This is a genomic window from Sorangium sp. So ce448, assembly GCF_051520915.1.
Classification (GTDB): domain Bacteria; phylum Myxococcota_A; class Polyangia; order Polyangiales; family Polyangiaceae; genus Sorangium; species Sorangium cellulosum_B.
The window spans coordinates 7,885,173-8,000,515 of record NZ_CP150343.1; the positions used below are offsets into that span (position 1 = coordinate 7,885,173).

84 protein-coding genes (2 of these 84 cut by a window edge) are annotated in these 115,343 nt (G+C 71.3%); 40 read left to right on the top strand and 44 right to left on the bottom strand.

From position 1 onward, the window contains the following. Nucleotides 1–845 carry the 5' portion of an efflux RND transporter periplasmic adaptor subunit gene (locus tag WMF45_RS29725; RefSeq protein WP_437708200.1) on the bottom strand. The gene continues 442 nt to the left of window position 1, outside the view, so 845 of the gene's 1,287 nt are visible here — the first part of the coding sequence; it begins with the start codon at nucleotides 843–845; its stop codon lies off the left edge, out of view. A gap of 210 nt (nucleotides 846–1,055) precedes the next feature. Between WMF45_RS29725 and WMF45_RS29730 the strand changes: the two genes are divergently transcribed. Then, nucleotides 1,056–1,817 carry a methyltransferase domain-containing protein gene (locus WMF45_RS29730; RefSeq protein ID WP_437708202.1) on the top strand — a complete coding sequence of 254 codons (762 nt, stop codon included), beginning with the start codon at nucleotides 1,056–1,058 and terminating at the stop codon, nucleotides 1,815–1,817. Here the strand turns inward: WMF45_RS29730 and WMF45_RS29735 are convergent. From WMF45_RS29735 to WMF45_RS29745, 3 genes are all read right to left on the bottom strand, one after another. After that, entirely contained in the window at nucleotides 1,783–2,580 is a 798-nt protein-coding gene (locus WMF45_RS29735) for a helix-turn-helix domain-containing protein (RefSeq protein WP_437708204.1), read from the bottom strand. The genes WMF45_RS29730 and WMF45_RS29735 overlap by 35 nt on opposite strands. A gap of 258 nt (nucleotides 2,581–2,838) precedes the next feature. Then, entirely contained in the window at nucleotides 2,839–3,633 is a 795-nt protein-coding gene (locus WMF45_RS29740) for a hypothetical protein (RefSeq protein ID WP_437708206.1), read from the bottom strand. Between the two features lie 1,534 nt (nucleotides 3,634–5,167). After that, a complete protein-coding gene (locus tag WMF45_RS29745) occupies nucleotides 5,168–6,208 on the bottom strand; it encodes a hypothetical protein (RefSeq protein WP_437708208.1) in 1,041 nt (346 codons plus the stop codon). 1,013 nt (nucleotides 6,209–7,221) lie between these two features. Between WMF45_RS29745 and WMF45_RS29750 the strand changes: the two genes are divergently transcribed. Continuing rightward, the gene (locus tag WMF45_RS29750) at nucleotides 7,222–7,905 is read left to right on the top strand and encodes an HAD family hydrolase (protein WP_437708210.1); all 684 of its coding nucleotides are present in this window, start codon (nucleotides 7,222–7,224) and stop codon (nucleotides 7,903–7,905) included. A gap of 193 nt (nucleotides 7,906–8,098) precedes the next feature. Here the strand turns inward: WMF45_RS29750 and WMF45_RS29755 are convergent, their stop codons facing one another. From WMF45_RS29755 to WMF45_RS29770, 4 genes are all read right to left on the bottom strand, one after another. Continuing rightward, on the bottom strand, nucleotides 8,099–8,827 hold the full coding sequence (locus WMF45_RS29755; RefSeq protein ID WP_437708211.1) for a hypothetical protein: 729 nt from the start codon (nucleotides 8,825–8,827) through the stop codon (nucleotides 8,099–8,101). Nucleotides 8,828–8,931: 104 nt separating this feature from the next. Next, complete coding sequence (locus tag WMF45_RS29760; RefSeq protein ID WP_437708213.1) at nucleotides 8,932–9,957, bottom strand: AAA family ATPase; 1,026 nt, start codon at nucleotides 9,955–9,957, stop codon at nucleotides 8,932–8,934. Between the two features lie 569 nt (nucleotides 9,958–10,526). After that, on the bottom strand, nucleotides 10,527–12,140 hold the full coding sequence (locus WMF45_RS29765) for a GMC family oxidoreductase (protein WP_437708215.1): 1,614 nt from the start codon (nucleotides 12,138–12,140) through the stop codon (nucleotides 10,527–10,529). Nucleotides 12,141–12,181: 41 nt separating this feature from the next. Further along, nucleotides 12,182–12,667, bottom strand: a complete 486-nt coding sequence (locus tag WMF45_RS29770) for a sugar dehydrogenase complex small subunit (protein WP_437708217.1) — start codon at nucleotides 12,665–12,667, stop codon at nucleotides 12,182–12,184. A 420-nt stretch (nucleotides 12,668–13,087) separates the two neighbouring features. Here WMF45_RS29770 and WMF45_RS29775 point away from each other — a divergent pair, with 420 nt between their 5' ends. Further along, nucleotides 13,088–15,424 carry a GMC family oxidoreductase N-terminal domain-containing protein gene (locus WMF45_RS29775; RefSeq protein WP_437708219.1) on the top strand — a complete coding sequence of 779 codons (2,337 nt, stop codon included), beginning with the start codon at nucleotides 13,088–13,090 and terminating at the stop codon, nucleotides 15,422–15,424. On the opposite strand, the gene WMF45_RS29780 is transcribed toward WMF45_RS29775, so the two are convergent. Beyond that, complete coding sequence (locus WMF45_RS29780) at nucleotides 15,393–16,445, bottom strand: cytochrome P450 (protein ID WP_437708220.1); 1,053 nt, start codon at nucleotides 16,443–16,445, stop codon at nucleotides 15,393–15,395. The genes WMF45_RS29775 and WMF45_RS29780 overlap by 32 nt on opposite strands. A gap of 121 nt (nucleotides 16,446–16,566) precedes the next feature. On the opposite strand from WMF45_RS29780, the gene WMF45_RS29785 reads away from it, so the two are divergent. After that, entirely contained in the window at nucleotides 16,567–18,327 is a 1,761-nt protein-coding gene (locus tag WMF45_RS29785; RefSeq protein ID WP_437708222.1) for a MutS-related protein, read from the top strand. A gap of 1 nt (nucleotide 18,328) precedes the next feature. After that, nucleotides 18,329–19,312, top strand: a complete 984-nt coding sequence (locus WMF45_RS29790; protein WP_437708224.1) for a hypothetical protein — start codon at nucleotides 18,329–18,331, stop codon at nucleotides 19,310–19,312. A gap of 42 nt (nucleotides 19,313–19,354) precedes the next feature. Here the strand turns inward: WMF45_RS29790 and holA are convergent, their stop codons facing one another. Together holA and WMF45_RS29800 are read right to left on the bottom strand one after the other, a co-directional pair. After that, the gene (gene holA / locus WMF45_RS29795; RefSeq protein WP_437542067.1) at nucleotides 19,355–20,413 is read right to left on the bottom strand and encodes a DNA polymerase III subunit delta; all 1,059 of its coding nucleotides are present in this window, start codon (nucleotides 20,411–20,413) and stop codon (nucleotides 19,355–19,357) included. 109 nt (nucleotides 20,414–20,522) lie between these two features. Further along, nucleotides 20,523–21,047, bottom strand: a complete 525-nt coding sequence (locus WMF45_RS29800) for a hypothetical protein (RefSeq protein ID WP_437708226.1) — start codon at nucleotides 21,045–21,047, stop codon at nucleotides 20,523–20,525. Between the two features lie 54 nt (nucleotides 21,048–21,101). On the opposite strand from WMF45_RS29800, the gene WMF45_RS29805 reads away from it, so the two are divergent. Then, nucleotides 21,102–22,358: an SLC13 family permease gene (locus tag WMF45_RS29805; protein ID WP_437708228.1), complete on the top strand. Its 1,257-nt coding sequence runs from the start codon at nucleotides 21,102–21,104 to the stop codon at nucleotides 22,356–22,358. Nucleotides 22,359–22,416: 58 nt separating this feature from the next. On the opposite strand, the gene WMF45_RS29810 is transcribed toward WMF45_RS29805, so the two are convergent. Next, nucleotides 22,417–22,614, bottom strand: coding sequence for a hypothetical protein (locus tag WMF45_RS29810; RefSeq protein WP_437708230.1), 198 nt, complete (start codon nucleotides 22,612–22,614; stop codon nucleotides 22,417–22,419). Nucleotides 22,615–22,905: 291 nt separating this feature from the next. On the opposite strand from WMF45_RS29810, the gene WMF45_RS29815 reads away from it, so the two are divergent. Next, nucleotides 22,906–23,667, top strand: coding sequence for an SDR family oxidoreductase (locus WMF45_RS29815; protein WP_437708232.1), 762 nt, complete (start codon nucleotides 22,906–22,908; stop codon nucleotides 23,665–23,667). A gap of 28 nt (nucleotides 23,668–23,695) precedes the next feature. Here the strand turns inward: WMF45_RS29815 and WMF45_RS29820 are convergent, their stop codons facing one another. The 6 genes from WMF45_RS29820 to WMF45_RS29845 form a co-directional block, all read right to left on the bottom strand. Further along, nucleotides 23,696–24,538 (bottom strand): CPBP family glutamic-type intramembrane protease, encoded by an 843-nt coding sequence (locus WMF45_RS29820; RefSeq protein ID WP_437708234.1) that lies wholly within the window; start codon nucleotides 24,536–24,538, stop codon nucleotides 23,696–23,698. Between the two features lie 55 nt (nucleotides 24,539–24,593). Continuing rightward, nucleotides 24,594–25,565, bottom strand: coding sequence for an OmpA family protein (locus WMF45_RS29825; protein WP_437708236.1), 972 nt, complete (start codon nucleotides 25,563–25,565; stop codon nucleotides 24,594–24,596). Between the two features lie 17 nt (nucleotides 25,566–25,582). Next, nucleotides 25,583–25,972 carry a DUF4398 domain-containing protein gene (locus WMF45_RS29830; RefSeq protein ID WP_437708238.1) on the bottom strand — a complete coding sequence of 130 codons (390 nt, stop codon included), beginning with the start codon at nucleotides 25,970–25,972 and terminating at the stop codon, nucleotides 25,583–25,585. Nucleotides 25,973–26,074: 102 nt separating this feature from the next. Continuing rightward, entirely contained in the window at nucleotides 26,075–28,000 is a 1,926-nt protein-coding gene (locus WMF45_RS29835; RefSeq protein ID WP_437708240.1) for a DEAD/DEAH box helicase, read from the bottom strand. 242 nt (nucleotides 28,001–28,242) lie between these two features. Beyond that, the gene (locus tag WMF45_RS29840) at nucleotides 28,243–30,201 is read right to left on the bottom strand and encodes a glycoside hydrolase family 9 protein (RefSeq protein ID WP_437708242.1); all 1,959 of its coding nucleotides are present in this window, start codon (nucleotides 30,199–30,201) and stop codon (nucleotides 28,243–28,245) included. 197 nt (nucleotides 30,202–30,398) lie between these two features. Then, nucleotides 30,399–31,298, bottom strand: coding sequence for a 1,4-dihydroxy-2-naphthoyl-CoA synthase (locus tag WMF45_RS29845; protein ID WP_437708244.1), 900 nt, complete (start codon nucleotides 31,296–31,298; stop codon nucleotides 30,399–30,401). 356 nt (nucleotides 31,299–31,654) lie between these two features. Between WMF45_RS29845 and WMF45_RS29850 the strand changes: the two genes are divergently transcribed. The 5 genes from WMF45_RS29850 (at nucleotide 31,655) to WMF45_RS29870 (ending at nucleotide 37,442) form a co-directional block, all read left to right on the top strand. After that, nucleotides 31,655–32,833 carry a PAS domain-containing protein gene (locus WMF45_RS29850; RefSeq protein WP_437708246.1) on the top strand — a complete coding sequence of 393 codons (1,179 nt, stop codon included), beginning with the start codon at nucleotides 31,655–31,657 and terminating at the stop codon, nucleotides 32,831–32,833. 120 nt (nucleotides 32,834–32,953) lie between these two features. Then, nucleotides 32,954–34,060, top strand: coding sequence for a fibrinogen-like YCDxxxxGGGW domain-containing protein (locus WMF45_RS29855; protein WP_437708248.1), 1,107 nt, complete (start codon nucleotides 32,954–32,956; stop codon nucleotides 34,058–34,060). Between the two features lie 107 nt (nucleotides 34,061–34,167). Further along, the gene (locus WMF45_RS29860) at nucleotides 34,168–34,689 is read left to right on the top strand and encodes a hypothetical protein (protein ID WP_437708250.1); all 522 of its coding nucleotides are present in this window, start codon (nucleotides 34,168–34,170) and stop codon (nucleotides 34,687–34,689) included. Nucleotides 34,690–34,715: 26 nt separating this feature from the next. Continuing rightward, on the top strand, nucleotides 34,716–35,354 hold the full coding sequence (locus tag WMF45_RS29865) for a hypothetical protein (RefSeq protein WP_437708252.1): 639 nt from the start codon (nucleotides 34,716–34,718) through the stop codon (nucleotides 35,352–35,354). A gap of 111 nt (nucleotides 35,355–35,465) precedes the next feature. Then, complete coding sequence (locus WMF45_RS29870; protein ID WP_437708254.1) at nucleotides 35,466–37,442, top strand: protein kinase domain-containing protein; 1,977 nt, start codon at nucleotides 35,466–35,468, stop codon at nucleotides 37,440–37,442. Nucleotides 37,443–37,495: 53 nt separating this feature from the next. On the opposite strand, the gene WMF45_RS29875 is transcribed toward WMF45_RS29870, so the two are convergent. Then, a complete protein-coding gene (locus WMF45_RS29875) occupies nucleotides 37,496–38,410 on the bottom strand; it encodes a hypothetical protein (protein ID WP_437708256.1) in 915 nt (304 codons plus the stop codon). A gap of 228 nt (nucleotides 38,411–38,638) precedes the next feature. Further along, a complete protein-coding gene (locus tag WMF45_RS29880) occupies nucleotides 38,639–42,532 on the bottom strand; it encodes a protein kinase domain-containing protein (RefSeq protein WP_437708258.1) in 3,894 nt (1,297 codons plus the stop codon). A 205-nt stretch (nucleotides 42,533–42,737) separates the two neighbouring features. Between WMF45_RS29880 and WMF45_RS29885 the strand changes: the two genes are divergently transcribed. Beyond that, entirely contained in the window at nucleotides 42,738–44,291 is a 1,554-nt protein-coding gene (locus tag WMF45_RS29885; RefSeq protein WP_437708260.1) for a serine/threonine-protein kinase, read from the top strand. A gap of 44 nt (nucleotides 44,292–44,335) precedes the next feature. Here the strand turns inward: WMF45_RS29885 and WMF45_RS29890 are convergent, their stop codons facing one another. Continuing rightward, nucleotides 44,336–45,403, bottom strand: a complete 1,068-nt coding sequence (locus WMF45_RS29890; RefSeq protein ID WP_437708262.1) for a class I SAM-dependent methyltransferase — start codon at nucleotides 45,401–45,403, stop codon at nucleotides 44,336–44,338. 167 nt (nucleotides 45,404–45,570) lie between these two features. Here WMF45_RS29890 and cysS point away from each other — a divergent pair, with 167 nt between their 5' ends. Continuing rightward, the gene (gene cysS / locus WMF45_RS29895; protein ID WP_437708264.1) at nucleotides 45,571–47,109 is read left to right on the top strand and encodes a cysteine--tRNA ligase; all 1,539 of its coding nucleotides are present in this window, start codon (nucleotides 45,571–45,573) and stop codon (nucleotides 47,107–47,109) included. 864 nt (nucleotides 47,110–47,973) lie between these two features. Beyond that, on the top strand, nucleotides 47,974–50,595 hold the full coding sequence (locus WMF45_RS29900; protein ID WP_437708266.1) for a LamG-like jellyroll fold domain-containing protein: 2,622 nt from the start codon (nucleotides 47,974–47,976) through the stop codon (nucleotides 50,593–50,595). Nucleotides 50,596–50,701: 106 nt separating this feature from the next. On the opposite strand, the gene WMF45_RS29905 is transcribed toward WMF45_RS29900, so the two are convergent. The 4 genes from WMF45_RS29905 to WMF45_RS29920 all read right to left on the bottom strand — a co-directional run bounded on the left by WMF45_RS29905 (nucleotide 50,702) and on the right by WMF45_RS29920 (nucleotide 55,268). Continuing rightward, complete coding sequence (locus WMF45_RS29905) at nucleotides 50,702–51,517, bottom strand: arylamine N-acetyltransferase family protein (RefSeq protein ID WP_437708268.1); 816 nt, start codon at nucleotides 51,515–51,517, stop codon at nucleotides 50,702–50,704. Nucleotides 51,518–51,618: 101 nt separating this feature from the next. Then, nucleotides 51,619–52,689, bottom strand: a complete 1,071-nt coding sequence (locus tag WMF45_RS29910; RefSeq protein ID WP_437708270.1) for a type IV pilus twitching motility protein PilT — start codon at nucleotides 52,687–52,689, stop codon at nucleotides 51,619–51,621. Between the two features lies 1 nt (nucleotide 52,690). Then, the gene (locus WMF45_RS29915; protein WP_437708272.1) at nucleotides 52,691–54,523 is read right to left on the bottom strand and encodes a type IV pilus twitching motility protein PilT; all 1,833 of its coding nucleotides are present in this window, start codon (nucleotides 54,521–54,523) and stop codon (nucleotides 52,691–52,693) included. A gap of 220 nt (nucleotides 54,524–54,743) precedes the next feature. After that, nucleotides 54,744–55,268, bottom strand: coding sequence for a hypothetical protein (locus WMF45_RS29920; RefSeq protein WP_437708273.1), 525 nt, complete (start codon nucleotides 55,266–55,268; stop codon nucleotides 54,744–54,746). 1,056 nt (nucleotides 55,269–56,324) lie between these two features. On the opposite strand from WMF45_RS29920, the gene WMF45_RS29925 reads away from it, so the two are divergent. The 6 genes from WMF45_RS29925 to WMF45_RS29950 all read left to right on the top strand — a co-directional run bounded on the left by WMF45_RS29925 (nucleotide 56,325) and on the right by WMF45_RS29950 (nucleotide 64,043). Continuing rightward, nucleotides 56,325–57,077, top strand: a complete 753-nt coding sequence (locus tag WMF45_RS29925; RefSeq protein WP_437708275.1) for a class I SAM-dependent methyltransferase — start codon at nucleotides 56,325–56,327, stop codon at nucleotides 57,075–57,077. A 100-nt stretch (nucleotides 57,078–57,177) separates the two neighbouring features. Then, entirely contained in the window at nucleotides 57,178–57,414 is a 237-nt protein-coding gene (locus WMF45_RS29930) for a hypothetical protein (protein ID WP_437542125.1), read from the top strand. Nucleotides 57,415–57,611: 197 nt separating this feature from the next. Beyond that, complete coding sequence (gene ilvD, locus WMF45_RS29935; protein WP_437708277.1) at nucleotides 57,612–59,528, top strand: dihydroxy-acid dehydratase; 1,917 nt, start codon at nucleotides 57,612–57,614, stop codon at nucleotides 59,526–59,528. 230 nt (nucleotides 59,529–59,758) lie between these two features. Further along, nucleotides 59,759–61,105 (top strand): formylglycine-generating enzyme family protein, encoded by a 1,347-nt coding sequence (locus tag WMF45_RS29940; protein ID WP_437708279.1) that lies wholly within the window; start codon nucleotides 59,759–59,761, stop codon nucleotides 61,103–61,105. A gap of 267 nt (nucleotides 61,106–61,372) precedes the next feature. Further along, entirely contained in the window at nucleotides 61,373–62,344 is a 972-nt protein-coding gene (locus WMF45_RS29945) for an FAD-dependent oxidoreductase (RefSeq protein ID WP_437708281.1), read from the top strand. Between the two features lie 589 nt (nucleotides 62,345–62,933). Next, nucleotides 62,934–64,043 carry a fatty acid desaturase gene (locus tag WMF45_RS29950; RefSeq protein WP_437708283.1) on the top strand — a complete coding sequence of 370 codons (1,110 nt, stop codon included), beginning with the start codon at nucleotides 62,934–62,936 and terminating at the stop codon, nucleotides 64,041–64,043. Between the two features lie 168 nt (nucleotides 64,044–64,211). On the opposite strand, the gene WMF45_RS29955 is transcribed toward WMF45_RS29950, so the two are convergent. The 5 genes from WMF45_RS29955 to WMF45_RS29975 all read right to left on the bottom strand — a co-directional run bounded on the left by WMF45_RS29955 (nucleotide 64,212) and on the right by WMF45_RS29975 (nucleotide 69,882). Next, nucleotides 64,212–65,858: a hypothetical protein gene (locus tag WMF45_RS29955; protein ID WP_437708285.1), complete on the bottom strand. Its 1,647-nt coding sequence runs from the start codon at nucleotides 65,856–65,858 to the stop codon at nucleotides 64,212–64,214. 180 nt (nucleotides 65,859–66,038) lie between these two features. Beyond that, nucleotides 66,039–67,031, bottom strand: coding sequence for a flotillin-like protein FloA (floA, locus tag WMF45_RS29960; RefSeq protein WP_437542137.1), 993 nt, complete (start codon nucleotides 67,029–67,031; stop codon nucleotides 66,039–66,041). Nucleotides 67,032–67,081: 50 nt separating this feature from the next. Then, nucleotides 67,082–67,555, bottom strand: coding sequence for an NfeD family protein (locus WMF45_RS29965; protein WP_437708287.1), 474 nt, complete (start codon nucleotides 67,553–67,555; stop codon nucleotides 67,082–67,084). After that, nucleotides 67,552–69,057: an NfeD family protein gene (locus tag WMF45_RS29970; protein ID WP_437708289.1), complete on the bottom strand. Its 1,506-nt coding sequence runs from the start codon at nucleotides 69,055–69,057 to the stop codon at nucleotides 67,552–67,554. The genes WMF45_RS29965 and WMF45_RS29970 overlap by 4 nt, the downstream gene beginning before the upstream one ends. 117 nt (nucleotides 69,058–69,174) lie before the next feature. Next, a complete protein-coding gene (locus WMF45_RS29975; protein WP_437708291.1) occupies nucleotides 69,175–69,882 on the bottom strand; it encodes an alpha/beta fold hydrolase in 708 nt (235 codons plus the stop codon). A 471-nt stretch (nucleotides 69,883–70,353) separates the two neighbouring features. Between WMF45_RS29975 and WMF45_RS29980 the strand changes: the two genes are divergently transcribed. Further along, nucleotides 70,354–72,417, top strand: coding sequence for a hypothetical protein (locus tag WMF45_RS29980; RefSeq protein WP_437708293.1), 2,064 nt, complete (start codon nucleotides 70,354–70,356; stop codon nucleotides 72,415–72,417). An 87-nt stretch (nucleotides 72,418–72,504) separates the two neighbouring features. On the opposite strand, the gene WMF45_RS29985 is transcribed toward WMF45_RS29980, so the two are convergent. Together WMF45_RS29985 and WMF45_RS29990 are read right to left on the bottom strand one after the other, a co-directional pair. After that, nucleotides 72,505–76,335 carry a serine/threonine-protein kinase gene (locus WMF45_RS29985; RefSeq protein ID WP_437708295.1) on the bottom strand — a complete coding sequence of 1,277 codons (3,831 nt, stop codon included), beginning with the start codon at nucleotides 76,333–76,335 and terminating at the stop codon, nucleotides 72,505–72,507. Between the two features lie 185 nt (nucleotides 76,336–76,520). Beyond that, nucleotides 76,521–77,420, bottom strand: coding sequence for a hypothetical protein (locus tag WMF45_RS29990; protein ID WP_437708297.1), 900 nt, complete (start codon nucleotides 77,418–77,420; stop codon nucleotides 76,521–76,523). A gap of 153 nt (nucleotides 77,421–77,573) precedes the next feature. Between WMF45_RS29990 and WMF45_RS29995 the strand changes: the two genes are divergently transcribed. After that, complete coding sequence (locus WMF45_RS29995) at nucleotides 77,574–79,001, top strand: serine/threonine protein kinase (protein ID WP_437708299.1); 1,428 nt, start codon at nucleotides 77,574–77,576, stop codon at nucleotides 78,999–79,001. Nucleotides 79,002–79,044: 43 nt separating this feature from the next. Here the strand turns inward: WMF45_RS29995 and yddG are convergent, their stop codons facing one another. Further along, entirely contained in the window at nucleotides 79,045–79,998 is a 954-nt protein-coding gene (yddG, locus tag WMF45_RS30000; RefSeq protein WP_437708301.1) for an aromatic amino acid exporter YddG, read from the bottom strand. 229 nt (nucleotides 79,999–80,227) lie between these two features. After that, on the bottom strand, nucleotides 80,228–81,079 hold the full coding sequence (locus tag WMF45_RS30005; RefSeq protein WP_437708303.1) for a matrixin family metalloprotease: 852 nt from the start codon (nucleotides 81,077–81,079) through the stop codon (nucleotides 80,228–80,230). 331 nt (nucleotides 81,080–81,410) lie between these two features. Between WMF45_RS30005 and WMF45_RS30010 the strand changes: the two genes are divergently transcribed. The 6 genes from WMF45_RS30010 to WMF45_RS30035 all read left to right on the top strand — a co-directional run bounded on the left by WMF45_RS30010 (nucleotide 81,411) and on the right by WMF45_RS30035 (nucleotide 87,299). After that, nucleotides 81,411–81,650 (top strand): hypothetical protein, encoded by a 240-nt coding sequence (locus WMF45_RS30010; protein WP_437708305.1) that lies wholly within the window; start codon nucleotides 81,411–81,413, stop codon nucleotides 81,648–81,650. A 4-nt stretch (nucleotides 81,651–81,654) separates the two neighbouring features. Next, entirely contained in the window at nucleotides 81,655–82,482 is an 828-nt protein-coding gene (locus WMF45_RS30015; RefSeq protein WP_437708307.1) for a TIGR02452 family protein, read from the top strand. Nucleotides 82,483–82,684: 202 nt separating this feature from the next. Then, the gene (locus WMF45_RS30020) at nucleotides 82,685–84,352 is read left to right on the top strand and encodes a serine hydrolase domain-containing protein (protein WP_437708309.1); all 1,668 of its coding nucleotides are present in this window, start codon (nucleotides 82,685–82,687) and stop codon (nucleotides 84,350–84,352) included. A 97-nt stretch (nucleotides 84,353–84,449) separates the two neighbouring features. Then, on the top strand, nucleotides 84,450–85,712 hold the full coding sequence (locus WMF45_RS30025) for a glucose-1-phosphate adenylyltransferase (RefSeq protein ID WP_437708311.1): 1,263 nt from the start codon (nucleotides 84,450–84,452) through the stop codon (nucleotides 85,710–85,712). Between the two features lie 168 nt (nucleotides 85,713–85,880). After that, nucleotides 85,881–86,915: an aspartate-semialdehyde dehydrogenase gene (locus tag WMF45_RS30030; RefSeq protein ID WP_437708313.1), complete on the top strand. Its 1,035-nt coding sequence runs from the start codon at nucleotides 85,881–85,883 to the stop codon at nucleotides 86,913–86,915. A gap of 9 nt (nucleotides 86,916–86,924) precedes the next feature. Then, complete coding sequence (locus tag WMF45_RS30035; RefSeq protein ID WP_437708315.1) at nucleotides 86,925–87,299, top strand: DUF4406 domain-containing protein; 375 nt, start codon at nucleotides 86,925–86,927, stop codon at nucleotides 87,297–87,299. A 62-nt stretch (nucleotides 87,300–87,361) separates the two neighbouring features. Here the strand turns inward: WMF45_RS30035 and WMF45_RS30040 are convergent, their stop codons facing one another. From WMF45_RS30040 to WMF45_RS30050, 3 genes are all read right to left on the bottom strand, one after another. Then, on the bottom strand, nucleotides 87,362–88,369 hold the full coding sequence (locus tag WMF45_RS30040) for a hypothetical protein (RefSeq protein WP_437708317.1): 1,008 nt from the start codon (nucleotides 88,367–88,369) through the stop codon (nucleotides 87,362–87,364). A gap of 255 nt (nucleotides 88,370–88,624) precedes the next feature. Further along, the gene (locus WMF45_RS30045; protein ID WP_437708319.1) at nucleotides 88,625–90,364 is read right to left on the bottom strand and encodes a glycoside hydrolase family 5 protein; all 1,740 of its coding nucleotides are present in this window, start codon (nucleotides 90,362–90,364) and stop codon (nucleotides 88,625–88,627) included. 627 nt (nucleotides 90,365–90,991) lie between these two features. Continuing rightward, nucleotides 90,992–91,738 carry a TVP38/TMEM64 family protein gene (locus WMF45_RS30050; RefSeq protein ID WP_437708321.1) on the bottom strand — a complete coding sequence of 249 codons (747 nt, stop codon included), beginning with the start codon at nucleotides 91,736–91,738 and terminating at the stop codon, nucleotides 90,992–90,994. 283 nt (nucleotides 91,739–92,021) lie between these two features. Here WMF45_RS30050 and WMF45_RS30055 point away from each other — a divergent pair, with 283 nt between their 5' ends. Further along, nucleotides 92,022–93,932, top strand: a complete 1,911-nt coding sequence (locus WMF45_RS30055; protein ID WP_437708323.1) for a DUF4215 domain-containing protein — start codon at nucleotides 92,022–92,024, stop codon at nucleotides 93,930–93,932. Between the two features lie 6 nt (nucleotides 93,933–93,938). Here WMF45_RS30055 and WMF45_RS30060 read toward each other — a convergent pair whose 3' ends face one another. Further along, a complete protein-coding gene (locus tag WMF45_RS30060; protein WP_437708324.1) occupies nucleotides 93,939–95,165 on the bottom strand; it encodes a sigma-54-dependent Fis family transcriptional regulator in 1,227 nt (408 codons plus the stop codon). A 163-nt stretch (nucleotides 95,166–95,328) separates the two neighbouring features. Between WMF45_RS30060 and WMF45_RS30065 the strand changes: the two genes are divergently transcribed. After that, a complete protein-coding gene (locus WMF45_RS30065; RefSeq protein WP_437708326.1) occupies nucleotides 95,329–97,431 on the top strand; it encodes an ATP-binding protein in 2,103 nt (700 codons plus the stop codon). A 97-nt stretch (nucleotides 97,432–97,528) separates the two neighbouring features. On the opposite strand, the gene WMF45_RS30070 is transcribed toward WMF45_RS30065, so the two are convergent. Beyond that, the gene (locus WMF45_RS30070) at nucleotides 97,529–99,013 is read right to left on the bottom strand and encodes a hypothetical protein (protein ID WP_437708328.1); all 1,485 of its coding nucleotides are present in this window, start codon (nucleotides 99,011–99,013) and stop codon (nucleotides 97,529–97,531) included. 391 nt (nucleotides 99,014–99,404) lie between these two features. On the opposite strand from WMF45_RS30070, the gene WMF45_RS30075 reads away from it, so the two are divergent. The 4 genes from WMF45_RS30075 (at nucleotide 99,405) to WMF45_RS30090 (ending at nucleotide 101,612) form a co-directional block, all read left to right on the top strand. Then, the gene (locus tag WMF45_RS30075; RefSeq protein WP_437708330.1) at nucleotides 99,405–99,944 is read left to right on the top strand and encodes a hypothetical protein; all 540 of its coding nucleotides are present in this window, start codon (nucleotides 99,405–99,407) and stop codon (nucleotides 99,942–99,944) included. Beyond that, entirely contained in the window at nucleotides 99,941–100,708 is a 768-nt protein-coding gene (locus WMF45_RS30080) for a hypothetical protein (RefSeq protein ID WP_437708332.1), read from the top strand. Before WMF45_RS30075 ends, WMF45_RS30080 begins: the two co-directional genes overlap by 4 nt. After that, nucleotides 100,705–101,247 (top strand): hypothetical protein, encoded by a 543-nt coding sequence (locus WMF45_RS30085; RefSeq protein WP_437708334.1) that lies wholly within the window; start codon nucleotides 100,705–100,707, stop codon nucleotides 101,245–101,247. The genes WMF45_RS30080 and WMF45_RS30085 overlap by 4 nt, the downstream gene beginning before the upstream one ends. 218 nt (nucleotides 101,248–101,465) lie before the next feature. Beyond that, nucleotides 101,466–101,612: a hypothetical protein gene (locus tag WMF45_RS30090; protein WP_437708336.1), complete on the top strand. Its 147-nt coding sequence runs from the start codon at nucleotides 101,466–101,468 to the stop codon at nucleotides 101,610–101,612. A 176-nt stretch (nucleotides 101,613–101,788) separates the two neighbouring features. Here the strand turns inward: WMF45_RS30090 and WMF45_RS30095 are convergent, their stop codons facing one another. The 3 genes from WMF45_RS30095 to WMF45_RS30105 all read right to left on the bottom strand — a co-directional run bounded on the left by WMF45_RS30095 (nucleotide 101,789) and on the right by WMF45_RS30105 (nucleotide 106,286). Further along, a complete protein-coding gene (locus tag WMF45_RS30095; RefSeq protein WP_437708338.1) occupies nucleotides 101,789–103,336 on the bottom strand; it encodes a hypothetical protein in 1,548 nt (515 codons plus the stop codon). A 35-nt stretch (nucleotides 103,337–103,371) separates the two neighbouring features. After that, nucleotides 103,372–104,955 (bottom strand): hypothetical protein, encoded by a 1,584-nt coding sequence (locus WMF45_RS30100; RefSeq protein ID WP_437708340.1) that lies wholly within the window; start codon nucleotides 104,953–104,955, stop codon nucleotides 103,372–103,374. Between the two features lie 71 nt (nucleotides 104,956–105,026). Beyond that, nucleotides 105,027–106,286 carry a hypothetical protein gene (locus WMF45_RS30105; protein ID WP_437708342.1) on the bottom strand — a complete coding sequence of 420 codons (1,260 nt, stop codon included), beginning with the start codon at nucleotides 106,284–106,286 and terminating at the stop codon, nucleotides 105,027–105,029. 73 nt (nucleotides 106,287–106,359) lie between these two features. Between WMF45_RS30105 and WMF45_RS30110 the strand changes: the two genes are divergently transcribed. From WMF45_RS30110 to WMF45_RS30125, 4 genes are all read left to right on the top strand, one after another. Next, nucleotides 106,360–107,412 carry an RNA polymerase sigma factor gene (locus tag WMF45_RS30110; RefSeq protein WP_437708344.1) on the top strand — a complete coding sequence of 351 codons (1,053 nt, stop codon included), beginning with the start codon at nucleotides 106,360–106,362 and terminating at the stop codon, nucleotides 107,410–107,412. Nucleotides 107,413–107,532: 120 nt separating this feature from the next. Next, the gene (locus WMF45_RS30115) at nucleotides 107,533–108,423 is read left to right on the top strand and encodes a helix-turn-helix transcriptional regulator (RefSeq protein ID WP_437708346.1); all 891 of its coding nucleotides are present in this window, start codon (nucleotides 107,533–107,535) and stop codon (nucleotides 108,421–108,423) included. Then, entirely contained in the window at nucleotides 108,424–108,852 is a 429-nt protein-coding gene (locus tag WMF45_RS30120; RefSeq protein WP_437708347.1) for a hypothetical protein, read from the top strand. It begins immediately after the preceding gene. Between the two features lie 229 nt (nucleotides 108,853–109,081). Beyond that, on the top strand, nucleotides 109,082–112,645 hold the full coding sequence (locus WMF45_RS30125; protein ID WP_437708348.1) for an AgmX/PglI C-terminal domain-containing protein: 3,564 nt from the start codon (nucleotides 109,082–109,084) through the stop codon (nucleotides 112,643–112,645). Nucleotides 112,646–112,652: 7 nt separating this feature from the next. On the opposite strand, the gene WMF45_RS30130 is transcribed toward WMF45_RS30125, so the two are convergent. After that, on the bottom strand, nucleotides 112,653–113,693 hold the full coding sequence (locus WMF45_RS30130) for a Gfo/Idh/MocA family protein (RefSeq protein WP_437708350.1): 1,041 nt from the start codon (nucleotides 113,691–113,693) through the stop codon (nucleotides 112,653–112,655). Between WMF45_RS30130 and WMF45_RS30135 the strand changes: the two genes are divergently transcribed. Next, complete coding sequence (locus WMF45_RS30135; RefSeq protein WP_437708352.1) at nucleotides 113,692–114,927, top strand: hypothetical protein; 1,236 nt, start codon at nucleotides 113,692–113,694, stop codon at nucleotides 114,925–114,927. The genes WMF45_RS30130 and WMF45_RS30135 overlap by 2 nt on opposite strands. Before the next feature lie 16 nt (nucleotides 114,928–114,943). Here WMF45_RS30135 and WMF45_RS30140 read toward each other — a convergent pair whose 3' ends face one another. Beyond that, on the bottom strand, nucleotides 114,944–115,343 hold the 3' portion of the coding sequence (locus WMF45_RS30140; protein WP_437708354.1) for a PEP/pyruvate-binding domain-containing protein. The gene runs 2,606 nt beyond the window's last position; the window shows 400 of its 3,006 coding nt (coding positions 2,607–3,006); its start codon lies off the right edge, out of view; it ends in the stop codon at nucleotides 114,944–114,946.

The following is a 115,343-nucleotide window of genomic DNA, read 5'->3' on the forward strand; positions in this document are numbered from 1 at the left end:
CGGAGCAGCTCCTTGCCCTCGCCCTGCACCTCGCCGGTCACGGCGACCATGCGCGTCGCCGGATCCGCCGCGTCGGCGACGTGCGTCAGCCTGGCGCTGTAGGTCCGCGCGTCGCCCTTCACGGTGAAGCGCGCCTCCATGTCGGGCCTGACCCGCGGGGCGTCGGCCGCGGGGATCTGGAAGCGGAGCAGGAGCGGGTCGCGGCGCAGGAGCGTCGCGAGCACGGTGCCGACAGGCACGTGCTGGCCGGTCTGCACGGTGCGCGTCTGGATCTTCCCCTGGATGGGGGCGCGCACGTAGGCGTCGCGCAGGTTCAGGAGCGCCTGGTCGACGGCGACCTTCGCCTCGGCGACCTGCGCGGCGGTCGTCGCCGTCCTCGAGCGCCAGGACGCGACGTCTTCCTTGCTGAAGACGCCGTCGGCGCCCTCGGCCTCGCGCCGCTCGAGCCCCGCGGCGGCCTCGGCCTGGGTGGCGGTCATCCGATCGAGCGTCGCGCGCGCCGCGCGGACGGCGAGGTTGTACCGGGCCGGGTCGATCTCGACGAGCACCTGCCCTGCCTTGACCTCGGCGCCCTCCATGAACCGCACCGCCTCGACGACGCCGGCGACGCGCGCGGTGAGCTGCACCTGCTCGAACGCCTCGACCGCTCCGACGGCCGGCACGGCGTACTCGACCCGCTCCGCCGCGACGGGCACGACCTCGACCGGGAAGCTGAGCCCCTGCTTCGCGGGCTTGCGCCCCTGCTCGGGCGAGGCCTCCCCGCCCTTCTTGCACGCCGGAGATCCGAGGAAGACAAGCCCCGCCACCAGGGCGAGCGCGGCCACGCGAATCGGTTGGAGCACCATCTAGGTGGAGGAGTAGCGCAACTCGAGCCGCCGTGCGCGGGGCCGAGCGGGGTGACCGATCGCAAAGCCCGCCGATCCAGCACAAACCCACGCACTGCCGCGCAGGACAGACAGTCCGTACAGTCCTGCAGACAGCAGGGATGCTGACCCACGAGCTCGGCGTGAAACCAGCAACGACGGGCGAGCTGACACGAACTGGCGGAGACGACGATGAACGACCTGGTCAACGACATGACCGAACGATTTCTGCGCGACGCCGGCATCGCTCCCGGCATGCGCGTCCTCGACGTGGGGTGCGGCCGAGGCGACGTGAGCTTCATGGTCGCCCGCATCGTCGGCGAAGGGGGTTCTGTGCTCGGGGTGGACCGCGATCCGGCGCCCATCGCGGTCGCTCGCCGGCGAGCCGCCGAGCTGGGACTCCGCCGAGTCGCCTTCGAAGAGCGGGACCTCGGCGCGCTCTCCCCCACCGCCCAGCGCTTCGATGCCGCCGTCGGCCGGAGGGTGCTCATGTACCAGCCGGATCCTGTCGCCGCGGTCCGTGCCATGGCCGGTGCCGTGCGCGCCGGCGGCCTGATCCTGCTCCAGGAGAATGACCCGACGATGGGCCAGGGCAGCCTCGTGCCCATGGATCTGCACCGCCAGGTGCACCAGTGGATCTGGCGGACCGTCGAGCGTGAGGGCGCCAGCCTCCACATGGGGTTCCAGATGCCAGGCGTCTTTGAAGAGGCGGGCCTGACCGTGCAGCTCGTGAGGGCCGAGGCCATCGTGCAGACGCCGAAGATCCAGCATCAGCTCGCGCTCATCGTTCGCGCGATGCTCCCGCGCATCGTGCAGCAAGGGGTGGCGTCGGAGGCCGAGGTCGACGTGGACACCCTGGAAGAACGTCTCGCCGCCGAACGGACGAAGGCCAATACCACCTTCGTCGGCGACCTCGTCTTCAGCGTGTGCGGCCGGACACCGTCTCCTGCGTGAGCGTGCGGCCCTTGCTCTGCGCTTCGGCGCGCCACGCCGCCGGCGTCGCCCCGTGCTCTCTACGGAACATGCGGATGAAGTGCGTCGCGTCCGCGTAGCCGACGCGCTCGGCGACGATCTCGACCCTCTCGTCGGAGTGGAGGAGGATGCGGCGAGCCTCCGCCATTCTCCCGGCCACGATCCACTCGACCGCGCTCCGGCCCGTCGCCCGAGAGAGCGCCGTCGTCACGTATGCCGGGCTCCGCCCCACGGACCGCGCGACGTCCTTCAGCGAGAGCGGCCGAAGGCAGTTTCGCTCGATGAAGCGAAGGGCATCGACGACGACTCCCGGCGATGCTGAGGCAGGGTGTTGCGAGCGCGCGGCCTGCCGAACCTCGTTGAGGAGGAGAACAAGGAGGCTCCGCTGGACGATGTCAGGAGCGCCGCCATCGCGCGATTCCGTCGCGCGCATGAGCTCGCGGAGCAGCATGTCGATGTGCGCGTGCCGATCCGCGCTCACCCGAACGACGGGCGACGCGCCGGAGCGCACGCGCTCGAACGGCTCGAGCAAGCTGCCCGCCTCCTCGGCGCTCAAGCAGGGGACACAGAAGCCAACGCCGATCCAGTCCGGGGCCGCCTTCTCGATCGAGCGGTGCGGCTGTCCGGCCGGCACGAGGAGGACGTCTCCAGCTTCGACGTTCCATCGACCGCGCTGCTCGACGCGAGAAGAGCCGCTCGTGTAGAACGCCAGAGCGGCGAAGGCGTGGGTCACGGACGCCCGCATGACCGGCTGCACCGGCGAGGGTTGCCGGCAGCAAAAGATCGCTCGGCCTCCGCCCACAAGGTCTTCTCGCTGGATCGCCGGCGCGGGGGGCATGAGCGCCATGATGACATCGGCGGAAGCAGGAAGCGAGAAGCGAGCACCGACGCTCTCCGCCGAGCAGGCCGCTGGATAGTAAGGACCTCTTCCCTTTCGCTGCGCAAGCGAAAGGCCAGCGAAGATCTGGCGGGCCCGACCTGCGCTCGCGCCTGCCGGACGGAGCTACGGCGTCAGCGTCATCCGCATCTTGTAAGTCTGCATGCCGAACATCACGCCAGCCGGGGCGCCAGGATCGATGGTCCCGTCCCGACCACGGCTCAAGCGCACGAAGGCCTGACAGCCCTCGGCGGGAAGCCCCGTGGGGTACGAGCCTTCGGGAACGGTGAATGAGCCGGTGTCGTCCACCTCCCCCGACGAGTCGACCCAGGATACGTCATCCAGACAGGGACCCGGCTCATCGAAGCTGACAGGGCCGATGGACCACCTCATCATGTCGTCCTTGCCCAGCGCCTCCCACGAGAGCACGAGATCCTCGCCGGAGCCGACGCTGAACGCGCTCTCCGGCTCGGGAGACGTGAGCGCCGAGAGCTCGGGCATCACGATCTCCCAGCCGTCGAGATCGTTGAACCGGGCGCGGATCGCGCGACCCGGCTCGGCGTGCTTGAGATAACCGCGGCACTTGGCGGCGATGAGGTCGTCGTCCGGATCGCTGTCATGCCACCAGTAGCAGGCGAGTTCCGCCTCCTCCGCGCCGTTGCTCACGACGAACCTGTCGGGGAGGTACTCCCCGTCGCCAGGGTCCCGGACGCCGAACGCGCTGCTGACGTCCACCTTCCGGACGAAGGCCTCCGCTTCGCCGAGGTACTCGACGCCATCGCGGACGATCGGCACGTTGTATCCGTAGACTCGGACGACGACCGCCTCGTTCTCCGCCAAGGGCCGGTACTCGTCCGGGCCACACGCTGCCCCGGAGAGACCGAGGACGGTGATCAAAGCCAGCCATATGATGTCGCGCATGATTTCCTCCACCCTCCGATGTGTTGGTAAGAGACGTCTGCGTCGCCAATTCTGCGCAGGGGAGCCCCCTCCTCCTTCGCGACTGGATTGCAGCGAATCTCTCCTCCTTCGGACCAGGGAATCCCTCGTGCCAGATGTCTGGCTCGGCGATTTACAGGGGGCATGCGGCGCACGGGCCGCCGCAGTCGAGACCGGCCTCGTCGCCGTTCATCACTCCATCGCTACACGTTGCCTCGCGGCACACGCCATCCTCGCACACGCCACTCTGGCATGACTCGTGGGAGTTGCACATCTTCCCTGGATCACAGGCGGGGCATGACGGGGCACCACAATCCACGTCCGTCTCCGCGCCGTTGAGCACATGATCGCCACAGCCGGCGTGAGCGCACGTCCCGTCCTCGGCGCAGATCTGCTCAGCGCAATCGTCGTCGCTGTCGCACGGCTGTCCGAACTCGCAGGGATCGCACGGACCGCCGCAGTCAAGCGCTGTTTCTCCCGAGGAAGAATCCAGCATGCCATTTTCGCACCATTCGTGGACGCACCTGCCGGACGTGGAACACGCGTAGGAGGGGTTTCCACAGTCTTCGTCTCGTAGGCAACCAACCCACCTGCTGTCCTTGCAATATCCCGACGACTCCGGCGATGGCCCGGTCGGTTCAGGCAGGTGCAAGCTGGTTCCGTCTGTGCAGCGGTCAATTGTGCACTCATTGCCGTCATTGAAGACGTCGCTCTCTGAGTGCTCGACCCGGAGCTCCCCCGCATCGCCGCATCTGACGATACGACAGTCGCCGGGGAGTTGGTGTTCGAACTGCTCGCGCAGTGCCAGCCTGCAGACACCGACGACGCAAACGGCCTCACCGCACCGCGTGTCCACGGGCCCTGGGCAGTCCCGAGGTGTCTCGCAGGGCGTAGCATTGCACTCGCTGACGGGCCGGCATGCCCGCTCACACCGATCGCCCTCCTCCTTCGCGTCTGGCTTGCAGCAGCGCTCCTCCGCGGGATCAGGGCACTGGCAGTGCCCGTCGATGCACTGCTTCTTGGTCTCCTCGGGCTGGCACTCCGCCGTTGAAGCGCACGAAGGCTCCTGTTCCACATCGACATGGGCGTCACCGCCGCAGGCCGCCCAGAGAAAGCCGCCCAGGAACACCGTGCCGGAGGCACACAGCCACCGCTTCGACGTTGGTGCGATGATATCAGACCACCTCGTCCAGGGGAGCGCGGAGATCCGAGCCAGGCGTCGAATGACGTGCGCTGCTCTAACACTACTGCGGGAAGTTGGACGGGGAAGTGAACCGCCAAGGCGCCGAGGGCGCCAAGAAACCTGGGAAATGGAAGGGGAAAATGCCGGGACGGCACGTCCTCTCTCTCCTTGGCGGCCTCGGCGCCTTGGCGGTTTTTCTGCCGATCCGGGGCAACTTCCCGCAGTAGTGCTAATTGCGACCAGCGTCGTCAATTTCTTCATCCAGAATGAACTCGCATTCATAAAATGAGGTCGGCTCTCTGCCAGGGAGCACGCTTCTGCGGAGGTCGGGCGCTACCACGAGAACGAGAGCCCCCCGCCCGGGGCGGTCCCCAGGGCCCCCACGCGGACCTTTGCCTGTGGCGCGAGGTGGAACCCCGAGGCCACGGCGCCGCCGGCCGCAAGAGCTGCGCCGACGAAGACGCCAACGGACAGGGCCGTGAACGTCTTCGTGCGCCCATCGACATCGGCATAGGCGTCGCAGGCAGGGAGCCCCGGCCGGCAATGGGAGACCTCCCACTGCGCCCGGACGAAGGCGGCGTCCCGCTCGTCGGCAGCGTCGTTGGCCTCCAGGACCGAGACGCCCCCGACGGCGGCAAGGGCGGCCGACGAGGCCGCAAGCGCGCCCACGGTCCACCACCGGAGTGCGGTGCCGCCCGTGGAAGGAGGAAGCGCCGCCACGGGGTAGGTAACCACCTTGCTCGCCGGCGGACACGCAGGCGCCTCGGGTCGAGCGCGCGTGAACACCAGCCAGACGGTCCTCTCGCCGCCCGCATCGACGCCGGCCGTGGTCTCGATCTGCTCCCCGGCGCGCTGTCCGCCCACCCGGTGCTGGCCGGGAGTGACGTACACGGGTCGTGGGAGCGGGGACACACCGACCTGCCGCCCGTCCACGAGCACGGCCGCGCCGGGCTCGCTCACGCGCACGTCGAGCGCGCCGACGTGCCGCCTCGCTTCCGCGAAATTCGCCCGTGCAAGCTCGTAGCTCTCCTTGAAGCCCGGCGGCACCCAGATCTTCGGGGCGTCGGGGGTGCCGACCATCTCGAAGTAGATCGAGAGGAACTCCGCCGCCCTCTCGAAGTCGTGCAGCCTGAACGACAGCATCCCCACGCGGAACGCGTCGGAGGCGCTCTTCGTGAGCCCCCACAGCGTCAGGTGGATGTCGCGCGCGTCCGCGAGCCGCCCCTCATCCAAGAGCCGCTTCGCCTCGTCGAGCATCTCTCGTTCGGGCCCGGTCGGCGGCGGCCGCCGCGGGAGCGGGGCTGCCGCCGCCGGTACTGGGCAAGTGAGCAGCAGCAGGACCGCTGTGATCAGGCTGAGCGGCGGGCGTCGCATGGTGTTGTCTTCCGGGAGTCCTCCGCGCGGCGAAGGCACGCCGCACAGCTCGCGAGGACGTCGCACGCGCGGTGCGCCTCGGGCCAGGGTGGAGGGCCTGACACGGGAGCTCGGGCAACGCGCTCTCTCGATTTCCAGCGCCTAACCTACCAGAGATCACCGCGAGGTTGCGCTCGAAACGGTCGGCACCAACAGAAGATGTGAGGACGAACGACAGTTCAAGAAGGCGCCAGGACCAACGACACGCATTGCGTTTATATGACAAAAATTCTCATATTATGTGAACCTTCACGCCAAAATTCTCACTCTGTTTTCAACCCGGGTCGGCTTGAGGCCCGAGATCACGGCGTAGCTGCGCTCGAACCACTCATTATGTAGGGTGGACATCAGAGCGAGCACATCTCATTGCATTTATAGAAACAAATTTCTCATCTCTGATGAGCCAACGCTCCAAAAATTCTCGACCTGGGTCAGCCGACGCGACGACGCTGCTCCTCGACCTGGGCCAGCGGCGCGACGCTGCTCCTCAACCTGGGTGAGCTGTCCCCAACCTGAGCTGGTGCCTCAACCTGGGTGAGCAGACGGGACGAGCGGACGGCGCCCCAACCTCGGACGACGCCCCAGACGGCGCCCCAACCTGGGTGAGCCGACGCTCCAGAAATTCCCAACCTGGGTGGGCTGGCGCGGGGCGGGCGACGCAGCGAGCCTTCAACCAGCCGCCCGAAGCCCCGCGCCGGCGCCACAGCCGCACCGCGATCGGGCGGACCGGCGCGCCGCTGGCTGGGCGCCCGGTCTCCGGCCGACGCCGCCAGGTTCCGGCCCCGTGGCGCAGGACGAGCGCTGGAGCGCTGGTTCCAAGGTCGATCCGCGCCGGATCGCTGGCTTCAAGCTCGACCCACGAGGACTTCGACGACCCCCCCGGCCCAGCTGCCTGGCGAGACCGCGACGGGGCCGTCGCGCCCGCCGCCCTTCCGCGCTCGCCCAGAGGCGGCGCCGATCTATACCATGGGGACATGCGCCCCACCGTGCTCCTCTGGGACATCGACGGCACCCTGCTCTCCACCGGCGGCGCAGGCCGGCGCGCCATGGAGCACGCGTTCGCCCGGTACGCCGACCGGCGCGACGCGTGCGAGGCGTTCTCGTTTGCCGGCATGACCGACCGGGCCATCATCCGGACAGGGCTCGAGACGGTCGGGCGCGAGGCCACGGAGGACGCCATCGACGCGCTCCTCGCGATCTACGTCGAGATCCTCGCGCAGGAGATGTCGCTCGCCGGCGACACCCGGGTCCACGCCGGCGTCATCGAGGCGCTCGACGCCGCCGCCCGGCGCGCGAAGTGCGCCATCGGCCTCGGCACGGGGAACGTCCGCGCCGGGGCGCAGGCGAAGCTCACGCGGGTCGGCATCTACGAGCGGTTCGCGTTCGGCGGCTTCGGCTGCGATCACGAGCGCCGCGACGAGCTCCTGCGCATCGGCGCGGCGCGCGGGGCGGCGATGCTCGAGGCGCCGCTCGAGGCGTGCCGCGTCGTCGTCATCGGCGACACCCCGAAGGACATCGCGGCGGCCCGGGCGATCGGCGCCGAGTCGATCGCCGTGGCCACCGGCACCTACGCCCTCGCAGAGCTCGCCGCATGCGCCCCGACCCACAGCTTCACCGACCTTCGGGCGAGGGGCGCGCTCGAGGCGCTGCTCGGTTGAGATCGGAGATCTCTCGACGAGCGGCCGGCTGACCGCTGCGGCTCGGATGCGCCAGGGTGGCTCCGCGAGATCACGCCGATGGTCGACTGATCCTCCAGAAGAGGATCGGATGGCGCGGCGAGTCCTCTGACACGTGGGGCGGCGGGTGCGTGGAGGTCAAACCCGCGTACGTCCGCGGAACGAGAACCTGTGCTCAGTGACCGATGCGACGCCGGATTGCGGTTCGCAGCTCGCGGATCTCCTGCGGTACCCGATTCAGATCGAGCTGAGCTCTGGCGATCTCCTGGACGAACGTGAGCCGACATTCGGGGTCTTTCGGACGCTTTCTGGTCCAGATCCTGGTCGTGAGGTCGCGGAGGATCTCCTTCCCGGAGAACTCCTGCCGCCAGGCGCCGGTGCTCAGCATCGCGCGGTAGCTGGCCTCGTGATCCGTGAGCCTCCTCGCGTTCGTGGCCACGTTGCCCCAGTCTGGCTGGAGCGTGGGCAGGACCCGCGCCCACCAGAGGCTACCGGTGATGGCAGCCTCAGCGTCCCCTTGCGATTTGACGCGATCTCTCCGCGGATGTTCGAGAAAACCATCGACCACCGCATCGCGGATCTCGGTGATCGTACGGCGGCAGCTCATCCACCAGGTGAGCGGCGTCGCGAGCATCGTGAGCTCCTGCTCGACCTGCGCTGCGTTGAGGCCCGAGGTGTTGACCTGGCAAGCAGCGATGGCATCCGGGTCGAGGAGTAGGTTCTCGATCTCGACGACATCCGCCGTCAGGACCACCACCGCGTCCTCGTTCGACCGTGCCCGATTGGAACCGCCGAAGTCTCGATCGCGAAAGCCAAAGACGTGCGTATTGTAGTCACTTCGTGCGGCATTCACGACGGCGTGGAGGTGCCCGTGACCACCGGCGACGAGGACCTTGATGTGCAACTCGCCTTCCCACGCCGTCTGGAGGTACGTGCGCGTCTCCTCGTCCTCGACCCAGAGATAGGCCGGGAAGTTTCGGTACAGGCCCGTCACGTCCGACGACGGCTTCATGACGCCTCTTGCGTGCGCGGAAGAGGCTGCGCTTCGCGCCATGCGCGCGAGCGGGGATCCGTGTCCGGCACGAGGAGGAAGCGCGCGTAGCTGGCCGTCTGATCCCAGACCGCATCGGCGTGCGAGGCAACGAGGATCTGCACGTCCGGGGCGAGCGCGTGGAGGGCCGGGAGGATCGTCGCCTGCCACTGCGGATGCAGGTGCAGCTCGGGCTCATCGATGACGAGCAGGCCGCCCTTCCAGTCGTTGAGGATGATCCAGCCCGCAAAGGAGAGGAGCTCGATCTCGCCCGAGCTGATCTGGTCGATGGAGCAGATCCTTCTCCCGTCGTCGGTCACCACGAAGAGATCGGCGAGCAGCTCTTCATCGTCCGGATCGACGATCTGGGCGTCGATGCGGGTGCCGTCGTCCCCGTGGAAGCGGCTCCACGCATCGTTGAGCCGGTTGAGCCAAGCATCCGCCCTTCCGAACCCCGGCAGGGTCCCCTTGTACCCCCCTCGCGCGCGCTCGTCATTGATCCGTTGCTTGAGCCGCCACAGGCGGTTGGTCTCGTTGTCGATGGGACGCCCGCCGCGCCCGACGAGCGGCTTGATCGGGCCTACCAGCTCCGGCGCGCGCCATGAAGAGAAGTACTCGACGGCCAGAGACTGCAACCACTGAGGAGGAATCGGCTCCTCCGCGCCGTCAGGAAGACGGTGGACGTGCTTGTCCGCCGTGCGGATCCAGGTGGTCGGATTCGCACCGTCGATGGCGACGTCTACTTCGATGATGGCACCTTCGGGCACGAGGACACGCCAGTGCTCTTCCCTGCGGGAGCGCTCGAGGTCACGCACGATGAGCGGGCCCATCCCCAGGCCGAGGAGCACCGCCTCGATCACGCTGGTTTTCCCGCAGCCGTTGGGCCCGGCGAAGACGGCCTGCTGCACTGAATCTCCCCGCGGCGTGGTCAGCTCCACCTCCAGCGCTTCCTGAATGCGCCGGAATTTCTCGATCCGGATCCGGAGAATCTTCGGTGCGTGCAAGGGTCCTCCTTCGCGGGCGCAGGACGCTAGCACAGGCCACGGGGCGTTCGAAGGACGGGGCGGGCTCCGGGATCGCGCCGACGTCCGCGCCGCGCCAGACCTGGACCCCGCCGAGCGCGAACCGGAGCGCCGGAGGGCGCGACGGCGGGGGGGACGGAGGGCGCGACGGCGGGGGGGACGGAGGCATGCTCCTGGGGAAGGGACGAAGCCGAGAGAGCACAGCGCCAGCTGCGAGCGTGCGTTACGCGAGCGCGCTCGGAGGTCGGCCGGCACCGGCTCGGCGCCCTGCCCATCGGGCGGAACGGGCGCGCCGGGCGGGACAGGCGCCGCGCGCTCGCCCTCGGGTTTGCCGTTCTTCCGGGCGGCTCCCCGCGCGCCAGCTCGCGAGCGGCGCGAGCAGCTTGTCCGCGAGCTCCTGCGCCTCCGGCTCGTCGGGCTCGACCGAGCCCATCATCAGGTGGTAGCGGTGGCCGGTTACGCCGCCCGTGGCACACACCCATGTGCTCGACCGCATCGCCGATGCTGCTGATCAGGGCTCCAAGGTCGAGCCCGAATCGCGACGCTCGGGATCAGCGCCCGAGCGCGGTCGCGATGGAATGCGCGGCGCGCAGCGCGAGAGCGGCGATGGTGAGCGTGGGGTTCACGGCGCCGCCGGTGGGGAAGACGCCGCTGCCAAGCAGGTAGAGGTTGTCGTGGTCGTGCGCGCGCAGGTTCGGGTCGACCACCGAGGTGTTCGGGTCGGCGCCCATCCGGTAGGTGCCCATGACGTGCCCGGCGCCCTCGTGCTCGAGCCGGTGCTCGCGGAACGTGGCGCCGAGCGCGTCGAAGATCCGGTCGTGGATCGCGCGCGCGGCCGTCATGCCGTCGCGGGTATAGGGGTCGATCCGGTAATGAAGGCGCGGCCGCGGCACCCCGAGCGCGTCGCGCTGATCGAAGGCAGGCGTGACGCGGTTGTCGGGATCGGGGAGCTGCTCCATCAAGCTGGACACGCAGAGCTGCCGGGTGCAATGCCACGCGAGCTCGGCGGCGAGCTGCTGGCCACGTACACCCTTGCGCACGAGATCGGCCGCGGCGACCTCGGGCCCGCCGATCGGCCACTGCCACCCGCTGTTGCCGAGCTCCACCCGGAACGCGGCGCGCACCCCCCGAGAGGCGCTGTTCCGCGTGGCGTCGATACCCCCCGTCGAGAGCGGTCCGCGGGGCTGCCCGAGCGCTTCCCCGGCGAGCGCCCAGCTCAGCTGGATGGGGTGATCCATGAGGTTGCGCCCCACCTGGCCGCTCCTGTTCGCGACCCCGTCCGGCAGCGCGTCGGTCCTGGACATCAGGAGCAGTTTGGGCGTCTCGATCCCGTGCGCCGCCACGATGTAGACCTTGCCCGAGGCCTCGTGTTCTGTGCCGTCCGGGCGCTTGAACACGATGCGCGACACGCGTCCGTCAGGGCCGACGCCGACGGCCGTGGCGATGGCCTCTTCCACGATCCGCACGCCGGCCAGATCGGCCTTCTTCACGTGCACCGAGGCGTCATAGCGGGCCGCGATCGGGCAGATCGGGCTGCAGGATTTGCTGCCGCAGCACGCGGGCCGGCCGTCGTACGCGGCGCTGTTGCGCGCCTGTGCCGTCGCGGTCACCGGATAGCCGAGGGCCGAGATCCTCTCGGCGATGCGCAGATCCGAGTAGCTGTGGGGGATGGGCGCCATGGGATAAGGCGCGCTGCGCGGCGAGCCGAGGCTGTCATCGCCGGCCACGCCCATCTCGATCTCGCTCTCGACATACCAGGGTTCGAGCACGTCGTACCCGATGGGCCAGTCGACGCCGACTCCATAAAGGGTCTTCATCCGGAGATCGTCGGGGAGGAAGCGGAGCGCGGTCCCGAGCCAGTGCCAGGTCGTCCCGCCGACGACGCGGAGGTACGTGCTCTTGAAGAGGTCCGGGCCCTCCTGCACGTAGTACCCGCGGGGAGCGCTCTCGCTGGGCGCAGGCGCGGCCATGGAGCGAGGAAAGGGGGCATCCAGCGTCTTGACCACGGCGCTCCGGTAGGCGCTGGCGGCCCTGTCGCGGTCGACCCGCGGCCCAGACTCCAGCACGAGCACCCTGGCGCCCGCCTTCGCGAGCCGGTAGCCGGCCAGCGTCCCCGCGATGCCCGCGCCCACGATGACCACATCCGCTTGCAGCCTGTCCCCCATAACCGAGCTCCGTCCGGGCGGCGGCAGCGCGCCCCGCCGCCTCACCCCGCGGGCGGCTCCCCCCAGGACCCCATCGCCCCGCCGCAGGTGCCCGGTGCGCTGGTGTAAGGGAGCGATCTCCACGCGAGCGAGCCCTCGTAGGTCGCCAGCGCGCGCCCGTCGGCCGCGTCGTACTGGCCCGTGTACCAGAACAGGAGGATCTCGTCCGCGAGCGCCCGTAGGCGCCTGTCGGCGAAGACGCCCCGCGCGGTCAGGTCATCGAGGGGGCACGCCGGAGCGTCGCCGACGAGCCCCGCCCTGGCATAGAGGTCCTCGAGCGCCGCGGCCTGCTCCGGACGTACGAGCAGGCAGTCGAGGTAGATCTGCGCGTGGTCCCGGGCGAGGTCGCCAACCCCGGTGAGCACCGTGGACAAGGCGAGGAACCGGTCGAGCGGCGCGGCGGCCCGGCCGCGGACCACGTGCCTTGCAAGGCCGCCGGCGGCGGCGAGGAGCGCGAAGATGAAGAGGGCGAAACGGCGCCGGCCCATGCGGAGGATGCTTCTCTGGGCGATCCGCCCCGGATTGAGCTGCTGGATGCTGCTGTTGCCACGAGGAGGCTCGTGGCGCACGCCATGGTGGCATGAGGGACGAGGTGCCCGGCGTCAATCACGATCTCCCCTGGACCACGAGGTTCGCTCTCCGCCATTCTCTACTTGACCGTCTCTGCTCGACCGCCGCCCGTCCGTCGTGGTCGCCTCACCTCGCCCCACCGAAACATACGACCTCCACGAACGTTCGCCGCCAGATCGGCCGCGGCGTCCATCCAATGCGCCCCACCCCCTGGCTGCCTCCCGCCCATCCTCGATCATCGGCGTATACGTGGGGACCTGCACGGCTGTAGAGTCGGGTCGGGTGCACACGCAGTGCTGTGGGGATGGACTCCGGCACCGGCGGGCGGGAGGTGTGTGATGTGGCCTCGTCTCTCTTCGTCCATTCTGGACCTGCAGGATCGCTATGGGGTCGTCGTCGTGGGGTCCGGCTACGGGGGAGCGATCGTCGCGGCGCGCCTCGCCGCGCACGGACACTCGGTGTGCATCGTCGAGCGGGGAAAGGAGTTCCCTGTCGGCACTTTCCCCGAGGACCCGGCGCAGGCGGCGCTCGAGCTGCGGACCTCGGCGAACCCGCTTGGGCTCTATGACTACCAGTTCGGCCACGACCTCGACGTGTTCTCGGGGAACGGCCTCGGCGGCACGTCCCTCATCAACGCCAACGTGGCCATACGGCCGCTGGTCGAGGTGTTCGCGAGCGATCGCTTCCCGTCTGCGATCCAGGCCGAGGCCCGGAGCGGCAAGCTCTGGACCTGGTACGAGAAGGCCGAGAAGACGCTCGGCATCGCGCCCGCTGCGTTCTCGACCGCGAAGGCCGACGCCCACGCCCTGTCGGGCCAGAAGCTCGGCAGGCCGGTCCTGGTCCCCAACCTCGCGATCAACTCCACGCACGAAGGTCTCGACGCGCACAGCGTCCACCGCCGCATCTGCACGAAGTGCGGGGACTGCGTCTCGGGGTGCAATGTCGGCGCGAAGAACACGCTGATGATGAATTACCTCCCGATGGCGCGCGCCGCGGGGGCGCGGATCTTCACGCAGACGGAGGTCCGCTTCCTCGTCGAGGCGCCGGCGAAGAACGGCTACTACGTCTTCTTGAGCCACCGCGCGGACCAGTCCTCGCCGCCCGTGGATCGCGTCGTCTTCGCGCGGACGGTGGTCCTCGGCGCCGGGTCGCTGGGCTCGACCGGCGTCCTCCTCCGCTCCCGCGAGCGCGGGCTGGACCTCTGCGGGCGTATCGGTCACCACTTCAGCTCGAACGCCGACCAGTTCGGCTGCGCCTACAATACCGACGGTCCACCGAAGAACTCGCTCGGCTTCGGCCGCCAGCAAGGCCACGCGGACGTCGGCCCCGCGATCATGCGCGTCGTCGACTTCCGCCGCCCAGGGGGAACAGGCGCGGCCGACTTCATCGTGATGGAGGGCGCGATTCCATCCGCGTTCGTGGACGCAGCGCGGAAGATAGCGAGCATCTCCGCGCTCTCCGGCCGAGACACCGACAGCGGCTGGCTCGACGAGGCCGGTGAGATGAAGCGCATCGTGGCCGACACCTTCTCGGCGACGCGGAGCGGCGCGCTGAACCACTCGCTCGTCCACCTCGGGATTGGGCACGACGGAGCGGACGGGCGCGTCACGCTCGACTCCGAGGGCAACCCTCGCGTCATCTGGGGCGCAGTCGGCTACCGGGACGTCTTCAAGCTCATCTCCAGCGCGATGTACGAGCTCACGAAGACGCACGGCGGGACGTACGTCGCAAACCCTCGCTGGAGCGAGGCGCTCGGCAAGAACCCGATCACCGTGCACCCGCTGGGGGGCTGCCCGATGGGGGAGACCGCGGAGCTCGGCGCCGTCACGCACGCAGGCCAGGCGTTCCGCGAGAGCGGCGACACGCAGGCAGGCCTCTTCGTCGCCGATGGCGCCATCATCCCCACGAGCCTGGGCGTGAACCCCTTCCTCACGATCTCCGCCTTTGCCGAGCGCGTCGCCGACGCGATCCACGGCCGCGCGACAGGGCGGATCGAGGTGCCGACCACCGTCTCGCTCCAGGTCCCCGCCTTCGCCGAGCCTGCGCCCGGTGTCGAGTTCACGGAGAAGATGCGCGGGCATCTGACGCGGTCCGTCACGACCGCGAGCACGCCGGAGGAATACGAGGCGGCCGAGGCGCTGGCGAAGAGCGAAGGGAGAGCCTTCGAGTTCCGGCTGACCATCGTGATCGACGATCTCCACAGGTTCATCGAGTCGCGCGAGCACGAGGCGATGTGCGAGGGCTACGTGGACGGCGCGGGCTTCGGCTCGCGCGTGCTCGTGGAGCGAGGGCGCTTCAACCTGTTCATCGAGGATCCGGAAGCCCGCACGAAGCGGATGATCTACCGCCTGGAGTTCACGGGCGAGGACGGCGAGCGCTACCTCCTCGACGGGTTCAAGACGATCCACGACCATCCCGGCTTCGACGTCTGGCCCGACACGACGACGCTGTTCACGACGATCCGAGAGGGATCCAGCGTCGAGGGCAGACCCGTGGCGCAGGGCATCCTGCGCGTCCATTTCGCGGATTTCCTGCGGCAGCTCACCACCCTCAGGGCGCGCAACGTGCCCACCCTCGGCGGCCGCGCGGCAGCGGTGTCGCGCCTTGGCGCGTTCTTCTTCGGCGATCTCTGGGACACGTACATCAAGCACCAGATCCCGGGTGAGGGGCCGTGACGGTCCGCGACCGCCAGCGTCCGTGTGCGTGAAGACGAGGTGAGCCAGTCAGCGTGCGCCCGCGGCGCTCCGCGCCTCGAAGCGCGCCGGCACCCGGCCCGACGGCCCGAGCGCGGTCGTGCCGCGCGGTCGCGCTTCGTTCGGCCGCAGCGCGACGAGCCTCCCCCGCTGCGCGAGCCGCGCCAGCACGAGTCAGCGCGTTCGCCGTGGTCTCGTGCCCGGCGAAGAAGATGTGAAGCACCTCGTCGCGCAGCTCCTTCCGCGACATGCGCTCGCCGGTCTCCTCGTCGCGCGCGTCGAGGAGCGCGTCGAGCAGGTCCCCCGGCCGCTCTCCGCCCTGCTCGCGCCGGTCGATGATGCCGTACACCACCCGGTCGAACGCCGCTGTCGCCTCCCGGATGCGCACGTTGAAGGGCAGCGGCCAGGACAGCGGCACCCTGAAGGGGAGCAGCATCCGGATCTTGATGTAGCGGTCGATCTCCGCGAGCGCGCTGTCGAGCGTGGCGATGTCCGACGGGAGCTGCTGCGAGAACATCGTCTCCACGATGACGTCGCGCGTGATGCCGAGCATGAGATCGTGGGCGTTGAGCTCCTGGCCATCGGTGAGGCGCGCGAGGTGGCGCTCGGCCACCGCGTTCATCGCCGCCGTCATCGTGGCGATCCGCGCGCGGGAGAAGCTCGGCTGCATGATGCGCCGCTGCCGCAGCCAGAACGGCGGATCGCTGATCGCCGGGCCGTTGCCGAAGACGGGCTGTACGGTCTCCCTCGATTTCTCGCCGCGCAGGTACTTCCTTGCCGCTTCGTGGAGCACGTAGCGGGCGTCGTCCGGGTGGGTGAGCATCACCATGCCCGCGGCCCCGAACGGGATCCGGGCGATCGGCCCCTTCTCGATGGCGACGCGCTCCAGGAAGCCCGCGGCGTCGACCGCCATCCACGGCAAACTGCCGAGCAGCGGGATCGACGGAGCGACAGGGATCTCGGAAGCGGGGCGGGCAGGCGGCGAGGGGGCTGCGATCGTCATGGGCGGCTCGCCCGAGGGTACATCAGCGCCGTCGCGAAGGCGGTCCCACGGCGGCACCGGGGGAAGCGCGGGTTTTCGCGGGAGACGGGGAACTTTTCCCGCGGGCGCGGGTCGTCTGCTCATGCACCCGATCCGCGCGCAGGTCCCCACCGAGAGCATTGCCCGCCCGCCCGAGCCCGGTAGGCCCTACGCGCCCGACGTGCCGCACGCACCCGCCCTCCCGTCCACGGACAAGATCCCCAGCCTGCTCTTCGTGGACCCGCCCGCGCGGACCGATCTCGACGAGCTGCGACAGTCCCTCTCGTTCGCGTTCACCAGCGGCGTCTCCGGTGGGCTCTTCAGCCAGGCGCTCGATCGGGCGCCCATCGGGCCCTCCACGTGGGATCCGAAGAGCTTCGCGCCGGACCTGTTCCTGGAGGAGCTCGTGGCCCGGTGCTTCCGCGTCCGCGTCGGAGGGCACGAGGCCGTCGTCAACCGAGGGTTCATCCTCCGCGTGCTCTCCCGGCCCCCGAGCGACACGCGCGTGACCGAGCTCCGGCGGGGGATCCTCCACGAGCTCTCGGGCTCACCCACGTTTCGCACGCAGCTCGAGAGGCTCTACACGGCCTCGTGCCGCATGCGCGGCGCGCTCGAGGGCGCGGTGGCAGGGAAGAAGTTCGATCCGACGCGGCGGCAGCTCGACGTGCTCGCGATCGTCAAAGAGGTCTTCGACCTGATGAGCGCGTCGTTCGAGGGCGCGCGATCGGGCCTCTCCCGGCTGCGCGACTTCGGCCAGGCGGTGCAGGCGACCGAGGGATATCGATCGATGGCCGATCTCCTCGATTACGACGAGCACCTCGCGACGCTCCGCCTGGACATCCGCGTCGGCGCCGACGGCCGCATCCGAGGCTTCGACGTCGTGACCGTCCGGGAGCGGCAGGAGAACCCGTTCGTGCTGTCGCCGGTGCGGCGCTGGCTCGCGAAGCTCGAGATGTTCTTCCGCGGGTACAGCTTCGGCGACGGAGAGGTCATGGCGAGGCTCGTCGACGCGGTGTTCGAGGGCATCGAGGATCAGGTCGTCAAGCTGGTCCCGCTCGTCGGAGAGATGGAAGTCTACCTGGGAGCGCTCGGCTTCCGGGATCTCGCCGAAGCGGCGGGGCTCGAGGTCTGCCTGCCGGAGCTCCGGTCCGCCGCGGAGGGCGAGCGCGCGCTCCTCGGCCTCTTCAATCCGCTCCTCGTCGCCGGCGGAGGGAAGGCGGTGCCGTGCGACGTCGTGACCGATCGGGCCGACACGACGCTCCTGGTCACGGGGCCGAACTCGGGCGGAAAGACGCGCCTGCTCCAGTCGGTGGCGCTGACGCAGCTCCTCGCGCAGGCGGGCATGTTCGTGCCGGCGCGCAGGGCGAGCGTCGCCCGCGTCCCGGGGCTCGTTGTGTCGCTCATCCAGGAGACGAAGTTCGATCAGAGCGAGGGGCGGCTCGGCATGGAGCTCCTCCGGATCCGGGCGCTCTTCGAGGAGCTCGGCCCGGGAGCCATGGTGATCCTCGACGAGCTCTGCTCGGGGACGAACCCGTCCGAGGGCGAGGAGATCTTCGAGCTCGTCGTCACGCTGCTCGAGAAGCTCCGCCCGCAGGCGTTCATCACCACGCATTTCCTGACGTTCGCGGCGCGGCTCGAGCGGGAGAAGGCGATAAGGAACCTCCGGTTCGTCCAGGTGGAGCTCGACGCGGCGCAGAAGCCCACGTACCAGTTCGTCGACGGCGTGGCCGCGACCTCGCTCGCGGCCCAGGCCGCGGCCCGGCTCGGCGTGACCCGCGGCGAGCTCGAGGGCCTCATCGATCGCAACATCGATCGCAATCAGCTCGCCTCCAGAGCGCTGTCCGTCGTGGGTCGGGAGAGCTGACGTGGCGACGTTCCTCACGACGGATCGAATGAACCCCGCCCTCCGCGCGCGCGTGGAGCGGGCCGCCAGCCACCGGGCGCGCGCGCGCCATCACGCGGCTCGAGCCGGGATCAAGGGGACGTTCGCGAGCGACAAGCGGCTCGGGCGCGCGCGGCTGCTCACGCTGCTGACGGCGGCGGCCGTCGTGCTCCTCGCGATCGCGATGTACGTCCAGGATCGCCGCGCCATCGAGGCCGAACGCCGCGCCCTGCTGGCCGTGCTCGACGAGCGCCGCGCGGAGTTCCCGGCGGGCCACGAGGGCTTCGTCGAGGCGACGGATCGCTGGATCGCCGAGGCCGCGGGCGACGGGGACCCCGCCGATGTCGTCGACCCTTCGCTCCGCGCCCCAGGGGCCCTCGACGCCCTGCTCCGCCGGCCCGCGGTGTACGTGCGCGCCCCTCGCGCCGAGCTGCGCGACGCACGCGGGATCGAGGATGCCGCGCGCGGATCCGACAAGGATGCGTTCCTCCTGTGCCTCCTGAAGCCTCCGCCCACGTCCGAGGAGCGCGATCTGCTCACGAAGGTGCGAGGCGTGTATTTCGGCGGGACCAGGGTCGACGAGGAGACAGCGAACGTCCGCCGGCTCGCCGAGGCGCGGCTCGGCCTCGCGGTGCTCGGCCCCACGTTCGAGGGCTCGGTGCGCGCGGCCCGCGACGTCGCGGCGGTGAAGAGGCACCGCAAGGAGCTGGATCACGCCCCGATCGAGCTGGCGAAGAAGGCCGCCGGCGCGGAGGTGCTGATCGTCGTGGCCGAAAGCCCGGCCGAGAGCACGACGTCCGCGAGCTCGGCGCGCGTCTCTCTCGTGGATCTCGCGGCGAAGAGGGTCCTGTTGCGTGTGGGCCGGCGGGTCGACCAGCAAGGGCTCTCGCCGACGGGCGTGCTCCATCGCGAGCAGATCGAGGGCTGCGGCCTCGCCTTCGCGGTGCGGCGCAGCGTCGAGGAGTGATGGCTTCGCTCCCCGGAGCGCAAGGCGGTCACCGAGCTCCGCTCAGCGCGCGCACATCTCCATCAGCATCGTCTCCAGCACCGCCTGCGCCGGGCGGCGGCTGCTCTTCAGCGCGAGATCCGTCTCCGCGAGCACGCGCATCCAGCCGGCGAGCGCGCCCTTCGGGAGCTGGCGGACCGACTGCGCCACGTCGTTCGCCTTGAAGGGGGCCACGCCCGCGCGCTGGGCGGCCTCGGCCTGGCTCGCGCCCCCGGCGAGCGCCGACTCGAACTTCACCATCTGCCGCACCGACCAGGAGACCGCCCCGAGCAGCCGCAGCCCGCCGTCGCGCGGATCGTAGGCGTCGGCGAGGGCCGCGAGCGCGCGGTCGAGGCGCCGCTTCCCGAGGGCGTCGATCAGCTCCCAGACGGTGCTCTGCCGGATGCGGATGACGATCTGGGCGATCGCGTCCTCGGTGATCGGCTGCTTCGGCCCGACGTACAGCGAGAGCCGCTCGAGCGCGTCGACCACGTAGCCGAGCTCGGGCCCGGCGAGCTCGGCGAGCTGATCGGCCACGTCGGGCGCGATCGGGTTGCCCTTCTCCCGGGCGATGGTCGCGATGAAGCCGGGCAAGGCGCGGCGGTTCAGGGGCTCGCACGCGACAAGGAAATCGCCCTTCTTGGCGGCGGTGACGAGGCGGCGCTGGCCGTGGAGCTTCGTCGCGACGAGCACGAGGACCGCGCTCGGCGACGGCGCCTTGGCGTACTCCGCGAGCGCGTCGAGCGGACTCAGCTGCTTCGACACGCCCCGCTTGCCGCTCGCGCCGCTCGCGCCGCGGTCGTCGTCCCCCTCGCCGTCGTCGCCCTCGTCCTTCTTCTCCCAGCGATCGACGCCGCGGACGAGCACGAAGCGGCGCGGGCCCATCATCGGCAGCATGCGGGCGGCGCCGAGGATCGACTCGACAGGCGCGTCGCCCGCGGTGAACTTGTCCTCGTTGAAGCCGGCGACGCCCCCCTTGGCCGCCGCTTCCCTGATCGCGCTCACCACGCGATCGACCAGCCAGCGCTCCTCCCCCAGCACCAGGTAGACCGGGCGGAGGGCGCCGGTGGTCGCTTCCTTCAAGGCTTGGTCGGGCGTCACCGCTCCGGCATCGGGCGTTCAGGCGGGTGCGTCAAGGGCGCCGCGCTCGCCCCCGCCGCCGGCGAGCCCGCGCGCCCGGCCCTCCCCTCGATCACGGCAGCGAGAACGGGACATCGACGCGCACGTTCGCCCCTGGCGGCGCGACGGCGACCGACGGCAGCGCGTCGACAAGGCAGGCGGTGACCTCGGGGCGCGACGCCTCGCGGTCCTCGATGATGCCTCGGGCGAGCTGCCGGCCCTGCGCGTCGAACGTGAGGTTGAAGACGTACTTCACCCCGCGCGGCGCCGGCTGCGCCGCGATCGCCGGCTTGTAGCAGCGCTCGATCAGGGCGGGCCGGTGCGCCTCGAGCGCCCGCGCGGCCTGCATCGCGACCTCGTCGCGCGCAACGCTCGGCGCGGGCGCCTGGACCGGGCGCGCCGGTGCGCCCGCGCCAGGCGCCCGAGCCGCCGGCCCGGCGGAGGACGCCGCATCGGCCGGCGGCTCGGGCGCTTCCCGGGCGGGGCGCGGGTCCGCGGGGACGCCGGCTGGGCCGTGGCGAAGGCCGAGGTAGACCGCGGCGGCGATCATGGCGCTGCCGAGGAGGATCGCGGTGGGGGTCGAGAGCTGCCTGCCCATGCCTTCGCATTCCCAGTTTGACAGGATCCCCCCCGACCACTCTAGATCCGCGCCGTGTGGTCCGTCCTGCTCGTATTCGCCTTCACGTACATGCTCATCGCGGCGCGGCGCCTGTCGATCCTGCCCATCGGACGCCCGGCCGGCGCGCTCGCGGGCGCGTGCGCCATGGTCTTCCTGAGCGCGATCCAGCCGGGCGCCGGCCTGGATCCGCATGAGGCGTTCGCGGCGATCGAGCCGAACACCATCGGCCTCCTGCTCGGAATGATGCTGCTCTCGGCGTCGCTCGACGCCGCGGGGGTGTTCGAGCGCGCCGCCGCGTGGGTCGCGCAGCGGGACCTGTCGCCGGTCCGCCTGCTCTACCTCGTCACGGTGGGCTCCGGGCTCGCCTCCGCGGTGCTGCTGAACGACTCGGTCTGCGTGATGCTGGCGCCGCTCGTCGACCGGACCGCCCGGCGCGCGGGGCTCGAGCGGGCGCCGTACCTCCTCGCGCTCGCGATGGGCGCCAACGCCGGCAGCGCGCTCACGCTCGCCGGCAACCCGCAGAACATGCTCGTGGGCCACCTCTCCGGCATCTCGTACCGCACGTACCTGCTGGAGGCGGGCCCCGCCGCGCTGATCGGGCTCGCCGTCACGGCCGTGACGCTGCACCTGCTGCTCCGGCGCCGCATCTCGGTGCGGACGCCCGTGCCCGTGCCCGCGCCCGAGCCCGCGCCCGCGCCGGCGGGAGACGCCCGGCCGAGCGCCCTGGCGCCGCTCGCCTGCATCGTTGTCGTGTCCGTGATGTTCGTGCTCGGCGCGAACCTCGCGTGGACGGCGGTCGGCGGCGCGACCGCGGTCATCCTGCTTCACCGGCGCGACGCGAACGCCCTGTTCGAGCGGGTGTCGTGGACCGTGCTCGTCTTCTTCGGGGCCCTCTTCATCGTCGTGGCGGGGCTCCAGAAGACCGGCATGCCCGAGCAGGCGCTGCGCGCGGCCAGCCCCTTCCTCCCCGCCGGGCCGACGATGGGTCTGCTCGGGCTGAGCATCGCGATGATCGTCGGGTGCCAGATCGTCTCGAACGTCCCCTTCATCCTCCTGGCGGACTCGTACATCCGCAGCCAGCCCGATCCGCACCTCGCGTGGATCACGACGGCGCTGGTGTCCACGCTCGCGGGCAACCTCACGCTGCTGGGCTCGGTGGCCAACATCATCGTGGTGGAGACGGTGGGCGCCGAGCGCGAGATCGGCTTCCGCGCTTACGCCAGGGTGGGTGTCCCGGTGACGCTCGCCTCGACCGCCGCGGCGCTGGCCTGGCTCCTCCTCGTACGCTGAGCCGCGCCGCCACGGCGCGACCCCGCCGCGCCGCCACGCAGAGCGGGCGCCGCGCCGATCACAGCGGCGCCTGCTCGCGCAGGCGCAGGCGGCGATGGCGCACCCCGACGCGCGCGAAGGGACGCCGCCCCGGCGGCCTGCGCCGCACGTCGAGCCACGCGTGGATCACCGTGATCCCGACGGCCGCACAGAACACAGGCCCCATGGCGAGCATCACCAGGAGCCGCAAGGCTTGCCGGATCGCGCGCTTGTTCATGTGGCCCAGCGTACCATCCCCGGTGGACCCAGCAGCGGATTGAATTGAAAAACTTCAATTCTGCTGCTGGAAAGACCCATCATCAAGCTCCAGCGCGGAAAAATCTTGTATTGCTGGATCCCGCTCGTTTACAGCTGGGGGTGGCCGATCTCGACCCGCTGTCGACCCTCTGCCGCGCGGCCAGCGGTCCGCGCCCGCGCGGCAGGGAGGCCCCTGGAGGCGCGCCTGAGCGGCCGAACTCCTTCGCGGCGGCGAGCGAACCGCGGTCACCCATCTCCCGGAGAAGCCTGAATGGCGCACCAGCTATCCAAACGAGTCGCCCTGGTCACCGGCGCTTCCCGCGGCCTCGGGGCGGCCATCGCCCGCAAGCTCGCGGCCTCGGGCGCGCGGGTTGCGGTCAACTACTTCGGCAGCGGCGAGCAGGCGGCGCGTGTTGTCGAGGACATCCGCCGGGGCGGCGGCGAGGCCGAGGCGTTCCGGGCCGACGTGCGCGACGAGCAGGACGTCGCCCGCCTCGTGGGCGAGGTGCAGGCCCGCCTCGGCCCCATCGAGGTGCTCGTGATCAACGCGACGGGCCCGCAGCCGTTCGTCAAGCTGGAGGACCTGACCTGGAAGCACTGCCTCGACCAGCTCGAGTTCTTCGTGAAGAGCCCCGTCCTCCTCGCGAAGGCGGTGGTCCCGGGGATGAAGGAGCGCCGGTCGGGGCGGATCATCAACGTCGGGTCCGAGGTCTTCGAGCAGGGCGTCCCCGAGTTCTCCAGCTACGTCTCGGCGAAGGGCGCGCAGCTCGGCCTCACGCGCTCGTGGGCGATGGAGCTCGGCCCGCACGGGATCACCGTCAACCAGGTGTCCCCCGGCTGGGTCGTCGTCGAGCGCCACCTCCAGGAGGGCGCGAGCGCCGAGGCCATCGAGGCCTACCGGGCGAGCAACCCGCTCCGGCGCATGGGCACGCCGGACGACATCGCCGAGGCCGTCGCCTTCCTCGCGTCCGACGCCGCCGAGTTCATCACGGGCCAGAAGCTGTCCGTGAACGGCGGCAGGACCCTGGCCTGAGCTCCTCGAAAGCCCCTGGCACCGTTCGCTAGAGCAGCCCGCGATGAGCTAAAGACAGAAGGTCCATCGACGTCGCGACGACGATGTGGATGGCGCAGCCGCCCCAGATGGAGTCGCTCTTCAGGCTCACCGTGCCGAGGATGAACCCGGCGAGCACCGAGCCGAGCGCCTCGGGCAGCGGCTTGCCGAAATGGATCATCGCGTAAGGCACCATCATGGCGAAGATCGACGAGTAGCCGAGCGCGCGGCGGATCCCGTGGAGGAAGAAGCCGCGGTAGAAGAACTCGAGCGCAACGAATTGCGCCGCATAGAGCGCCTCCCACGCCCAGAGCCAGGGCCACGGGCCCTCGCCCGGCGCGAGCTTGTAATACGGATACTTCGCCTGGAAGGCCGGCGACAGCGACGCGGCGAAGAGGAACGGCGCCATGACGGCGAAGAGGAAGCCATAGACGGGCAGGTGCCTCGCCGTCCCGCGGACGCGCAGGCCGAAGCTCCGGATCGGCGCCCGCAGCACGAGCTTCGCGACGACGAGGGTCGGTATCAGATAACCGACGAGGCGGCCGAGCGCCCAGACGATCCGCTGGTGAAAGCGGCGATCCGGCGACGTGTTCAGCGCGTCGTGGAGCCTCGCCGCGGCGCCGTCGAGGCCCACGGCGCGCAGGCCATCGACCATCCAGCGCGTGTCGTTCTCGTTGCCCGCGAACCGGACGAAGAGGAGCACCCCGATGACGGTGAGGAACACGCACACCATCCGGCGGGTGACCTCCCCCGCGGGCGTGGTGGCCCTGTGGTGCGCCGCCTCGGCGTCGAGCCGATCGCGCAGGTCGATGACGTACTCCTGCCAGATCCGGCGGAAAAAGCGTCCGATCACGCGCCGTGCTTAACACCGCCGGCGCCCCCGGCACAACCGCGCCGGGGAGGCGCTTCTACTGCTGGCCGGTGGGATTGACGATGATCTCGACGCGCCGGTTGTTGGCCCGGCCCTCGGTGCTCGTGTTCTCCGCCACGGGGCGGTCCGGCCCGTGGCCGACGGTCGCGATCTTGTCCCCGGGCAGCCCCGCCGTGATGAGGTGGGCCTTCACGGCGTCGGCGCGCTCCAGCGAGAGCTTGCGGTTCGCCTGGGCGGAGCCGGTCGAGTCGGTGTGCCCCTCGATCCTGATGGGCGGCGACCCCTGATCCTTCAGGGTGGCCGCGACCTGGTTGAGCTTCTCCTTGGCGATCGGCAGGAGATCGGACTTGCCCGAGGCGAAGAGCACAGCGCCGGAGAGCGTGATGACCACGCCGCGCTTCTCCTCCTTCACCGCGGCGATCTCCTTGAGGCTCGCGAGCGCCGCGTTCGCGACGCGCTCGGCCTCCCGCCGCGCCGCCTCGGCCTCCTGGCGGGCCTTCTCGGCGGCGGTGCGCGCGCTCTCGGCCTGCAGCCGCGCGCTCTCGGCCTGCTGCTGCGCGGTCTCGGCCTGGGCGCGCGCGTGCCGCTCCCGCTCGATCTGCTGCTGGCCGCTGTGCAGCGCCTCCCTCGCGCTGGCGAGCTGCTGCTGCGAGAGGTCCTTGAAGGCGTCCTCGGCCGCGGCCTTGTCGCGCTGCGCCTGGAGCAGCGCCGCCGCCGCCTCGGCCTCCTGGGCCTTGCGGTCGGCGATGTACGCGAGATCGCGCGTCTGCGCGGCCTCGGGGTCCTCGCCGAACGCCCCCTCGGCGCGGGAGAGCGCCTGCTTCGCCGTGTCGAGCTGGGCGGGCGCGAGGCGCGAGGCGGCGCCTTCCGCCGCGCGCCTGTAGCTCGCGCGGGCGTCGACGAGCTCCTTCGGCGGGACCGCCGCGCCGCACCCCGACGCCGCGTAGAGCGCGGCGCACAGGGCGAGCGACCGGGCAGGCCAGGACGGGTTCTTCACCAGGGAAGCCATCAGCATCACCTCTCGCTTCACTTGACCCCCGTCTGCTTCATTTTCTCGACCTGCTTCAGCGCCTCCTGCGCCTCGGCCTGCGTGGAGCGCGCCTTCGCGAGCGCCAGCGCGAGTTCGGCGTCGGCCTCGGCGCGCTGGAGGAGGCGCGTGGCAGAGTCGTTGTCCTCGGCCTGCATCTGCTGCTTGGCCTTCTCGAGCTGCTCGCGCGCGAGCTTCAGGTGGAGGGTGGCCTGCGGGTCGGACCCGGCGCCCATCTCGTCGGCCGCGCGGATGGCGGCCTGGGACGAGGCGAGCTGGTCATTCGGCGGAGGCACGGTGCCGCCGCACGCAGCGAGCGCAAGACCGAGCACCGCGGCCGGGCTCGCGAGGCGGCGTAGGGGTGGCTTGTTGTTCGGGCTTCGGTTCACCCGGCCGTTGTACAACACCCGAGGTCTCCGACAAATCAGGAAACCCCTGTCATTGCGAGCGATCTCGGCCGTCTGCCTCGGTCCGCGGCGCCGGGACAGGCGCTACTCGACGCGCATCGAGCTCGCGCGGACGATGCGGATCCGCGCGTCACGCGCGTCGGGCTGGTTGACCGCGCGCGCGAACTCGGGCGCGGCCGGGGAGGCCACCTCGACGACGGACGCGGTGGAGCCGATGCGGATCGCGCCGATCTGCTGGCTCGACACGCCGCCGCGGCGGCACACGAGGGCGAGCAGGCGCCGGGGGTCCGCGCCGTGGCGCTCCCCCCAGTTGACCTGGAAGGGCACGAAGGGGAGGCGCGGGGGCTGCTCCCCGTTGCCTTGACGAGCGGCGGGGCGAGCGCGCGACGGCGCCTCGGACCAGGGCGGCGCAGCGGACCGGGCGCGCGACGGCGCCCCGGACCAGGGCGGCGCCGGCGGCCGGGCGCGCGACGGCGCCCCGGACCAGGGCGGCGCAGCGGACCGGGCGCGCGACGGAGGCGGCTCGGAGCGGGGCGGCGCGACGGCGGTGACGGGCCGCGGAGCGCAGGGGCCTGTGTGCTTCGCCCGCGCGAGGAGGGCCGCGACGAGCTCGGTCGCGTCCATGTCCGCGAGCAGGCGGGCGGCGAGCTCCCTGTGCCGCGCCTCGGGCGCGGGGCCGGACGCCTCGCGCGGGGCGCGCGCGTTCGCGTCGCTCGAGGCCGCGTCGCCCGAAGCCGCGTCGCCCGAAGCCGCGTCGACCGCGGCCGCATCGCCCGCGGCCGCGACCTCCCGGCGCGCCGGGGCGAGCTCGGCGGCGAGCCGCTCGTCGGCGGCGCGGAGCACGTCGTCCGGCGACGGCGCCGGCCGGAACGTGGCCTCGACGCGCGCGCGCCGGAGCAGCCTCAGCGCGTGCTCTCGCGCGAACGGCGCGACGAGCAGCACGCTCGTCCCCTTGCGGCCCGCCCGGCCGGTGCGGCCGCTCCGGTGCGTGAAGATCTCGGGATCGCCCGGGGGATCGGCGTGGATGACGCGCCCGACCTCGGGGACGTCGATGCCGCGCGCGGCCACGTCGGTCGCGACGAGGGTCGTGATGGCGCCCGAGCGAAACGCGTCGAGCGTGCGGGTCCGCTCGCGCTGCTCGAGGTCGCCGCTCAGGGCGCCCGCGGGCAGGCCGAGCGCGGTGAGCTTGTCGGCGAGCTCGGCGGCGCCCTCGCGGGTGCGCACGAAGACGAGCGTGCGCTCGCCGGGCGCGAGGAGCAGCAGGTTCACGACCGCCGCGTCGCGCTCGGCCGGCAGCACGAGGTGGGCGACGTGGGCGATGTCGCCGTTCGCGGCGCCGGGGCGCGTGCCCTCGACGCTCACCGCGTCCCGCTGGAAGCGATCGGCGAGCGCGCGGACCTCGCGGGAGAAGGTGGCCGACACGAGGTGGGTCTGACGATCCTCGGGCATCTTGCCGACGATCGCCTCGAGGTCGTCGCGGAAGCCGAGGTCCAGCATCTGGTCCGCCTCGTCGAGCACGAGGGCGAGGACGCCGCGCGGGTCGAGGGTCCCGCGGTCCAGGTGATCGAGCAGGCGGCCGGGCGTCCCGGCGATGACATGGGGGTCGCGCCGCAGCGAGCGCGCCTCGGCGCCGAAGCTGGTGCCGCCGGTGACGCACGCGACGCGCGCGCCGAGGGGCGAGAGGAGCCAGCTGAGCTCGCCGGCGATCTGCGCGGCGAGCTCCCGCGTCGGCGCGATGATCACCGCGGCCGGAGCCGCCACGGTGCGCGGCGCGCCGTCGGGCGCGGCCGCGGCGCGGTCGGCGAGGGCGCGCTCGAGGCGGGGGGTGAGCGCGAGGCCGATGGCCACGGTCTTTCCGGAGCCGGTCTGCGACGAGACACGAAGGTCCCGCCCGGCGAGCTCAGGGGCGAGGACAGCCTGTTGGACGGGGGTGAGGGAGGTGAAGCCGCGGCGGGCGAGGGCGCCCGCGAGCGGCGCGGGCAAGGCGTCGAGCGATGAGGCTGGATTCATGAAAGCCGCGCAACCTAGCAGAAGCTGGACGGTTGTCGCGGCCAATCGCGTATCGAGCGCAGCGCGGCGCGTCGCAGCCGCGCGGCGGGGGAGCTCCCCCGCCCTGCCGGGATGATGAAACCGCCAAAGCGCCAGAAGACGCCAATATTATTAGTTTTCTTGGCGTCCTTGGCGTCCTTGGCGTCCTTGGCGGTTCAAAAGCCCCCGCCTTCAGTCAGCGTGCCTCACCGCCGCGCTCCGGATCACTGGGCGCTCGCCTTGGCCTTCTCGTCGAGCCAGGCCACCGTCCACGCGAACGGGCTGTTCCAGTTGATGGTGATCTCGTTGACCGACCACGCCCCGATGTCGTCGAGGTAGCACTTCTCCGGGGCGCACTTCGCGCGCTCGGCCGTCTCGTCGAGCGCCGCTTGCGCCACCTCATCCTCCAGCCCGGAGTTCGGCCCGCCGGAGACCGCACCGGGCGGAGCCGACGGGTACTCGGGGTCGACCTGGGCCGCCCAGAAGCGATGGTGCGGGTTCTCGAGCGGGTTCTCGCCGTAGCCGGAGACATAGGACTTGTCCATCGGGTTGCGCCCGAGGAGGTAGTCCGCGCCCGACGCCACGCCGTCGAAGTACTTCTGCTCGCCGGTGAAGTCGTGGGCCAGGGCCAGGACCAGCATGTTGTTGAGCACGAACGAGTTGGAGCCCCAGGGATACCCGCCGTTGCCCACGGTGAAGGGCACCCGGTACCCCTCCGTCGCGACGGCCTCGAGGTACTTGTCGGCGATGGCGATCAGCTGGGTCCGGGCCGCCTCGCGCTCCGCCGCGGCGTGCTGGGCCTCGACAACGGCGAGCGAGATGGCGCCCAGCCCGTCGACCTGGCCCCAGGTCATGGCGCTGAACGTGCCGTCCACGCCGATGAGCTCCTTGCTGTAGTCCGACGCCGCGAGCTCGGCCTTGTACGCGGCGTCGCCCGTGGTGAGGAACAGCTCGGCGGCCGCCCAGTAGAACTCGTCGCCCAGGTTGCTGTCGCCGTAGGCGCCGCCGCCCGGAACATCGCCTTCGTTCGGGAGGGTGACCTTCGGGTTCGCCTTCGCCGCGGTCCACGCCCGCGTCGCGGCCTCGAGGCACTTCGCCGAGAACGTGGGGTCGAGCTCCTTCCAGATGCGCGCGGCCTGGGCCGCGGTCGCGGCCAGGTTGAGCGTCGCCGCCGTGCTGACCGGGCGCAGGTAGCGCGGCTGCGTATCCTCGTGCGGCGCCAGCGGCAGGCCGGTCCACGCGAGATCGTGGATCTTGTGGTGCACCATGCCCGCGCTGGTCTCGCCCTGGGGCACCTGCATCTTGAGCATGAAATCGATCTCCCACCGGGCCTCGTCGAGGAGGTCGGGGATCTCGTTCGCGTTCTCGGGGATCTTCAGCTTGCCGTCGCCGAAGTCCCCCGCCGTGGACCCGAGCGCGACGAACCGCTCGTACTGGTTCAGCAGCGTCCAGGCGGAGATACCGCCGTTGACCACGTACTTGCCGTGATCGCCGGCGTCGTACCACCCGCCCGTGACGTCGAGCGTGTACGTGCAGCCGATGCCCTCGGCGCAGGGCGCCTCGTCCGGCTTGTGCCCCGCCGGGCGCGCGTGGTCCGGGCCGACGTACTGCTCGAGGATCTCGATGCCGGAGCGGTTGTGATAGAAGTACGCGAGCGCGTCGTACTTCATCTGGGAATAGATGGTCGGGCTCACGTCGAACGGGTGGCTCGTCACCGTCCCGACGCGGAGCTCGTAGCCCTCGCCGACGGTGGTGAAATCGCTGAAGTCGATGGTGTGCACGTGCTCGCCGGAGGCGGCGTCGTCGCCCACGACGCGGGTCGCCCCGCTGTCGACCACGGTGCCGGCCGCGTCGACGAGCTCCCAGGCGTGCGGCTTGTCGGCCGCGGCCACGACCGTCGCGACCTTGGCGGCGGCCGGCAGGTACCCGACCTGGTTGACGCGGATCAGCTCGGTGCCCGACGGCGGCACCGTCTCGATCGGCGCCTCGCCCCCCGTGCCCCCCGTGCCCCCCGTGCCGCCCGCGCCGCCCGCGCCGCCGGAAGCCCCCGCGCCGCCAGCGCCGCCATCGCCGCCCGCGCCACCGGAAGCCCCCGCGCCACCCGCGCCGTCCGAGGGTCTATCGTCGCCGCAGCCAACAGCGGTGAGGCCGCCCGCGAGCGCCAGAAGAAGAGATCCACCCAAACACAGCCAAGAACGCTCCCGACGAGCCGACTTCGCAGCAGAAGAACAAAGCATGATGCGTATCTCCAGGTAAAGTTGAAGCCGCGCGGCCAGACGCCGCACACGGAATCTTACAGCACCGCCACCATCGATGAAGTCGATGTCGGTGTCAAGCGCGATTGTGGGCTCCGGGCGTGGGAACGGGCGACGTGTGGTCGTCAGTAGTGCCAGGGATAACGCGTGAAATCCGGGCGGCGCTTCTCCAGGAAGGCGTCTCGGCCCTCCTTCGCCTCCTCCGTGCCGTAGGCGAGCCGCGTCGCCTCGCCGGCGAAGAGCTGCTGTCCGACGAGCCCCTCGTCAGGCAGGTTGAAGCCGTACTTCAGCATCCGCATCGCGGTCGGGCTCTTCGAGTTGATGATCGCGCCCCACCGCAGCGCCTCCTCCTCGAGATCCGCGTGAGGGACGACGGCGTTGACCATCCCCATCGCCGCCGCCTGCTCCGCCGTGTAATCGAGCCCGAGGAAGAAGATCTCCCGCGCCTTCTTCTGCCCGACCTGCCGCGCGAGCAGCGCCGAGCCATACCCGCTGTCGAAGCTCGCGACGTCCGGGTCCGTCTGCTTGAACATCGCGTGCTCGCGGCTCGCCAGCGTCATGTCGCAGACCACGTGGAGGCTGTGGCCGCCGCCCGCCGCCCAGCCGGGCACCACCGCGATGACGACCTTGGGCATGAACCGGATGAGCCGCTGCACCTCCAGGATGTGGAGCCGGCCGAGCCGCGCCGGGTCGGCCTGCCCCGCGCTCTCACCCTCGTACTTGTACCCGTCCTTCCCGCGGATGCGCTGATCGCCGCCGGAGCAGAACGCCCAGCCGCCGTCCTTCGGAGAAGGCCCATTGCCGGTGATCAGCACACAACCCACGTCCGACGTCGTGCGCGCGTGCTCGAGCGCGGTGTACAGCTCATCGACGGTGCGGGGACGAAACGCGTTGCGGACCTCGGGGCGGTTGAACGCGATGCGGACGGTGCCCTGGTCCACGGCGCGGTGGTAGGTGAGATCCTCGAACGAGAACCCATCGACCTCACGCCATCGCGCCGGGTTGAAAATCGCAGAGACGGTCATGGTCCACTCCTTTGGGGCGCGGACCGTACCTGCCTCATCGTGGGCTGGCAACCTCGGCGGCATGACAGTGGCGACCTCCGGGCGCGCGTGTTCGCCAGACCCGGGCGTCGCTTCTGCCGCAGCCGGCCCAGTACGCCCGCTAACGAGCCTCCCGATACCCTTGACACATAAGCCGTTCTCGTGGACAAGCAGGCTTCGACGCGCGGTGAGGTCGACGTCGCGCCGCCTGGGGAGTGCGCGTGCGCGCGCTGGCCAGGCGGCGCGCGAGGCGCTCGCCCGCGTTCGGACAGGAGAATCGCTGATGGCGGGCGGCCTCGACGGCGGGCGCGCTCTGCCTGCCCGCGAGGGGGGACGACATGGGCTTGAGCTATGAACGACTTTTCCAGGTCTCGTCAGGACTCCTGGCCACCGCGGACGCGCGTGGCTACTTCCGTGATCTGAGCGCTTCCTGGGAGCATGCCCTCGGCTGGTCCCTCGACGAGCTCAGGGCCAGGCCCTACATCGAGCTCGTCCACCCCGACGACCGCGAGGCCACGCTCGCCGAGGCCGCCGCCCTCTTCCAGGGTCGCGCGAACGGCCGGTTCGACAACCGTGTTGTGTGCAAGGACGGCTCGTACCGGTGGCTCGGCTGGACCGCCCGGGTGGACATGGACGAAGCGCCCTCGGAACGGCTCATGGTCGCCACGGCGCTCGACCTGACGAGCGACCGGGAGCGGACCGCGCAGCTCACGCAGGCGGCGGAGCTGACCACGGTCTACGAGAAGCTGTTCCGGGTGTCCGTGGGCCTGCTCGTGACCCTGGACGCAGAGGGGTACTTCCGCCACGCCAACCCGGCCTGGGAGCGCACCCTCGGCTGGTCCCCCTCGGAGATGATCGCGAAGCCGTTCATCGAGTTCGTCCACCCCGACGACCGCGAGGCCACGCTCGCCGAGGCCGCCGCGCTCTTCCAGGGCCACACGACCATCAAGTTCGACAACCGGTACGCGTGCAAGGACGGCTCCTACAGGTGGCTCGCGTGGACGGCTCACCTGGACGCGGCCGAGGAGCCGTCGCGCCGCCTCGTCTATGGCACCGCCCACGACGTCACGCCGTACAGGGAGCTGCTCGACAAGCTCGAGCGGACGCTCGCGCGGCTCCGCGACACGATGCAGGCGATGTCGACGCCGCTCATCCCGATCACCGATCGCATCATGGTCATGCCCCTCGTGGGCCAGATGGACTCGGAGCGGATCGATCAGGTGATGTCGGCCGCGCTCGCTGGAGTCCAGTCCACCCAGGCTCAGGCGGTCATCCTCGACGTGACAGGGCTCAAGGAGATCGACACGCGGGTCGCCGCCGGCCTCGTCGACACCGCGAAGGCGCTGCAGCTGCTCGGCGCACGGACGATCCTGACCGGCATCCGGCCAGCGGTGGCGCAGACGCTCGTCGGGCTCTCGCTCGATCTGGCGGGCCTCCTGACCAAGAGCACGCTCCAGAGCGCCATCGCCTTTGCGCTGCAAAGCGACAAGGGCGCGCCACGGGCCCTCGCCCAGTAAAAGCGTCGGAAACGTGCCGGCGCGCGGCGGCGGAGCGGCCGACCGCGCGGGGCGGGTGCGCGCGCCGGGGGGGCTGGTGTATAAGGCCGCGTGGTGTGCGTTCGTGTCCCCGGAGGTCGCATGTCGCTCGGCCAAGGTTCGGTCGCAAGGGCCTGCTGCGCGGCCATCGCGCTGCTCACCGCCGTGTCGGCCTGCTCGACCAGGGTGCGGAGGTTCGGAGACGACGACGCCGGCGGCGGCGGGAGCGCCTCGGCGTCGAGCGCCGGCGGCGGCTCTGCCTCGAGCGGCGGGAGCGCCGGTGAGGGCGGCTCTGCCTCGAGCGCCGGCGGCGGCTCTGCGTCGAGCGGCGGGAGCGGATGCGAGCCCGGTCGCCAGGAGGCCTGTTACGGTGGTCCGCCCGCCACGTTGAACCGCGGAGCCTGCCGCGCCGGCGTGAAGATCTGCGACGAGGAAGGGAACGGGTTCGGCCCGTGCGCCGGAGAGGTGCTGCCCGCCGCCGAGCGCTGCGACACCGCCGAGGACGAGGACTGCGACGGCGCGAGCAACAAGGGGTGCGCCTACCGCCGGTGCGCCGACGTCCCCCGCGGCCTGCCGAGCGGCGTGTACACCCTCGATCTGGACGGAGCCGGCGGAGATCCCGAGTTCCCCGTGGTGTGCGATCTGGAGACGGACGGAGGAGGGTGGGCGCTCGTCTACAACAGCGTCGGTTCGGCGGAGGGAACGACGCTGTCGTTCTGGGACATCCCGTACGCCAAGCGGCTCGGGACCAAGGGCGAGCCGGCGCTCGAGCGGAACTTCTACAGGGGCTCCCTCTACCTCGTCGGCCGGGAGTACCGCGACGAGATCGCGGATATCAAGGGCACGGTCGCGGAGGTCATGCGGGCGACCGCCGAGGGCATCGACACGACGACCATGAAGCTCCTCCGCCCCCTGCACGTCTCCGGGGACGCCGACGTCTTCTTCTCCCATTTCCTCTCGGGGTGGTCGTCGGGCGATCACGACGGCGACACTGCCCCGGATAATAACTGCGCCGTCGCAGCCCTGAACGTCACGCAGCACTACGCGCAGTGCTGGGAATACAACCTCGGAGCGGACGGGGACGCACCGTTCGACGACGGCGGCTGGGGTCCCCACGTCGGCACGCACATCGCGGATCAGGCCGGGCTCGCGAACGACAATACGCGGTATACCCGGGTGCGGCGAATCTCTCGCTGGACACGGTGGTGAGCCGGGCCCTCAGGCGTACCTCCGCGCGTACCTCCGCGCGTGCCCCCGCGCGTACCTTCGCGGATTTCGTGACAAATTCCGGGAGGCTCGGGTATGCTGCCCCGGCCATGCGCTTCTATGCACTGACTTTTTTGACGCTCTTCGCGAGCCTCTGCCTGGCGAGCTGCTGGAACAACGGCGGCTGCGTGGAGGGCGACGCGTGCGAGTGCTCCCAGGGTGACGAGTGTTACCTCGGCTGCGACGGTGACAATTGCGACCAGCGCTGCTTCCAGATGAATCGCTGCGGCGCCGTCTGCGAGCACGGGTGCTCGTTCGAGTGCTTCGACGTCGACGAGTGCTCGGCTTCCTGTGGAGACGACTGCGATCTGCGGTGCCATAACACGACGGCGTGCGGGGCTATCTGCGATCGCGACTGCCGGTACGAATGTCACGACACGAGCCGGTGCGGCGTCAGCGTCGGCTCGGGCAGCGTCGTGACCTGCCGGAACGTGGCGACCTGCGAGGTCGAGTGCCGGGGCTCATGCGAGGTGTTCTGCGACAACGTGGGCGGCGAGTGCCGCGTCACCTGCCCCGGCGGCGAGGCTGCGGTCATGTGCCCGAACGGCTCGCGCTCGTGCGGCGGATGCTGAGGAGACCGAGACCGATGCAGAGAGCGATGACATCGCAGCTTCGCGCGCCGCGCCTCATGGCCGCCGCGCTCTCGTTCGCGGCGCTGACGATCGGTTGGACCGAGGTCGGCGAGGCGCAGATGACGATCAAGCGCCCCGGCGATCGCCCCGACTACAAGGTCGAGCTGGAGCCGCACCTCCTCCTCACGCCGTTCGAGCCGCTCGGCGGCCCCGGCGCCGGGAACGGCCTTGGCGCCGGGCTCCGCGCCACCATCGACATCGCGCCCGACGGCTTCATCAAGCGCATCAACGACTCGGTCGGGCTCGGCTTTGGCCTTGACGGCATCCACTACGGAGGAGACGGGGACTACCGCGGGGAGTGCACCCGCTTCGAGAACGGGCCCGCGGGCACGCGTATCTGCACCGAGGTCGACCGGTACGGGGGGCCCTCGGACTACGTGTTCGGCTCGGTCGTGATGCAGTGGAACTTCTGGCTCCACCGGAGGTGGTCGGTCTTCGGCGAGCCGGGCCTGTCGCTGTATCTCGGCGACGTGGGCCGCAACGGGGTCTTCGGGGTCTCACCGGCCCTGTTCGTCGGCGGGCGCTTCCACTTCACGGAGAAGGTGACGCTCACGATGCGGCTCGGATACCCCGCGTTCTCGGTGGGCGTCTCGTTCCTCCTGTGAATTTCGCGCGCTCGCGGACACCCGTGTCGCGCGCCCCCGCGCCCCTCCCTCCCGTAGAGCGCCTCCTCGCCGCTTCCCCGCGAGGCCGGCCGACCTGATATCCTGCGCCGCATGCCGGAGACGCCGCGATCCGAAGAGACGCTCGGCTCGGCCTTGATCGAGGACCTCACGGTCCCGAGGCTCGGCGCGCCGGCCGCTCCGCTCATGGAGGAGCTCTCGAGCTCGGCGCTCACCGAGGACATCGAGGCGATCGAGGCGGCGGCGGCCGGGAGCGCGGGCGGCGATCCGCTGATCGGGAGCCTGATCTCGGGGCGCTACCGCGTCGAGGAGCTCATCGGGGAGGGCGGGATGGGCGCCGTCTACCGCGGCGAGCAGGTGCACCTCCGCAAGCAGGTCGCGATCAAGCTGCTCCGGCCCCTCGCCCGGCGGATGCCGGAGCTCGTGGTGCGGTTCGAGCGCGAGGCCGTCGCGGGAGCGCACATCCGGCACCCGAACGTCGTCGCCGCCATCGATTTCGGTCAGCTGGACGACGCGTCGTTCTTCCTGATCCTCGAGTACGTCGAGGGCACGCCGCTCAAGGAGGCGATCTCGGGGGGACGGCTCCCGCCCGCGCGGGCGCTCCGCATCGCGCGTCAGATCGCGTCGGCGCTCGCGGCGGCGCACGAGAAGGGCATCGTCCACCGCGACGTGAAGCCCCAGAACGTCCTGCTCGACGCGCACGATCAGGTCAGGCTCATCGATTTCGGGCTCGCGAAGGTGAACGTCGATCTCCTGTCCAGCCAGAGCCGCAAGACGGCGACGCCGAGCCCCGCCCTGACCAGCGCCGGCGAGGTCTTCGGCACGCTCGCGTACCTCGCGCCGGAGGCGCTGCGCGGGATGGACGCGGTGGACGCGCGCGCGGATCTGTACGCGCTCGGGCTCGTGCTCTACGAGATGCTCACCGGACAGCACCCCTTCGACACGAAGAACGTGGTGGAGCGGCTCAAGCAGCAGGGGCCGGGAGGGCCGCCGGCCCTCCGCGCGCGCGCTCCGGATCTGGAGGTGCCGTACGAGGTCCAGCAGGCCGTGATGCGGCTCATGGAACACGATCCGTCGTTCCGCTTCCAGACGGCGGCCGACGCGATCGCGGCGCTCGATGAGGGGCTCGCGGCGCTCGCTCGCTCGGCGGCGCCGCCGGCGCCGGCAGGGGGCGGGATCGCCGCGGCTGGGCAGGCCCCGCCGGGCGGGACCATCGCGGCGGGCGGGGCCGCCGATCAGGCTGCGAAGGCGGCGCCCAGGGCTCAGGCGCCGTCTGCCTGGCCGGGGCCCCGGGCGACCTTGCTCGCGCGCGCACACCGCGGGCCCACGGCCTCGGCGCGCTGGGTGCCCGTCGCGGCGGCGCTCTCGGCCCTGGCGGCGCTCGCGATCGGCGTCGCGCTCTGGCTCGTCGTCCGGCGGCCCGCGGCGACCACGGAGGCGCCGGCCGTCGCCTCCGTCGAGCCCCCGCCGGCGCCGGCAGCGCCGCCCCCTCCGGCGAGCGCGGCGCCCGAGGACGACGCCCGCGGCGCCCCGAGCCCGCGCGCGCAGCTCAGCCGGGCGGTGGCGACAAGGAACTGGGTGCTCGGGGCGCGCTCGCTCCTGGCCCTCGCGGAGGCCGATCCGGAGCTCGCCCTGAGCCGGGGCCTGCGCGAAGAGGTGCTCTCCACCGTGGCGGGCATCGGGTTCGAGGAAGACAACCCGGCGGCGGACGAGGTCTTCGACCTGCTCACGAACCGGCTCGGCAGCGGCGGGCTGGACGTGCTGCTCGACCTCGTGCGCGCGCGCGGAGGCACCAAGGCGGCCCGGCGCGCCAGCGAGATCCTGGCCCGGCCCGAGGTGATGGCGCGCGCGACCCCCGCGCTCCGCGTCCTCTTCGCGTTCCGCAGGGCCAGCTGCGGCGGCAAGCGGGCGCTCTTCGGCCGCGCCGCGGCCGAGGGGGACGAGCGCATGCTCTTCGAGCTCCAGGTGCTGCACGGCGCGCGGTGCAGGCGGACCGATCCGTGCTGCTTCCGCGACGACAAGGCGATCGCCGACGCGATTCAGCAGCTGAAGACGCGCCTCGGGACGTGACCGGCGCGCGCGGCGCGCCTCCTCTCCGCCGGGCCCCGCCGCGGTGCCGCCGCTCAGAGCAGGCCGCAGCCGTTGTAGAGCGGCAGGAGATCGCTGTCGCGCACCTCGCTCCGGATCGTCTCCGAGTAGCTCGGCCCGAGCAGCGATCCCAGGAGCGGCCCGAGCAGCGGCAGCGTGTGGCACGTCTGGTTGCCGGTGACGTCCTCCAGGCAGGTCAGGTCGCAGAGCCCCAGGAAGGCGATACCGCACGTCGGCACGTGGCCACAGAGCCGCTCCAGCGAGAGCAGGCTGAGATCGAGCGGGCAGCTCAGCGAGAGCGCCGAGAGCTCCCCCGTGAGATCGGGATCGATGCAGGCATAGCCGGCGATGGCCCCGGAAAGGAACGCGTTCCCGTACATCGTGGCGTCGTGGACGACGAACTCCGTGTAGGGCTCCTCGTTCAAGGGGCCATCGAGCGCCGGGTGGCTGCCCTGCGGCAAGAACTCCACATGCTCGCCGGTGCCGTTCAGGTGCTGGAAGATGCACGCCGAGACCCAGCGCTGCTCCGAGGAGGTGAGGGCACGCTCGGTCCATGCGGGCGCGAACCCGAAGGAGCCGTGGAACGCACGGCCGTCCGGACCGTGGACGACCTGGTCAGAGGACAGCGCGCAGCGCACGGTGTAGTCGAGCACGCTCTTTCCGCCGGAGGTGCCGAGCAGCGCCGTCGGGGCCACGACGTCGTTGGCGCCGGCGAGCGCGCGCTGGCCGAGCGCGCGGAGCGCCGTGCGGTTCTCCGGCGCCCAGAAGTCGCTGGGGAGCAGGCCGTTGCATCCGATGGGCACCGCAGTGCTCCGTATTGGCAGCTCCGCCGTCTCGACGGGGTCGGTGTCGGACGGGGCGTCGGGGCCGGTGTCCGACGAGGCGGCGCATCCCGCGGTGAACACACAGGCGCCAAGGAGACCAATGGCGATGAAACGGGTCGATAACATTCAGCTCTCCTCCGGGGTGGTCGCGCAGCCAGGCACAGGGCCAGGTTCAGACATCGACCAGCAATATCGATCTTTCTTAAATTGGCAGTCTCCCATCTTCCAGGAAGGCGCGCAATGCTGAAAATCGACACACGGTGGTGGTGTGAAAGGGCTGCGTGAAAGGGTCGTGGGAAAGTACGGACTCGCCTGAGCACGACACGGAACAAACCTTATCGCGACAGGCTCCCATCAGTCCGGCACGGCTGGATGAGCGTCCGGAGCCCGCGCCCGCGACGGCTCGGCCAACCCGCGCTCCAGCTCGACGAAGCGGGACAGCCACAGGGGGCTCTCCCCGCGGTGCTCCCGCGCGCTCGCGAGCGCCTCCTCCGCTTCACGCAGGTGTCCGCGACGGAGCGCCATGCGAGCACGCCAGTAAAGGAACATCAGCGTCTGCTCGGCGATCGACTGGTCTTTCACCAGCCGGATCGCTTCTCCCCACGCGAGGGACGACGGAGGCGCCGGCCGGAGCCCGACCTCGGAGAGCACGAGCTCGAGCAAGCTGAACTCCGTGAGGTCGCCCGGCTCGAGGGCGCAGGATCGCTGGATCCACTGGACCAGCTGGCTGGCCTGCTCGTACTCGTCGAGCGCGAGGTGGATCTGCGCGAGCAGCATCGCCGTCTGGGGCATCGGGCGCTCGGAGGCCTGCTCTTCGAGCCACCGGGCGCGCCGCAGGAGCGCGAGCGCCTCGCGCTGCCTGTCGCTCCAGTGGAGCAGCACGGCGACGTTGTACGACGCCATCTTCTCCAGCCACGGATTGCCGATCTCGCGCGCGAGATCGACGGCGCGGCGCAGGTCGCCGACCGCGCCCGGCAGCGACCACCGCCAGGCCCACAGCGCGATGCGGTTGATGTACGCCCCGCAGAGGTGAAACCGATCGCCGGCCGCCGTGACCAGGGCGATCAGGTCCCCGGAGGCGCGCTCGGCCTCGTCGCGGCGACCCGCGCTCGCGAGCTGGAACGACAGCATGATCAGGGCAAGGACGCGCGCGTCGTAGTCTCCCGACGCCGCGGCGCGATCGGCGCACGCTGTGAGCTCCGCGATGGCCTCCTCGGTCCTCCCCCGCCGCCACGCGGTGCGGGCCTCGGCGACCCGGAGGCGCAGCGCGAGCTCGGGCGAGGCCTGCGCGTACGTGTCGACGAGCGGCCGCGCCTCCTCCACCCGGCGCGCCGAGGCCTCGAACTCGAAGGCCCAGTCGAGCGCGGTCGCGTCCTCGAGCAGCAGGCCCGCCCTCGCCTGCGCGTCGCCGAGCGCCTCGGCCAGCGCGAGCGCGTCGCCGAAATCGCTGCGCGCCTCCCGGACGCGGCACATCCGGTACCGGCTCCTGCCACGGCCCGCGAGCGCGCGCGCGCGCCGGGGCGCGTCGCCCTGCTCGGCGATCTGGAGCGCGGCGTCGTAGCGCCGATCCGCCTCGACGGCGTCGTGCCGCGCGGACGCGAGATCGCCGAGCGCGAGGTAGGCGTCGGCCGCCTCGGCGTGCTCGCCGCACACGGCCGCGTGGCGCGCGAGCGCGCGGAGGCCGCCGGTCGAGCCGGCCGCCACCTGCGCCCGCCAGTACGCGAGGGCGCTCCGGTGGATCGCGGCGCGGTGCGCCGGGTCGAGCATCCCGTAGACCGCCTCCTGGAGGACCGCGTTCTGGAACGCGTGCCGGCCGTCCTCGCCGCCGCCGCGGCCGTCGCCGTCGCCGTCGCGCAGCAGGATCCGCCGCTCGACCAGGGCCGCGAGCCCGAAGCCCGCGTCGACCATCGCTCCGGCGCCGCCCGCGCGCTCCAGGCCGTCGAGCACCGCCTCGAGCTCGGCGCGATCGAACGACATGCCGAGCGCCGAGCAGACCCGGGCGCACGTCGCGAGCTCCGGCGGCAGATCGTCGAGCCTCTGCGCCGCGAGCCATTGCCACGCCGGCGCTGGCGGCAGCGCCTCGACCTCCGCGGTCGCCACGTAGGAGCCGCCGCCGGCGCGCCGGCGCACGACGCCCGCGCGCTTCAGCGAGCGGACGATCTGCCGCAGGCAATCCGGGTTGCCGCCCGCCCAGTCGGCGAGCCGGCGGAGGATCTCCGCCGGCGGGTACTCGGCCGGCAAGAGCAGGCGCGAGGCGAGATCCATCGCCGCCTCCTCGGCGAGGGGCGCGAGCGTCACGCGGGTGTGGCGCTGGTTGCGCTGGCCCCAGCTGGGACGGGCCTGCTCGAAGCGAGGGCGCGCGGTCACGACCACCCAGAGGGGGGTGCCCTCGCCGTCGAGCGTGGCGTACTCGAGCGCGTCGAGCAGCACGTCGTCCGCCTGGTCGGCGTCGTCGAGGATCACGGCGAGGGGGCCGCGGCGCGCCCCGCGGCGGAGCGCCTCGGCGAGCGCCAGCATCAGGCCGTTGCGGGCCTCCCCGGACAGGCGCCCCCCGCGGGGCCCCGCCCAGCCGAGCGCCGCGGCGACGGCCTCCCACGTCGCGCCGCCGAGCGTCTCGCCGAGCCGCTCCACGCAGAACTGCCGCGGGTCTCCGGGGCTCTCCCGCGGCGCGTCGAGCGCGACGCAGAGGAGCGCGCGCACGGCCTGCGCGGCGCCGCCGTGGATGGGGTGGAGCGCGCGCGCGGCCACCACGCGCACGTCCGGGACCGGCACGCCGGCGATGCTGGCCGCCTCGGCCGCGAGGCGCGTCTTGCCCAGACCGGCGTCGCCGATGAGCGTGAACAGGCCGGGGCACGTCCCGTCGAAGGCGTCGGTCACGCTGGCCGCGAGCGCCGAGAGCACGTCGTCGCGGCCGAGCAGCGCCGGCTCGCGCAGGCCCTCCGGGTCGCCCGGCGGCGTGGGGGCGAGCTCGTCGTCGGGCAGCGCGCGCTCGAACTCCTCGGTCATCGCGAGCCCGCCCCAGGGCTCGGCCGGCAACCACGCCTCGGGGCGCTCGATCGGCGCCCCGTAGGCGGCGTGCAGCCCGCCGGCGATCCTGCGCAGGCGCACGCTGGCGAGGTGCAGCGCCACGCGCACGCCGCCGCTCAGCGCGAGATCGCGCGCCGCGGCCAGCGCTGCGCGGGCCGGATCGTCGATGTCCCTCGCGGAGAACACGGCGAGGCAGCGCTGCCCCCGCTGCCGCGCGACGAACCCCCGGCGGCCGCCGATCGCCGCGATCACCGGCCCGGCGCCGCCCTCCGCGAAGAGCAGCGCGACCGGCTGCCGCCCCTCGGCGACGGCCGCCGCGGCGCCGTCGTCCTGCCGCTGCGATCGCGGCGCGGACGGAGGCGGGATCGAGTCGGAGCGAGGCCGCGCGCGCAAGGCGTGCAGGGTGAGCCGGAGCGCGGCGGCGCTGTCCGGGCGGCGGCTCGGGTCCTTGGCGAGGCAGGCGAGCGTCAGCGCCTCCAGCCCCTCGGGGACGTCCGCGAAATCGCTCGGGCGCGGCGGGCGCAGCGCCAGGTGGCCGTGCTCGACGGCCGTCTCGCCGCCGACGAACGGCGGGCGCAGGGTGAGCAGCTCGAACAGGATCACGCCGAACGCATAGATGTCCGCGCGCGCGTCGATCCGCGCGGCGTCGCCCCGGAGCTGCTCCGGAGCCATGTACTCCGGCGTCCCCACGATGTCGCCGGCGCGCGTCACGCCGGCGGACACCGCCGGCGGCTCGCCGCCTTCGGCGAGCCGCGCCAGACCGAAATCGAGCAGCGCCGCGCGCCCGCTCGAGGCGAGGAGGAAGAGGTTCTCCGGCTTGAGATCGCGGTGGATGACGCCGCGCGCGTGCGCCGCCTCGATCACGGTGAGGATCGCGTCCGCGCGCCCGGCGGCGAGCTCCGGATCGAGCGGCGCGCGCAGCGCCGCCAGCTCCTCGGCGAGGGTCTGGCCGAAGAGCCTCTCCATCACGAGATAGGGCCGCCCCCCGGGGAGCTCGCCGCAGGCGACGAGCTGCGGAGCGTGCGGCACGCCGACGCGCTCGAGCAGCGCGGCCTCCCGCCGGAACCGCTCGCGCAGGTTCCACGCCGCGTGCCCTCCTACCTTGATGGCGACCGGCGCTCCATCGCAGTCCCGCTGCGCGGCCCAGACGTCGGAGAAGCCGCCATGTCCGAGCGGACCGAGCAGCGAGAAGCCCTCGATCACCGGCGCCGCGCGCTCCACGATGTCACGCTCACCGGGCGGCGGGATAAAGCCATCTCTGACGCACGGAGCGCCAGCGGCGAGCCGCCCGTGACATACGGAGCAACGGTGCATGATTCGGGTTGCTTGCCGGCAGCCGGGATCGCATTCGATACCGGCTTACGCGTACTGTACTGCGCGAGCTCAGCAGTTGTCATTGAGGAAGTAAGCGGCTGTCGCATATCCCATGAAGACCCCTGGCCAGAACGATGAGCCTTTCCCCACCGCGCCGCCGGCCGACGCCCCCGCGGCGGGCGAGCCGCCGCTCGCCACGTCGCGGACATGGAAACAACACACGCCCGACACACGCGATCGCGAGGGAGCAGGTCCTGGCGCCCCGCGCGCCGAGGCGCTGCGGGCAGGCGAGTACCTCCTCGACGGCGTCATCGCCGAGGGTGGGTTCGGCGTGGTCCACCGCGCGGTGCACGCGGCGAGCAGGGCGCCGGCGGCGGTCAAGATCATGCACGCCGACCTGATCTCGCGCGCCGACGTGGTGCTCCGCTTCCAGCGGGAGGTGGACGCGATCGGGCGGATCCGGCACCCGAACGTCGTGGAGATCCTCGACGTGGGGCGGCTCGACGACGGGCGGCCCTACTACGCGATGGAGCTCCTTCAGGGCAGGAGCCTCGAGCAGCACCTGTTCGCGCGCGGCCGGCTCCCGGCGGACGAGGCGCTCGCGATCCTCGATCCGCTCTGCAGCGCGCTCGCCGCGGTCCACGCGCTCGGGATCATCCACCGCGACGTGAAACCTTCCAACGTGATCCTGTGCGAGCGGGGCGGGGAGCTCAGGGTGGTGCTGCTCGACTTCGGCATCGCGAAGCTGCTCGGCGCGACGGATCTCTCGCTCACGTCGTCACGGCACGTCGTGGGGACCCCGGCGTTCATGTCGCCCGAGCAGCTGCTCAACCGGCCTGTCGACATGCGGACCGACGTCTACGCGCTCGGCGCGCTGCTCTACACGATGATCGCGGGATCCATGCCGTTCCTGGCGACCACGTACCCGGTGCTGCGCCACCTGCACCTGCACCAGGCGCCGCCCCGCCCGAGCCTGCACGCCCCGGTCGACCCGGCGTTCGACGATATCGTCGTGCGGGCCATGAGCAAGGATCCCGCCGGCCGCCACCCGGACGTCGCCGCGTTCCTGGGCGACGTGCGGGCCGCGACGTCGCGGATCGCGCGGACCGGCGCGGTGGAGGCGGGGCACATCCGGCGCCTCGCCATCGGGCTGCTCGTCGAGGTCCTCGCCGAGGGCCGCGCGCTCGAGGCCCCCACCGACGCCTTCCTGGCCGAGTTCGAGGCCGTGGTCCCGGAGGCCGTGGCCGCGCTCGCGCCCTCGGGGTTCTCGCCGCTCGCGATCACGAGCACCAGCGTGCTGCTCGCGGCGGCCTTCCGGCGCGGCGAGCGCGGCACCGAGGAAGCGCGCCACGGCGCGATCGCGGCCGCCGTCGCGCTGCACACGCGGCTCGCCGGGCCGGGCCAGCGCGATCCAAGGATCAGCGTCCGCTTCTGCCTCCACGCCGGCGACGTGGTGCTCACCGAGGACGGCGCCCTGGTGGGCGGGAACCTCCTCGAGCTCTCCTCGTGCCTGTCGGAGACGGCGGAGCCGGGCGTGTACGCGTCGCCGGCGATGCTCGATGGCGTCGCCTTCTTGTCCCACCGGGTCTCGGGGGCCGCCGGCGCCACGATCCCGATGCGCCGCGTGTTCGTGCGGCCGCCGGGCCGCGCCGCGGCGCCCGCGTAGCGCCCCGGCGCTCGCGGGGCCGCGAGCGCCGGGCGCAGGATGGGTCAGCGGGCGGGCTTGACGAACTTGAGGGTCATGCGGTCGCTCTCGCCGATCGCGGCGTAGCGCGCGCGGTCCTTGTCGCCGAGCCGGAAGTTCGGCGGCAAGGTCCAGACCCCTTCCGGGTAGTCTTTCGTGTCCTTCGGATTCGCGTTGACCTCGGACTTGCCGCCGAGCTTGAAGCCCGCCGACTCGACCTTCTGGATCACCCACGCTTCCGGGAGATATCCCTGCTTCGCGCTCTCATCGGGGTTGGCGTCGGGCTTCGCCCGGTGCGCCACGATACCGAAGACGCCGCCCGGCTTGAGCGCCTTGAACGCCTCGGCGACGTAGGCGTCGAACTTGCCGTTCCGGTGCCAGCCGTGCGCCTCGCGAATGGCGATGACGAGATCGGCCTTGCCCTCGATCCCGAGCTTCGGGCTGTCGCGATCGATCACGACGACATCGACCTTGCCGAACAGCTCGGGTGACTTCTCGATCAGGCGCTTCACGCGCTTGCCGTAGAGCGTGTTGCGCGAGTCCGCGGGGCCGTTCGGATCGAACGACGTGATGATGAGCTTGCCCTTCTTCGCGAGCACCGGCGCGAGCAGCTCGGTGTACCAGCCCTCGCCGGCCCCGAGCTCGATGACCGTGCTCGTCTGCTTGAGGCCGAAGAACTCCAGGTTCTCGACCGGGTGCCGGGCGGCGTCGCGCTCGGCGTTGCCCGGGGCGCGGTGCTTCCCCTTGAGCGCCGCCCGCAGCGCGGCGCCCGCGCTCGGGTAGTTGGCCGCGATGAGCGCCTTGACCTCGGCCTTGAGCGCGTCGTCGAACCGCGCCGCCTCCGTGTCGGCCTTGGCCTCCATGGCCTTCGTGTCCTCGGCGAGCTTGGCGAGCTCCGCCTGCTTCTTCTCGGCTTCCGGGTCCGCCTTGGGCGTGGCCGGCTCGGGCTGCGCGACCGGCGCGGCGGCCGGCGGCGCCTGCGCGGGGGCCGGCGGCGGGGGCGGCGGGGCGCTCTCGACGGGCGGCGGGCTCCCCGCGCAGGCGGAGAGCGCGCCAGCGAGGACGAACAGCAAGGTCCTTGAAGTGATGTGCATGCGCGGTTGCGTAGACCGGAGGGACGACGGGCGCAAGACGTGGGCAGACGTGGCAAGACACAGCGAAACCACAGGGAAAACCGGCGAGGTTCCGCGTTGACCGGGCGGCGAGGCCAGGGTAGCGTACGCGGTCCCGGGGGGTGCTCGCACACTCACGCAGGTGGCCGATGCCGCTCAAGGTTCATAACACGCTCACGAGGAAGAAGGAGCCTTTCGTCTCCGCCCGGCCGAAGGTCGTGCGCATCTACACGTGCGGTCTCACGGTCTACGCACCGATGCACATCGGCCATGCGCGCACCTACTGCTTCTGGGACGTCTTCCGCCGCTACCTCGAGTACCGCGGCTATCACGTGCTGAGCATCATCAACTACACGGACATCGACGATCGCATCATGCAGCGCGCGAGCGAGCGCGAGGGCGCCGTCGACGTCGCCGAGCGGAACATCGCGGCGTTCCGGCGCGACTGCCGCAAGCTCCACATCAAGGACTACGCCGTCTACACGCGCGCCACCGACTTCGTCGACGAGCAGGTCGACATGGCGAAGCGCCTGATCGAGAAGGGCCACGCCTACACGGTGAACGGCGAGGTCTTCTACGAGGTCGGCACGTGGGGGTCCTACGGTGAGCTCTCGGGGCGCAAGGTCGACGAGCAGGAGGTCGGGGCGAGCGGCCGCGTCGAGGAGGACTTCGCTCGGAAGAGGCACCCGGCGGACTTCAGCCTCTGGAAGCCGACCGGCGCTGGCCAGCCGAGCTGGCGCACCGGCGAGGAGGGGTGGCCGACCGGACGCCCCGGCTGGCACATCGAGTGCTCGGCGATGAGCACGGCGCTCCTGGGCGACCATTTCGACGTCCACGGGGGCGGCATCGACAACATGTTCCCTCACCACGAGAACGAGATCGCGCAGAGCGAGCCGCTCTGCGGGCGGCCCTGGGTGCGCTACTGGCTGCACCCGGAGCACCTCGATCTCAAGGACATGAAGATGTCGAAGAGCCTCGGGAACGTCATCTCCATCGAGGAGCTCCTGTCGAGGCACGGGCACGACGAGGCGCGGTGGTTCTTCGTGACGCAGCATTACCGTTGCAAGCTCCCGTTCGGCTGGGAGCTGCTGCAGCAATCCGCTCAGGGCTATGCGCGCATCAAGAAGCTCGCGACGGTCCTCGCCGAGAAGCTGAGCGGCGCGACGGAGGCTGCCCTCGCCCCGGGCGCGTACGCATCGCAGCGACCCGAGGAAGAGCGATTCCCGAGGATGCGCCACCACTACGTTCACGGCCAGTTCGGGGAGCTCACCGAGCGGTTCATCGCGCGCTTCATCGAGGCGATGGACGACGACCTGAACACGCCGAACGCCGTGGCTGCATTTTTCGATTACGTGAGCGCGCTCTATTCGGCGGGGATCGAGCAGTGTGAGGACCGTCCCTCGCTGCTCGCGGTCTACCGGGCGATCGTGCGTCACCTCGCGGTGTTCGGGGTGGAGATCGCCGAGCCGGCGCTCTATCCGGAGCTCGTTCCGGACTACGCGCTCGCCCCTGCCGAGGGCGCCGCTGGGCGCGGGGGTGACGCCGCGATCGACCGGCTGATCGCGATGCGCCAGGAGGCCCGGAAGGCGAAGGACTTCGCCAAGGCGGACGCCATCCGCAACCTGCTGACCGAGGCAGGTGTCGTGCTGGAAGACACCCCCCGCGGACCCCGCTGGTCCTCCTCCTGAGGATCTCTCCTTCTGAGGAGCTCTCCCGCTTCGGATACGGGCCCATCTCGACGTTTTCGGTGCTCGGCGTACCGGAGTACGCCTCCGCGCCGAAAACGCCGATCTGGGCCCGTCTCCTGTGCGGGAGAGCTCCGCTAACGGGTGTATCAGAGGTCGGAGAACGAGCGGAGAGGATCGCGCGGCGGAAACTTGCCGGGGCGGGGAGCGGCGCGGTGGAGGGCGCGGGCTGGAGACGGCTGCAGCCCGGGATTCGGTCACGGGAGCTGCGGCGGCGCCAAAGGGCGGCGCGCTCCAGCCGTCACAACACGGGATGTCCGCGGCCCGCCTCCTTATAGGTCACGGCCACCTCCTTATAGAGAGGTGTCGGCATAGCGCGACGATGGCATAGCCCGACGGCGGCGCGGCGCGAGGCGTGGAGGAGGCGGCGCGGCGCGGCATATAGAAGCGGCGCAATGGATGACCGCGAGACGGCGGGGCTGCGGTCGGGGCGACGTGCGACGGGCGTGCGGCGGCGAGAAGGAACCTTGTTGTCCCTCTTTGCCGCTCGCCACGGCGCACCCTTCGGACGCGTCGGAAGCGTGCTTGTTTGATCTCGAGCACCCGCCTGGGGTCGCAAAATGGGTGTGCCAGATGTGCCAGTGTCGGAGCCCGCCGACACGCCCAGGCACGCTGGGTGCGACGCAACAGGGCGAAAATCACGATCTGGGGCCGGGCATATCAATTGCCAATCGGGTGCTTCGCACCGGCGCCCAAACCCGAACAGCCCGGTCGGGTCATACAGACGCCTGTTCGCGTCGCCGGCCGCAGCCCGAGCTGCGGTCGGACGGCGCTCGTGCAGTCAACTCTTACCCAACGAGAACGCAGATGCGGAACCTCTCCTTCGGCTTCGCCCATCCTCTCTCAATCAAAACCAGCTCGGCCGCGATCCTCGCCCTGCTCGCCTCGGGCGCCGCGTGCGGAAGCTATGACGTCGATGAAGGTTCACTCAACGATGCAGAACTAGCCCTCGAAGCGGCGGCCAGCGGGCCGGGCGCCGTCGTCGGCAGCGTCTCCGGCGTCGGCACCAGCGTCGGCGTCGGCACCGGCGTCGGCGCGACCGGGACCGGCGGCTTCGGCAGCAGCTCGGTCGCCACCTCCACCACCGGCGTCGGTGGCGGCGGCACCGGCGGCTTCGGCAGCAGCGTGGTCGCCAGCTCCACCGGCGTCGGCGTCGGCGGCTCCACCAGCAGCTCGGTCACCGGCGTCGGCGGCGGCGCCGGCGTCGGCGGCGGCGACCCCGGCGATCCGCCCCCAGGGGGGCCGCCGGCCGTCGGCTTCTGGCAGCTCGACGACTGCAACGCCGCGACAACGGCGCTGTTCGACTCGTCGGGCAACGGCAACACGGCCACCCGCTCGGCCAACGCGGCGTGCGCTCAAGGGCTCAGCGGCCTCGGCGTCGCCTTCAACAAGGACAACGACAAGATCCTCGTCGACGACGACGCCAGCTTCACGTTCGGACAGAACCTCGCCGTCGCCGCGTGGGTCAAGCCGACCGCGGTGTCGGGGTCGACGCCGCGGACCCTCGTGCAGGAGAAGGGCGGCGGAGAGACGAGCTTCTCCCTCGACATCCGGAACAGCCAGGCGCGGTTCACCGTGACCTTGACCAACGGGCGGACGGTCACCTCCCGCGCCCCCATCCAGGCCAACGTGTGGACCCACGTCGCGGGGACCTACGACGGCACATTCGTGCGGCTCTTCCTGAACGGCGAGCAGGTCGGCCAGATCAGCGCTGCGGGCACGCTCCACGACATCGACGCGCCCATCCGTATCGGCAACAACGTGCAGAAGGAGCGCTTCACCGGCGTGCTCGACGAGGTCTGGCTCTCCGCCTCACCGACGACCGCCTTCGAGATCGCCCAGCTCTCCTGCCTCAGGCGCCCCACGACGGCCGTCGTCACGCCGGAGAGCAGCGGCGTGGTCGCGCCGAACACGCCGGTGGCGTACCAGATCGCCGTCACCAACAACGATGTCGGCTCGTGCCCGGGCCGCGACTACTTCCTCGACATCTTCAGCCCCTCGGGGGGCATCGACGTCTCCGCCAATCCCTCGTTCTTCCCCGGCGTCCTGCCCGGGAGCACGGCGACGTTCCCCGTCACCGTCACCGGCACCGAGGACGCGGATCCCGGCGCCCACGTGATCCCCTTCTCCGTGATCGACTTCAACTCGCCCGAGTTCATCGTCGCCTCCGGGGCCCTCGACTTCGAGCTGGCCGAGCCGACGGGGTGCTTCGTCCGGACGAGCCGGGAGATCTTCGTGAAGGACCTCAGCGTGGTCGAGGATCCCCTCCGCACGACGTTCACTGGACCGCCGGGCGATCCCCGCACGGGCGCATGGACGTTCGCGCGCCTGATGGAGGACATGGCGCCCACGCCCGCCGACGCGCCGGCCATGGTCGAGGAGCTCTTCAGCACCTGGCTGACCGATCAGACCGTGAACGGCTTCACCGTGCCGGCGCGCACGGCGATTCAGCAGGTCGTGCTCGACGAGTGGCCGAGGAGCCCTGACGGGTCGCTCGACCTGCAGCAGGCGCCGCTCTTGCTGCTCGGCATCGTCAACAGGATCGACGTGCGCAACCTCGCCGAAGGCAACGCCGGCGAAGGGAGGTTCGTGTTCGGCGTCGTCAGCCAGGGCTTCCCGCAGCAGTTCACCGTGATCCTGGAGTACAAGCTCCCCGCGTCGACCGAGGCCGACGTGCTCGACTGGGCGAACGACTGGCACGCCCTCGGCAGCCTGCCCTTCCCGTCCGAAGCGTACAACGCGGCGCTCCAGGACATCACCACGCGGTTCGCAGGCCGGAACGCCGCGCCCGGCAAGCCGAACGGGAGCTCGCTCGGGCAGCTCCGCACGAACGAGATCGCGCTCGCGGGGCCGTGGGAGCTGCGCGAGTTCGTCCTCTCGCCCGACACGGGCTTCCTGCGGCCGGAGACCGTCAAGCTGACGCCGGATCTCGGCTTCGACGGGTCGCCAACGCTCGCCGACTTCGTGAACCAGAACGAGGCCTCGATCATCGCGGAGCAGCACACGGTGCCCGACACGTTCCAGGGGAACCCGTTCCTCGGCGGCTCGTCGTTCAACAACCTCACGGCCTGGACCGCTCCTGGCATCCTCAACAACGAGGCACGGCACAAGTTCTCGCTCAACACCTGCAATGGGTGCCACGGCGCGGCGGAGACCGGGACGGGGTTCCTGCACGTGAACCCGAGGTCGCCCGGGAACGAGGCGTCGCTATCGCGCTTCATGACGGGGATCACCGTCGGTGACCCGGTGACCGGTGAGCCGCGCACCTTGAACGATCTGAAGCGCCGGAACCAGGATCTGACGGCGCTGGTCTGCGAGCCTGCCCCGACCTTCGCGGCGCTCAGGGCCGCGCCGACCGGCGGCGCGGCGGCCGGCGCGGCCGCGAGCCGATCGGCGTTCATCCGCCGCGGCATCGGGCGCGTCCACTGATCCGGTAGCGCCCCGGCGGCGAGATGCGGCGGGCGCGGCGGGCGCGGCCGGCGAGCCGCGCCCGCCCGGCCTCCCGAGCGGGCCCCGAGGAGGACGCGCCGTCCCTTCAGCTATCGAGGCCCGCGCAGGAGAGCCGCGTCCCGGCCGGGAGCTCCAGCCCAAATCGCTCTCTCAGGACGTCGAGGAGCGCGTCGTCGCGCACCGAGACGCGCTCGACGCCGTCCACCCGCCAGAACCCCAGCTCGCGGTTGCGCAGCGTCACCCGGCCTTCCGGCGACGGGAGCGCCGCGATGAGGTTGTTCACGAACAGCGAGCTCGGGTGCGTGGACGTGTAATGATTCGCCACCTCGTAGTCGATCGGGAGGTGCTCCTCGAGCGTGAACGCATAGATGTCCTGCCACGCCTCGCCCGCCCTGGAGGCGAGCACCCACGACGAGCCCTCCCGGCGCAGGCCGATCACGTCGAGCACCCGCGCGTGGCCCTCGCCCTCGACGAGCGGGAGCGGCTGCAAGAGCCCCGGACCGCCGAAGCCGACGTCCGCGATGAACGGCCCCTCGGGCAGCTCGACAAGCGACAGCATGTGAGATCGAGGGCCCGTGTCGCTGCGCTGGAACCGCACCCGCGCGATGAGCGTCGTGAGCTTGAACCCGAGCCGGCGCAGCACCGCGGCGAACAGCGTGTTGTGCTCGAAGCAATAGCCGCCGCGGCGCGCCCTGACGAGCTTCGCCTGGACGCTGGCCAGGTCGAGGCGGATCGGTCGGCCGAGCAGGACGTCGAGGTTCTCGAAAGGGATGGAGTAGACGTGCGCCGCGTGAAGCGCGTCGAGGACCTCCCGCGTGGCGGCGAGCGCGCCGCGGTAGCCGATGCGGGCGAGATAAGCGTCGAGGTCGAGCGATGCGCTGTCCTGTGTCGAAGGTTGCATTGGATCGGTGCGGCGAGGATACGCGGCCCCTCGCTCGACCGTCAACGCACCGGCCAGCACATTGACGGCGGTGGAGCGCGTCTCCGCGGCTCGACTCTGCGTCACGCCCCCTGCGCGTCGGGGAAGAGCTTCTGGAAGCTGTCCTTGTCGATCGCCTTCTCCAGCGCCGCCTGGACCGAGATGGTGTCCTTCTTGACGAGCCGCTCCAGCGCCATGTCCATCGTCTGCATGCCGGCGGAGCGGCCCGCCTGCATCAGGTTCGTGATCTGGAACGTCTTGCCCTCGCGGATCATCGCGGAGAGCGCGCTCGATCCGACGAGGATCTCGTGCGCCGCGACGCGGCCCGCGCCGTCCTTCGTGCGGAGCAGCTGCTGGGCGATGATCGCGGCGAGGCTCTCGGCGAGCATGCCGCGGACCTGGAGCTGCTCGTCGGCGGGGAACGCGTTGATGATACGGTCGATCGTCGCGGCGGCGCTGTTCGTGTGGACGGTGCCGAAGACGAGGACACCGAAGCTCGCGAGCTGCAGGGCGAGCTTCATGGTCTCGTTGGTCCGGAGCTCGCCGATCAGGATCACGTCGGCGTCCTCGCGCCCGGCGCTGCGGATCGCGCTCGCGAAGCTGCCCGCGTCGGGGCCGACCTCGCGGTGCGTGATCTGGGCCTTGATGGGGCTGTGCACGAACTCGACCGGATCCTCGATCGTGAGGACATGGCACGCGCGCGAGCGGTTGATGTGATCGATCATCGCCGCGAGCGTCGTGGACTTGCCGGAGCCGGTCGGCCCGGTGATCAAGATGAGCCCGCTCGTCCGCTCGGACAGCCGGCGGGCGATCTCGGGGCAGCCGAGATCGTCGAGCGAGAGGATCTTGCTCGGGATGGTGCGGAAGACGGCCGCGAGCCCGGTGGTCTTGTAGAAGTAGTTCGCGCGAAAACGGGCCCTGTCCGCGTAGGAATAGGCGAAATCGAAATCGAGCTCGTCGACGATCCGCCGCGTCTCCTCGGGGGTCGTGATCTCGAAGAGCAGCGCCTCCATCTCGGCGGCGTCGAGGGGCGTGTCGCGCAGGGCGATGAGCTCGCCGCGGGCGCGCACGAGCGGCGGGTAGCCGATGCCGAGGTGCAGGTCGCTGCCCTTCCTGGAGAGCAGCTCGTCGAAGAGGCGGTCGATGCGGGCCACGTTACGCTCCCTTCTTTCCGAAGAGCGCGCCCGCGCGCTCGAAGAGGCCCTTGCCCGCCTCGACGGGCGCTGATTTGGACGCGTCGGGCGCGGGGGCGGGCGGCCGCCTGTCCGGCGTGAGCATGGGCTGCCGCCTGCCGGCGAGGACGGCCTCGAGCTCGTCGGGGGCCTCCGCCACCTTGAGCGCGGCCTCGAGCGTGGTCTTGCCGGCGCGGACGAGCTCGGCCAGCGAGTCGTCCAGGCGGATGATCCCGAGGCCCTTCCCCCGCTGCTGGAGGCTCGGGATCTGGAACGTCTTGGAGTCGCGGATGAGGTTCCAGAGCGGGACAGAGCCGGGCAGGACCTCGGCGGCCGCGACCATGCGCTTGCCGCCCTCGCTCGGCAGGAGCCGCTGGCTGACGATGAGCCGGAGGCCGCCCGCGAGGGTGACGCGCACCTGCTGCTGATCGCCGGGCGGGAAGAGGTCTATCAGCCGATCGATGGTCTTCGCGGCGCTCGGGGTGTTCATGGTGCCGAGGACGAGGTGGCCAGTCTCGCTCGCGGCCAGCGCCATGCGGACCGTCGCCGTGTCCCTGAGCTCGCCGACGACGATGACGTCGGGGTCCTCGCGCAGCGAGGCCTTGAGGGCGTTCTCGAAGGAGCGGGTGTGCGTGCCGACCTCGCGCTGGCTGATCATCGCCTTGCCGCGCGCGTGGACGAACTCGACGGGATCCTCGACCGTGATGATGTGATGGCTGGTCTCGCGGTTCAGGATGTCGACGATCGCGGTGAGCGTCGTGGTCTTGCCGTGGCCCGTCGGCCCGGTGATCACGATGAGGCCCTGGTGGTGGCGGGTGGCGAGCCCGATGGCGTCGGGCAGGCCGAGCGACGCGAGGGTCGGGATGGTGCGCGCTATCAGCCGGAACGAGCCCTTGTACCCCTGCCGGTGGCGCGAGATGTTCACCCGGAAGCGGCCGATCGCGCCGAGCTCCAGGGCGAAATCGCAGGAGCCCTCGACCTCGAGCACCTGCGAGAGGCGCGGCGGGACGCGCGGCAGGAGGAGGGACTCGACGGCCGCCGGGTCGAGCGGCTCGCCGTGCGGCATCAGCTCGCCCGCCACGCGCAGGAGCGGCGGGCGGCCGGCGACGAGGTGCAGATCGCTCGCGCCCTGATCACGCGCCATGGCGAGCAGCCCGTCGAGGGCGGCCGCCTGCACCTCGGCGGAGGAGGGCCGCGCGCGCCCGCCCGCGGCGGCCACGCGCGCGGCGGCGCGGGGCTCCGGGGACGGCGAGGACGGGCGGGCAGCCGGCGCGGCGCGCTCGGCGGCCGGCGCATCGTCGGCGCGCGCCTCGAAGCGGGCCACCGAGGGCCGGCTGGCGCGGGGCTCTGCAGGCGGCGGCGGGGAGCGGAGGTCGAGCGCGACCTCCGAGGAGCTCGTGCGCTTCGCGTCCTGCTCGCGCGGCGGTGGGCGCTGCCCCTCCTCGGGCGCGAGGTGCTCCCGCATGGAGAGCTGCTGCGAGGGGCGCGCGGGAGGCGCGGCGGCCGAGGTCCCCGACTGCATCCGCGTCATGCGGGCGTGCACGAGGTCGCCCTGGCGCGCGGCGACGACGGAGATGGCGCCGATGCCCTCGATGCGGATGTGCCACTGCGACGGCTTCGCGCCGAGGGCCTCCAGGTGGCGGCCGCCGCCGAGCGCGCTGAGGAGCATGAGGATGTCCTCCGTGGAGAGCGCGCCGGGATCGACGGCCTGGAAGGCGCCCGAGACCTTGACGCTGGGCATGCGCCCGGTGGCCACGGCGAACTCTGTCACCTCGGGGCGGTTCAGTTGCGAGAGCCAGGATCGAAGGGCGTTCATCGTCGTCGCTCGTCTCCGCAAGCCGACTCTATCAACGATGAGGCGCCGCGTTTCAAAATGTGGTGCAACGGCGGCGACATTCAGCCGCGGCGACCCGCGCCGCGCGGCCACACGCCGACTCCCTCCCACCGCCTCCGCTCGCGACGACCGCGCGATCCTCCGCGGAGCGGTGCGACCCGGCTCACGCCCGCGGCGTGCTCCGCCGCGACGCGGCGCCGGGCTACTGGATCGCGAGCTTGAGCCGGGCGCCCTTCACGAAGTGGCCAGGCGTCTTGCCCTTCTCGCCGGGAGGCGCCTGCTGCTCCGAGTCGATGGTGAGCTGCATGTTGCCGGTCGACTCGATCTTCTTCATGGTCACCCTGGCGATCTCGACCCATTTCGTGGATCTCGGTCCGGCGGGGTCCTCGACCTTGCGGAAGAGCACCGCCTTGGTCCCCGCGGCGACCGGCTTCTCGGTCGTGGAGACGAGCGGCAGCAGGGTCGCGACCTTCCCCGCGCGCGAGACCAGCCTGCCATAGACCTCCACGGAGAAGGTGTCCCACTCGCCCACGCCGGGGGCCGAGGCGGGCTCTGCCGTAGGCGCGCTCTCCGCGCCGGCAGCCGCCGCCGGCGGAGCCTGCCGCGGCGTGGGGGGGTGCTCTGCCGAGGCCGCGATCGGCGTGGCGGAGAGGAGCGCGGCCGCGCCCGCGGCGACGAGCGATCGCGAGCGCCTGGAGAGGGAGAGCCAATCACCAACCGTCTTCATGCACCATGCTCCTTCGCTACTTCGACGTGTTCCCACGACCCGCGCGAACTCCGCAAGTCCGCAAACACCGCAGTCACAAAACTTGTCATCGTGACGCAGACTGACACCCTCCGCAACTCATTTCTCGATCTCGACGGCGTTTGCGTTCATGAGCCGTTCGTCACATTCGCACTCGCACTCGCACTCGCACTCGCATTCACATCCGTCATCGTCCATCGTCGCGGGTGACCCCGGCGCGGCCCGTATCACCGGCGCCCGGCTGTGCTCTCTCCCGCGTCTCTCCCGCGCGCTGCGCAGCTTCACCTTCATCGTCGGCAGCTCGTCAGCTGCTCGTCAGCTTCTCTCCGCCCTGAGCGATCGGGCGCGCCTCGCTCGGATTCAGGTGCTGGCCGCGCCGGCGAGGCCGCCCGGGCTCCGGCTGCGCGGCGCACGCAGGGGTGCGTCGCGGCTCGCCTGAGCTCACCTGGTCATCTGGCTTGCCTGTCGTTCTGGCTCGCCCGTCGTTCCGGCTGCCTGGTCGCCCGGCGTGACCGCCTGCCTGGGCTCTCCGGCTCGCCTCGCTGGTTCTCCGACAGGTCCATCAGCGCGCTTCGCGCGGCGCGCTCTCGAAGAGCGAAACACCCGCGCGAGCGACAGGCTGGCTCGGTCCAAGCCCGCCGTGCCTCATTCTCACCCGTCCGACGAAACCAGCTGCGCACAGCGACGCGATCTCTCCCTCTCCAACCTCGCTCCGGGAACCTTCCCGGTGCCATCCAACACCGCCGACCCGAAAATCGATGTCGGAGTAAGAGTCGCGTTCCAACCAAGATATCATGTCTTCGTCAAAGCAGAGCAGAAATTTTCGGACGCAGTCGATTCTGGTGCGCCCCCGTGCGTGCGTGTGTGACGCGTGCCGGCGCAGGCATGCGCCGGTCTGTCCATGCGTGCCGGCGCAGGCGTGCGCCGGTCTGTCCATGCGTGCCGGCGCAGGCGTGCGCCGGTCTGTCCATGCGTGCCGGCGCAGGCGTGCGCCGGCGGGCCGTGCCGCTGTAGGATGGCCGCGGAGGAACAGAGCCCATGCCCACGGTCGCCGATCACTACGACAAGCTCCTCGCCGAGCACTATTCGAGGATGTTCGGGGATTACGACGCCAAGGTCGCCGAGCAGCGGGCGCTGTTCGAGCGCCTCGGCCTGCGCCCTGAAGGCTCGTCGGGCGGCCCGCACGAGGCCATCGACCTCGGGTGCGGCTCCGGCTTTCAGTCCCTCGCGCTGGCGCAGCTCGGGTTCAGGGTGACCGCCGTGGACACGTCGGACAGGCTGCTCGCCGAGCTCGAGGCGCGCCGCGGGCAGCTCGCCGTCGAGATCGTGAGAGGGGATCTCCTGGACGCGCTGGAGCGCTCGGACACCCCCTGCGCGCTCGCCGTGTGCATGGGCGACACGCTCCCCCACCTCGGCAGCAAGTCGGACGTGGAGCGGATGTTCGCCGGCTGCGCCCGGAGACTCGCGCCCGGCGGCCGTCTCGCGCTCACGTTCCGCGACCTCACCCGCGAGCTCGAAGGCGCCGACCGGTTCATCCCAGTACACGACTCGGCAGATGTGATCATGACCTGTTTCCTCGAGTACGAACCCGAGACCGTCAAGGTGCACGACCTCGTTCACACGCGCGGCCCAGAAGACGGCCGGTGGACGCTGTCAGCGAGCTTCTATCGCAAGCTGCGCCTCGCCCCCGATTGGGTCTGCGACAGGCTCGACGCGGCAGGACTCCGCGTCATCCATCGCGAGATCGCGCGCGGCCTCGTCACGCTCGTCACGCTCGCCGCGCGCTCCTGAGCTGACGTGGGCCGGGATACGAACACCCATTCAAATACCTCCTATGGAGGTTGATGATGCGGGCGACGCGGCGCTAACTTGATATGGGAGGATCAGACCCATGTCCGAGAGAGCGAGTCAGACAGGCACGAACGACGCGGGGCAAGCTGCGGTCGTCAACCGGCCGTCGCGGGATGAGGTCCAGGACCTGCGGCGAGAACGAGACGAGGCGCGCCAGCTCCTGGCCACGCTGGTCGTGGCGCTCAAGCGCGCGACGTTCCGGCACGGCAGCTACATCGACGGGCTGGGCGCCGCGATGGTCGCCGTGGATCGGTGGTCCAAGCCACGAGGCCGATGATCGAAGGGCCGGCCCCGGGCTGCGGTGATGCCCGGAGTCGCGGCCCATGCCCCGAGAGGCCTCCTGCGCGCCGCCTTGGCCGCTCGAACGACGTCGCCGCCCGTGGACGCAGCGCGCGGCGGCGGACGCGGCGGTACCCTGGCGCCGGCCCCGTCTGCCGGCTAGGCGCGAAGGCCGGAACGGAGTAGGTTCCCGGCATGGCCGGATACCGCAGTCGTACATCCACCCAGGGGCGCAACATGGCAGGGGCGCGCGCGTTGTGGCGCGCCACCGGCATGAAGGACGCGGACTTCGAGAAGCCGATCGTCGCCATCGCCAACAGCTTCACGCAGTTCGTTCCGGGGCATGTCCACCTCCACGACGTCGGGCAGCGGGCGAAGAAGGTCATCGACGCCGCGGGCGGGTGGGGCGTCGAGTTCAACACCATCGCCATCGACGACGGCATCGCGATGGGCCACGCCGGCATGCTGTACTCGCTGCCGAGCCGGGAGCTCATCGCCGACAGCGTCGAGTACATGGTGAACGCGCACTGCGCCGACGCGCTCTTGTGCATCTCGAACTGCGACAAGATCACGCCCGGCATGCTCCTCGCCGCCATGCGGCTCAACATCCCGACCGTCTTCGTCTCGGGCGGCCCGATGGAGGCGGGCAAGCTCGTCGGGACCCACGACCGCGACGGCAAGCCGCTCATCCGGAAGCTCGACCTCATCGATCCGATGATCGCCGCGAGCGACGACAAGGTGACCGACGCGGATCTCGCCGCGATGGAGCGGTCCGCGTGCCCGACCTGCGGCTCGTGCTCCGGCATGTTCACGGCCAACAGCATGAACTGCCTCAACGAGGCGCTCGGCCTCGCGCTGCCCGGCAACGGCACGCTGCTCGCGACGCACGCGGCGCGCTGGGATCTCTTCGAGGCGGCGGCGAAGCGCGTCGTCGCGCTCGCGCAGCGGCACTACGTCGACGGCGACGCCTCGGTGCTGCCGCGGAGCATCGCGACGTTCGAGGCGTTCGAGAACGCGATGGCGCTCGACATCGCGATGGGCGGCTCGACGAACACGGTGCTCCACATCCTGGCGGTGGCCCGCGAGGCGCAGGTGGACTTCAAGATGGCGGACATCGACCGGATGTCGCGCAAGGTGCCCAACATCTGCAAGGTCGCGCCGTCGTCGCATCACCACGTCGAGGACGTGCACCGCGCGGGCGGCGTGCTGACGATCCTCGGCGAGCTCGACCGCGCGGGGCTCATCCACCGGCAGGTGGGCACGGTCCACACGGGCACGCTGGGCGAGGCCATCGACGAGAACGACATCCGCCGCCCCACGGCGACGGCCGCCGCGAAGAAGCGCTCGCTCGCCGCGCCGGGCGGCGTGCCGACCACGGTCGCGTTCTCGCAGGACAAGTACTTCGCCGACACCGACGATGACGCCCAGAAGGGCTGCATCCGCGACGTCGACAACGCGTACAGCCGCGAAGGCGGGCTCGCCGTGCTCTACGGCAACATCGCGGTGGACGGCTGCATCGTGAAGACCGCCGGCGTCGATCCCGAGATCTGGAAGTTCGAGGGGCCCGCGCGGGTGTTCCACTCGCAGGAGGCGGCGTGCGACGCGATCTGGGACAACCAGATCCGCTCGGGCGATGTGGTCGTGATCGTCTACGAGGGGCCGAAGGGCGGCCCCGGCATGCAGGAGATGCTCTATCCGACGTCGTTCCTGAAGGGGAAGGGCCTCGGGAAGGCGTGCGCCCTCATCACCGACGGCCGGTTCAGCGGCGGGACGTCGGGCCTGAGCATCGGGCACGTCTCGCCCGAGGCGGCCGAAGGCGGGACCATCGGGCTCATCGAGGAGGGCGACCGCATCCGGATCGACATCCCCGCCCGGACGATCGATGTCCTCGTCAGCGAGGCGGAGCTGGATCGCCGCCGCCACGCCGCCGAGGCGCGCGGCGCCGATGCGTTCAGGCCGAACCGCGACCGGAAGGTCTCCCCTGCCCTGCGGGCTTACGCGCTGATGGCCACGAGCGCCGCCAACGGCGCTGTCCGCGATGTCGGCCAGATCGAGCCGAGCCGGCGCGCCGGGGACGGCGCGACCGCGACCGCCCCCGCGCAGCGCAAGTAACGGAGCAGCAGCCGCCGAGCCGCGCAGGCGAGGCGCGGACGAGGCGCGGACGAGGCGCGGACGAGGCTACAACGCGCGCAGCGCGGCGGCCGCCGTCGCTGGAACGGGTGGCCACCGCCCCGGCCACCCGACGCGCCTCGGCGCCCGGCGCAGGTCGGGCGCCGCAACGCTCCGGGCCGGTACAGCATCGACCACAACGGGGGTGCGCCCGGTCGCGTATGATGCCGTACATGAGAAAATTGGCGCTCATCGTGGCCACCTCTCTCGCCTCGGGTTGCAGCCCGAAGGTGCGTGATTTCCCTGCTGACCACGACGTGGGGAGCGGTGGAAGCGGGGCAGGCGGCGGCAGCAGCGCCACCGCCAGCAGCAGTGACGCGACCACCAGCAGCGGCGCCAGCAGCAGCAGCGGCGCCAGCAGCAGCAGCAGCAGCAGCAGCGGCGGTGTGACGGACGGCTGCATCGACCCGGTGGAGGACTGCCCGCCAGCGCAGAGCGCCTGCATGGAAGCGGTGTGCAGCGAGGGTGAGTGTGCGGAGCGGCCGAGGCCGGCGCGGACCCCCTGCGGGGCAGACGGCAGCGCGGAGTGTGATGGAACCGGGGACTGCGTGACGTGCGCGGGCGGCATGCAGTGCGAGTGCGGGGAGCCGGGTTGCCCGAACACGTGCGGATCGACGGACGTGATGGTCATGCCTCCGAGCTGCGCGGGGGGCAGGCCGGGCGCCGGGGACAGCTGCGGGCCGGGCGACGCGAGCTGCTGCGACAACAGGATGGTCCCCTGTGGCACTTTCCTGAGGGGCTACGACGGGACGCCGAGCACAGACGACGCGTTCCCCGCGGCCGTCAGCGACTTCCGCCTGGACAAGTACGAGATCACGGTGGGGCGATTCCGGGCGTTCGTGGATGCCGGGCAGGGCGTGCAGGAGAGGCCGCCCGCCATCGGGGCTGGCCGGCACCCCCACGTCAGCGGCAGCGGGTGGATCGCGGGGTGGAACACGCGGCTCGCGCCGAACACCGCGGCGCTCCGGGCGGCGCTGCAGTGCAACGGCGATCGCCTCTGGACGTGGACCGACACCCCCGGGTCGAACGAGGAGCTGCCGATCAATTGCATCACCTGGTTCGAGGCGTTCGCGTTCTGCGCGTGGGACGGCGGCCGCCTGCCCTCCGAGGCGGAGTGGGACTATGCGGCTGCCGGTGGCGACGAGCATCGACCTTACCCCTGGGGCTCCGGGATCGACGGCGATCGCGCCTCCTACAACTGCACCGGGGATGGAAGCGCCGCCGGGGTTTGCGCGCTGAGCGACATCCTGCCGGTCGGGTCGAAGCCGCGTGGCGACGGGCGATGGGGGCACTCGGATCTGGCCGGGAATCTGTGGGAGTGGACGATGGACTGGTGGCAGGATGCGCTCCCCACGCCGTGCATCGACTGCGTGCATCGCGTGGACGGCGATCGCGACGCGACGCGGGTCACCCGCGGCGGGAGCTACCGCGCGCCGGCGACGGACCTGCGCGCAGGCAACCGCGACTTCAGTTATCCCATCGACCGCGTCAACAACATCGGCGCCCGCTGCGCGCGCTAGAGCGACGGTCACCCGCTTCGGAGACGGGCCCATCTCGACGTTTTCGGTGCTCAGCGCACTGGAGTGCGCTTGCGCGCCGAAAACGCCGATCTGGGCCCGTCTCCTGTGCGGGAGACCGCCGCTCTGCTCGGCGTGTAGCTGAGGTCGGCGGAAACCGCTGTGGATCGGACGTCACGGGATGTCGCTGGACGTCCACGAGGCCGGATTCGACGCCGGGCGTGGTGTGCGATGTCGACGCTGAGGCGCGGCGTGCTAGAGCGCGCGATCGTGGCGTCATCGCGGGGCCAGGCTCAAGGGCAGCAGATCACCGTCGTGGGCGCAGGGGTGATCGGGTTGACCACGGCGGTCGTGCTCCAGCGCGACGGCCACCGGGTGCAGGTGATCGCAGCGGCGCGCGGCGAGCGCACGACGTCCGCGGTCGCGGCCGCGCTGTGGCATCCTTTCCTGGCGAACCCGCCCGAGCGCGTCAACGCGTGGTCCTCGACGAGCCTCGATGAACTCACGCGCATCGCGAACGAACACCCGGAGGCGGGCGTGGATCTCCTGACCGCGCGCGAGGCGGCGGACGACACGCGCCCGCCGTGGTGGGCTCCGAGCGTCCCGGACCTCGCGCTCGAGCCTGGACCCCACCCGCTGGGCGCGCCGTACAGCCTGCGGTTCACGGCGCCGCGCATCGAGCCATCGCTGCACCTGCCCTGGCTGGAGGCGCAGCTCGACTGTCCAGTGCGCACCGAGCACGTGCGATCGCTCGCCGAGGTCGAGGGCGACTGCATCGTGAATTGCACCGGGCTCGGAGCGCGCGCGCTCACCGGCGACGGCGAGCTCATCGGCGTCTACGGCCAGGTGGCGATCGTCGAACCAGGCGAGATCCCCCCAGATGTCGCACTGGGTGATGAAAGGGACGAATCGGCGCTCGTTTATGTCATCCCAAGGCGTCGCGAGATCGTGATTGGCGGTTGTTTCATCCCGTCGCCCGATGATCGCCCGTTGACGCCTGATCCCGAGCTTGCTGACGCAATGCTCCAGCGGGTGCGCGCGGCCGGGCTCGAGCCGGGCCGCTTGCTCGGCTCACGCGCCGGGCTGCGACCTTATCGGAGCACCGTGCGGGTCGAGCGTGAAGGCCGTGTGATCCACAACTACGGCCACGGCGGCTCGGGATACACGCTGGCATGGGGTTGTGCCCACGAGGTGAGGGCAATGCTGCGGGACGGCAGCGCGTCGACACACGGCCATGTCTAGCGGAATGTGCCGAGCGCACTGTTTTGACGCGCGCGACGCTGTCAGCGTCAGCGCGGCGCTCCAGGCCTGTTCCTCGGACAACGGCAGCGGCGCCAGCGCCAACGCCGTCGCGAACGCCGCCACGAGCCAACGCAAGCGGATGCAGGCGGACGGCGTCATCGTAAACCTCGTAAACCGACGCAACGGTCGCAACGGTCGCAACGGCCGTAAGCGTCGTAACCGACGCAACCGTCGCAAACCGAAACAAACGACGCTGCTTCTGGAATCCAGCCAACCAGAAAGCCCAACGCAACGCTCCGAAAGTCCCGTTGTGCTCCTGTTGCTAGGCTGCTAGATTGGATTCGTGCTCGTCTGCGAGCGTCTCCCGCCTTCTCTCGCAGTGGGACCGCCCATGGCGCTCCTCTGTTCATCCGAGGGAATGGACGTGGATGGCCTCGCTCTGGAGGTCGCTAACCCCTGACGACCTGTCGGTGCCATCGCTGGAACGCGGTCCCGAGTGGTCGATCGTTCGTTTGCGCTTGATCCGGTGTCCACCGTTCGCTGTCACCAACGTGAAGATCCGACGCTTCCCCCGGGAGTTTTGAGCGCCATGAACAACGACGAGAATCGACTCAGTCGTCCAACGGGGCGGCCAGCCGTCTGGAATTTCACGAGGAACAACGACGAGAAGTGCCCGAGCCGCCCCTCGGGCAGGCCGTCGGGGCGGCCCTCGGGCAGGCCGTCAGGGCGGCCCTTGGGCAGGCCGTCGGGGAGACCTTCCGGGCGGCCGGCCCTCTGGAGCGTCCTGCCGCTCGACAGCGGCTTGCTGCAGACCCGGACGATCGAGTGGCCGACGGTGGCGCTCTTCGCGGGGTCGTGCGCCCTCTGGGCGACGGCGGTCACCGCGGGCATCGCGGGCTGGGTGTCGACCGTTCCGGCCGTGCTCGCGGCGGCGGTCGCCGCGTATGCCGCCTTCACGCCGATGCACGAGGCCTCGCATCGGTCGCTGGCGCGCTCCGCGCTGCTGAACGGCGTGATCGGGCGGCTGTCCGGGCTGCTGCTCGTGGCGCCGTTCCTGGCGGTGCGTCACTTCCACCTCGAGCATCACAAACACACGAACGAGGCGGACCGGGATCCCGACTACTGGAGTGGGCGCGGCCCGTGGTACCTCCTGCCGCTCCGCTGGGCGACACAGGATCTCCACTACTACTATCTATTTTTGCGCTCCTACCACGCGCAGAAGCGCGCGGAGCGGATCGAGACGGTCGCGTCGCTCGCGGCCATGCTCGCGCTCGTGGTGCTGGCCTTCGGTCTCGGCGTTGGCCAGCTCGCGCTCCTCTACTGGATCTTGCCGGCGCGGCTGGCGATCTTCTTCCTCGCGTTCGCCTTCGACTACCTGCCTCACTTCCCCCACGAGATCACGGCGACGCAGAACCGGTACAGCGCGACGCGCGCGGTCGACAGCGTGCTGTTCAACGTGCTGCTCTTCGGGCAGACGTATCACCTGATCCACCACCTCTACCCGGCCGTGCCGTTCTTCCGCTACCGGACCGTGTGGAAGCACCAGCGCGAGGAGCTCATGAAGCTCCGCTCGGAGAGCATCCCCCCGCCGCGGGCGTCGCTTCCCCTGATCACGGCGGGCAGCCTCGCCGCGCCGCGGACGCCCACGATCCAGACGGTTCACCCCACGCAGGGCGCGGCCGAGCTCGACGCCATCTGACCCGCTCCACGGCGTTTCCGCCCACCTCAGCTACATGCCAAGCAGAGCGGCGGTCTCCCGCACAGGAGACGGGCCCAGATCGGCGTTTTCGGCGCGCAAGCGCACTCCGGTGCGCTGAGCACCGAAAACGCCGAGGTGGGCCCGTATCCGAAGCGGGTGACCGCCGCTCTAAAGGCGGGTGCGGCGGCGGGTGCGGAGCGCTCGCGGTGGCAGCAGGACCTCTCGGAAGAGCAGCGCCTCCGCCACGGCGCGGCGGTCCAGCGCGACGCTGGACGCGTCGAGGCGCGACCCGAACGCGTCGGGCCGTCGCTCGGCCGTGCCGAGCGCCGGGATCGCGGCGCGCGCCCTGATGAGGATCGACAGCGACTGCGCGGGCACCTGATGCGCCGCCAGGACAGCGCCCGCGAGGAGGGCCCGGGCGTCGAGGACGGCGGGGACCCGGCCGGCGAGCAGCGCGTCGCGCGCGCGCGACGCCTCCTGGCGCTCGTGCGGTCCGTAGTCGAGCCCGCTGATGTCCTGCAGACCGAAGCCGGACAGGGCGGTGAGCGGGCCGGCATAGAGGCGCTCCACGATCCACGCGGCCATGGCGGCGAAGGGCGCCAGCGGGACGGGGCGAAAGGCGCCCCCCACGGGCAAGAGCAGGTCATCGAGGCTCACCTCGGCGTGGCGGCGCGCCCACGCCTCCCGCAGGACGCGCGCGTCCTCGTTGAGCCCGCCCCGCTCGAGGACCATGCACCCGATGAGCACGCGCAGGTGCGGCGGAGGGTGCTCGTCATAACGCGCGCCGGTCACGTCCGTCTGGACGACGATGGACGCGTACGGCTCGTCCTCCTGGAAAAACAGCTCGCTCATCGTGAGCACGTAGGCGGGGCCGAACATGAGCGTGCCGAAGACGTCACAGAAGATCTCCTCGAACCACACGCCGAACACCCGCCTGAGCGCGGGAGCCCCGATGCGAGCGCCGTCCGGCGCGAGCGGGCGCACCCGCTCGCCCCCCAGGCCGAGCTCGCGGCGCAGGGCCGGCTCGAGGCCGTCGACCGAGGCCAGGAAATCGTGGCCTATCTCGTGCGCGAGCGCCGGCCAGCGCAGCGGGGTCGAGAAGAAGTCGACAGGGAGGAAGATGGGCGCGATCGACGTCGGGATGAAGCCCGTCCAGATCGCGAGATCGAAATCCGTGAGCTGCGTGGCCGGCGCTCCGCTCCGGAGCGGCAGCCCCTCCGCCCGCGCGAACGCGATCACGGGGGCGTAGCAGGCGTCGGCGAGGGCGTCCGCGTCGCCGAGATCGGGCAGGAACGACGGGTCGCGGCGCTGCCCCACGAGCGCCGCGATCTCGCCCACGACGAGCTCGATGCGGTCCGCCGCGGCCTCCGCCTCGCGCGCCGTGAGGCCCGCGTCGACGGCGGCGCGCAGGCGCCCGATCTCGTGCGGGACCCCGAGGAGCACGTCCGTGAAGCGCCGGTTCGCCCGTTCGTGACGCACCACCTCGCCGAGCGCCACGGCGCTCTGCTCGAGCTCGACGAGCCGCAGGAGCACCACGGGCAGCCGGTCGGCGTCGGGCGCGCGCGGGGCACCGAACGGCATCCCGGCCCATGGCGCAGCGCTCGGCGGCGCGACATCAACGGGCCCCGTACCGCTCCCCGGCGCGACGTCGACGAGCGCTGGTTCGCTCCGCGGGGCGTCCTCGCCGCCGGGCCGCGCGGCGGCACGCTCGGCGCGCCTGGCTTGCAGGCTCCTGTACAGGCTCGCGAGCTTGACGAGCGCCCAGATCACTCCGACGAGGGCGCCGACGTATTTCTCGAGGTCGATGTCACGCATGGCGCCCGTCCAGCGTCGTCGGGGGGCGGCCCTCCGGCCGCGCGGCTCTCCGGCCGCGCAGAGCGCGGCGATAACGCGCGGGGCGGGCCGAGCACCTCGGCCAGGACGAAGCGCCGCACGAGCGCGTCGCGGCGGCCGAGCCACGCGAGGAGCGGGCTCGGTGGGTCGCGCGGCGGCACCTCACGACTCCCCGGCGGGATCGGGCTTGCCCCCCGTGGTGCCGGCGATGCCCTGGCGCATCTCGGTGTCGGCGATGACGTTGCGCATGTTGTAGTAGTCCATGACGCCGAGCTTGCCCGTGCGGAGCGCCTCCGCGACGGCGAGCGGGATCGTCGACTCCGCCTCGACGAGCTTCGCCCGCATCTCCTGCGTCTTGGCCTTCATCTCCTGCTCCTGGGCGACCGCCAGCGCGCGGCGCGACTCCGCCTTGGCCTGCGCGACCTGCTTGTCCGCCTCGGCCTGCTCCGTCTGGAGCTTCGCGCCGATGTTGGAGCCGACGTCGACGTCGGCGATGTCGATGGAGAGGATCTCGAACGCCGTCCCCGCGTCGAGGCCCTTCTTGAGCACGTTCTTCGAGATGGTATCCGGGTTCTCGAGGACGTGTTTGTAGTCGTCGGCCGAGCCGATGGTCGAGACGACGCCCTCGCCGACGCGGGCCAGCACCGTCTGCTCGCCCGCGCCGCCGACGAGGCGCTCGATGTTGGCGCGCACGGTCACGCGCGCGATCGCGAGGAGCTGGATGCCGTCCTTGGCCACGGCCGAGACCTTCGGGGTCTCGATGACGCGCGGGTTCACCGACATCGCCACCGCCTCGAGCACGTTGCGGCCGGCGAGATCGATCGCGGCCGCGCGCGAGAAATCGAGCTCCATCCCCGCCTTGCCGGCCGAGATGAGCGCGTTGACGACCGCCTCCACCCGGCCGCGGGCCAGGTAGTGGGCCTCGAGCATGTCGACGGACACCCCCTCGAGACCCGCCTTCACGGCGCTGATCCGCGCGTTGACGATCTGATCGGGCGGCACCCGGCGCAGGCGCATCGCGATGAGCGTGAGCATCGAGACCCCGGCGCCCGACGCCTGCGCGGCGACCCACAGCCGGAGCGGCACCATGTACAGCGTCGCGACGATGGCGACGAGCACGAGCCCGCCGATCACGATGACCGAGATGATCTCCATATCCCTCTCCACCCGTCCCTGTCCGTGAAGGGCCGCCTCTCGCGCGCTCTCTAGGGCTTGAGCGGCTCGACGACGACCCGATTCCCCTCCACGCTCGCGACCCGCACAGGCGTGCCAGCCTCCACGTAGAGGCCGTCGGTCACGACATCGACCGCGCGATCCTCGATCTCGACCGTGCCGGCGGGGCGGAGCGGCGTGAGCGCCCTGCCCTCCTTGCCGGCAAGCGCGGCGAGCCGCGCGTCCGGGCCACGCCCGCTCCGCTGGGTCTCGAGCAGCACCATCTTGCGGCCCACCGGCGTCCTCGGGACAGCCCAGAACAGGAGCCCCGTCACGCAGACGCCGGCGCCCAGGGCGAGCAGGCCGTAGCCGATCCCGAGGGCCGCCCATGCGAGCGCGACCGCGCCGAGCACGGCGGCGCCGCCGAGGAGCCCGACGAGGCCGACGCCGGGGATGACCAGCACCTCGATGGCGAGCAGCACGAGCCCCGCCACGAGCAGCGCGACGACGAGCAGCGCGGGCGTCACGCTCCGCGCTCCTCGTCCGCGCTGCGCGCGACCGCCCTCACGACGACCCGGCCCCCCTCCGCGCGGATCACCCGCACGCGGGCGCCGGCCTCGACGTAGCCGAGCTCCGAGAGCGCCTCCAGGCGGCGGCCGTCGAGCGCGACCTTGCCCGAGGGGCGCAGATCGGTCGCGGCCGTGCCGAGCCGGTCCACGAGCGACGCGGGCGCCGCCGAGCCCTCGGGAGGTCCTCCGACGGCGACGCCGCGGATCGCCGCGTCCAGAACGAGCCGCCGCCCGAAGCGCGTCCTCGGCGCGACGCGGGCGGCGCCCACGGCGAGCGCCGCCGTCGCCGCGAGCGAGCCGCACACCGAGGCGAGGGCGCGCGGCAGCCAGCCTGCGTGCCAGGCGACGTCGACCGGCACGCGCTCGAGATCGAGGAGCGACAGGAGGAGGGCGCTCGCCACGAACGCGGCGCCCGCGACCCCGGGGACGATGTGCCCCGGGACCAAGATCTCCACCGCGATGAGGATCGCGCCGACGGCGAAGAGCGCGAGCTCCTCCCAGCCGGCGAGCTTCACGACGTGGTGCCCGAAGAAGAACAGCGCGAGGCACGAGAGCCCGACGGCGAGCGGGACGCCGTGGCCCGGCGCATACAGCTCGAGGAGGATACCGAGCATCCCGAGGGTCATGAGGACCCCGGAGAGCGTGGGATCCGAGAGGAAGCGCGCGAGCTCCTCGGCGAAGCTGGGGCGCGGGCGGAGGATCTCCGCGGGCTGGGGGCGGCCCAGGGCGCCGAAGAGGTCTGCCTCGCTGCCGGCCTGCACCTCGGCGACGCCCCACGCGAGCGCCTGCGCGCCGTCCAGCGTGAGCAGCTTCCCCTTCTCGTCGAGGCCGGGGACCTCCACGTCGGCGTCGACCATGGCCTCGGCGATGTCGCCGCGCCGCCCCTTGGCCTCGGCGGTCGCGCGCATCTCCTTCCGCATGTAGGACACGACCTTCTCGGCGACAGGCTTCATCTCGCCGCCCTCGCCGATCTGCACAGGCGTCGCCGCGCCGAGGGTGGCGCCGGGGGCGACCGCGATGACATCGCACGCGAGCGAGATGAGCGCTCCGGCCGAGATCGCCCGCGGGTTGACCCAGCACACCGTGCGGACGCGCGCCCGGAGCAGCGCGTCCCGGATGGCGAGCGCGGCGTCGATGCGGCCGCCGAGCGTGCTGATGTCGAGCACGAGGAGGTCGCCTTCCCCCTGGGCGGCGACGATGCGCTCCAGGAACGGCGAGAGGCCGAGATCGATCGTCCCGGAGATCGCGACCACGGTGACCTTGCCCGCGCCGGGGATCGGCGGGAGCGCTCGCGGGCCCGGCGGCGCCGGGGCTCCGGCCGCGCCGCCCGGGCCCGCAGGGGGCGCCGCCTCGCCGCGGGCGGGGAGGCACAGCGCCATCGTCGCGAGGAGCGCGAGGAGCGGGGTCGCGCGCCGCGCCCACCTCGTGGCCTGTTCCAGCAGGCGCCACAAACCAGTCAAGCCCCGCTCCCTGCGATGGCGGCTCGGCTCGCGCCGCGCGCCATGCTCCCTGAGGTTCACGCCGAAGAACGCCGAGACAAGGGTAGCGCATGGCGGCGCTCCACGATACCCCCGTGCTCAGGCTGCTCCGCCGCTGCGCGCCATGAACCTCGCCACCGCGTCCGCGAACTCGGCTGGTCGCTCCACGATCCAGTCGTGGCTTCCCTTCGAGGAGACGACAAGGGTCGAGTCGGGGATCAAGCGTTGGATGGCGAGGGCCGAGCCGAGCGGCACCGTGAGATCGCGCGCGCCCCAGGCGAGCAGCGTCCTCACGCGCACCCGCGCCGCATGGCCGCTCAGGTCCGCGGTCGCGGCGATCCGCAGCAGGCTCAGCGCGCTCCGCGCGTGGAAGAGCAGGTTGTGGAGGAGCGCAGGCGTCCCTCGCGCGACGAAGCGAGGCTCGAGCAGCGCCTCGGCCGCGCGGGCGAGGACGAGCGAGAGGACCGAGCCCGGCGGGTTGAATCCGATGGAATCGACGAGCACGACCCCGGTGAGCCGCTCGGGGTGCAGCGCCGCGACGATCAGCGCCACGGCGCCAGACAGCGAGTGGCCGATCAGCGTGACGCGCTCGAGGCGCAAAGCCCGCAAGGCCTCGGCGACGCAGCGCGCATACCGCTCCAGGGCCCACGGCGCGCGCAGCCGGGAGGCGCGGCCCGAGCCGGGCAGCTCCAGGACGAGCACCCGCGCGTGGCGCGCCATCGCCTCGACCGCTGGCTGGTAGGTCGCGCCGTCGATCAGCATGCTGGGCAGAAGCACCGCGGGCTTGCCGGTGCCCGTCTCGGTCACATAAAGGATCTCGTCTCCGACGCGGATCTCACGCCCACGGCCTTCCGCCCGAGCCCCCCGCCTCGCCGCGGGGCCCGCGGAGCTGGGCAGGATCTTCTCTCCTCGACCCGACCGGAGGACATACGAGCCGGCGACAAGGAGCGAGCGTCCGGCGCAGGATCCCGTCGTTCCGCTTCGTCGAATGTGCTTTCCCATGATCGGCGAGCCGTTGCCGGACGCGTGCCAGCGCGGGCTGGTTTGCCGCGAATTCGCCGCGGGGATCGCGTGAAAACCTGGAAGGCCGTTGAGCCTGTCGCGCGCCGCGCTAAGCTCCTCGACACAGGCTTCGACGCATCACTCTCCAGGCTGACTGGGGCCAGCAGGCATGTCGCCGCGGGCCGAGAGCCGGACGGCGCCTGCTCGGACAACCAGCTCTTCTGGAATGACAGAGGCGATATGTTGAGGTTCCGCTCCACGTCCGGAGATCGGAAGATGGCCGAGCTCAGCGTCTCGGCGCTCTCCGTATCCGCTGCGATGTCCGTCCTCTCCCAGGGTGCATGGGGGACGGACGCGCCGCCCGCTGCGGAGGTCCAGTGGGCCTATGCGCTCGTCGCTGCGCTCGGGTATCTGCCCGCCGCGATCGAGATCGCCGCAGCCACGCTGCGGCGGACGGGAATGTCGGCCGAGGCGTATTTGCGGAAGAACGCGGCGCAGCTGGATCCGGGGGGACCCGAGGGGGAGATCGTGGGTCAGGTGCTCGGCGACGCGCTGGAGTCGCTCGGCGAGGAGACGCGCCGGGTGGTGCATGCGCTCGCCGTGCTGCCTGCGGCGGGCATCCCGCTGGAGGTGGTCGCCGCCGCGGCGGGGAAGCCGGCGCCCTCCGCTGCGCGGCCGCTCCAGCTGCTCGTGCATGGGCGGGTGGTGTCGCTCGAGCAGGGCCCGCAGACCTTCACGATGACGCCCCCCGTGCGCGCCGCGGCCCGCGAGGACGCGGCGGCCGACGCGAGGCGCTGGGACGCGCTCCACCGGGGGTCGGCGGACGCGATGCAGGCGCTGCTCTTCTGGACGGCCGCGGCCGAGGGGCGGCCGGCGGCGGCGTCGCGCCGGCGCGTCGCCTGCGAGCTCTTCGCGGCCCTCGACCTCGCGCCGTTCCGGGACGGCGAGCGCGGCGCCGAGGTGCTGGCGCGGGCGCTCGTCGACGCCTGCACGGTGGTCGATCTCGGGCTCCCGGCCGAGCTCCAGCAGCGCTTGCTCGACGAGGCGGCGCGGCTCTCGGGCGACGCGCTCCCCGAGCTGCGCGAGCGCGCGCTCGCGGCGCTCGAGAGCGCGCGCCGCGCCGAGCTCGCGAGCAAGCGGCGCGGCACCTTCGGGACGCTCCGCGCGACGCCGGCCGCCCGCGAGCGCGGCCGCCCGGGTCACCGCGACGTCCTCCGCAAGGCGGTGCGCGCGAACGCGCAGCGCGCGGCGGCGCGGAGCTCGCCGCCGGCCGACGACGAGATCTTCTGTAACGCAAAGGAGCTGCTCGCGCGCGGCAACCGGCGCCTCGCCGAGGGCGCGATCGAGGCCGCCGTGGCGGACTACGGCGAAGCGCTCGCCGGGTTCGAGGCGGCCGTGCACGGGCGTGGCCAGGCGACCGCGCTCCTGCTCCGCGGCGACGTGCACCGGCGGCAGGGGGACATCGCGGCCGCCTCGCGCGATCATGAGCGGGCGCTGTCGCTGTTCAGGGCGGCGTCCGACCGGGCAGGAGAGGCGATGGGGTTGCTCGCGCGCGGCAACCTCCGGCTCGACCAGGACGAGCTGGCCGGGGCGGCGAGCGACTACGGGTGCGCGCTCACGCTCCTCAGGGCGTGCCGCGATCGCCTGGGCGAGGCCAACGTGCTGAAGGCGCAGGGCGATCTGTGCTTCAGGGAGGGGGACCTCGCGGGCGCCGCGCGCGCCTACGACCGCGCGCTCTACATCCTCGAGGGCGTGGAGGAGCGGGTCCTCAGCCAGCTGCGCTCGCCCCCGCCGAGCAGCCGCGATGAGCGTCGCGGGGCGAGCTCACGCGCCCGCGCCGCGCGCGAGGTGCTCCCGCAGCCCGATCTCCTCCGGGCGCTCGGGTGCGAGCAGACGCATGCGCGCACGTGGCAGGCCCGCGGCGACCTGCGCCTGCGCGAGCGGCAGACGGCGCTCGCGGCGCGCGACTATGGCAATGCGATCCTGCTGTACCGGGACAGCGGAGATCGCCGCGGCGAGGCCGCCGCGCTCAAGGCCCGCGGCGACCTGCGCCGCCAGCGGGGCGCGCTCCCGGGCGCGCAGCGCGACTACGAGGATGCGCTGCGGCTCTTCGAGGAGCTCGGGGACAGCGCGGGACAGGCCGCGGTGCTCCACGCGCGCGCCGATCTGCGCTGCGAGCGGGGCGACACCGCCGGGGCGGCGCTCGATTATTCGAGGGCGCTCGCCCTGTTCGACGCGACGGGCGACCCCGCTGCGCATCTAAATTCCAAGGGCGCCGTCACGGGCGTCTCCCACCGCGAGGACCCACCGCGCCGCGCCGCGGCGGCAGTCCCGCGGTGAGGACGGGGCTGCGCGGGACCGAGCTTTACGCTCAGCGGTGGGTTCGTGGATTACGAGCCGGCGCATGCGGCTCACCGGGAGTCTGGACTAGCTGGCTCGCTGCCGCTCTAGCCGCTCCCGCATGACGTTGGGGATCCGCCCGGCCACCTCGATCGCTCGCTCGAGCGCCGCCTTCGCCTCCGCGTGGCGGCCTCCTCGCGAGAGGGCCCGTGCGCGCGCCTCGATGACCTCGATCTGCTCCTGCCCCACCGAGAAACGGGCAGACCGCTCCTCCAGCTCGTCCCACTCCTCGGCGCTCGCCTCCCGCGTCGCCAGGTCGATCATCGACCAGTGCACCTCTTCCGCGGGAGCCATCGCCGTGTCGTCGCGCCCCGCTGCGGCGGCCTTCGCCTGCTGCACCCGGATCGCCTCGATGATCTCCCGCGCCCTGCTCCCCTCGCCGCGGTAGAGGAGCACCCTCGCCAGGAGGAGATGCACCAACGGGCGCGCCTCTTCCCCGCGCTGCTGGCGTTCCAGCGATACGGCCCGCTCGAGGTGCGGTGTCGCCGCGTCCAGATTGCCCATCAGGTAAAGTGACTCTCCCAGGTTGAACTCGCTCACGAGTTCCATCATCCCGAGACCCAGCTCGCGCGAGACGGTCAGCAGTCGACAGAAGTCCAGGAGCATCCCCGCGCTGTCCCCGAGACAGGCCCGCAGGAGCGCCCGGACGTTGATCACCGATGCGAGGTGCAGGCGATCGCCGCGCTCCTCGCACATGCGGATCGCCCGATCCAGCACCGCGCCTGCTTCGTCCAGCTTTCCCAGCCCCGGGTAGATCGAGCCCAGGACGAGCAGCGACACCACGAGCGTCTCGTAGCCCTCGTCGCCCAGCCCCTCTGCCTGCGCCGCCGCACGCTCGAACTGCTGCGCCGACTCCTCCTCCCGGCTGTCACGCTTCAGCGAGCGCGCCACCGCCATCGAGAGCCGCGCCGCCAGCGCGGGCGGCAGATCGCCGCGCGCGAGCGCCCTCGCGTCCTCCACGCGCTGCTTCGATCGGCCGTAATCGTTCATCCAGTCGAGCGCCGTGGCCTCGTCGAGCAGGAGCTCGATCTGCTCGATCACGTCGCCCTCCAGCGTCGCCATCGCGCGCGCGCGATCGAGATCGCCGAGCGCGTCGTGGTAGCGGCCCAGCCGGTAGCGCATCAGCCCCCGGCCCCGGTACGCCGTCCTCCGCCGCACCCCAGGCGCCTCGACAGGCTGCGCGAGCGCCCGGCTGTAATAGAGCTCCGCCTCCACGTAGGCGTGCCGCGTCCGCGCCCGCTCGGCGAGCTCCAGGTAGGCGTCCTCCGCGACCGTCGCGAGCCCCGCCTCCGCCGCGTGGTGCGCGATCCTGAGCCGACGCTGCTCCCGGCCCTCGTGGGCCGCCTCGCGGTGGTGCTCGTACGCCGCCAGGTGGATCCGCCGCCGCTCGGCCTCGGCGACGTCCTGCGCGACCGCCTCCCTCACCAGCGCGTGGCGGAAGCGCAGCCGGTCCTTCCGATCGCCGACCAGCACGCCCACCTTCAGCAGCCGCTCGGTCCCGACGCGCGCGTCGAGCGGGAAGGCCGCGCCGTCGCCGCGGAGATCCAGCTGGCGCAGCACGCCCGCGATCTCGTCGATCGACACCTCTGCGCCAAGCAGCGAGACGAGCCGCGCGTGCGCCCCGAGCGCCGGCCCGAGCGCCGCGATCTCCGCCTGCGCCAGCGGATCGAGCGACGGCAGCACAGGGAGGCGCTCGAGCTCGTCGGTCGCCAGGTACCACGCGTCGCCTCGCAGGTGCCGGCGCAGGATCCCCTCGCGCTTGAGCCCGTGCACGAGCTCCACGAGCAGGAGCGGCACCCGCTGCGAGCGCTCGAGCAGGCGATCGATCGCGGGCTCCGGCACGTCCCGCGCGGGCAGGAGCAGCCGCCGGCACAGCGCCCGCGCGCTCTCGTCGTCCAGCGGATCGAGCCGCAGGGCCTCGTGTCGTGCGGCGCGCTCTCCCCAGGAGGGGTGCGCCTCGGCGAACGCCGGGCGCCCCATCGCGCAGATCCACAGCGGCGTGGCCTCGTCCGCGAGCGCCGCGTACTCGAGCGCAGCGAGCATCGCGTCGTGGGCGAAGTGCGCGTCGTCGAGGAGGATGATCACGGGCGACGCGGCCGCGCACTGGCGCAGGCACTCGCCCGCCGCCCGCACGCGCGCCGAGCGAAGCGCGCCTGGCGCGGCCCGGAGCGCCTCGAGCTCGGGGAAGATGTCGACGCCCGTCTGCTCGTCCACCCATCCGAGCGCCATCGCCAGCCCCAAGCGGAGCTCCTCGCCGAGCACGGCGCCGAGCGACTCCGGGAGCGCCCCGCGGACGCCGCTCTCCGGGGGCTGCTCGGGCACGCAGAGCGCCTTGCGCACGAGCTCGTGGAGCGTCGCGTCCGACGCGCCGCTCGTGGGCTCCTGCCCGCGCAGCTCGATGATCCGGGCGTGCGGCAGGCGCTCCCGGAGCTGCTTGCCGAGCTCGACGAAGAGGCGGCTCTTCCCGTGGCCGGGCCCGCCCGTCACCGAGACGACCGTGGGCTTCTTCATGCAGAGCGCCTCCTCGGCGCTCTGCGTGAGCTGCTCGAGGAGGTCGCGACGGCCGACGAACCCGCCGGGGCGCGTCGCGTCCCGCGACTGATCCTCGAGGCCCGGCGGGAGCTCGTCGCCCGCTGCGGCGTGCGACGGCTCGGGGAGCGCGGCCGACGCCTCGGGCGTAAGGAAAGGCCCCAGCGGACCGGCGGCGGACGGCCACCGCTCGGCGCGCGAGAAGAGCGGGCTCAGGAACCGCCGCGTCCCGTCCGGGCGCGCCTGGCTCGACACAGGCGCGAGATCGATGAGGACCCGCGTGCACAGCCCGCGTCGCAGGAGCTCGTCGGCCGCCCGCTGCGCGCGGCGCGCGGGGCTCGCCGTCCCCTCCTGGCCGAAGACGCCCACGTAGCGAGCGCCGGAGGCGTGCGCGAGCTCGCCGCCGAGCGCCAGGAGCCTGCGCTGCACCGCGATGCGATCGGCCGCGCTCTCGAAGAACAGGAGCCCCATCACGCGGCGCTCGATGCCGGCCACGGAGCGCGCCCCCGCCGGCGCGCTCGCCGCGACCTCGTCCCGGAGCGCGCGCTCCAGCGCCACGCGCAGCTCGCTCGCGCTCGCGAACCGCTCGCTCCGTTCCTTGGCCAGGCAGCGGTGCACCACCTCCTCGACCGCCCGCGGCACGGCCACGCTGGCCGACAGGCGCGGCGGCCTGCGGCTCCGGTGGTCCTCCAGCACCGCCGCGCGCGGCCCCCAGAACGGGGGCCGGCCCGCGAAGAGCTCGTACAGGATGACGCCCATCGCGTAGATGTCGGCGCGCGCGTCGAGATCGGGCCACCCGGCCGACTGCTCCGGCGCCATGTACTCGGCCGTCCCCACGGCGAGGTCCTCGTCCTGCCCGTCGTAGCGCCACCCCACGACGCGGGCGATGCCGAGGTCGATGAGCGTCGCCTTCGCCTCATCGACGAGGATGTTCTCGGGCTTGAGGTCGCAGTGCACGTAGCCGCGCGCGTGCACGGCCTCGAGGGTCGCGAGCGTCGCGAGCCCGAGCCGGGCAGCCTCCTCGAGCTGCGGAGCAGGGCGCGCCGCGAGGCGGGAGGCGAGCGTGGGCGCGGCGATGTGCTCGATCACCGCGTAGGGAGAGCCGTCGTCCAGCGCCCCCCACGCGTGCACGGCCGGCACGTGGGGGGCGCCGATGGCCGAGAGCGCCTCGACCTCACCCCGGAGGCGCTGGGCGGCGCCGCGGCGATCGGCGCGCGCGAGCTTGATGGCCACGCGCGCGCCGCCGCCCTCCGGCTCGGCCTCGAAGACGAGGCCGAAGCCGCCCTGCCCCAGCGTCCTGCGGGTCCAGTAGCCGGGGAAACGAGGCAAAGCGACAGGGACGACCTCCGTGATCTCCGGAGGAATCGACGACTGGCCAGACGGAGGACGAGCGGACTGCGCGCACTCGGGGCACGCGCCCTGATTCCGCCGCCCACAGGCTGGACAGCGCCCCGCTTCCCGGGTCGCGCGTTCAGGCGCCTCGTCTCGCAGGGCTTCCGAGCCCATTCACGCTCCTAGGGGCCGGCCGGCAAGAACGTGGTCACCACCTGGTCCGTGCGCACATGAGGGTTGACCGGATAGTTCGTGACACACCCCCTGAAGTAGCCGGCCGTGGCGTCCGTCCCGTTGCACAGGGCATTGCATGAGCCCCAGATGACCATGGAGCCACACTGCTGCCAAGTGGACTCCCCGGTCGTCGGGTTGGTCTCGATGTGGCCGGCCGCGCAGTCGCGTTGCAACTGGCGCGCCCGAACGTAGCCCGCCGAATCGTAGCAGGCCCCCACATAGGGCGTCGGGGCGAACAGGTTGCCCCAGAACGCGCCCTCTCGCACCGGATAGGCCGCGCGCTCCGCCGCAGTCGACGCCATCTCGTTGTTGCGCATGGAGATGCTCACCGAAACGCCGTACCAGTTCACCCGCGCGGCGACGCAGGCCGAGATCTGATGCTGGACATATGTATCGTTACCAATCGGGCTGCTTGCCCACCAGTGCGCGTAGCCGAGGTCGCCGCGGTACACCTCCGGGTGGGCGACGCCGCTGCTGTCGGTCCATGAGAACGAGAACGTCTGGTCGGGGCGCAGCGAACAGCTCACGATGTAGCGCAGGAACTCCCTCGACAGGGCGCCGGCCGTTCCCGGATCCTTGATGGCCGTCAGCGCGCTCGCGGCCAGCTTGTTCGGGAGCAGCGCGTTCGGGGGCAGCGCGTTCGGGATGATCGCGTTCGGGATGATCGCGTTCGGGATGATCGCGTTCGGGATCATCGAGTTCTGGATGAAGCCGTTTTGGGTGATGAGCTCGCCCTCGGCTTCCCCGACGAGCTCCTCCGCCTGCTCGTCGATCTCGGCACCGATGCAGGCAGCGGTAAGCAGAGGTAATGCGAAGACCGCGACACGTCGTGCACAGCAAAGAACCATGAAGGTCCCCCTTTTCGTCGCCGCGATTTGGCGTTTAAGGTCGAGTAGCCGCAAAGTTTAAGTTACCATTTCGAAATGCTTCTGCATAGCGCTTTAGTAAAGGATGCGTTCGATCGGGAGAGCGCGCTGACGGCAGGGCTGTAACGCGCCGCGATGGACGGCGCGGAGGAGCAGATGAGCGACGACGAGGACGAGACCAGGCCGTTTTCGGATTTCGAGAGGTCGGCCGCGCGCGGCGAGTTCCCGCCGGGCACCCTGGCGGGCGAGTACATCCTCGAAGGATTCATCGCGCGTGGCGGCTGCGGCGTGGTCTACGGGGCGAGGCACGCCCAATCGGGCAGACCCGCCGCGGTCAAGGTGCTGAGCGAGGCGGTGGCCCACTCTCGCCGCGTGGTCGACCGGTTCGCACGCGAGATCGACGTGCTGCGGTCGATCTCCCACCCCAACATCGTGGAAATCTACGGAGTTGGTGAGCTGAATAACTATCAGCCATTTTATGTCATGGAGCGCCTCGAGGGCCAGACGCTCGACGCGCTGATCCGGTCCCAGACGCGGCTCACGCCGCGCGAGACCCTGGAGCTGATGGAGCCTGTGTGCGCAGCGTTAGCAGCCGCGCACACAGCGGGTATCGTTCACAGGGATGTGAAAGCGAGCAACATCTTCATCTGCTCGAGCCCGCCACGTGCCGTCAAGCTGCTCGATTTCGGAATCGCGAAGATGATGGCGCCCGAGGAGGGGTCGACATGGCTCACCACCGCCGGACGTATGCCCGGGACGCCATCCATCATGGCCCCAGAGCAGATCCTCGGCGGTCCTATCGATGCGCGGGTGGACGTCTATGCGCTTGGCGTCCTCCTTCATCGCATGCTGGTCGGCCGGTTGCCGTTCCACACACACGACATGGATGAGATGGTGCGGAAGCACCTGGAGGAGCAGCCGCTGCCCCCGAGCCTGCGGGTCCCGCTGCCCATCGAGCTCGACGCGGTGGTGCTGCGGTGCATGGAGAAGCGGCGGGAGCGGCGCTTTGGCTCGGTCGAGGAGCTGATGCGCGCGCTCAGGGACGCCATCGGCGGGCCCGCGTCGGGCATGCCGAGCGGACCCGACCCGACGCACCCCGCGGTGGCGGTCTACCTGGAGGTCCGGACCCGCGGCGACGCCGGCGAGCTGGACGACGAGCTGACCTTCGACATCGGTCGGGTGCTCGACATCGCCGAGTCGCAGCTCTCGCGCGCGGGCTTCCTCCTCGCGTCGATCACCGGCAACGAGGTGCTCGGCGTTCGCCTCCTCCCGGCGAATGCGGACGAGGAGCTACGGGAGCGGCGCGCGGCGATCGAGCTCGCCACCGCCGTGCACCGGGCGCTGGCCCAGCGACCGGGAGCGGACCCGCGCCTGCATGTCAACGTGTGCGTGCACGCGGACGACGTGCAGGCGCGCCTCTCGACGCAGCCCGAGATCACCGGGGGCTCGCTGATGTGCGCGGGGCACTGGGCTCCGGCCGACGACGTGCAGGGGGTGTTCGCGACGCCGAGCGCGAACGCGGGCCTCCTGGACGACGAGCCGACCCCCACACGCCGCGCGTAGCCACGCGCCGCAACGAGAGAGAGCGCCCTCGCTCGCGGGCGCGTCAGCGCCGCGATCGAGGGCGGGTGATCCAGCGTGCGAACGTCGACTGGCCGCGGGGCCCGGTGCTGACGTTCGCCGCGGGCGCGGTCGACACGAGGCCGCCGACAGCCACGAGGGCGCAGGCGGCGAGCAGCTGGGCGCTCACCTCGGCGTGGCCGGCGACGCAGAGCAGCAGCGTCGAGAGGATGGGCGCGCCGTAGGACAGCACCCCGAGCTGCGGCACGTCGCCGTGCTTCGTCGCGTGATCCCACGCGAAGAAGGCGACCCCCACGGGGCCGAGCCCGAGCGCGAGCAGGCCGAGCGCCTCTCCGGCCGTCGGCACGACCGTGCGCTCGAACGCGAGGTGCCCGGCCAGGCCCAGGGCGGCCGTCGCGGCGCAGGAGCCTGCGATGGCGTCGGCAGGGACCTCGGCGAAGCGGCGCTGGAGCACCGAGTACGTCGACCAGAGGAGCGCGCAGCCGAGCGCGGCCAGGTAACCGGGCGTGTGTGTGGCGCTCAGGCGGACGGTGCCCCCGCCTGCGACGAGCGTCCAGACGCCCGCGAGCCCGAGCAGCGCCCCGACCACGTGCCTGCCGCGCAGGCGCCCGCCGGGGAGCGCCGCGGAGAGCAGGACGATGAGCAGCGGCCACAGGTACGAGATGACGCTGACCTGCACGGGCGGCGCGGCGGAGAGCGCATAGAAATAGAGGGCGTGATAACCGAACAGGCCGCCCACGCCGAGGATCCAGCTGCCGAGCGGCTGGCGGAGCGCGCCGAGGCCGCCCCCGCCGCGCCGGGCGAGCCGCGCCGCGCCGAGGAGCGCCGCGACTGCGAAGGTCGACGAGAGCACCTGGAGCGGCGGCAACCTGCGCACCGAGGCCGAGAGCAGGGCGAGGCTGCCCCAGAGCCCGATCGCCGCGACGCCCGCGAGGGTGGCGGCTCGCCGCGAGGGGCGCGCCGCTGGCGTCGCTGCCATCGCTGCGTCCGATAGGGCGGCGCCGTGGGTCGTGTCCGACATGGCGCCGAGCATGGCGCGCCGGCCGGCCGCCGTCTTGTCTCAGCCTCCGCCGTCGGCAGATCGGTTCGGCGTAGCCGCAGCAGATCGCGATCTCCGCGATCCCGAGCTCGGTGCGGGACAGCAGGTCGGTCGCGCGCGCGAGGGCCGGCGCGGCGCGACGGACGCAGCGCGCGCCGCGGGGCGGAGCTCACCGGCAGGGCGCGCCGTACAGGGCCGCGGCGCCGCGGGCGTCGTGCTCCGTCAGGTCGAGGTCGCCCCAGTTCGTGCCGTTGCACCACGGGTAGTGCATCACCGAGCCCGCGTCGTACGGCGTCAGGGCGCGCCAGCCGTCGTCCTCGAAGCAGGCGCCCGCCTCGGGCCGCGTGTGCTCGTGCCGGAACCCGAGCGCGTGGCCGAGCTCGTGCCGCAGGACGCCCGTGAGCGTCCAGAGATCCAGCGGGCCGAGCGCGGTCGAGTCGATGAGGAGATTGCGCGCGCGGCGCGAGCTGTCAGGGAAGAACGCGCGCGCGTAGTACGGCTGCCCCTCGACCGGGCGCACGTCGAAGACGACCCTCTTGTTGCGCGCGTCGCACGCGCCGTCCTGGTCCGCCCTGTGAACGAAGCGGACGTCCGCCACCTCCCCCCACGCCGCGGCGGCGCTCTCCATCGCGGAGACCACCGCGCCATGGTCGTCACCGAACGCCTCGCTCACGCAGTAGCTGAGGTTCCGCTTCTCCCTGTCGCTCCACCTCACGTCCCTTCCACGGCTCTGATCGACGATGAGCGCTCCGCGCTGGACGTGGCGCTCATAGAACCCCTCGAGCCCGTCGAGGCCCTCGACGGGAACGTCGCCATCGACGATGTAGATGCCGCTCTCCGGCTCACGGTAGGTCCGAGCCTCGAACTCGTCGAAGCTCACCTCCGTATCACCGACCTGCTCGGAGATCTCCTCTCCCGCAGGCGCGCCGGCGGCGCACCCGGCCGACGCGAGCGACAGGACGAGGAGGCCAAGCGTGCCATGGAGGAGACCACGAGATTCCGTAGACAGATGACTCATCATACAAGTACCTCTCGTTCATGCCTTTCCCTCTCGGGTCAGGCGAGGGTGCGCAGCGCCGCAGTGAGCTCCGCCGGACGGCGCCGCGGGACCTCCACGGCGGTTCGGGCCGACTCGACTGCTGGTACCGACGCGGATGGCGTCCGGCTTCGGTGTCCGATATTGGCAAGCGACGTGCCGCATGCGCGATGGCGTGACTTTGCGGGCCAGAGGTCAAGCGCGGAGCGATGGAGTCCACACCTGCGCAGCGGGTGCTTGCGCACCTGTGCAAGGACTTGCGTATCGAGATCGAAGCAGAGCGCGCAGCGCCCGCCGCCGGGACCGGATCGAGGCGGTGGATCGATGGGGCTTCGTCCCGCCGTCGTGCGCTCCATCGCGCGAGCAGCGGCTGCTCCCGCTCACGCCGTCGCTCGCCCTGCTCGCCGTCTGGGTGGGCAGGTCGGTGCTCACGAGGCCCTCCGGCGCCCCGGTCCCCGGCCCTGTCGCGGCGTGGCCTCTTCTCCGTGCGGCGCTGACGCGGCGCAGGGCGGGGCGCGTTTCGCTGGACGAGCGGCCGCGGCTCGCCAATCCTTGAGCGCATGAAGCTGACCGGCATCGCCGCAGAGACCGTGCAGATCGCGAGTCGTGGCGAGTACATCGCGCCCTCGGGCGCGACCGTTCGCATCCGCGACCGCGTGCTCGCCGCGGTGAAGGGGACCGTGCTTTACCGGCCCGGATCACTCGACGCCTGGGAGCCGAAGGAGCGCCTCGATGGCCCGGCGGCGATCGAGGTCACCGGCGAGACCACGGGGGCCGCGGGGCGGCGGCTCATCGAGCAGGAGGGCCAGGCCCGCGTCATGGCCCTCAACTTCGCTTCCGCCAAGAACCCCGGGGGCGGGTTCCTGCGCGGGGCCAAGGCCCAGGAGGAGGACCTCGCCAGGTGCTCGGCGCTGTACGCGTCGCTTGTCGAGCAGCGCGAGTATTACGACCAGAACCGGGCCTGCGGGAGCTTTCTCTATACCGACCACATCATCTACTCGCCGGACGTGCCGTTCTTCCGCGACGAGCAGCACGCCCTCCTCGACCGACCGTTCGCGCTGTCGCTCATCACGGCGCCGGCGCCGAACGCCGGCGAGGCGTTCCAGCGCGACGACGCCACGGACCAGGAGATCCGGGCCGCCCTGGAGCGCCGCGCGGACATGGTGCTCGCCGCGGCGGGCGCGCACGGGCACCGGTGCCTGGTCCTCGGGGCGTGGGGGTGCGGCGTCTTCCGCAACGATCCGCGCGAGGTCGCCGACGTCTTCGCCCGGTGCCTCGATCGCCCGCGCTTCCGCGGCGCGTTCTCGCGCGTGGTGTTCGCGGTGTACGACCGGGGCGCCGATCGGCCGAACTACCGGGCCTTCCAGGAGCGGTTCGCGCAGGCGTAGGCGCGCACTTCCGCCGGCGCCTCCGATCCCCGGCGCGCCGTCACGGCCCCGCGCGGATCACACCGTGGGATCCCCGCCCCAGAGCTGCGCAGACGTCGCGCTCCCCGCCTACCTCCACCGCTACAATCGAGGGCTGACCCCTTCCACGGGTCCGTTTCGAATTGTCGGGTCGCGATCGAAGAGCGAGAGTCATGGCTCCGACGTGAGGACGATCGACGACAGGCTCGCCGCGCTCCTCGCCGCGGCCGTCTTCTCCGCGTCACCCCTGCTCCTCTGCGGGTGCGCATCGCCCGCGCCCGCGCCCGCGCCGCGGGCCGCCGCGCAGGGGACCGCGGCGCCGCTCGACCAGCGCTTCGCCAGCGAGCCCGCGCCGGCGCCGCGCTTCCCCGATCCGGAGCGCGGGCGGAAGCTCCGCGCGGCGGCGGCCGACGTGCAGGCGCTCGCGCGGCGCGCCGCGGAGAGGGAGCGCTTGCCGGCGCTCGCGCTCGGCGTCGTCATCGACGAGGAGCTCGCGATCCAGGCGGTGCTCGGCGTGCGGGACGCCGCGGCGGGCGGAGCGGTCGACGAGCACACGCGCTTCCGCATCGGCTCCGTCACCAAGCCGCTGACCGCGGCGGCGATACTGCGGCTCCGCGACGAAGGGCGGCTGTCGATCGACGCCCCGGCGGCGCGCTACCTGCCGGCGCTCACCGGCGTCGTCTACCCGACGCGCGACGCGCGGCAGATCACGGTCCGCGACCTGCTCACGCACAGCTCCGGCCTGCCGCGGCTCGGCGTGTTTCCCCCCGCGTCGACGTCGCGCGACGTCACCGAGCGGGAGATCCTGGCCACGCTCGACGGCTTCGGGCTCGAGAGCGCGCCGGGCGCCGCGACCTCCTACTCGAACCTCGGCTATTCGCTCCTCGGGCTGGTCGTCGCGCGCGCCGCCGGCGTGCCGTACCGGCGCTACATGAGCGACGCGGTCCTCGGGCCGCTCGGCATGCGCGACGCCGCCTGGGACCCATCGCAGGTGCCGCCCGGCGCGCTCGCCTCGCCCCACGCGCGCGGCGTCGACGGCGGCGCCGTGGCGCCGATCCAGCCCTGGCGGCTCGGCGCCTCCGAGGCGACCGCGGGGCTCTACGCGAGCCTCGCCGACATGGGTCGCTTCGTCGGGTTCGAGCTCGCCGCCTGGCCCGCGCGCGACGCGCCCGAGACGGGGGCCCTGCGGCGGAGCACGGTGCGCGAGTCGCACCTGATGGCGCGCAACGGCTCGGCGTTCCCGGCCGCCGGCGGCGACGACGGCCCCGGGCTCGGCTGGCACGTGCGCGAGGACTGCGACCTCGGCCACATGGTCTTCCACAACGGCCTGATCGACGGCTTCTCCGCGTCTGTGACGCTCCTCCCGCAGCGGGGCGTCGGCGTCGTCGCGCTCGCCAACGTCGCCGGCGCCGATCTCGAGTCGCTCAACGCGAACGTGCTCGGCCGGCTCGCGGCCACCGGCGCCATGGAGGCGCGCGTCGTCCCGCCCTCCCCGCCCGTGCGCCGCGCCGCCCAGGCCGTCGCCTCGATCATCGGCCGCGCGCGCGCGGGGGCGCTCGATCGCAGGCTCAGGCCCGGCTGGTTCCCGGAGGCTCACCTCGCCTCCCTGCGAAGGGCGCTGCGCGACGCCGGCGCGCGGGTCGGGGCGTGCGCGCTCGACGGCTCCGCCGTGGTGGAGAGCGCCACGGCGGCGCGCTTCGGCCTGCGCTGCGAGCGCGGCGCGCTCTCGCTGGCCGTGCGTGTCGACACCTCGCCGGACGCGCGGATCACGTCGCTGAGCGTGGAGGAGCAGACCGGGGCGACGGCCCGGGAAGCCCCCGGCCCGAGCGACCGCCCAGCCCGCTGCCGCTGAGCGATCTGCAGCCCGGCGGGTTCGCCACTCCTGCTAGTGTAACCGCGCCCATCGTCCCGGGCGTCGAACCGTCCCCCCTCACCTCGCGGAGACCCGCTTGAAGCACAACGACGTGGTGGTTTTGATCCTCGGCGGAGGCGTAGGAAGCCGCCTCTACCCGCTCACCAAGCTGCGCTCGAAGCCAGCCGTCCCGACCGGCGGCAAGTACCGGCTGGTCGACATCCCGATCAGCAACTGCCTCAACTCGGGCTTCAACCGCATCCACATCCTCACGCAGTTCAACTCGGTCTCGCTCCACAACCACATCACGCAGACGTACCGATTCGACGTCTTCTCCGCCGGCGCGGTGCAGATCCTCGCGGCCGAGCAGACGCCGACCCACAGCGACTGGTACCAGGGCACCGCCGACGCCGTCCGCAAGCAGCTCGTCGAGGTGAAATCGCCGAACCCGCGGGACGTCATGATCCTCTCGGGCGATCACCTCTACCGCATGGACTACGAGCCCTTCCTCGAGCACCACCGCGAGACCCGGGCCGACGTCACGCTCGCCGTCCGCCCCGTCCCGACGGCCGAGGTGTCGCGCCTCGGCATCGTGGACACCGACGACACCGGGCGTGTGGTCAAGTTCGTCGAGAAGCCGAAGGACATGAAGCTGCTCGAGCACGTGCGGCAGCTGCCCGATCCGGCGAACCCGTGGCTCGCCTCGATGGGCGTCTACATCTTCAGCGCGAAGGCGCTCTACGAGATGCTCGAGCACGACAACGCCTCCGACTTCGGCAGCCACATCCTCCCCCGGGCGCTCGATACCCACCGGATGATGACCTACACGTTCGACGGGTACTGGGAGGACATCGGCACGATCCGCAGCTACTACGAGGCCAGCCTCGCGCTCACGGACTCCGATCCTCCGTTCTCGTTCTACGACCCGCAGCGGCCGATCTACACGCGCCCGCAGTTCTTCCCCCCGGCCCACGTCACCGCCGGCTCGGTCCTCGACCAGGTGCTCCTCGCCGAGGGGAGCCGGATCATCGAGTCGAAGATCTCCCGGTCGGTCGTCGGGCAGCTCTCCTCCATCGGGCCCCACGTCTCCATGTCGAACACGGTCATGATGGGCGCGGACTACGAGTCGCTGTTCCAGGCCCACGGCCCCGAGAGCACGAGGGGCCTCCCGCCCATCGGCATCGGCCGGGGGTGCACCATCGACGGCGCGATCATCGACAAGAACGCGCGCATCGGCGACGGGGTGGTGATCCGCAACATCCCTGACCGGCCGGACACCGACGCCCCGTACTACGCGGCCCGGGAGGGCATCGTGGTCGTCCCGAAGAACGCCGTCGTCCCGCCGGGCACGGTCATCTGAGCGCGGGCCGCGCCCCGGCCGCCGAGGGGACGGCGGCTGGGCGCGCGGGCGGAAGGCGGAAGGGACGCGCTCGCGCGGCCAGGCCACGGTAGGCAGGCAGAACGCCGCCGCGGCGCCCGGCCACTCGCCCCTCGTCGGCTGGGCCCCGGTCTGGTAAAGAGCGCCCTTATGCGAATCTGCATCCTCGGCGCCACGGGCCTTGTCGGCCGCGAAACCATCACCCTCATCGCGCGGGCCTGGCCCGGCGCGACGCTCGCCCTGTTCGCGAGCCGGGACCAGGAGCTCACCCTCGACGGCAAGTCGTACGAGGTGCTCAGCGCGTCGCGCCTCGAGGCGCAGGACGCCCCCCGCGGAGACCTCGCGTTCGTGGCCCTGGATGACGATCACAGCAAGCGGTACGTCCCGCGGCTCGTGGAGCTCGGGTACCGCGTGATCGACAAGAGCAACACGTACCGCGCCGACCCGAAGGTGCCGCTCGTCGTCGCCGGGGTGAACTCGAGCATCGTCGACGACTCGGTCCGGCTCGTGGCCAACCCGAACTGCACGACCATCCCGCTGATGCTCGCGCTCTCGCCCCTGCGCCGGGAGTTCGGGCTGAGCGCGGTCACGGTGAGCACGTACCAGGCGGTCAGCGGCGCCGGCATCGCCGCCCTGGACTCGTTCCTCGCGGACGCGCGCGACGGCTTCCAGGCCCTCGATCGCCTGGGCCTGCCGTTCAAGCCGTCGGGCTACGCCGGCAACACCGTCCCGCACAACGGCGGCACCGACGAGAGCGGTTACTCCTCGGAAGAGCGGAAGCTCATCTTCGAGAGCCGCAAGATCCTCAGCATGCCGGAGCTCGGCGTCTCCGCGCAGTGCTGTCGGGTCGGCGTCGCGGTCGGCCACTACGAGAACGCGTGGGTCACGTTCGATCGCCCGGTGGATCTCGAGCGGGTCGCGAGCATCCTGAGCGATCCGGCGAAGTCGCCCTTCGTGAAGCACCTCCCCGGCGCCGCCGGCGAGGGCCTGAGCGCGCTCCACTGCGTGCAGGACCGAGACCTCGCGCTGGTCGGGCGGATCCGCCCCGATCACCGGGACCGCGACCGGAAGAGCGTGTGCCTGACCGTGGTCGGGGACAACCTTCGGCTCGGCGCGGCCACCAACGCGGTCCGCGCCGCGACGCGCTGGTTCCCGAGCGCCGATCGGGACCTGCAGGCCCCCTGACGGCAAACGATGCAACCCGCCCAGCCCCTCATGATCCTCGTCGCCGGGCCCTATCGCTCCGGCACGGGGGATGATCCGGTCCTGATCGCGGCCAACGTTCGCGCGATGAACGACATGGCCGTGCGCCTCTTCCGGGCGGGCCACCTCCCGGTCCTCGGCGAATGGTTCGCGCTGCCGCTCATCGAGCACGCCGGGTCGCGGCAGATCGGCGACGAGATCTTCAATGAGATCTTCCATCCCGTCGCCCGCCGGCTCGTCGCGCGCTGCGACGCTTGCCTGCGGATCGGCGGCCCCTCCAAGGGAGCCGACGAGATGGTCGAGCTGTCCCGCTCCATGGGCAAGCAGGTCTTCTTCAGCTTCGACGAGGTGCCGGGCTGCGGTTAACCGCGTCCGGCGCACGAGAGACGCACGAGAGACACACGACACGCCGCGGTGGCGCGGTCTCCTCAGGGCTCGATCCCCGGCCAGCCAGCGCCGACAGGGAGCGCCTGCACGTCGGGGAAGAGCATGTAAATACGCTTTCCATCCCACGTCTGCCGGTGGGGCGGCGAGGGCGCGGCCGCGGCGACGCTCGCGCGCACCGCGCGCCCGAGCGCGCCTGGGCCGTCGAGCGCCTGGCTGAGCGCCGCGAGCGCCTGCGCGAGCTCGGGGAGCGACGCATCGCCCGACGTGCCCCGCGCGACGAGGGCGTCGACCTCGCGGCTGCGCACGCCGAAGTCCGACGGCAGCGGGTGCGCGGGCTGCGCCGTGACCGCGGCGTGGAGGAACTGGCGCTTCGCCACGCCGCCCGCCTCACCGAAGCCCGCGACGAGCTCGAAGAGCGCCGACGCGACGCCGACCGCCGCCTCGCGGTCATTGGGGTGATGGAGCTTGGAACCCCTGATTCCCAGGTCGTCGAGGTACTCGAACCCCGAATCGCTCAGCGCGGCCGATCGCTCCGTCTCCGGCAGGGGCGGCGCGACCCGCACCTCGCCGCTCTCGAAGACGATGACGCGGGCGTACGTGAAGCTCGCGTGCGGCGCGGCGAGGCGCACGCGCGCGAGCTGGGCCGCGACCTCCACCGCCGCGCCGATCTCGAAGCGCGAGCCCGGAAGGTGGCGCGCGATGCCCGCCAGCGTCATCCCCGCCGCGTCGGGCCAGGGGCACACGGCGACGTGCCGCGGGAGGGCCTCCGTCTCGCCCGGCGCGCACACGCGCTCCAGCCCGAACGAGGCGGGGGCGAGGAGCGGCGGCCGCTGGCCCTCCATGCGCCGCAGATCGCCGAACAGCCAGGCGCGGTTCTCCCCGTGGTGCTCGGGCGCGAGCATCCGCGCGCCGACGAGCAGCGCGACGGTGCCCCCGGCGCGCGCGAGCCATGCCTCGGGCACGGAGAGGTGCTCGTACAGGAAGGCCTCGACGATGAGCTGCCACTCGCGGGGCGGCTCGGGAGGCAGAGGAGCGGCGGTTCGGTACATGGCGGGTGCGGGGCTTCGAAGAACAGCGCGCTCGGCCCCGGATGCACACACGAGACGGGCGAGCTCGTGAAGTAGCGTATCCAAGCCGGGAGCGCCGCGGAACACGGCAGCGGGACGCTGCCGCCGATCGGCGAGCGCGCTGCCCGATCCGCCCGCGGAGATCGCTGTAGAGCGGGGTGCACGAAGCTGAAGTCACAAAAGAGAACCGCCCGCAGGTCCAGGCCTGCGGGCGGTCTTCTTCGTCAGCGGCTCGGCCTACTTGAGGCGGGCCAGCATCTCGACCTTCTCGGTGTCCAGACCCGTCCAGGTGCCCCAGCCCGTCTTGTCCGCATCGGTGTACTTGTGGTTGTAGATACCACCCGTATCACCCGACTCGGGGTTGATGGACCAGTAGGTGAAGTCCGTCATCTTCTTCTTGATGAGGTAGTCCACGTACATGTTCTGCCACTCCCAGTCGTAGCGCTTGCCGGCAGGCAGGTGCGCCCACTGCTTGGCGAGCGCCGGATCCATCTCGTTCTTCGGCCAGTCCTTCACGCCGCCGAACTCGCCGGTGATCACGCAGAACTTCTGGTCGTGCAGGAACCCGAAGTGCTCGTCCCACTGCTTTGTCAGCTTCGCGACAGCATCGGCGTTGCTGCGCTCCAGAATCAGCCCGCACCCGGCCTTGGCGGCCGCCTCGTCCTCGAGCCCGACGCACTCGGGCTTGGACTGATCGACGTGCTGCTTCTGAACGAACACTGCAGGCCCGTAGGTGTGGGGCGAGAAGCAGAGCCGATTCCTGGGGACCTGGATCGGGTAGGCCGTCTGTCCGTAGAAGTTCTCACCCCAGTTCGGGTTGAGGTCGGGATCGCCGTGGGGCTCCGGCTCCAGCGTCAGGCCGCTGGCGCCCGCGGGCTGGTGGCTGCCGGACACGCCCTGGACGACCGCGATCATGTCGTCGTTCTCCTCGGCGATGACGTCGTAGCAGGCCTTGGCCATGTCCGCCCACTCGGGCCAGCTGTACTTCCACGGCTCGTTGAAGCAATCGATGCCGATGATGTTCTTGATCCCGAGCTTCTTGGGCAGCTGCGCGATCTTACGGATGTCCGCGAGCCACTTGTCGTAGTTGTAGGCGTCCTCGCCCGTAAGGCAGGTGTAGTCGTCCGCCTTGTAATCGTAGTTCTCGCGATCGCTGTCCACGTAGGGCTTGTTGTCGTCGAGCCTGCCCGCGCGCCACCCGAGGTGGTTCGAGCAGGAGTGGATGCCGATGATGACGTTCAGATTGTTCGCGCTGGCCTGCTTGAGGAAGTCCTCGAGCGCCTCGTACGCGTTGGCGTACGGGTAGACCTTCGGGTCGTTGTTCTTGATCCGGGGCGTCATGATGCTGTAGTCGCCGTCCGGGTGGTTGGTGACCAGGGTCTGCGGCGCGATGGGGAGCCGGATCGTGTTGAACTTGAGGTTGGAGCTGGTGAGCTCCTTCATCGTGTCCGCGATCGTGCGCGGGGCGCTGCTCTCCGCCCACCACATCGACCCGATGAAGAGCTCCATGGCGCCGGGGCGATCGAGATCGTCCTGTCCCTCGAGCCCGAACCAGTTGCCGCCGCGAACCTGGATCTCCGTGCCGTCCTGCGTCAGGCGGCCGTTGTCGAGGTTGACGCGGAACCTGCCGTTCGGAGAGCCGTCGGTGTCCGGCGTCGGCTCCAGGGTCGGGTTGCCGCTGCCGCTGCCGCTCGGGATTCCGGCGCCGGCGCCGCTGGTGTCGCCGCTGCCCACCGAGCTGCCCGCGCCGCTGCCGTTGCCCACCGAGCTGCCCGCGCCGCTGCCGTTGCCCACCGAGCTGCCCGCGCCGCTGCCGTTGCCCACCGAGCTGCCCGCGCCGCTGCCGTTGCCGCTGCCCGCGCCGCCGGAGCCCGGCCCACCCCCGGTCGCGGTTGATCCATCACCACCGCAGGCGATGCCCATCAGAGCAAGGGCGGCGAAGGAACACAAGAAGATATGGCTTCTTCCGATTCTCATAGGTTCGTTCTTTCGTTAAGCACAAATTCAGAACACGGCGCGCTGCTTCGAGCGACAACCCCCAAGGCTCGTCCTTAAGACAATCTCAGCCAGATCAACGGTTGGTCGCGCTCTACAGTCGACCCTGCGCCGAATTCGCAATCAAGCAACACCGACGGGTTGCCAACCGGGCTCGCATGTTACCCGCCACCAAACAGAGGGTCAAGACGAGACGCACCCTCCGATGCCGGGACCCAATATCGATATGGCGGTGTTTTTCCCACGACGGTGGATCACCGGAGGCGCTCTCCTTCAACGGGATCCTGCAGGAGCGCTGCACGAGGGGAGAAGCTCACGAGACGCTTGACTTTCAAATTGCACTTGAGTTGCTGAACCACCCGGGCGCCCGGCGCTCCCGCAGGGCGCGCAGCGTCATTCGATAGGCGCGCAGCGTCACCCATCCTGCGCAGAGCGTCAATTTCAACAGAAGGGTACCTCGGCAGAGCTCGTCAATGGGAAAGGCACGCTGAAAGACCACGACTCGCCACGATGCCTGTCACGGGGCACGCGGCGCGTCGACGCGTCGACGCGCCGCTCCGGCCTTCATCGATCCTGACGGCGGGCGTGCCGGCAGCTGAGCGGGTCACGCTACTCCCCTCCTCTTCCGCGGCCCTCGCCCTCCCCTTCCGGTCTCCGCCAGCGCTCCGGAAGGCGCGCGAGGAGCAGCGCGAGCCCCGGCAGGAGCACCATCCCTGCGAGCAGCAGCAGGGATGACGTGAGCCGCGCGGCCGAGGCGCCCACCGCGGCATAGGTCGCCGAGATGCCCAGGTTGGCCAGGGCCGTCACCGTGACGAACGCGCGCCAGGGCATGCGGCCCGCGCCCGCGAAGACGAGAGACGCCTCCGCGAGCACGGGCACGCCGCGGAAGAGGAGCAGGAACCAGCGGCCGTGCCGCTCGGCGGCCCGCGTCAGGCGCGCGAGCTCCGCCTCGCCCACCATCCGCTGCAAGGCCGGCGCGCCCGCGCGCGCGCCGACCAGATAACCCAGCCCCGAGCCCACCATCATGCCCGCCCAGGAGACCGCCGTCCCGCGCCAGAAGCCGAGCAACCCGCCCGCCGCCGTGCTCACCAGGCTCGATGGCACCGGCAGGACGATATCACCAGCAAGCAATCCGCCGAGGACGAGCGCCGTCGCAATGGGTGAAGGCGGCGCGGCGAGCAGCCTTCGCGCCGCGGCCTCGAAGCTGTCGGCGAAGAGGAAGAACGGCACGAGGATGACCAGGAGGAGCAGGCCAGAGAAGCCGGCCCACCCGGGCCAGGAGCGCCGGGAACGCCCGGTCGCGCCGGGGAGGCGCGCGCTCCCCGGAGGAGGGGTCGAGTCAGACGATCGCGACATGCAGCGCTCCAGGTCCGGTGACGGGCCGGCCGCCCCGCGAGGAGGAGCGAGCCGGCCGGCGCGCGAGTATACGTCCCTCACACGGTCCGCCCTCGGGGGAAAGAGACGCTGGTTCAGGATTTGTCCACGCACAGGGGGAGTCGGCATGTGCGTGGACCAATTATTCAACGGCCCTGGAGACAGCGGCGCGCGCAGGAAGGGCTCGAATTCAGGGCACCCGCGTGGGAGACTGTCGCCAATTCACGCATCCCGAGAGGTCCCGGGCAACCGGAAGGAGCAGGTCATGCGTCCTCGATCTTCGTGGCTTGGTTCAACCATTTTCATCACGAGCTGCGCCGCCCTGGTGGCGAGCTGCTCTGCGAGCGCCGACCGCCCTTCCGGAGGCGGCGGCCCCGGCGGCGGCGGGGACAATCCCACCACCACGACCGGCGGCGATCTCGGCGACGGCGACACCACGGGGAGCGGATCGGACATCGGCGACGGCGACAGCGCGTTCCGTTGCGGCGACGGGGGCCTGACCAGGGACGAGGCGTGCGACGACGGAAACGCCGTGGGGGATGACGGCTGTGCGGCGGATTGCCGCTCGGTCGAGCTCGGCTGGTCGTGCCCGCTGCCCGGGGTCGCTTGCACGCGTATCGCCCGCTGCGGTGACGGCGCCGTGGTGTTCCCGGAGCTCTGCGACGACGGCAACACCGAGGCGGCCGACGGCTGCTCGCCGACCTGCAAGGTGGAGGTCGGCTTCAAGTGCAGCGGCAGCCCGAGCGCCTGCACGCCGACGACCTGCGGCGACAAGACGCAAGAGGGCGCGGAGAGCTGCGAAGACGGCAACACGATGCCCTTCGACGGCTGCTCCTCGAGCTGCCAGGCCGAGCCCGATTGCTCCGCGGGCTCCTGCGCGTCGACCTGCGGCGATGGCCTCGTGCTCGGCGAGGAGTGCGACGACGGCAACAACATCGACGGCGACGGCTGCTCCGCGGCGTGCACGGAGGAGCCGGGATACACCTGCGCCGTCCCCCAGCCCTCGGGATCGATGGCCGTGCCTGTCGTCTTCCGCGACTTCAAGGCGGCCCACCCCGACTTCGAGCCGAAAGGTCCTGCCAACAGCAAGCCCATCTTCAACATGGTCGGGCCCCGGCTCGACGCCGAGAAGAAGCCGACGTACATGACCGCCGCCAATAGCCTGGTCACGAGCGCGGCCAGCTTCGCCCAGTGGTACCACGACGTCCCCGGCACCAACAGCACCACGGTCACCACCCTCACGCTCTGGGACACCGGCGACGGCCGCTTCGTGAACCGCTGGGGCGAGGACGGCCAGCAGTGGACCCTGCTGTCCAACGAGAGCCAGCACTATTGCGGCAACGTGGGCAACGAGGTGAACGGCGAGGAGTGCACCTCGTCGGCGCAGGCCACCCCGCAGTGCGGCGACATCCACAGCGAGGAGTTCCACAGCTGCGAGGTGCGCGACCGGGTCTACTGGGCGAGGTATATCGAGGAGACGTACGACGGGAACCCGCTGTTCTTCCCGGTCGACGACGATCCGTTCACCCCGGCGGCCGAGCGCGTCGCGGCCGACATCTTCCCGAGCTACGGCGGCGGCGACTGGCTGAAGGAGCAGGGCAGCCCGAAGCACAACTTCCATTTCACGAGCGAGATCCGCTACTGGTTCCAGTACAACGCGGGCGAGCAGTACGAGCTCGACTTCACCGGAGACGACGATGTGTGGGTGTTCATCAACGATCGCCTCGCGGTCGACGTCGGCGGCATCCACAGCGCCGTCAACGGGCGCCTCGTCATCGGCGCCAACGGGGCCGGCAGGGTCACCTACGCCACGGAGGAGAACGACAACATCCCGGCGCGGAACATCGACCTCGGCCTGACGGACGGCGGCGTCTACCAGATCGCCGTGTTCCACGCCGAGCGCCAGACCGCGGCGTCGACGTTCAAGCTCACGCTGCAGGGCTTCGCGACGGCGCGCAGCGAGTGCAAGCCCGTCTGCGGCGACAGCGTCGTCAGCCTGGGTGAGGAGTGCGACGACGGCGTGAACGACGGCGGCTACGGCGAGTGCGCGCAGGACTGCAAGCTCGGCGAGTACTGCGGCGATGGCGTCGTCCAGGCCGTGGAGGAGTGCGACGACGGCAACAACCGCGACGGAGACGCCTGCGGCAGCGGCTGCCGCAACCTCATTCCGCGCTGACCCGGCTCATGCCATGCACGCGGAGAGATCGCTCGCCGCGCGCTCCGGGGCTCCCGGGTGTGTCGGCACCAGCACCCGCACGGGCAGCGGCGCGCGCGGGGCGGGCCCAGCGCCGGGTGAGAGCGTGAGGCACAGCTCTCCGCCCGTCGGCCTCGCCCGGAGCGCGAGGTGCACGGCGCCGCGGCGCGCAGCCCGGATGGCGCTCACCAGCACGCGAAAGAGCTCGCGCGCCAGGGTGTCGTGGTCCGCCTCGACCACCACGGGCTCGAGCTCCTCGATGCTGGTCGTGACGTTGAAGACAGCCGACTCGACCTCCAGCAGATCCGCGAGATCGCGGATCAGCGCGTCGAGCGCCACCGGGCGCGGCGCCGCCGCCTCGCCCAGCGCGAGCGCCCGCCACAGCGCGGCGGAGCGCTGGAAGCGGCGCAGCACGCTGGCGGCGAGGTGGAGCAGATCGCGCGTCTGGGCGAGGACGCTCCCGGCGAGCTGATCCGCGGCGAGATCGATCCTGAGCCGCGCGGCGGCCCGCGCCTGGAGGATGTCCTGGAGCAACCGCCGCAGGTCCTCCATGGGCACGTCCCGCGCAGTGAGCAGGCGATCCATGTCCCGCTCGAGCCGCATGGCGAGGAGATCCATCTCGATGGCGCGCGCGGCGCAGAGCAGAATTTCACGGAGACGAAAGCCAATCTCGGGTCTCCTGACCGAGAGGCTGAGCACGCCGATGGCCGCCCCATCGCCGTCCCGGAGCGGGAGCCCATGGCACGTGAAGACGTGGAATCCCTGAATGAAATGCTCCGGCCCGACGAGCTCCGTATAACCATCTTCGGCGAGCGCCGTACCGACGCCGTTCGCGCCACAGACGCTCTCATCAAGCAACGCGCCGGCACCGGGCACCCGCTCGGGGCCGTGAATCGTCTGCTCGTCACCGCGGACATCCAGGAGGATCGCCCGCGCGTCCCCCACCATGACCGCATGGCGCTCGTCGCCCGAGGCCAGGCTGAGCGCGTGAAGGTAGGGTTCGGAAGCGAGGATGAGGTCCTGGTGCCGCTCGCGCAGGCGCTCGGTGTCGAGCGCGCTCAGGAACTCGGCCTTGGGGCGCCGCGGATCGGCCCCTCCCCCGTGAGAGCGCACCCAGGCGCGGTGCACGTGAGGACGCAGCTGCTCCGCCTCCAGGGCGCCGATCGAGCGGTAGAGGCGCCCCGCCTCGAGCGCTGATTCCAGCCACGCTGCCATGAGCCCACCCCTCGTTCGAGCGCGCGGTTGCGTCCGCCACCGTCCGCGATTCCGCTCCGGGATCTTGCACAGTTCGTACCCTCGACACGCCTCCTCGAGAGGCGAGCCGCGAGGAAGTGAGCTATTTCAACTCTCCATTTTCGCAAGGAAGAGCGCGGACCGTATGCAGGCACCTACCGTCCTGATCGTCGATCATGACGAGGCCCAACGAGAGGAGATCCGCCGCACGCTCGAGGCCGCTGGGCTGCGGGTCGAGCTCGCAGCGACGGTCGCGGAGAGCCTGCGAAGAGCCCATCGGCCGCCGGACCTGGTGCTCATCGGCGTCGATCTGCCGGACGGCGCGCGGTGCGAGCTCTGCCAGCGCCTCCAGGCGGAGCTGGGCGCGGCGGCCACGCCGGTGCTGCACGCGAGCCGGCCGAGCGCGGCCGTCGGTCAGCCATCGACGTCGAGTTCGACGCTCCATTCGACGTGCGGCTCGACGTCCAGTTCAACGTACGGTTCAACGTCCAGTTCAACGTCCAGTTCAACGTACGGTTCCGCGTACGATTGCTGTCGTGCCGGCTCGCGCGCATGGCCGACCGAGGGCCGGCTCCTGATGACGGCCGTCCGCGCTCTGCTCGAGGCGCGCGCGGCGAACGTCGCGCGCGCCGAGAGCGACGAGCGGTACCGCGCGGCCTTCGACCAGGCGGCGGTGGGGATGGCCCACGTCTCCCTCGACGACCGCTTGCTCCGCGTGAACCCGAAGCTCTGTGAGCTGCTCGGATACACCGTCGAGGAGCTGATGGCGCTCCGCGCCCAGGATCTCCGGCACCCGGACCACGCGGAGGGAGCGCTCCGGCACGTCCATGCGCTGGGCGATGGGAAGATCCGCTCTTCCACCACAGAAGAGCGCTGCCTGCGGCGGGACGGGTCGATGCTCTGGGTCGCGGTCACGCGCTCGCTCGCCCGCGATCGCGCGGGGGCGCCGCTGTACGTCGTCGAGGTCGTGAACGAGATCGAGCGCCGCAAGCGGGCCGAGGAGGCGCGGGAGCGGGCCTTCGCCTGCGAGCGCGTCGCGCGCATCCGGGTCGAGCTGGCGGAGGCCCGCATCGCGCGCCTCCAGACGTTCACGTCCGAGCTCTCGCGCGCGGTGACGCCCGCGCAGGTGGCCGAGGTGGTCCTCTCGCTCGGGCTCGCCGCGCTCTACGCCGACGCGGGGTATGTCGCGCTGCTCGCGGAGGACGGCGTGATCGAGGTCCTCCGCGCGCCCGGCTACCCCGAGGACGTCGTCGCGCGCCTGCGCAGCATTCCCATGTCCGCGCGCATGGCTGTCGTCGACTGCATCCGCACGGGCCGGCTGCTGATCTTCGAGTCGCTCGCGGCGTATCAGGCTGCCTATCCCGACGCGCCGGTGGGCGACTGGGGCAAGACCCTGATCTGCGTCCCCATGACGCTGGGCGACGTGACCATCGGGGTGCTCGGGGTCACGTACCGCGACACCTGCCGGATCAGCGAGGACGACCGGCGCTTCATGACGACGCTCGCCCTGCAATGCGCGCAGGCCCTGGAGCGCGCGCGCCTCTACGAGGCCGAGCAGCGGGCGCGGCGGCTTCGCGAAGAGGCGCTGGCCATCGCGGCGCACGACCTCCGGAACCCGCTGTCGTCGATCATCCTGGCCGCGTCCCTGATCGAGCGATCGGCCCCCGCGGACGCGGCGGGGCAGCCGATCCGCAACCGGGCGCGGCAGATCAAGCGCGCCGCGGAGCGCACCGTCGAGATGCTCGGCGAGCTGCTCGACGCCGCGATCATCGAGGCGAAGGGCCTGAAGCTGGACATCCAGCCGTGCGAGGTGGGCTCGCTCGTGCGCGAGGTCACCGAGATGCTGGCGCCGCTCGCCGAGCAGAAGCGGATCCAGCTCCACACCCTCCTTCCGGGGAGCGGCCTGGAGCTCAGCTGCGACCGTGGCCGCATGCTCCAGGTGCTGTCGAACCTCGTGGGCAACGCCCTGAAGTTCACCGCCGAAGGACGGGAGATCACGATCGGCGCGGAGCGCCGGGGGCCCCATGTCCGCCTGTCCGTCAGCGACACGGGCACGGGGATCCGACCGGAAGACATCCCGCGCCTGTTCGATCGCTACTGGCAAGGGCGGGCGGCGCGCTGCGCCGGCGCGGGGCTCGGGCTGTACATCGTCAAGGGCATCATCGAGGCGCACGGGGGGCAGATCTCGGTCGACAGCGAGCTCGGCGCGGGGACGACGTTCTCCTGCACGATCCCCGTCACGCGCTGAACCGAAGGAGGCTAGAGCTGTCGGTGCGGCTCGGGGATCCGCTGCTCCACGTGGCGGGCATGGAGCTCCGCGCCGCTCTCCCCGGACGTGACCGCGGCTATTCGGCTTCGGCGAAGCGAAGCGTCTCGTGGCCCTCGCCGCTCGGCCCCCTCACCAGCGTGCCATCGTGGTTCCAGCTGATACCGCCCTTGCCCGGCGGCCCGAGCTCTACCGTGAACCCCTCCAGCGTGAGCCGATCCTCGTCGAGATAGGCGATGCCGATCGAGTCGCCGCCGCGTCCGGGGCCGCCGTAGCCGCCGGGGCCGCCGTCGCCCCCGTCGCCCCCGGCGCAGGCTCGCGTGCCGTCACCCAAGGCGCCTCCCGGTCCACCTCGGCCGCCTCGGCCGCCTTTCTCGGGGGCGCCGGCATTGCCGCCCGGACCGGCCTCGCCTGTCCAGATCGAGGTGTCGCGCACGGTCAGCCTGGCGTGAAGCGCGATGATCCCGATCGTCGGGCGTCCGTTCTGGCCCCCTCGGCCGCCTCGACCAGCGCAGCCGCCAGCGCCCCCGGAGCCGCCGCCGGCGCCTCCCTTGGACGCCGCGTCGCAGACAGCGAGCCCGCCCCGGCGACCGCCGCCCCCGCCGCCGCCCTGGCCTGGCGTGCCATCGCCTCCGTAGCTGGCTCTGCCGCCTTCCCACCCTCTCGGGGTGATGTGCCCGATGCCCCCGTCGGCGGTGCCCAGCGCACCGGGCTCTCCATCGAGCCCGGCTCGACCCGCTTCGCAAGGGGCGTCCCTCTCCTCCCCCGCTCCTCCCCGTCCGTCCGCCGAAACGGCAGCCACGCGCGGCTCCCCGTGCTCGCCGTCGCCGGCGGCGTCGGGCAGCCCATCCCCTCCTTTGCCACCGATGCTCGGGACGGCGCTCGGGATGACTTCGAAGCACGGGTTCTCCACCGCCGCGCCGCCAGCAACGGTGACCGCCGAGCACGCGTCGCCTCCCTCCTCCCCATCATGTCCGCGCCTTGCCCGGATCGACGAGGGCCACGGATAGCCATCTTCGCCCGCCTCCCCGGCTCCGGTGTGAATCTGGCCCCGGATGAGCTCCACGGCGGTGTTGGAGTGGACGAGCATCGCGGTCGAGCCCTCCGACCAGAGCTGCACGTCCATGATCGTCGATACCCCGTCCGCGGCTCCCGTATCTCCGGCGCTCGGCGGTATGACGGTCAATGGGCGGAAGGACGAAGTCAGCGATGTGATCCGCGTGGGGTCGTCGTTCTCACGCTCCCATGTCGTGCAGTTGAATCCCCCGACGAGATCCACGCCGGACGGCAGCGAGGTGAGACCGCCGAACCGGTGGTTGCACACGAAGACGCGTCCTCGCCCGGTACGCGCGAGCTCGATGCCGAAGTCCAGGCTGCGCACCGGCCTGGACCTCGTGCCTGGGTTTTCGTCATCCGCCTCAGCGGTGTAGCCGGCGACGAACACGCCGCAGCCAACCTCCGGGACACCGGCGGCGAGGCGTTCGAGACAGGAGGACTCCGACGGCGCGCCCGCCGGCGGCGCGGCGCTGCAGCCGGCCGTGACGAGCAACAGTGCTGAGGACAAGCAGGTAAGGTTCAGGCTTCGCATGCTTTTGTCCCGATGCTACGCCGCGGGTACAGGGCGGTTCAACGTGGACCGGCCCGGGGCGCCGCGCAGAGCGCAGGGGCCCTCGGTCCGTGCGCTCGCGCCGCGCATCCTCGGCTTCCGGCGCCGCCGCTGACGGGGAAGGCTGGCTGTACCCAGCAGGGGGCGCCGCTCGCCTGGCGCGGCGCCAACAGGTGGACGAGCACGCGATCCGCGCAGGCAGCTGGGAGCGCTGCGCGCTCTGGGCGGAGCGATCCGCGTCCATGTGGGTCCTCTGCTCCAGATTCTGTTTGACGCCGAACCCTGTCGGCAGAAGGGTGGCTCACCTCGCCATGTTGTCCGTCCGTCGCGGAGACAGGAGAAGGGGGCGATGGGCACACGAAGCCAGCGGATCCCATGGGTGATCCTGGTCATCCCCGCGCTCGTCGTCGTACCGGCGCAAGGAGAAGCGTCCGAGCTGAGCGCCGGTGTGAGCCTCGGGTGGCTCCAGGCCGGTACCGTTCCGCGCCTCGCGGTGGGGCCGCACGCGGGCATATCGTGGCCCATCCAGCGAGACATCCTGTTCACGGTGCACGACCTGTGCACGATCCTGCCCCCGATCCAGGAGGACGGGCTCGGGATCTACAACCAGACCTCGGTGGACATCGGGTACGCGTGGAAGGACGGCAACGTCAGCGCGGGGCCGTCTGTCGCGTTCTACCTCATGCCGGCGTGCGGCGTCACCTTGTGCGGACGCGTCGGTGGCTTGGCCGTGGGCGGCCACGCGCAGACCAACGCGTACGTCGCCGGACCGCTGGGGGTGTCGGCGAGCGTCAATGTGGATTGGGTCGGTCGGGGCAGTCTGGTGCTCCCGGCCTATGTGTCCGTCGTCGTCGTCGCTGGTCCTGTGCTTCGATGGAGTGAGAAATGAACGTGAGAAAAGTTCTATTGTTGATCTTGACTATCGCGGCTTGGGCGCTGGCGGCGTGCAACATGACGTTCGGCGACTGCTATCCTGTCGGGGAAAGAACTTCGGGTGCAGGGGCCGGTCCGGGCTCCGAGCCACGCCCCGTCTTCACCTCCTCCGCATCCGGTGACTTCGGGGCCGACCCCCAAGGCGGCGGCGAGGGCAAGATCGCGTGCAACGAGTGGGAGCTTGAAGAAGAAGAGGAGAGGCCGAGCGACAGCTCGGAGACCCCAACGACAACTAGCCCGACGAGCCCGCCAGACGCGTGCCCCGGAATCGGCGACATCGCCGGAGACGGAGTGACCTTCTTGAGCTGTAGCGATGCATGCAGATCGAAGTGTCCACCTGGAATGGCCTCATGGGTATTCGGTGGTTTCGATCCGTCGGAGTTTAATTTTGTTGTCATCATCAATGACCCAGGCACGGGTAAAGGCGGAGGGTGGCAAGAGGCCAAGGTAAACCTGGAGTTCAGGAGACTCACTGTCCCGCATCCGGTCAGAAGCTGGAACTGTAACTTTTCCATCGGCATGCCGCTCCGGACTGAGATCTATGGACAAATCGATGCAGACCGTGCAGCCAGCCTCAGCGAGGAGATCACGGAGGAGGTTGCAAACCGCATGGACTACGATCTCCCCCCGGGGATATTTTGCAGTAGATTCATCGACCAGACGCGGGCGACGTTCATGTCGAAGTACAAGGGGCTCGGCGCTAGGGTGACGAATCCATGATGATAACTCGCTCCGGGCTGCTCGACGTCGTTTACCGTTTTTACCCGCGAGGCGTGCGTAACACCGATCGCATCTACGTGCCTCCGGGCGAGCCCGTCTACAAGGACACGGAGGAGCACCGCCGCCTGGTGGAAGCCGCGAGCCGCGGGCGAGCGGAGTACCCAAGGTGGAACGCCATGATCGACAGGCTGGGGGATCGACACGGCCTTCAAAACGAGTCGCTCCACCTATTCTCCGGGGGGACCGACCCGGCGTACTCGGCCCGCATCTGGCTCACCAACGAAACGGCGCTCAGCTTCCATGTGTCCGTGCTCGGGCCCTACTATGGGATCCACCTGCCCGGCATCCCCGAGGAGGAGCCGGTGGCGCGCGAGGTCGCCCGGGAGATCGAGGCCACGTACCCCGGTTACCGGCCGATCCCACCGGAGATCGGGAACGAGGTGGTGCCAGATGTGGCGATGAGCGTGGTGTTGATGGGCGAGGCGACCATATACATGTGCCTCTTCTCGGAGGTGTGGACTTGGGTCGATCCGGTATAGCCCTTCCCTGGCGTCCGCCGTCTCGTGGCCGGATTCGGCGCCACGGTGTACGGAGCGCCTGCGCGCATCGAGGTCGACGCCCGCGGGCGCGCGATGACGCCGGCGTCGACCATGGCGCCGGAGCAGATAGCGGGGCCGCGGCGTCAAGGAATGCCGCGGCGTGGTCCGCACCTTCCGGCGGACCGGCGGCGGTGGTTGATGAAAAGGACGGGTGCCTGATGAAAAGAGCGTGTTCTCCCGGGTGCGGCGTGGTGGCTGTCTCCTTCAGCTCGGATCCCCGGGATTGGGTGTGGGTCGCCGTGGCCCTGCTCGTGCTCGTCGGCATGGGCGCTGCGCTCGTCTTCGGCTTCCGGCGCCGTCGCTGAAGCGGTAGGCCGCCCGCACCCCGGAGGGGGTCCGCTCCCTTGTCCTTCCGGTCGGCAGTGGCCGTCGCCGCAATCGGCTGGAGCGCGGCGATGGTTCCCGCGATCACGCCATGGCGGATCGCCCGAGGCGTATGCGCTTCACACCGTTTGCAGGGTTCGCCGGATGTGCCGTGATCCTATTCAGGGAAACGCAGCGTCTCGACCCGGCTGCCGTCCTCCCCTCGGATCTCTTCACCAGACCAATCCCAGCTCACGCCGCCCTTGCCCGGCGGTCCCAGCTCGTAGGTGACTCGCTCGAGCGTGAGCTGGTCCTCGTCGAGGTAGGCGATGCCGATCGAGTCGCCGCCGCGGCCGGGTCCGCCGTAGCCGCCGTCGCCGCCTCGGCCTCCCTCGCCGCCGCCACACGACCATGTGCCGTCCCCCACGGCCCCGCCCGGTGCGCCTCGGCCTCCTTCGCCGCCTCGCTCTGGCGCCCCTCCGTCCCCACCCGGCCCGGCGTCGAGCGTCTTGAGCAGGCTGTCCCGCACCGTCAGCTTGGCATGAAGCACGGCGATGCCGATGGTGGGCTGGCCGTTCCCGCCCCCTCGGCCGCCTCGACCGCCGCAACCCCCCGCGCCGCCGGAGCCGCCGCCGGCGCCTCCCTTGGAGGCCACGTCGCACACGGCGAGTCCGCCGCGACGCCCGCCGCCTCCGCCGCCGCCCTGGCCCGGCATGCCGCGGATGCCCTCGGCTGCCCTGTCGCCCTCCCATCCGGTCTCCGTGAGCCGCCCGATGCCCTCGCCAGGTGCGCCGATGGCGCCCCAGCTGCCGCTGTTCCCGCTGACGCCGCTGTCGCAACCAACGTCTTCGCGGTTGCCGCGTCCTCCTTGTCCAGCGTGGCCGGGGTCCTGCGCGGGTACGGGCTCGCCATCCTCCCCATCTCCAGCGCCGTCGACGCGCCCGTCGCCTCCCTTGCCACCGACGCTCGGGATCCCGCCCTCACACGGGTTCACCACCGCGGGCCCGCCGGCGATGGTGGCTGCCGTGCAGGCATCCCCGCCGTAGATGCCGTGCGGCCCGTCGGGTGCCTGATTCAGCCCGGGCCACCTCTCGCCAGGGCGGCCCCCATTTCCGTAGGATGCGCGGATGTCGCTCCGGGTAAACTCCACCGCGGTACCCGACCGAACGAGCATCCCGATATAGGTTCCGCCCAGGAGGGTCACGTGGTCGATCCTCGAGACTCCATCCGCCGCCCCGGTGTCGCCGGCGCCCGCCGGCTCGACGGTCAGAACAATGCCGAATGGTTTCTCGCGGACGATGAGGCCGGTCTTGATATCCTCCTTGAAGCGTTCAAATGTTTGGCAATGAAGGCCCCCGTAGAGGTCCACACCTGACGGTAGGACGACGGCTCCTTCGAAGGCGTCGTTGCACGCGAATACCCTTCCTCGGCCGATGCGTGCAAGCGCAATCGCGCGCCGGAGAGAGCCAACCGGCTTGGTCTTGGTGCCTGGATTCGCATCATCGCCGCCATAGAAAAATGTGTTGACGAATATGCCACAGCCGTCGTCGAACCGATCGGCCGCGAGGTGTTCGAGACAGACGGCTTCCGGCGGTGGGTCGTCTTGGCACGACGATGTGAGCGCGCACGGCGGTCCACCCGCATCGATGGGGCCTGGCGCGCTCTCGCAGCCGAGCGCGGCGAGAGAAAGAGCAAGGAGCGGGACAATCGTGCGTTTTGACGTCATCGGCATTCCTCGACGGCGGCGCCGCGATGAGCGACTCAACGGGGTGGCTCGTTTGGCGCACCGAAAGGATAGAGATGACCGTATGGGCCAGTCGCGCCTCGGCCCTCCTGGTCATCGATAGCGGCGTTGCCTGCGGGGCCGCCTTCTCCAGCTGTTCCAACCTCGAAGGTCGTGCCGGGCAGGATCGCCAGATGGGGGACCACGTACGCGATGCCTATGGCTGCACCGCCGAGCCCGCCACCGGCATCACCGCCGCTGCCACCGTCCCCGCCGAGGCCGCCCTCGCACGCGCTCCACATGTTGGTTCCAGTCAAGCCCTGGCCACCGTGCCCGCCAAACCGCCCGATGCCGCCTGGTTGACCCGTTCCGCCGACCCCGCCGTTGCCGCCGTTGCCCGCCACAACCTTCGTGGCGTCGAGTTCCAGCTCCGAGTCCTCCAGCGCAACGATGGCGATGCTCGCGCCGCCATAGCCGCCGCCCCTACCTCCCTCGCCGCCGCAGCCCCCGCTTCCCCCCGAGCCACCGGCCGCACCGCTTTGGGGGCGACCCGCAGGACACGCAACCATGTCGCCGCGCGACTTGCTGCCGCCACCGCCGCCTCCCCCTTGGCCGGCGCCCCCCTTCTTTCCATCCTCACCCCGGACACCCACCCATCCGTGGATGTCGAGGTAGCCTTCACCGACCGCGCCGTCAGCGCGGCCACGGCTGGCACCGAGCGCGCCGTCTGTCCCCCTCGTGCACGGACGGCTGCCCGCGCCGGCCCCGGCAAGGCCTTTGCCATCCGGATTCTCCCCGGGCTCCGGCTCTCCCGGTGCACCATCGCCGCCGCCGTCAAGCCCGCCGTCGCCGCCATATCCGCCCGTCGACTCGATGCCGTCGTCGCAGGAGTTGACAACCGGCAGGGCGCCCACGGCGGCGTCCGCGGTACATGCGTCCGCGCCGTGGTTCCCCTGCTCGCCGTCCTTCGCGCGGATGCTGAGCGCGTCCTCTCCCGGCTCCCCATCCTTGCCGTCGCCAGCGATGACATCGCTCGACACCACCTTCGCCTTGGCGCCCTGGCTCAAGATCATCGCGATCGAGGACTTGCCATCGCTCGCGGAGGCGTCGGCCGCCACGGCGCGCACGCCGAAGATCACGGACCTCGCGTCGTCCCCTGCGATGACCGCGTCGTTCCCCCCGAGGACCCGCAGCGGGATCCCCACCGGCGGAGCGATGATCGTCGGGTGATCCGGTCCGTCGAACGACCCCGCATACGACCAGTCGCCGCCGTCGCAGAGGCGTCCGCCCCAGAGGTCGACCCCCGAGGGGAGCGTGATCGTCTCCGCGAACTCCCCCCCGCACGCGTACACGCGCCGGGTCGCTGCCTCGCCGTGACCTCGCCCGTGCGCGGCGAGCCCGATCGCGTGTTGCAGGGTCTTCACCGGCGCGCCCTTCGTTCCGGGGCTCGTGTCGTCGCCCTGCTCGCTGACGAACACCCCGCATCCATCCAGCGCCGGCGCCATCGCTGGAGCGCCGTCACAGGGCCCCGGTTGGGGAGGAGGGCTCTCGCACAGGAAGCCCTCCGCGCAGTCGTCAGAATAACACCCAGACGTGCCGGTTGCGCCGGCCATGCCGAGCATGACGGACGCGAGGGAGCGTAGGACCTCTCGACCTCGCCAATTCAAGTTGCGACGCATACCCCTCTTTCCCCTCACCATGCTCCTTCGAGGATCACACCTGCCCGCTCGCTCGTCGTCACCGGTACGACGCGGAGGCGTTCGGCTGGTCGCGCGTCGCCGAAGATCGCAACCTCCGTGAGAAAGGAGGCCGCCGTCGCGATCCCGAACACCGCACTTGTCGCCAGCGACACCTTGCCGAGTGTGGCGAACAGGTCCCGCTCCTTGATCCGGCCATGAATGTCGGCGCACGCCGCCGGCGCGCTCGCTTTGCGGCAGGCGTCGGACGTCCACCCCTGCTCGCGACGTACAGTATTGGCCTCGCGCAGGTCGCTGTTCACCACATGAGCGCGCACGAGGAAGACCGCGCCAACTGCCGCCGTCGCCGTCGTGAGGACGACGCCGCCCATGCGCACCGTCCCCGGCCAGGCAGCCGCCGGCGCCGGAGCCTGCGTGGAGGTCCTCGCCGCCCGCGCGTCGGTAGCAGCCTTCTTCGCCGGGCCCCTTGGCTCGCCCTCGGCCGTACTGCTCTCCTCCGAGCGCAGCAACTGAAACGTCATGATGGGCTCGGTCCCCGCCTGCGCGTCCAGCGTCTGGGTGCTTTCCCCGCGGCCCGGTGCCAGGGCCCGCAGCATGTGCTTGCCAGGCTCGAAGAACAGTGTGTAGGTCCGCCTGGGCCGGCCGATGGACTTGCCGCCGACGAACACCTCGGCATCCGGCGGATCCACCGACAGATAGAGGGCGGCGAGGAACGGAACGGCCTCGGCCAGTCCGTCCGCGAAGGCTCTTTGCTGCGCAGGAGAAAGCGCCTTGCGCCGCTCAAGGCTCAAAGCCAGGTGCTCCGCCGCGTCACGGAACTTGCGCAACTTGAGCTCGCAGAGGCCCAGCTCTCCAGCGATCTCTGCGGACTCTCTCTCTGTGACGGACGTCGCGTCGATCGCCTCGAAGGCCGCCTTGTAGGCGGCGTGTGCCTCGGTCCACTTTCCCGATGCCCGAGCTCGCCGGGCGCGGCGAAGATGGTCCTTTGCGATCGAACCGTCACTTCGCGCGGATGCCGGATTGCGGTCCTCCGCACGGGCCGGGTGCGTGATGCCGATCGCGACGCCGAGCGCCAGGCACATCCAGAGGGATTGCGCAACCAAACGCATGCATGAACGGTACTTGCGCCAACCGTGGGGCGTCAACGGTGACAAAAATCTCATGAGGTGAACGGTCGAATGAGAAAATCCCGCCCGATCGGGGAATGCTGCACGCACCTCGTTCAGTCGCGTGCTGCGCACGTCGATGTGTCGCACCTTGTCCGACCGATGCTGGGGCCGCCCTGCATTTTTTTGAAGCCCTCCACGCGGCTCAGGTGTTCTACCGGTTATGGGCGAGCCAGGCAGCACCCCCACCGGCTTCAAGTTCTTCCGGCGCCTCGCGAGGCGATCCGGTGTCCCTGCGCGAGACGCAGAGGACGTTGCGCAGGAGGCGTTGCTGCGGGGAGTAGAAGCGGATCAGCGGCTCGATCTCGGGGAGGGCCGGACGGCCTACGGTGCCACCATCGTCCTGAACCAGGCGCGGAACCACGTCCGAAACGCACGTCGTCGGGGGGAGGTCCTGACCTCGTTCGACGATCACGAGCTTCAGGCGGAGTGCCCGACCCCGGAGGAGATGTTCCGCGCGCAGCAGCGGGAGGCGCTCCTCCGCGAGCTGATCGACCAGGTCGACCCCAAGTACCGCGACGTGTTGATCAAGCACGAGATCGAGGAGGTGCCGCTCGTCGAGATCGCCTCCGAGCTGGGGCTCAAGCCGAAGACGGTGAGGACACACCACCTCCGAGCGCTGGAGGACCTCTACGCGGCCGTGGAACGCCGGAGGGCGCGGCAGCGCTCCCGCGGATGGGACGACGCTGCGTGCGTCCCGTTCGCCTTCGATCTGCGCAGCCGCGCGGGGTGGCTGAGCAAGCTAGGCCGCCTGGGCATCAAGATCCTGGTGCAGGGAGCGGTCGTCGTGCTGACCGGCGCCGTCATCGCGACGTTGCCCGACTCGTTCAGCCCGGAGTCGTGGTTGCGGGCGGCGGTGGCGCGCGCTCCTGCGCCCGCACCGGCGGTGGAGGCGATCGCGCCGCCACCGGCCCAACTTCCCCTGCGCGCTCCGGCCACGCCGGCCGCGCAGCAGATCGCGCAGCCGGCGCAGGACCGAGACGCACGGACGCCTGCTCCGTCAGGCGCGCCGGTTCGTCGTCCCTCGCTCCCCGTCCGCGCCGTGGTCCCAGCTGTCAGCGAGCGCGAGCAGAGCCTCATCGACGAGGCCCGAAGGGCCGTCGAGGACCACAACGCGGTCGCAGAGGCGCGCCGATTGCTTGAGACACATGCGCGGGAGTTCCCGCGAGGACAGCTCGCCGCGGAGCGCGAAGCGCTCCTGGCGCAAATTCGCTGAGTCCTCGGCGCCCCTCCGACGGCCAGCAGGCGGCGACGCAAGTGATGTCGTCGGACAGCACGAGGCCGAGATCTGCCTTGCGTCCAGACAAGGACGTTCAGGCCCAGGAGACGAGACGCGATGAATGGGATGGAGGATCTACTTGGTGCGATGTGGCTCGTGTCGCCGCTCGGGCTCGCGATGATCGCGTGCGTCGCGATCGGCTTCGCGGTCACCGCGCGCGAAGCGCTGGGACGAGAGCGCGGGCTTCGCGAGGCGCGGGAGCACGCGCACGACGACGAGGAGGCAGCCCTCGCCGATGCGAAGGAGCAGGCAGCGGGCGAGCGAGACTGCTACCGGTGCCTTCTGGACTGTCATGTCGATGCGGTGCTCGCCGAGATGCCAGACGCCCGCGCGCGCCCCGTCCCCTCGCCGGGAAGGGTCCTCGAGTCGTTTTGCGCAACGATGCCGTCGTGGAGGAGAAAGCTGGCCGAGAGCACGGGGCTGGAACCAAGGGAGGTGGAGCGGTTGCTGAGGAGCGATCTCCCCATGACGCCCGGCCTCGCGCGGCAGCTGGAAGCCTTCACCGGCACGCCTGCTCGGTACTGGGAGCGCCTGTGGCGGCTGCACGACGACTACCGGACGGACGCAGAGGAGACCGTGGTGATCCAGGTCAGTGAGCCCGTCACCGAGCGCGAAAGCTCGGCGCGTCCCGTGTCGTCGGCGGCGGCGGTAACGCCGACGGTACCTCCCCGCGCGCTCGATGTTCCTCCGCCCGTGGTGTCGTCTCCCGAGCTTGCGGCCAGGAGCCCGCGCGCGAAGCTCCCGCCGCCTCCACTGCCGCGGCTGCGATCGCCGCTCCCCGCTCGCGCCGGGGCGGGGGCCGAGCCCGCGCGTCGCGCTGCCGACCTGACGAGCTTCCCGCTACAGCACGAAGAGGGCGGCGAAAGCCCTGCACGCGGTTCCGATTGGGAGGATGTCGAGCGTTCACCGCTGAACACGACCCTGCCGGGCGTAGGAAGCGGGGGATGAGTGGAATCCGAGGACCAAAGATCGAAGCTAGAACCATTGATTCAACGAATGGAATGGCGTGTTGTCCCGTTGAGCAAGGGGCACGTGCAGGCGCTCATCGAAGAAGGATTCAATGCCTACCACAGCGATCCAGCGGGTAAGGTGGCGGCGGCGCTCCTCTCGTTCGCTCGATCGGTCGTGGACGAGGCGACGCCTGGATGGCAGAGCGAGCCTGAAGCTCCCGAAGACCGTGCGCCGATCTGCCGCATCTCACCGCTCGAGGAAGCGATGAACCGTTGGGCATGTGGCGACGAAGAAGGGAGACGGCGGGTACTCGCGATCCTCGACGCGATGGGCGCGAAGGACCCCGCCGCCCGCGCTGCGCACGCGGTCCTGGCCTGGGCCGCGCAAGTGTACGAGCTCGCGACGAGAGCGGGCGTACACGGCTAGCCTGCGTTGGTGTGCCGGTGGTTCGTGACGGCGGCGTCGCGCAGGCGGATCTGGACGTGGCTGGGCAGCCCCCGCCGGAGGATGACTCGGCGGCTCCCGCGCACTTCACTGGCGGGTGAGCGGCGCGAGGCGGGAACCTCCGGCCCGCCCGGGCTGTCGATCGCCCTGCCCCACCGCCGGCGGGCCCGCGCCCAGGCTCGGCCCGCCGCGCAACGACCGGAGATCCCCTGTGCCCAGAGCCCTCCTCCGCAACCGCGCTGCGCTCGCCGCGATCGCCGCCCTCGTCCCTTCCCTCCTCAGCTGCGCCGACAGCCCCTCGCCGCCCGCCACCCCCGCCTCGCTCTCGCGCGGGCCCGGGCCTGCCGCGCCGCGCCCGCTGCCCGCCGCGCCGGCCGTCGCGGTCGCCGTCGCGGCGCGCCGCGCCGAGGCCGCGCCGTTCCGGCTCACCGCCGCGGACGGCACCGGGCTGCGCCTCGTCGCGCTCACCGGCCGCGCGGTGATCGAGGCGCCGCTCGCGCTCGCCGAGCTGCACCTCACCTTCGAGAACCCGGAGGATCGCGTGCTCGAGGGCACCTTCAGCGTGACGCTGCCGCCCGGCGCGAGCGTCGGGCGCCTCGCCATGAAGATCGACGACCGGTGGCAGGAGGGCGAGGTCGTCGAGCGCCAGCGCGCGCGCGAGGCGTACGAGGATTTCCTCCACCGAAAGCAGGACCCTGCGCTGCTCGAGCAGGCGGCGGGCAACGAGGTGAGCGCGCGGGTCTTCCCCATCCCGGCGCGCGGCGTGAAGCACATCGTCCTGTCGTACTCCCAGGAGCTCCGCGCGGACGCGCCCTTCGCCGTCCCGTTGCGCGGCCTGCCCACGGTGAGCCGCCTCGACATCGAGGCCACGGTCGCCGGCGCCGCGGCGCCCGTCCACGCGCTGCGCCGCAACGACGCCGCGCCCGAGGCCGATTTCGTCGTGGATCCCGCGCGGCTCACGTCGATCGAGGCGCGCGGCGGCCTGCGCAGCGGCGAGCTCGTGCTCGCCCGCGTGAACGCTCCGGTGGACGCGCGGCCCGATCCGCTCGCCTCCGCGGTGATCCTCGTGGACACGAGCGCCTCACGCGCGCTCGGGCTCGAGGAGCAGCTCGGCGTGCTCGCGGCCCTCGCGCGGGCGGTCGCCCAGGCAGGCGGCCCGGGCGCGCCGCTCACCGTCGCCTGCTACGACCAGGCCGTCACCCCCGTCTTCGACGGCGCGGCCGCGGCGTTCGGCGAGGTGGAGCTCGCGCGCATCCGCGAGCGGCAGGCGCTCGGCGCCTCGGATCTCGGGCGCGCGCTCCGCTGGGCCGGCGAACGCGCGCGCGCCCGCGGGCAGCGGCGCGTCGTGCTGCTCTCCGACGGCATCGCCACGGCGGGCGAGGTCGCGCCGGGCGCGCTGCGCGGCGCCGCGGCGGCGCTGCGGGGCGCGGGGGTCGAGCGGCTCGACGCGGTCGCGCTCGGCGGCCTCCGCGACGAGTCCGCGCTGCGGCAGCTCGTCGCGGCGGGCCTGCCCCGTGACGGGGCCGTGGTCGACGGCGCGCGCGGCGCCGCCGAGATCGAGCGGCGCCTCGGCTCGGCCACGCGCTCGGGGATCGCTGTGAACATCGAGGGCGCGCGCTGGGTCTGGCCCCGCACCCTGAACGGCGTGCAGCCCGGCGACGAGGCGCTCGTCTACGCCGAGGTGCCGGCCGAGCTGCCCGTCCGGCTCACGGTCGACGGCCGCACCACGACGCCCGACCTCCGCGGCGTGGAGCGCCCGCTGCTCGAGCGCTCCTGGGCCCGGGCGAAGATCGACGGCCTCCTGGCCCGAGAGGGCGCCGAGGGCGACCAGGGCGCGATCCGCAAGCAGATCATCGATCTCTCGATCGCGCACCGGGTGCTGAGCCCGTACACCGCGCTGCTCGTGCTGGAGACCGATCACGACTACGCGCGCTTCGACATCGCCCGGCGAGGGCTCTCCGACATCCTGACCGTGGAGGGCGGCCGCGTCGCCGTGCAGAGGCGCTCGCGGTCACAGGCCGGGAAGCCGTGGGGCCCCGCGCCGGCCCAAAGCCCGGTCGCCGGCGCCTCGCCTGGCAAGCGCGCCGAGGTTTCCGCTGAGCAGAGCGCCGACGTTTCCCCTGGCGGGAGCGCCGCCCTGCGCGCTCCCCCCGCGCCGCCGGCGCCTCCTGCCGGCGCGGACACCCGAACCTCCTTCCTCAGGGAAGGGCCCGCGCCGTCTGGCGCCAGCGGGAGCGCCGGCGGGCTCGGGCTATCGGGCGTCGGCGAGGGCGGCGGCGGCCGCGGCGAGGGCATCGGCCTCGGCAATATCGGCACCCTTGGCCACGGCAGCGGGGCCGCGGCCGGGGCCGCGGCGCCCGCGCCGAGCGCCGTGTTGGTCGCCACGGGCACCGGCCAGGGTTTCGGCAGCGGCCACGGCCGCCTCGCTGGCAGCCACAGGACCAGGGCGCCGCAGGTCCGCATGGGCGCCACTCAGGTGAGCGGCCGCCTCCCGCCGGAGGTGATCCAGCGCATCGTCCGCCAGAACTTCGGCCGCTTCCGCCTCTGCTACGAGAGCGGGCTCCTGCGCGACGAGGGCTTGCAAGGCCGCGTCACCCTGCGCTTCACCATCGACCCGCACGGCGCGCTCATCAACGCGCGCGACGGCGGCTCCGATCTGCCCGACAGGGCCGTGGTCTCCTGCGTGGTCCGCGCCTTGCGCGACCTCACCTTCCCCGCGCCCGAGGGCGGCAGCGTCGACGTGGTGTACCCGGTCCTGTTCTCGCCGCCGCCGAGCGGCGCGCCCGCGCCGGCCGCCCCCGATGTCCCCGACGCCCCCGACGCCCCCGATGCCCCCGCGCCCCCTCGATCAGAGCCGTATGCCGGCCGCTTCAAGCAGATCCACGACACCCTCGCCCGGGGCGACGCGCCGGCCGCCGTGCGCGACGCCCGCGCCTGGCACGCGGAGGCCCCCGGCGACGTGCTCGCGCTCGTCGCGCTCGGCGAGGCGCTCGAGGCGGCGGGCGACACGCCGGGCGCCGCCCGCGCGTACGGATCGCTCATCGATCTGTTCCCGGCGCGCGCGGACCTCCGCCGCTTCGCCGGCGCGCGCCTCGAGCGGCTCGCGGGCGGCGCCGGCCTCGAGCTGGCGGTCGACACGTACGAGAAGGCGCGGGAGCAGCGCCCCGACCACCCCGCGAGCCACCGCTTGCTCGCGTTCGCCCGGCTCAAGCGGGGCGAGCACGCCGCAGCCTTCGACGCGCTCGCGGCGGGCATCGCGCGCCGCTACCCGCCGGGGCGCTTCGCGGGCGTGGAGAGCATCCTGCGCGAGGATCTCGGCCTGGTCGCCGCGGCGTGGCTCAAGGTGGAGCCTGCGCGCCGGGCGGCCATCGTGGCCCGGCTCGCGAAGGCCGGCGCCGCGCTCGAGAGCGCGCCTTCGCTCCGCTTCGTGCTGAACTGGGAGACCGACGCCAACGACGTCGACTTCCACATCCGGGACGACCGCGGCGGCCACGCCTATTACGGCGACCCGGCGCTGCCAGGCGGCGGGCGCCTCTACGCCGACGTGACCACCGGCTACGGGCCCGAGTGCTTCACCATCCGCGCGCCCCGGGAGCAACGGGCCAGCCGGTACACCCTGCAGGCGCACTACTACGCGCGCGGCCCGATGGGCTACGGCATGGGCAAGCTGCAGATCGTCGACCACGACGGCAAGGGCGGTCTGACCTTCGACGAGCGCCCCTTCGTGGTCATGACCGACGGAGCCTTCGTGGAGCTCGGCGCCGTCACGCGCTGACGCACTGCTAGACCTTCTCCCAGCGCCCGCTCTCGACGGAACGGAAGAGCGCGTCGATGACCCGCATGTTGCCGACCGCGACCTCGATCGAGTTCTCGACCGGGCTGCCCGTGCGGATGGCGCGCGAGAACGCCTCGCTCTGCAGGTGGTACTGGTCGACGACGGGGAACGAGGTGACCCTGGCCGAGCTGCAGTTCAGCGTCGAGCCGTCATCGAGGAAGACCTTGCACGGCTGGTCGGCGGGGGCGTTGAACGGGATCTCGATCTCGAGGCGGCCCTTGGTGCCGAGCGCGTTCAGGCGCTGGTAGGCCACCGCCTGCGTGCTGCACGTGAACGTCAGGTGCGCGCCGCCGTAGTCGACGAGGCCCGAGGTCAAGCGATCGGTGCCGAACTCGGGATCGCGCTCGACGAGCGCGATCGCCCGCACGGGCTCGCGTCCGAACAGGAAGCGCGACGTGTTCACCGCGTAGCAGCCGATGTCGTAGAGCGCGCCGCCCCCGACTTCCTTCTTGTTGCGGATGTTGGTGGCGTCGCGGTTGAAATACGAGAACGCCGCCTGGACGCCGACCAGATCGCCGATCTGGCCGCCTCGCACCCAGTCCCTGGCCTGCTGCCACTGCGGGTGGTTGCGGATCATGAACGCTTCGGTGATCCGCTTGCCCGTCTCGCGCTGGACGTCGACGAGCGCCTCGGCGTCCTCGGCGCTGAGCGCGATCGGCTTCTCGCACAGGACGTGCTTGCCGGCGCGGGCAGCGCGCGCCGTCCACGTCACGTGCAGGTGGTTGGGCAGCGGGTTGTAGACGGCCTCGATCTCGGGATCCTCGAGCAGCTCATCGTAGCTGCCGTACGCCTTCGGGATCCCGAGCGACCGCGCGGCGTCGCGCGCCTTGCCGATGTCGCGCGACGCCAGCGCCGTGAGCTGGGTCAGCGGCCCCCGCTTCATGCCGGGCAGGCTGACCGTCAACGCGAAGTTGCTCGCCCCGAGGACGCCCCAGCGCACGGGGGTGAGGGATTCGTCGGACGTCGGACCTTGGGCAGATGTGGACATGGGCACCTCGCTGCTCGCGAAGCTAACGGTCGACGGCGCGCCTGTAAACGCTGGACGTGACGATGGCCTCATGGTCCCGCTCGACGCCATCGCGGCCTGCGTCATCGGAGGCGCCTCGACGCCAGGCGGCATCCTCACCGGAGCGCGCCTCGCCGCCAATGACGTACCCGACATCAACCAGGGGCGGAACAGGCGGAACGGGCGAAACGGGCGAAACAGAGCACGCCATCGAACTCCCCCTCACGCTCCAGACGTCCGTCCGTCGGACATCACTCTATTACTTCGCCCCGCTCACTCGACACCCTCAGCAAACTCTGCCATTATTACCAGAATTGCAGCCTTTCAGTGGGGGACTGATATGGCTCGAAATACCGTGGTAGGTCTGATACCGCTCATCGTTCTGGCCGGAACCGGATGCGGCGAGGACGGAGAGTGGCTGGAAGAGCCCTTGGGCGAAGCGCAGAGCGCGCTGGAGGCCGGCAATGCGCTCAATCCCAACGCGCTGAACCCCAACGCGCTGAACCCCAACGCGCTCAATCCCAACGCGCTGAACCCCAACGCGCTGGCAATCGGCGCCTTGAGCCTCATCTCCCTCGGCTCGCAGGCGCTGACCGCGATCCTCGACCCCGGGCCGAACGGCGCCCTCTCACGCGAGCACCTGAGGTACGCCGTCGAATGCGCCCTCGAAAGCTCGCAGTCATTCCGCTTCGGCTGGATCGACGCCTCTGGCGTCTATCACGACGAGATCTACACAGGCGTGCTCGGACTCGCGAGGAGCTGGGCGTGGCTCCCGCTGGATGGTGACGGACAGCGCTGGGTCTCGGCGTGCCTCGCGGCGCGCACCAACTACTACAGGATCCGCGTCGTGATCTCTTCGCGTGGACCCACCAAGGCGATCAACAAACAAAACTCGCCGGAGCTGTCCACGTTCACGAGGGAGGAGGGCGCGTTCTGGGGCAACATCTACGGGAGCTCGCCGGCGCTTTACGCCTGCCATGTTCCAGAGAACGCTGCGAGCTCACGCGCGGGTCTTCGCGACTGCGCCGCCGGGCACATCGACGAGACGACCGGCTCCATCCAGCCGTGCGGGGCGATCCAGCTCCTTGGCCCGTGTGGCAGCTATTGCGACCCCATCGCCCCCAAGAACGGCATCTATCACCCTTCCTGTTTCACGGATCCGGCGAACCGCTCGGCCACAACGAGCTTGCATCCGATCACGGTCTTCCTCGAATGAGAGGGGGGCGTCGAGCCTAGTATTCGCGGCAGTCGCCTGGCGCCTCCAGCGTGCCGAAGCTGTAGGGCCGCGCCTGCTTGACCAGCAGCCGGCGCTCCGGACCGATCAGCTTCCATTCGATCTGCATCGCGTACAGCCGGTTCTCCCCCTTCGGGTCCACCAGCGGCCGGTAATGAGCGTGGACGGCCTCGAGCACGCACCCGAGCCGCTGGACCTCCGGGAACGACAGCACGTCGCGCCCGCGCGACAGGCTCGAGCGCGTGTGGTACTCCGCCTTGATCGTGCGAGGCGGCGGCGTGTACACGATCTCGTCGCTGGTCACGCCGGGCGCGGGGTTGGTGACCGAGGCCTCCCCGATCTGCGCGTTGATGTAGTACTGGCTGTCGCGGGTGGCGTCGAGCGCGTTGCGGCTGATC

Bases quoted from the DNA above. Each gene is read 5' to 3' on its own strand.
- WMF45_RS29785 (WP_437708222.1), top strand. From the start codon at position 16,567: ATGCACCCGATCCGCGCGCAGGTCCCCACCGAGAGCATTGCCCGCCCG.
- WMF45_RS29745 (WP_437708208.1), bottom strand. From the start codon at position 6,208: ATGCGACGCCCGCCGCTCAGCCTGATCACAGCGGTCCTGCTGCTGCTC.
- WMF45_RS29750 (WP_437708210.1), top strand. From the start codon at position 7,222: ATGCGCCCCACCGTGCTCCTCTGGGACATCGACGGCACCCTGCTCTCC.
- WMF45_RS29850 (WP_437708246.1), top strand. From the start codon at position 31,655: ATGGGCTTGAGCTATGAACGACTTTTCCAGGTCTCGTCAGGACTCCTG.
- cysS (WP_437708264.1), top strand. From the start codon at position 45,571: ATGCCGCTCAAGGTTCATAACACGCTCACGAGGAAGAAGGAGCCTTTC.
- WMF45_RS29860 (WP_437708250.1), top strand. From the start codon at position 34,168: ATGCGCTTCTATGCACTGACTTTTTTGACGCTCTTCGCGAGCCTCTGC.
- WMF45_RS29990 (WP_437708297.1), bottom strand. From the start codon at position 77,420: ATGGTTCTTTGCTGTGCACGACGTGTCGCGGTCTTCGCATTACCTCTG.
- WMF45_RS30100 (WP_437708340.1), bottom strand. From the start codon at position 104,955: ATGCTCGGCATGGCCGGCGCAACCGGCACGTCTGGGTGTTATTCTGAC.
- WMF45_RS29835 (WP_437708240.1), bottom strand. From the start codon at position 28,000: ATGAATCCAGCCTCATCGCTCGACGCCTTGCCCGCGCCGCTCGCGGGC.
- WMF45_RS29770 (WP_437708217.1), bottom strand. From the start codon at position 12,667: ATGGGCCGGCGCCGTTTCGCCCTCTTCATCTTCGCGCTCCTCGCCGCC.
- WMF45_RS29800 (WP_437708226.1), bottom strand. From the start codon at position 21,047: ATGGGCAGGCAGCTCTCGACCCCCACCGCGATCCTCCTCGGCAGCGCC.
- WMF45_RS29925 (WP_437708275.1), top strand. From the start codon at position 56,325: ATGCCCACGGTCGCCGATCACTACGACAAGCTCCTCGCCGAGCACTAT.
- WMF45_RS29825 (WP_437708236.1), bottom strand. From the start codon at position 25,565: ATGGCTTCCCTGGTGAAGAACCCGTCCTGGCCTGCCCGGTCGCTCGCC.
- WMF45_RS30045 (WP_437708319.1), bottom strand. From the start codon at position 90,364: ATGAGAATCGGAAGAAGCCATATCTTCTTGTGTTCCTTCGCCGCCCTT.
- WMF45_RS30065 (WP_437708326.1), top strand. From the start codon at position 95,329: ATGCAGGCACCTACCGTCCTGATCGTCGATCATGACGAGGCCCAACGA.
- WMF45_RS29955 (WP_437708285.1), bottom strand. From the start codon at position 65,858: ATGCGTGACATCGACCTCGAGAAATACGTCGGCGCCCTCGTCGGAGTG.
- WMF45_RS30050 (WP_437708321.1), bottom strand. From the start codon at position 91,738: ATGTCGCGATCGTCTGACTCGACCCCTCCTCCGGGGAGCGCGCGCCTC.
- WMF45_RS29950 (WP_437708283.1), top strand. From the start codon at position 62,934: ATGAACAACGACGAGAATCGACTCAGTCGTCCAACGGGGCGGCCAGCC.
- WMF45_RS30110 (WP_437708344.1), top strand. From the start codon at position 106,360: ATGGGCGAGCCAGGCAGCACCCCCACCGGCTTCAAGTTCTTCCGGCGC.
- floA (WP_437542137.1), bottom strand. From the start codon at position 67,031: ATGGAGATCATCTCGGTCATCGTGATCGGCGGGCTCGTGCTCGTCGCC.
- WMF45_RS29780 (WP_437708220.1), bottom strand. From the start codon at position 16,445: ATGACGATCGCAGCCCCCTCGCCGCCTGCCCGCCCCGCTTCCGAGATC.
- WMF45_RS30115 (WP_437708346.1), top strand. From the start codon at position 107,533: ATGAATGGGATGGAGGATCTACTTGGTGCGATGTGGCTCGTGTCGCCG.
- WMF45_RS30035 (WP_437708315.1), top strand. From the start codon at position 86,925: ATGCAACCCGCCCAGCCCCTCATGATCCTCGTCGCCGGGCCCTATCGC.
- WMF45_RS29930 (WP_437542125.1), top strand. From the start codon at position 57,178: ATGTCCGAGAGAGCGAGTCAGACAGGCACGAACGACGCGGGGCAAGCT.
- WMF45_RS29920 (WP_437708273.1), bottom strand. From the start codon at position 55,268: ATGAAGACGGTTGGTGATTGGCTCTCCCTCTCCAGGCGCTCGCGATCG.
- WMF45_RS30085 (WP_437708334.1), top strand. From the start codon at position 100,705: ATGATGATAACTCGCTCCGGGCTGCTCGACGTCGTTTACCGTTTTTAC.
- WMF45_RS30040 (WP_437708317.1), bottom strand. From the start codon at position 88,369: ATGTACCGAACCGCCGCTCCTCTGCCTCCCGAGCCGCCCCGCGAGTGG.
- WMF45_RS30075 (WP_437708330.1), top strand. From the start codon at position 99,405: ATGGGCACACGAAGCCAGCGGATCCCATGGGTGATCCTGGTCATCCCC.
- WMF45_RS30060 (WP_437708324.1), bottom strand. From the start codon at position 95,165: ATGGCAGCGTGGCTGGAATCAGCGCTCGAGGCGGGGCGCCTCTACCGC.
- WMF45_RS29855 (WP_437708248.1), top strand. From the start codon at position 32,954: ATGTCGCTCGGCCAAGGTTCGGTCGCAAGGGCCTGCTGCGCGGCCATC.
- WMF45_RS30005 (WP_437708303.1), bottom strand. From the start codon at position 81,079: ATGATGAGTCATCTGTCTACGGAATCTCGTGGTCTCCTCCATGGCACG.
- WMF45_RS30055 (WP_437708323.1), top strand. From the start codon at position 92,022: ATGCGTCCTCGATCTTCGTGGCTTGGTTCAACCATTTTCATCACGAGC.
- WMF45_RS29915 (WP_437708272.1), bottom strand. From the start codon at position 54,523: ATGAACGCCCTTCGATCCTGGCTCTCGCAACTGAACCGCCCCGAGGTG.
- WMF45_RS29730 (WP_437708202.1), top strand. From the start codon at position 1,056: ATGAACGACCTGGTCAACGACATGACCGAACGATTTCTGCGCGACGCC.
- WMF45_RS29890 (WP_437708262.1), bottom strand. From the start codon at position 45,403: ATGCACATCACTTCAAGGACCTTGCTGTTCGTCCTCGCTGGCGCGCTC.
- WMF45_RS29940 (WP_437708279.1), top strand. From the start codon at position 59,759: ATGAGAAAATTGGCGCTCATCGTGGCCACCTCTCTCGCCTCGGGTTGC.
- WMF45_RS30090 (WP_437708336.1), top strand. From the start codon at position 101,466: ATGAAAAGAGCGTGTTCTCCCGGGTGCGGCGTGGTGGCTGTCTCCTTC.
- WMF45_RS29875 (WP_437708256.1), bottom strand. From the start codon at position 38,410: ATGTTATCGACCCGTTTCATCGCCATTGGTCTCCTTGGCGCCTGTGTG.
- WMF45_RS29845 (WP_437708244.1), bottom strand. From the start codon at position 31,298: ATGACCGTCTCTGCGATTTTCAACCCGGCGCGATGGCGTGAGGTCGAT.
- WMF45_RS29870 (WP_437708254.1), top strand. From the start codon at position 35,466: ATGCCGGAGACGCCGCGATCCGAAGAGACGCTCGGCTCGGCCTTGATC.
- WMF45_RS29865 (WP_437708252.1), top strand. From the start codon at position 34,716: ATGACATCGCAGCTTCGCGCGCCGCGCCTCATGGCCGCCGCGCTCTCG.
- WMF45_RS29905 (WP_437708268.1), bottom strand. From the start codon at position 51,517: ATGCAACCTTCGACACAGGACAGCGCATCGCTCGACCTCGACGCTTAT.
- WMF45_RS29995 (WP_437708299.1), top strand. From the start codon at position 77,574: ATGGACGGCGCGGAGGAGCAGATGAGCGACGACGAGGACGAGACCAGG.
- WMF45_RS30030 (WP_437708313.1), top strand. From the start codon at position 85,881: ATGCGAATCTGCATCCTCGGCGCCACGGGCCTTGTCGGCCGCGAAACC.
- WMF45_RS30095 (WP_437708338.1), bottom strand. From the start codon at position 103,336: ATGACGTCAAAACGCACGATTGTCCCGCTCCTTGCTCTTTCTCTCGCC.
- WMF45_RS29815 (WP_437708232.1), top strand. From the start codon at position 22,906: ATGGCGCACCAGCTATCCAAACGAGTCGCCCTGGTCACCGGCGCTTCC.
- WMF45_RS30135 (WP_437708352.1), top strand. From the start codon at position 113,692: ATGGGCACCTCGCTGCTCGCGAAGCTAACGGTCGACGGCGCGCCTGTA.
- WMF45_RS29810 (WP_437708230.1), bottom strand. From the start codon at position 22,614: ATGAACAAGCGCGCGATCCGGCAAGCCTTGCGGCTCCTGGTGATGCTC.
- WMF45_RS30015 (WP_437708307.1), top strand. From the start codon at position 81,655: ATGAAGCTGACCGGCATCGCCGCAGAGACCGTGCAGATCGCGAGTCGT.
- WMF45_RS29775 (WP_437708219.1), top strand. From the start codon at position 13,088: ATGTGGCCTCGTCTCTCTTCGTCCATTCTGGACCTGCAGGATCGCTAT.
- WMF45_RS29740 (WP_437708206.1), bottom strand. From the start codon at position 3,633: ATGCGCGACATCATATGGCTGGCTTTGATCACCGTCCTCGGTCTCTCC.
- yddG (WP_437708301.1), bottom strand. From the start codon at position 79,998: ATGGCAGCGACGCCAGCGGCGCGCCCCTCGCGGCGAGCCGCCACCCTC.
- WMF45_RS29735 (WP_437708204.1), bottom strand. From the start codon at position 2,580: ATGCGGGCGTCCGTGACCCACGCCTTCGCCGCTCTGGCGTTCTACACG.
- WMF45_RS30080 (WP_437708332.1), top strand. From the start codon at position 99,941: ATGAACGTGAGAAAAGTTCTATTGTTGATCTTGACTATCGCGGCTTGG.
- WMF45_RS29900 (WP_437708266.1), top strand. From the start codon at position 47,974: ATGCGGAACCTCTCCTTCGGCTTCGCCCATCCTCTCTCAATCAAAACC.
- ilvD (WP_437708277.1), top strand. From the start codon at position 57,612: ATGGCCGGATACCGCAGTCGTACATCCACCCAGGGGCGCAACATGGCA.
- WMF45_RS29980 (WP_437708293.1), top strand. From the start codon at position 70,354: ATGGCCGAGCTCAGCGTCTCGGCGCTCTCCGTATCCGCTGCGATGTCC.
- WMF45_RS29765 (WP_437708215.1), bottom strand. From the start codon at position 12,140: ATGGGGGACAGGCTGCAAGCGGATGTGGTCATCGTGGGCGCGGGCATC.
- WMF45_RS29885 (WP_437708260.1), top strand. From the start codon at position 42,738: ATGAAGACCCCTGGCCAGAACGATGAGCCTTTCCCCACCGCGCCGCCG.
- WMF45_RS30130 (WP_437708350.1), bottom strand. From the start codon at position 113,693: ATGTCCACATCTGCCCAAGGTCCGACGTCCGACGAATCCCTCACCCCC.